Source organism: Paenibacillus tundrae (assembly GCF_030812775.1).
Classification (GTDB): domain Bacteria; phylum Bacillota; class Bacilli; order Paenibacillales; family Paenibacillaceae; genus Paenibacillus; species Paenibacillus tundrae_A.
The window spans coordinates 1-90,001 of sequence record NZ_JAUSTI010000021.1; the positions used below are offsets into that span (position 1 = coordinate 1).

Here is a 90,001-nt window from a genome sequence, read left to right on the forward strand (position 1 = left end):
GGCATAACCCTGGGAAAAAGAAGGTCAAAAGCGGTTGTGCGAGGGAGGTCGCTCCGGGATCAGGTGCGCTTCCAATCGCTGTTGCTCCTCGGTGGCCTGAATGTATGAATGCAAGGAAGCCACCGAGTATCAAAGGCGAGCGCTGCGCTTCTCCAACGCATCCTGATCCCTCCGCTCCTGCCTCGCACGGAGGAGGTAGTAAGGGATATGCCCGCCAGCCCTGGGCATAACCCTGGGAAAAAGAAGGTCAAAAGCGGTTGTGCGAGGGAGGTCGCTCCGGGATCAGGTGCGCTTCCAATCGCTGTTGCTCCTCGGTGGTCTGAATGTATGGATGCCAAGGAAGCCACCGAGTATCAAAGGCGATCGCTTCGCTTCTCCAGCGCATGGGAAAGATTAAGACAAGGCTCGCTAAGCGAGGGACAATTCATTTAAACTACATTAGGGAGAGTGTATGTATGAAAAAAATGACGAAGTTTACGCTGCTTATGCTCATTGCGTTTTCCGTTATGCTTGCAGGCTGTGGTAATGGTGACAAGAGCGGTAGTCCAATTAATACGGATCCGCAAGGCAGCGGGGAAGCCGCGACAGGCGATAAAACGATTAAAATCTTTCAATTCAAAGTGGAAATTGCGGAAGCGCTTAACCGGCTCAAAGCTGAGTATGAATCAGCTCATCCTGGCGTCAAATTGGATATTCAAACCGTGGGCGGTGGTAGTGACTACGGTGCAGCACTGAAAGCGAAGTTCGCCGCAGGTGAGCAGCCGGATATTTTCAATGTAGGTGGATATCGTGAGCTAGATACTTGGCTGGAATACTTGGAAGACCTGTCTGATGAGTCTTGGGCGAAGGATGCGCTGGAAGTAGCGAAGGAGCCTATGATGAAAGACGGCAAGCTCTATGGGCAGCCCCTGGCATTAGAAGGATACGGCTTCATCTACAATAAGGATCTGTTTGCCCAAGCGGGCATCACAGAAATTCCAACGACACTGGAGCAATTGGATCAAGCTGCACAGAAGTTACAAGCGGCAGGAATCACACCGTTTTCTAACGGATATCAAGAATGGTGGGTACTCGGTAATCATAATGTGAACGTAGCATTTGCTAACCAAACGGATCCAGTAAAATTCATTGAAGGTCTTAATGAAGGAACAGAGAAAATCCCGGGCAACCAAGTATTTGCAGATTGGATCAACTTGCTCGATTTAACACTGAAGTATAGTAACAAAAACCCGTTGACTACGGACTACAATACGCAAGTAACTCTATTTGCTACCGGTGAAGCTGCGATGATGCAACAAGGGAACTGGACGCAAGTACAGATTGACGGAATTGATCCTAACCTGAACCTGGGTATCTTGCCGATGCCAATTACGAACGAACCAAATGATAAATTGTTTGTGGGTGTGCCGAACTACTGGGTCGTGAACAAGAATTCGCAAGTAAAAGACGAAGCTAAACAATTTCTGGAGTGGCTCGTAACCTCTGATGTGGGTAAGCAGTACATGACGAAAGAGTTCAAGTTCATCCCAGCATTCAGTACGATTGAAGCATCAGAAGAGGATCTGGGCGATTTGGCTACAGACATTATGAAATACAGTCAGGAGAACAAAACATTAAGCTGGAACTTCAACCGTTTCCCTGAAGGGGTTCCACAAGAATATGGTAGCACGATTCAAGCCTATGTAGCAGGCAAATCAGATAAAGCCGGCTTGCTTGATGCCTTGCAGCAAAACTGGGATAGTCTGAAAAAGTAAACAGAAGCTATTCTAATGACAATACATGTACGAATTCGCTAAAAATTAAATATTATCCACAGAAAAAGGTTATCCACACCCGTTAACGAAATGAAAAAAAGTAAAACAATGTACAAAACGCGAGTAAAGCCAGCCAGAATATCGTTTCTGGTTGGCTTTTTCTTGTGATCTGCCGGACAAATAGGAAGAATGTCCATCTAGAACGGACAATAACTCAAATTGTCTTTAGGAAATGTGGATAATCGAAGTATGAGATTCATACGATTAAGCACATGTTATCCAGTTCATCCACCACATGTGGATATCCTGTGACTAGAAGCGACTAGATGTGGATAGGTCTAACGAATTTATAGGGTTCACTATTATCCTTATTGCTTTTTATTGATTAGTACTATATAGTTCTAATCATGAAAGAACAACAACCCAAAACTCAGAATACTCAGTCTACCCGATCTAAGAGCTCAAGTCCATTGAATCGAACAAAAGCGGTGGAAGTTGCCGCAGAGCTGTTTTTGCGCCAAGGCTATAGCTATGTCAGCATGGATGAGGTTGTACGAACAAGCGGAGTATCGAAATCTAACATCTATTATCATTTCAAAAACAAGGAGGAACTGCTGCAAGCGGTTGTACAGCACTGGATCACACAGTATGAGTCGCAGCTATATCTGCTGCTCAGTCAGCACGAGCGAGGAGTAGAGGAACGAATCTATTCGTTTATCTCCATGTTGTCTGCAGGCATTGAAGCACGTAATTATGAGGGGAGCTGCCCCTTTATTACCCTTTACATGCAGACACCAGCGAGTGCGCCGGAGGTAAAAGAAAGCATATCACGCTTCTTCCGTGAGATGCAGCCAATGGTCGAAAAGTTGCTGCAGCAAGGGCTTGATCGGGGTGAATTCCGCAAGGGAATTGAACCTCATTCTGCATCCTCACTATTTATTGCAGCACTAGAGGGCTCGCTAGTTCTTGCAGAGACTGCCCGAGATACGTCGGTGATCGAGCAATCCGTGCGGACATTTTGTCAGATGCTTCGTTAAACGAAGCTCTTTTTTTGAATATAAGTAGTACTGAACAGTACTACTTGAGAGGCGGATATATGATAATGGAAACTTGTACATACACAACAGGAATGGGCATAACCAATCATGAAGCTACAACCATCTTCCTTACGGGCAGCACTGGATTCATCGGTAAGGAGGCAGTCAAACAACTCATGGATGAAAACTCGAATCTGATCCTGCTTGTGCGATCCAAAGTAAAAGCCAAAGCCACACTAGAAGCATATGGTGTAGCGGACTTTAGTCGAATTACGTTTGTTCAAGGGGATTTATCCGTTTCGGGACTTGGGCTTAGTACAGAAGATTATAAACTAGCATCTGGAGCAAATGTCATCATTCATGCGGGTGGGACGATGGATGTGACACTGGAGCGAACGGTAGCAGAGCGTACTTTTATGAATGGGGCCAGGGGAATTGCAGCGCTTGCTGAAGAGATTCATCGTGCACACGGATTAAAACATTTAATCCACGTTGTTGGTTTTATGAGTCCTTATGGGAAAAATGATACAGAGGAAGAGGGTTCTACTGAGGGGAATTCCCTCACTTCATCAAGGAATTGGCTTAGCTTGAGCAGCAACATGTTGCATACCGAGAGTGCCTATGAACATATGAAATTCGAAGCAGACGCGTATATTCGTCAGCACGCGGAGCGGTGTGCCTATCCTCTATCCGTTGTGAATCCAAGTACAGTTGTAGGTGCATATCCAACGGGGGAAACAGAACAAACAGGTGGCATTGGTATGCTTGTACGAGCAATGAGCAAGGGAAGAATGCCGATCATTCCTGGGGGACCATCTCACTGGTTGCCGCTCATATCTAATGATGTGGTTGCACAAACGATTGTTTATCTATCCAGAGAAGTAGAACCCAATGGAGGTACATATCCCGTATTACTGCCAAAGGAAGACAGTCCTAATATGAAGGAACTTATTCAACTTATGGCGACAACATTGGATGTACCTTCGCCTCGGTGGTCGGCTCCTCTTCCAGTGATTCATGCGGCGATGAAGGCTGGTGGGGAACGCATTAGTGGTATTCCACCAGAGTCCATCACGTTTATTACGAAGCGGCATTTTGATGTGGAACAGACGGAGCAATTATTTCTGCGCACGGGGCAAAGCATACCTAATGTTGTTCCATTACTACCCCATATTATTGCTGATCTAGACTATCGTTTAACTAATCCGATCGTTGCAGCCAAAGCTCTACCTGAGGGTTGGGTGCGGACACGAAAAGGGAATCTAGCGGTGCTTGTCCACGAAGGTCAAGGCGAGCCATGGGTAATCATTCATGGATTAATGAGTAGTGCAAATGAAATGTTACCTCTGGGGCAGGCGTTACAGCGTTTAACGGGGAATCCAATTTGGCTAGTGGATCTTGCAGGATTCGGTCGTTCTCCAGCTCTAAATGCAGTGCAAGATGAAGCAGGTTTTAACGGCCAGGTTAAGGCGATTGCGGAGGTGTTGAATGAGATATCTGGTTCATTCAGACTCGTAGGGCACTCTATTGGGGCAAACTTAGCTGGAGCAGTCCTGCGAGAATATAATCGGAAGGATGTTCAATTGGCTGTACTACAACCGGTGTGGACAGCTTCTGAAGATGCCGTTCAACGCTTAGCGTCTAAGCTACCTAGAAGAATGCTGCAAAAACAACTCTCCCGAATGAGCCCGCGGCGCCTAGTAAGGCAATTCAAACGTGCAGACTCCACTACGATAGACGAAACTGCACTTCTAGCATATGCCGAGAGAGTCTCTATTAGCTTGCGATCCCCTCGGATCGCTGGAGCCAGTGCCGATCTTCTTCGCTGGATTCAGCGTCCGGATCGAGCTGTCGTTCCAACCTATGATGAAGCAATAAGAACACTATTCGTGTGGGGCAGGGCAGATACCGGATACGGGCGTCCGCAGGAGCTTCCGACCTCCTTGAAGTGTGCAGAGCTTCCTTATGGACACCAGTTTCCAATTTTTCATCCACAAGAGACAGCGAGGATACTTGCTGATTGGAAAACAGAACAGGAATTGAAGACGCATGCCTGAACCCAATGGAATCGTATACACAACCTATCCACAATCCGCAGCCCTACTAGAGGCCGTGTAAATTCTTACGGTAGTTTTTCCTACAAATACACAACATATGCACAACATACGAAAGGTTACCCACAGAATTGTGGGTAACTGTACACAGTCTGTGGGTAACTTATGCACAAAATATCCACAGCCTGTTGAGGGACAGCAGTTTTTAGTGGAATTGGTGTTATTTTCAGTGATTAAATATAGATATCCACAGACCCACATGATGCCTCACCAAAGAATAACAAGAAACCCCCTTTGTTCAACAAGATGAAGTTCATCTTATGCGATGTCTTCACTAACTTGTCAACCAAAGGGGGTTATTCTTGATGCAGTCATCCATGCTTATAAAACGGACAGACCACATGATAAGGCTCATTGAATCTAAACGGTATGTTGAATTAACATAGGCAGATGATTATTAGACCTTTGTATTGAAACGGCTAACCTCACGTAATAATTGATCCGCATGGTCAGACAAAGCTTTGGCTGCAATGGATATGTTGCCAATGGATTGGGATTGTTCCGTTGTGGAAGAAGCAGCTTCCTCAGTAGAGGCGGCACTTTCCTCGGCAACGGCTGCTAGCCCTGTCATAACGTCTGACACTTGAGCGGCACCTGATTTGATTTCGTTCATACCTGTCGTGATCGAGTTAATTTTGTGAATAATCTCATCAATAGATTGGCGAATAAGCTCAAAGGATGCTGAGGTGTCTGCCATGGAATCGGACTGCTCCGCACTATTCAGGCGGAATTGTTCCAGTTCGGTTGCACTCTGTTGACCTGCAGCGTGTAGATCCTTCAATAACTGATCGATTCCAGCTACAGACTGAGAGGATTGTTCCGCAAGCTTACGCACTTCACCAGCGACTACAGCGAAGCCTTTGCCATGCTCCCCAGCGCGGGCAGCCTCAATGGAGGCATTCAATGCCAATAGATTAGTTTGGGCTGCGATGTTCTGAATACTACCGGTAATGACTGAAATTTCACCGAGCTTACTTAATAACAATTGATTGGACGTTTCCACTCGATTGGTTGATTCATGTCCTGCTTGGGAGAGATCATTCTGCCTTGCGATCGCATCGTTTCCGCTCTCCATCGCATGATTCACGTCCAGAATGGTTTCGGATGCTTGGCGTGCCTCGTCTGTAATTTGATCAATCACTTTATTGATGCCTGATACCATCTCAGCTCCGGCTTGAATGGATTCAGCTTGTTCGCCTGCACCTTTGGCAATCTCATCAATAACGGTCGAGATCTGCCCCGCAATTTCATTACTACCCGATGCATCCTTAAACATCGTCTGAGAGGAAGATTGCACTTGTTGTGCAGACTGATCGACCTGTTGAATCAGACTGCGAAGTGAAGATGACATCTCATTGAAGGATGCTCCGAGCTGAGCAATCTCATCTTTTCCTTTAACGGAAACCTGCACGGTGAGATCACCTGCGGCCAATTGTTGTGCACTGTTTTTCATCGCAATCAAAGGCTTAATCGTTTTTAAGGCTAAGAAATAGGCAAGAGCAGCCAAAATGAGAGTGAAGATCACGATAAATGCAACAAACAGTTGTCTCGTATTCGTGAATTCAGCTAAAGCAGATGCCTTGGAGATGGATGTCGCTGCAATCCAATTGGTGTTTGGAATTTTCTCATAATAGATAAGCTGACGATCATTGTTGTATGTATACTCTGATAGTCCACTTGGCTCTGCAAGCATTTTACCTACGATTTCTGTATAGTCACTCTGCTCGGCAAGCGGCGTATTCAGCAGCTCTTGGTTAGGGTGAGAGAGTACTACGCCAGTTTGATCTAGTAAAAAGGTGAAGCCGTGCTCTGTTTTAATCGAGCTAATCTCATCTTTGATTGAATCCAACGAGATATTTTCTGAGATAGCTCCTTGAAAGTTTCCATTTGTGTCATGCAGGGGTACCCCAATAAAAATAGACTGTACACCCGCTTGGGTTACATAAGCATCACTGAAAGTAAGCTGATTAGAAGCCTTGATAGCAAGGTACCACGGGCGCTGACGCGCATCGAAGGATGCATCTGGCTGAAAACCTGCACCATCTAGATATGTACCATCTTCAAGTCCAAAATAAATCGTAGCGATATCTTCCTTATTACTTGGCAACTGGAATGCCTGAAGGTGCTCCATGCTAATTTCTTGGAGTGGAACAGTGTCATTGATGACCTTTCCGACGGTTTCAATCACTTTGGCTTGTGTCATCGCCCAGCCGTCGACCTCAGTTACAGCTTTTTGAACGGTGCTTTGCAGCTCATTATCTACCGATTCTGTAGCTTGTTTCTCAATAACGTAGAGAGAGATGTATCCAATCGGTGCTGCCAGCAGGATACAGATGGCGGTGACGATAAAAATGACTTTGGTTTTTAGTGTCATAAAATTTACCTCGTTTCTGAAATAACGCCCCGGGACTTTAGTCCTTGAACGAATGTTTGAATATACTATGTATATCGTCAATGATTTGCTGTAATGTTACAGATGTGGAATAGGTAATATGAACCATGCAGGTTGCCAAATGAAAAAGGGTGGACTTGTTCTCTCTGCTAGATGGGGAAGAGAGGATTTTGCGGGTAAATGCTAGAATCTCCGATTCATATTACAGGGTAAAATTTCACCTGACCTAGACCGATATAATATGAATGAAGATTAGGGCGCGTGTCTCAAAACTCGCTGAAGTGCATCTTTTACCGTCTTTTCGCCCCCTGCTGCGTCACTTTCCCTTGACGTGCCCCGGCACGCCTGCGGAAAACTTTCTTGCTTGGAACGAAAATTCGTCAAAATCTGCGTCCTTCGGAGTTTTCAGACACGCCCTAGTTATGCCGAATGACGAAGCCTAGTGAAATTAATTTTATCTACAGATGAAGTATAACGATGTAAGGTTCTAAAAATGGAAATGAGAAGGGTCTGAGGGATCTATGGATGAGAACATTCAATATATTAATTTCTCGGTAGGAGAGCAGTTCTTTGCACTTCGGATTGATGAAGTTCAAGAAATCATTAGAATGGTGCCGGTTACAACGGTTCCTTTTGGAAGTCCGGAAATTAGAGGATTTACTTCGCTATACGGGAAGGTTGTCTCCGTTGTAAGTTTACGTGTGTTGTTAGGCATGCCAGATCAGGAGGACACTGCTGCCACACGGATTATTGTTGTACCGTACAAAGATGGGTTTGTACCTCTTATTGTAGATACGGTTGATTCTGTCGTAACATATGAACGATTCGAAAAACCTGCGGAAGAACACAAAAGCTTCATGAGCGGTGTCTTCAATGAAATCGGGTACGGTGAAGATCATACAGCAGGTATTCTGAATCTTGAAGCGTTGCTGGGCAGCTTAACTCATTCGTAATCGTTCCAAGGCTGGATCAGTTACTTCTTTCCGTTTAGTTCTCGCGTAAATTAGAAATGATTTATTTATATTTCATGGTTCCGTGAAGACATGGGTGGTTGATTTCTCTAAATGCTCCTTATCCCCTTTCGGGGGGAAGAGGGGCATTTTTTGCATGCCAAACGATGAAAATAAGCAATTTTTATAGGTAAAGGTTTTTAAATCGACTCGTTTTCGTATATGATGGAGAGTAACAATGTGAAGGGATGACGGGAGACTGTAATGATGCAATCGCTGTATGGTGTATGGCTTGGTGACGTGTTTTTTTGTTTTTCCGGTGAAACATCGGAACCACGTGTAGATGCTTGGAGTCACGTGGTCAGACGGCTAAATTTTGGCGACGGGGGTCGTCTATTTCAGCCTGCCGCTCTGCGCCTTGCGGAGTTGCGTTGGCCGAATCCGATGCGTAATGCTGCTGAAGCCAAGGGAACGAAGCGTCGCCAATTACTTGGAAGAACGCTCGAAGGACTGGCAATGTCGCCCAAAGATACATTTAAGCTGCTGCTTCATTGGGATGACAGCATACTGAATGCGGCAGGCATTCAAGCTGGAGAAGAGATTAAATATTGGGTAAAAGCAGCCGAATTTACACAGGAATTGTTGCTGCGTGGAGAAATTGCGCCAGCGGCTGAATTTGCTGCGAAGACAGGAGCGCGTCGGCGCACGGGGCAAGAAACGTTAACGGGTGTATGGCGCCCGCGCTTATTACATGAGGCGGACGTGGAGCGATTCCGAGAATTAGCTGAGGCTATGCCACCAATTGGTCTATCTGCGCCGGGGGCTTACGCTTCTTCGGAACCGGAATCGCGAGAAGAGGCAGGCGCGACTGTCTTATTTTCATTTATGAGCGGCATGGTTCATGCCGTTGTCACAGGTGAACTGGAGAGTATGGATAGTGAAATGTCACGGTACCGGACGCAATTCCGACGTGGATCCTCTCCAGTATCAGAGCTGTGGTGGAACAGCTTAATATCGATGTTCCGCCCTGTGACCGTACAGGGGGCAACGGAGGAACTGACTGAATTCATGGAGATAATTCAAGACGCAGGGGGCACATCTATGCCCTTGATGAGAACGGAAGAGATTGCTCCTACAGAAGGTGAAATTAAACTTGTATTACGGCTTGAGCCGCCCCTTGGAGAGCTGGAAACATTATGGGGCATTACGTTCTGGGTAGACAGTGTGCAGGAGCCAGGGCTGAGACTGCCCGCTCGTACAATCTGGGCTCATCCAGAGCGTGATTTAGATCGGGGTAAGGTTCAATATGCCGCTATTGCAGAACAGCTGTTAATGGCGCTAGGGTATGCAACAGAGTTGGCTCCAGAGCTGGAGACTGCATTGCTTGAGCCACGTCCTGAAGGGATTAAGCTCTCACAGCAAGCCTTCTTCGAATTTCTAACACATGCCGTACCTCGTTTACAGAAGTCTGGGGTGACGGTACTCATGCCTTCTCGCTGGAGTCGAGCGGGCAAGCGTCGTGCTGGTTTACGTTTACAGATGCTGAATCGTGGCACAGAACAGACGCCGAGCGCTCCATCTGCACTAGGCATGGAACAGCTTGTGGCGTTTAAGGCTGAACCGATGATCGATGGTAAACCAGTGACGCCGGAGGAGCTTGCTACACTGGCTGAAGCGACGGTTCCGTATGTGATGTTCCGCGGTGAATGGATTGAAGTGGATACGAAGGAAATTCGCCAAGTTCTCCGTTACATGAAAAAAGAAGAAGAACAATACATGCCTCTATCTGAATGGCTGCATCTGGCCGCAGAAGAAGGAGAGGATGCCGCATGGAAAGGCCTGTCTGTATTTGGTGCAGAATCGGAGGGTCTACTCTCCTTCTTGCTGGATGGACAGGTGCTTCGCAGTATTGAACCACGCCAAGTGCCCAAAGAGCTGCATGGAGAGCTTCGTCCTTATCAGGAACGGGGATATCAGTGGTTATCGGCTATGCGAGAGCTAGGGTTCGGCGTATGTCTGGCGGATGATATGGGTCTGGGTAAGACGATTCAGGTCATCACCTGCCTGCTCGACCTGAAGCACGAGGAGCAACTGATCGCGGCGCAGGAAGCGGAAGAGAATGATGGGGAGACATTCGAGATGCGAGCAGATGGCACATCGGAATGGGGGGCCGCTGCGTATTCGCAGGGAGTTCATCTACCTGCATTAATTGTGTGTCCAACATCCCTTCTGGGAAACTGGCAGCGGGAACTGAAGCGGTTCGCCCCTGACCTAACCCTCTATATTCATCATGGCGGACAGCGACTGCATGGTTCTGCGTTCCAGGCAGAGGCACAGGCACATGATATCGTGTTAACGACATACCATCTAGCTGGACGGGATGGGCCTGATCTCGCGTCACTGCAATGGTCTACTGTGGTGCTGGATGAAGCACAGTATATTAAAAATTATCGTACGAAACAGGCGCAGAGCGTGATGCGTCTGTCCGCTCCCCACCGAATTGCAATGACGGGTACGCCGGTAGAGAACCGGCTGAGTGAGCTATGGTCCATTTTCCAATTCTTGAATCCAGGGTACTTAGGCACGGCATCGTCGTTCCGCCAACGCTACACAGGTACAGGAACCTCGGAGGAAAATGGGGCTTCTCTACGGGAGCTTCACCGACTTGTGTCTCCATTTATGCTGCGTAGGCTCAAAAGTGATCCGGACATTCGTAAGGATCTGCCAGAGAAGCTGGAACTAAAATCCTACTGTTCCCTGACGCCGGAGCAGACGGTGCTGTATCAACGTGTCGTGGATGATCTGATGGGTGGATTGGATGGCAGAAATGGCATTGCCCGCAAAGGGATTGTGCTGTCATCGCTGACCAAACTGAAGCAGATCTGCGATCATCCGGTGCTGGCGGACAGCAATCGGAAGGATCACGCCAAAGTGGAGGCATCTGGCAAGATGGAACGCCTGTTGGAGCTTGTAGACGCCATTCGAGACAACGGAGAGTCTGCATTGATCTTCACACAGTATGTGGCTATGGGAGAGTTATTGGTATCGCGATTAACACAGCGCTATGAAGAGGAGCCGTATTTCCTGCATGGCGGTGTGTCCAAAATACAACGGGACGAAATGGTCGAGACATTCCAAAAAGGGGAAGGGCCTTCGTTATTTGTCTTATCTCTTCGTGCAGGCGGCGTAGGTCTGAATTTGACACGTGCAAGTCATGTCATCCATTATGATCGCTGGTGGAACCCTGCGGTGGAGAACCAGGCGACGGATCGGGTGTTCCGGATCGGACAAAACCGTAACGTACAGGTGCATAAGCTGATCTGTCAGGGGACGTTAGAAGAACGGATCGATGAGCTGATTGAAAGCAAGAAAGCTCTCTCGGAGCAGGTCGTAGGTTCCGGCGAGAATTGGTTGACCGAAATGTCAGATGATGAGCTGCGTGGACTGATCTCTCTCCAGGGGGAGACATGGTTATAGAAATAAGATGAGACACGATCAATTAAAGGGGGATTGTTGTGAGCGAAAAATGGAATGTCGAGCTGCATATGTCCCCCGTTGGATGGACAGCAGAAGTGAAGGAAGAGGTTCATGCATCAACGACTTCGAAGCTGAAAAAGGATGCGCTAGATTCGGATGCTATAGATGCAGGGAGCGCTGCATCTGTTGCCACTGAGAAGGGTGTACAACATGGCGACGCAGATGAAAGTGTGTTTACGGTAACGTGCACGCTGCCACAGCTTAGCGAAGCAGCGCGTGAGGCGATTCTTGCGGAGCTGCGCGAACGTCCGCTCGCGCTGTATGCACTGCTGCGCAGCAGTGCGGCTCAAGTCCAAGCTCCGGTTCCGGCGGAGCTTGCAGCGCTGTTGCCTACCGCGGTGGGCTTCTCGCAAGCGGCGGAGCCTACCGCGCAAGCCACGCTCGGCGCTGCCGCCACGTGCAGCTGCGGCAGCCCAGGCTGCGCGCATGTCGCCGCCGCCGTGCAGGCCGCAGCCGCGCGCTATGCGGCTGAGCCACTGCTGCAGCTAGCGCACGCCGGCTTGCCGCGCGAAGCGCTGCTCGCTGGCGTGCTGGGTTCATGGGCGGAGGAACTCGCCCTTGAACCCAGCGGCCCTGGCCGCGCAGCCGAGACGGCTGGCCGCCCGCAGGCGCGGGGCGGCGAAGGCAGCGCTGCCGTCGGCGAGTGGATTGCCGAGGCTGCCGCAGAAGGCGCCATGCACCAGCCAGGGCCAGGCTTCGGCGCCGTGCAGGTGCAGCTGGCACAGCCGGGCAAGCCGCCGGCAACGCCGGAGCTAACGGCGCTGCTGCCAGGTGTGCCGGCTGTTGCTGGGCTTACGCTGATCCGCGAGCGTGTTGCTGCGCGGATATGGCAGGCTGTCCAGAAGAAGAACAAGGACAGCAAGGCAACCAAGTGATGCAAGGCGTTAAGCGGGGGAGATCGTAGATCATCCCTGCTTATTTGTCATGGTCATCGCTTAGGCTTTCATTTTGACACATCTATGGAATTGCCAATGGCCTGCTTGGAACGACAGCAACTGGGATTAGCCTATAAAAGGCTGAAAAACGGTCTAATATGCAGATCATCCCATCTGAAGTAATAATGAGTTCGGGTGAAGGGAGTCTTTAACGGTGGAGCTTCGCCCGCATATAAGGTATACTGTCGCAGGGGAAGAATGCTTTGATGCATATCTCTGAACATAACAGATTGCAATATAAAAGGTTGTTCAAAAAGTCCACCTTTGATTACGAAACAACCACCCTTTTTGAACACGCACTATAAAATGGATGGCGATAGGAGTTTTTACATGAAATCACGTACAGGCAGACAACGGAGCATCACAGTGATGCTGTCCTCATTTATATTATGTGGCATGTTGCTATCCGCTTGTCAGGACGGTTCGAGTGCGAATGAGAGCCAGAATCCGAGCACAACAGGCAACACACAGCAGGAATCAGATGGCACAACCATTCATTTTACAGATGATACGGGAACAGAGGGTAGCGCTCCTAATGAGGGGCAGGATACCCCAGCTACAGACAGCGGTGAGGACACAGATAGCGGTTCAGATGCAGCGTCAGAAGGGGAGAACCAGGGCTCCTCGGCCGATGGGAATGAAGCGACAGCAGCTGATCCTGTGATGCAGGAGCGTAGTGTCAGTGCATTGCAAAATACAATTAATAGTCAATCGGTCGTGACCAATGCGGAGGCGATGACTGTCATCGTCAACAAACAGCGTAGCTTGCCAGAGGGTTATGAGCCGAGTGATCTCGTTGAACCCAATGTGAAGTTTTCTTTTGACGAGCCACATGAGAAGCGGCACATGCGTAAGGAAGCTGCCGGGGCATTGGAGGAGCTGTTCGCAGGTGCAAAAGCGGATGGCATTGAGCTTCGTGCCGTGTCTGGTTACCGTTCGTATCAACGCCAAGTATCGATCTACAACAATAATGTCAAAACCAAAGGTGAAGCATACGCTTCGCGTGTAAGTGCCGTACCAGGTCGAAGTGAGCATCAGACCGGACTTGCGATTGATGTATCCAGCCCAAGTGTGGGCAATGTGCTTGAAGAAGTATTCGGATCATCAAAAGAAGGCCAATGGCTGGATGAGCATGCCGCAGAATACGGCTATGTGATTCGGTATCCCGAAGGCGAGGAGGATGTGACGGGTTATGTTTATGAGCCATGGCACATTCGTTACGTGGGTAAGGAACTGGCGCAAGACATCGTGAAGAGTGGATTAACTCTCGAAGAATACTTTGATGAGGCGAATATCAAGTTGTAATAGTGTAGCTCGGCTAAGTTAGAGGTATATGTAAGTCCCTTATCAAATGATGTAAGCCCCTGTACTAACATGGACTGATCCAATCTTTCCTGTTTGTGGGGCTTTTTTTGTTTTCATAGCGATTTTGAGTGTTCACATCCATTTTGTGTATGCACAGCGCGGAGTAGCTAGGCTTGAAATGAATGGTCTAGACCTACGAAAGTTGGTATAGTTAGGAAAATATACTTGATGATAAAGCGAGGGAATAGAGCATGAGCAGACAGCAGGTGTTTACAGGTTCTCCTTGGGAGCCGCTTGTCGGTTATTGCCGGGCGATCAGAGTCGGCAATCGAATTGAAGTGGCAGGCACAACGGCGATGCAGGATGGTGTCGTGGTAGGTGCAGGTGATCCATATACACAGACCCGATTTATTTTGCAGACGATTGAGCAGGCATTGCAAGAATTAGGTGCAGACCTCACCCATGTTGTGCGAACTCGAATGTTCGTTACGGATATCTCTCGGTGGGAAGAAGTAGGTAAGGCGCACGGGGAATTCTTTGGACAGATCCAGCCTGTTGCCACCATGGTTGAAGTTAGTGCACTTATTGACCCTTTACTTATGGTAGAAATTGAAGCTGAGGCTGCAATCGAGTCTGAGGAAGCATAAAAAAGATATGAAATAACCTTACCCTGCCCTGCCCTCAAAAGGACAAGCGGGTAAGGTTATCTTGTTTTTCTGACTATCACCAGCACTACTCATAATATTGCTTCTTAATCGATCTTCATGCTGGAAATCGTCCGATTTTTCAACCTAGGAGAAGTTTATAGTCTACAGGCTTTACAGTCTACTAGCTTGGGAAGCAAACCCGTATTACTCTGCTTGTTCAGCGTCCAGTTGTTCATCAGCTGTAGGCTGGGTGTTAGGTGTCTCTAACACCAGTTTCCAGGCTGTTCCGATCGGTGGCAGACTACGCGTCAGCGTAGGGCTATAGAATCCAATCACTTTAGCACCCTCTGTCAGTTCGGTTAACTCGACAGGATTCCCCTCGTGATCTACGAGTTGTGTCGCATCCGTGATGTTCAAGATAACATGCTCTGGAGCTGTCTCTGTCAGGCGTGTGCCGGATATTTCGATCTGTGTTGTATCCGCTGTAGTCTGAACGCGTTCAACTGTACCTGCGGTACCCAGAACTTCTAGGGGTGGTGTCTCAGCTTCTGATCCAGCCACATCCAATACCGTAATTTGATAGGTTGGTGTCTGCGGTGGTAAGCTGCGTGTGGTAATAGCAGAATGCACAGCTTCTACATTCATTCCTAGGGTAAGATCATCGAGCGAAATCTCTTTACCTTCAGCGGATTTGAATACGGTATCATCATTGAGGTTAAGAACGATTCCCTCTAGACCAGCTCCACCAATCTGCACAGATGAATAGCTGTTATCCTTGTGAATCCTCGTAATAACACCACGTTCGGTTATGTTCTTCACAGCTTCCTCCGATACGATCGTTACCGCGTTGCCGGTAGTCGTTACCTGTGCATGGAGAACTTTCTCGGCAAATGAAGCAGGAACGTACAATGTGCCATTGGTAATTTCCGGAGCTGTTCCTAGCGTAAGCAGCATCTTATTCACGGAATATTGATCTTGGCCTGTAACTACGCGTGTCCATAAGTTACCTTGAGTCAATTCGGCAGACTTATCTTCTTTGTTCCACTCAAGTTCATAGCCCAGAGCTTCGGTAAGACTCCGTAGTGCCAGCATGGGCTCTTTATCCGCTGAAGTCTTATAGCCATTAGCAGCAGGTGCGCCGTTTACGAGTACCTTAATTGTAGATGCCTGCTCTGTTTGAACTGCTGCTGTAATCAGGGGTGCGGGCTGTGTTGTGTTTGGTGCTGCTGCCAGTGCCGATCCTCCACCCAAAGCTAAGGATAGTGCCATAAGGGCGCTTATTTTTGTCGTGTTGTTGTTCATGGTTGATCTTCCCTTCTTATTTTAGATTGAGTCACAGTACTTGTTATGTTCAACCAGCTTTCGTGTTCTAGACGGGATATCTTGCTCCAGTGTTGCACTTTAAGACTCATTAGCCAGTGGTACTTAATTAATCTAGTGTCAACACGTCTGTTATCTGAATCCAATGTTGTAAAGTGGAAATTGGATTTTTTTCTCAATTAGTAGGTTATGGCGAACCTGATCAGGTTAAATTCAAGTAAGTAGAAGTTCCTGTGAGAGCTAGTTTTCGTACGGTCTGATTGGACGTAGAGTATTGATCCAGCCTAACTGCGGGCACAATAGTGACAACAGGTTTGGAAAAGGAAGGGAGGATGAAGATGAGCACCAAACAAATGCTGCACATCGGTATGATCGGAACAGGCTCCATTTCAGATCTGCATATGAGGTGTTATGCCAAGAATCCTAACGCGGTGATTTATGCCATCTGTGATTTAAATGAACAGCGTGCAACAGCGGCAGCCCAGAAGTACGAGGCACAGTCGGTGTATACCGATTATCGTGAGATGCTGAAAGATCCACATGTAGACGCGGTAAGTATCTGTACGTGGAATAATACACATGCTGATTTTGCGATTGCCGCCCTTAAAGCAGGGAAACATGTTTTGCTGGAGAAGCCGGTGGCAACCAATGTGGGAGATGCGTTACGGATTGAAGAAGCGGTGAAGAGCAGTGGATGTACCTTCGTTGTGGGGTTTGTCAGGCGATACGACAACAACATGCAGATGCTTCATCAATTTATTCAGGCTGGAGAGTTTGGCGAACTGTATTATGCGAAGGCGTCCATCCTGCGGCGTCTAGGTAATCCCGGAGGTTGGTTTGCTGACAAAAATAGATCCGGTGGTGGGCCACTTATTGATCTGGGGGTACATATTATTGATCAATGCTGGTATCTCATGGGATGCCCGAAGCCTGTATCGGTCAGTGGAAATACGTATTATAAGCTGGGGAATCGAGCGAATATTGAGCACCTATCCTTCTACAAAGCCGCGGACTATAGCTCTGCCGTGAACAATGTGGAGGATATGGCGAATGCCTTAATTCGTTTTGAAAATGGCGCTTCACTTGCTGTGGATGTCAGTTTTACTTTACATGCGCAGCGTGACGAGTCTTACGTTAAACTATATGGAGAACGGGGCGGGTTCGAGCTGGAGCCGGAAACGCTGATTGTTACAGAGAAAAATAATACAATCCTTAACATAGAGCCCCAAGCCGATAATCCAGGTCTGCATATGCACAGCGCATTTCAGAATCAGATTGATCACTTTGTAGATTGTTGTCTGAATGGAACGGAGCCGATCAGCCCCATTGCCGACGGAGTTGCTTCCACTCGTATGTTATGCGCAATCTATGAATCTGCCGAGAAGGGGCATGAGATTCGTCTGGACTAAGGGACGCAGGATGGAACGCCAAAAAGCATGCCACATCCGCTCGCTTGCGGAAAATGCATGCTTTTTAGGTGTTGATTCAGTCACTAGACTACTATTATTTATTCAACGGTGAATCCTCGTAACCGGGATCTTCATAGTCTGTATCCTGCAGCCGGGACAGCACATTCATGCTCTCAATGGACTGCCGAGTATCCGGCGTACCGTGGTCATATAGAAATGTGTATAACAAGGTCATTCCATCCGAAAATTGCGCTGTCGCTTCATCGTGATCTGCTGACTTATAAGGCACCGGAGCTCGCTGCAGTGTGTACGCATCATCATCTTCTAGTACCTTCATCAGATCCTTTAACTGAACAAGCTCTTCATTGTTCACCACAACTTCAAAAGGTGTTGATTCATGACGTTCGCGTTCAATCAGATTGTGGCTTACCGAGACATAATAATGATCTTTGCCTTCCTGCATTCGTATAACCCCCATTCCAAAATGGAAATATCATCCTTCTACTGTTAATAAACAGCAGGTACTATCCTGAAACGAATAGCAAACGTATTGATACATCCCTTCAACCAAGGTCTGCCTTAAGTGGTGTACTCTCTGACCACAGACCATCCGTCTCCTTTACCCTCCAAACGCCCCTGTTCATAAAAAAATCAACAGTCAGCTTTTTTAGCTTGAGTTCAGCTAGTATGTCTTCTATTACTTCTTCTATATTAATGATTAATTTAACCCTTGACTCTCCCCTATACGGGAAACTGTATACTCACATTATGTTGAAGATAGGAGGTGAACTTGTTGTTCAAAATCAGTGCGTTTTCCAGGCTAAGTAAGGTTTCCTTAAAAACACTACGTTATTACGACCAGATTGGCATACTTAAGCCGCGAAAGGTAGATCACGATACAGGTTATCGTTACTATTCGGCAGATCAGCTTCTTGAGCTTAACCGAATCTTGATGTATAAGGAACTAGGTTTTACGTTGCCACAGATTTCACAGTTGCTTCAAGAAGATATTACATTAGAGAACATTAAAGGCATGTTCAAGCTGAAGCGAAGTGAGATTCAACAAATAATCGATATAGAGCGGGCTAAACTCCTTCGAATTGAGGAGCGTATGAAGCTGATCGAACAAGAGGGGCAATTGGAAACAGGGCAAGAGATTAGAATTAAGACGGAAGATGCCCGATCATTCCTTTATCAGAAGGCATGTGGGCGGGAAGAGGATATTCCGAACCTGATGCGTCAGATAGATCAATCCATTACCAAGCACATTCGTGGATGTATTCAAGGGCCTCAGGTTGTCCTGTGGAGAGAAATCGAGGGCAAAGAGGATGAGTTTGAGTTTGAAGTGGGTTACTTTTTGACCTGCGAGCTACATACATCCCCAGAGCCATTCGAGCTACGAACCCTCCCTGCTGAGCCGATGATGGCTACGATGGTTTTTCATTCGGATTCAACGTTTGATGGTGCCGCCTGTGTTCATTTAGCGAAATGGATTGAAGCCAATAACTATCAGATCAATGAGAACGAAGCAGGCAGAGAGCTATATCTACCGTTATCACCAGAACAAGATGCTCAGTGTATAGAGATACAGATTCCAATTCGAACGAGATAACAGAAGAAGGTGAAGTGAGTTGAAGAACAAAGGGATTATTTATATTCTGGCACTGGCTGTTTTTCTAATCGGAACGATTGAATATATTATTACAGGCGTCATTGAGATGATTGCTGCAGACTTGGGCGTGCCAACCTCTGAAGCCGGGTTACTGGTAACGGTATTTGCTCTGGCTGCAGCTATTGTTGCTCCGATTATGATCACACTTACGATCAATGTTGATCGCAAGAAATTACTAATGACGACCCTTGGTGTATTTATTGCAAGCAACGGACTTATGTTCATAGATCTTACTTATGAAGCTGTGCTATGGATACGAATTGTACAAGGGGCAAGTGGTGGCATGGCTACCGTAGTAGCGATGGCGGTGGCGACACGACTCGTTGAACAAGAACGAAGAGGCAATGCCATCGGGGTTATTCTGATGGGACTGAGCAGCTCGCTAGTGCTGGGTGTGCCAATCGGTACATTTTTTAGTGAGATGTTTGGATGGAGAGTTCTATTTATTCTAATTGGTGTATTAAGTATTATTCCCTTGCTAATTCTTTATAAGAAGGTTCCGTCAATCAAAGAAGAAGAGAAGGCTAGCCTTAGCATGCAGCTTTCTATCATGAAAAATCCGACTATTCTGACCGCTTTGCTTATTACACTATTGTATGTCGGCGGCTACGCTACACTGTTTACGTATATTACGCCTTTCTTGCAGGCGACATCGTCACTTTCCATGACCGAGATTAGCGGGGTTCTCTTCCTGGCGGGCAGTTGCAGCTTTGTCGGTTCTAAAATAGGCGGGCAATTGGCAGATGCCAGAGGTGTGAAATTCACTGTTTTCCTGGGGCTGATTTTACAAGGAGTTACGCTGCTTTTATTTGCACTAGCTGGAGTTAATCTACTCGTATTAATCTTGGTCTTAATGATCTTTATGTTAGCAACGTGGGGCATTTCTCCGGCGCAGCAACTATATCTGGTTAAACTAGCACCTCGCAATCCGGATATTGCCCTGAGCGTAAATACATCGTTCATTCAAATTGGCTTTGCACTTGGATCTGGATTAGGCGGGCTTGTCATCAGCCGTACCTCTGTCCTGTATTTGAATTGGCTGGGTTTCACTGCTGTAGGTATAGCCTTGCTTCTTGCTATCGTTCTGTTCAAGAAAAGGAGCAGAGCTGAAACTTCGATCGCTATGAAATCTCTATAATTCGAATGCGATTGTGGGATTCTATTCGCGATGGTAATATTAGTTGTGAGATGCATACAAAGGAGCATATACCTGATCATGTGGACTACGCTGTAAAGATAAATTATTTGAAAATATACCGATAAACGTTTATTAAAAAGGCTCGCTGTACAACGTTTTATTTGGTATCTTTTCTAATCATCTTACAGGGTATGCAGGGTAAGGTATGACATAAACCATGCGCGGATACCTTAGGTATCCGTTTTTCGTTATAGAGGTTGTTCAAAAGGCTGCCCATTTGTTCGGTACTGAAAACCAACCTTAATGAACGTGCACTTTTATGGATAAACGCATCTCCATTGAATATTTTACCTGCCTATCCTCCTAAATATGAAATGGAGGAATATCGGATGCAACCAAAGTTAGTTCTCATTGAGGGTTTACCTGGCTTCGGTAAAACAACAACGGCTCAGCTCGTTCATGACATTCTTATCGATATGAACATCAATACGCAGTTATTTTTGGAAGGGAATTTGGATCATCCTGCGGATTATGATGGCGTTGCCTGTTTTGGCGAGTACGAGTATCAAGAATTACTACGTGATCATGCGGAGTTTGGTGACTTATTGCGTACACGTCTCATGAAGCATGGTAATTATTATTTCTTGGAATATCGCAAATTAATAAACGAATTTGGAATAAGTATTCCAAAGGAATTGATGGATTACATCTTTAAATATGATATTTATGAATTGCCGTTAGATCAGAATATAGTGCGGATTATGGAAAAATGGGAGCAGTTCGCTAAGCGTAGTATGAATGGCACAGACACGTATGTTTTTGATTGCTGTTTTATACAGAACCCTGTAACCATTGGAATGATTAAGTATAGTGCAGCTAATGAAGTAGTGATGAGTTATGTGAAGCAGCTAGCCTTCATTGTGGAGCAACTGAATCCGTTACTACTTTACGTAGAGCAGGATGATCTTGATCATTCTTTTAGAAAAGCAGTCAAGGAGAGACCAGCAGCATGGTCGGAAGGTTTTATTGAGTATTACACGAACCAAGGCTTTGGCTTGAATCATGGCTATCAAGGATTAGAAGGGACGCTTCATGTTCTTGAGGCTAGAAGAGAATTGGAAGAAACCATATTTAACGATTTAAGTATAGCTAAGGAAAAAGTAAATAATTCTTCGTATGATTTAGATGCATATAAACAACGTCTAGCGAAGATTTTAACAGCACATTTTACTTAGGGTGTGTCTTAAATCCAACTTACGTTACGAACATACACCACAGCCTATACGCCACCCAAATAAATGCATACAACAAAAGAAAGCAACTCCTATTGGGGCTGCTTTCTTTTGCTTTTCATATATCGTTCAACGGCCGTTATCTATCGCCCGTATCTTCCTGTCATAGGAACCTGGCGGGTACCCGCCTCCATAGATCCTGAACACAAGGGGCATGGCGGTGGGCCTGACTTGGTGTTTTTGGCTGCCTTGGCAGAAGGTACAGCTGGTTTCTGGCGCAGCCAAGCTTTACATGTCGATGAACTACACTTCCAGATCGCCACAGTCTCCATACGTTCTGATTGACCTGAAGCATGTGATCCTGTACTTGAAGAGGAAGAGCTAGGAGCTTGTTTAACACCTGCCGTGCTAAACGCTTTATGGTTACGAACTTCGCCGCTGCCAAGACGTTCTTTACGTGGATGAAGCTCGCCTTCCCGGTGGCGATGCTCATCCTGCCCATTAGAGTTAATTGGGCGACGATGAAGCACATCACGATCCTCATTGCGTGAACCGGATCGGTAGCTCTGACCTTGGTTCTTACCATAAGAACGCGAATTCTCGGTTCGATTGCCCTCACTATTTTTACGTTTATCCGGAACCTCCATCCCGAATGCTTCCAGCAAAAATCGGGATACATCGGCAGGTTTACCATGGTGGCTGGCTGGAGAAGTGACGTATAAGAACTGTTTTGCACGTGTGATGGCAACATAGGCAAGCCGTCGTTCCTCTTCCAAAGCCATATCCAGCTCGGTATCCGTCTGTTGTACAGACAGAGCGGCTTTCTGATCCTCAGGCAGATCCTGACGTAATGAAGAGCTGTGAGGAACGATACCTTCACTTGCACCAATCCAGTAGACACATGGGAATTCAAGACCCTTCGCACGATGAATGGTCATTAATTGAACCGCATCACTGTCTTGTGCTCGGCGTAGAGACTCCATCTCCCGATGTCTGCGCGAGAGCTCGTCGGCGAACTGAATGAAGTCTTCTACCGTTTCGAATTTTTTGGCGGCCGCTTCGAATTCATCGAGCGTCTCCAGCATCGTTTCCCGATAATGGGTGAAGATGCTAGGATCACCGCTTTCCATATATTTGTCATAGAATTGACGGCGCATCTCTTGAATAGCAATGACAGGTTTCAGTTTATGAAGTGACTTAATTAATTTGATACGTTCCTTGACCTGTTCCTGTTGAAATGGCTTCAGCTTGTCCCATTTCGCTAGATGAATTAGCGGATACTTCTTCGCTTGTTGCTGTTCACTGCGTTGAATCCAATCTAGTCCAGCATCCCGTGACACGTAGAGTGGGCCGAGTGCGCTTGGCAGAGCATCCGCAGACCGTGGATCGAGAGACAGACGCATATGATCCATCAAAGGTCTAATTAACGATTGGTCATAGAATACCGGTGACGCGCCGTGTTGGACAAAAGGGATATCCTTCAACACGAGCTGCTCAAATACCGCCCGGCTACTACTGGCTGTGCGATGCAGAATTGCGATATCCCGATACGTATGAAGACCTTCTTCTACCTGCTCACAGATCTGGTTTACAACCCATGCGGCTTCTTCCTCTGCATTGGACGGTGTGGCGAACCTAGGGGCGTCGCCTCGATGTCCTGCGGCACGCAGACGTTTGTCCCGTCTACGTTTGTTCTTCGCTACCAGTTCGCTGCCAAGTCCAAGGATGCGTGCATCACTACGATAGTTAATATCTAGCGTCACAATGCGTGCGCCTGGGTATACTTTATCGAATTCTAATATGGATTCCTGCCGTGCACCATTAAACGTATAGATTGTCTGATCATCGTCTCCAACGACCATCAGGTTACGATGAGCCGAGGCGAGCTTCTGCACAATCTCATATTGCAAATGATTCGTATCCTGAAATTCATCCACCATAATGTATTGAAAACGTCGCTGGAGTGGCTCCAGCACAGCAGGATCACGTAACAATTCAGCGGCACGAAGCAGAATATCGTCAAAATCGATCTTGTTGCGTTCCTTCTTCCAGTTCTCGTAACCGAGAAGTACACGTTTCGCATCACGTTCTTCCTGCGACTTCTCGGGCAGATCAGTGGTCTGTGAACCTTGCATCTTCCATGCAGATAGCATAGCGAGTAGGCTCTCGGGCTGGAAGGCTTCGCTCATGCCGTACTGTCGTAGCAACATTTTGATGACCGTGTGCTGGGCACGAGATTCGCCAAAAATCTCCTCCTGAACGCCGTAATGACGCAGCAGCGTCAAGGCGAAGGAGTGAAACGTACGCGTCTGCACCGCTCTTGCAGCAGCAGGACGTATACCTGGCAAGGCGGCAATACGATCTTTCATCTCGGCCGCCGCCTTGTTTGTGAAAGTCACGAGCAGGATGCTACCTGCGTGAACACCGCTGACCTCCATTAAGTAGCCTGCTCGTGCTGCAAGGACTGTCGTTTTGCCACAGCCTGCTCCAGCCAAGGTTAATAGTGGACCTCTACCATGGCGAACTGCGGAGATTTGAGGGCCGTTCAGACGGATGCCAGCTTCCTCCAGAGAACGGAAGTAAGGCGCATCGAGTTCATCCTTGCTAACAAGCTGCCGACTGGTCTCCAGCGGAGCCGAAGGCGACTGGGGCAAAGATGCCGCCGGGGTAACCCCGAGCGGACGGGGGTAAAACGTTGAGTTCGGACTTAACATCATTCATCCACCTCTGTATACATTCAGGGATCGGCTATCCCGGTTCAAAAGTAATCCATTTGCCCTTTTCACAATCGCATTGTAAATTGGTATGATAGGGTTAATCGCCTCAGTGTCGGCGATATGCCGGGACAAAGTTTCATTATACCCGAACATATGGTCCTAACGAAAGCCCCCGAATTCATCCAGCATCGGCATAATACGGGCATTCGCGTAGGATTTCGCAACTTTTTGGCTACTTATCGTATAAGTTATATACCGAGCAGTTTGCATAGATTTATATAAAATGAACTTGTTCATTACACGGGAACGGAGAGGACAGAAATAACGTTGAAGAAGCGAAGCGTTCGCCTTTATCCCCGGATGTTTTCCTTGGAAAAGGGAATCAAAAAAATCTGGGGATAAGAGCGATCGGAAAGTTATTCTGTCATCGGAGTAGCAAGTGTAATATTCTTTAGTCCATTTTATATAGTGAGCAAGCTCTCTATGAAAATGAAATGAACTTAACATGTATGCGTAATGAAGAGATTAGCTTGGATGAAATCATTTAGCGCCTGACGGGAATAGAGGAGGAGATGTCATGAAACTGCTTCAGCGAATTAAGAATGGAGCGAACAAAGCAACAGAGCGAGCTCAGCATGCCGTGGAGATTGGAAAACTAAACAATCAGATCGTGGGCTTGCAACAGGAACAGGAAGTCCATTTTACAGATATGGGTCGAATTTTCTACGAGGGCTACCGTGCCCAAGATATGACGCGTGCGGAGAAAGATATGGTCGATTTGTCGCATCTGTGCGACGAATTGCAAGATGAGATTGACAGTTTGCGCAGTAAAATTGCTGAGCTCAAAAATGAACGGTTGTGCGAGTGTGGACACGTCGCTTCACTGGATGCGAACTTCTGTCCTAAATGTGGACGTAAGCTTGGTGATTTTAAACCAGCTTCTGCCGCGGCGGCTCCTTTCGCCAGACAAGAGGCTGCTGTTGCACAGCAAGTAGGAGAACCGGTATACCAAGCACCTGTGGAAGAAGAGCTGGAAGAGAATGAGCCTTACCATACCGTTATTCCATCCATTGCTGATCTGGAGACGGATACTGAATACAACAGTACGGAATTTACCCAGGAAGAGAAGGAAGCGTTCGATGCAGAGTGGGAACGTCGCCGGGAAGAAGAGATGCTGCGTGAGCGTGAACGCCAGCAAGAGCTGGATGAGCGCATTCGATACTGGAAAGAGAATAACCCAATTGTAGACACCGTAGAAGTACAGACCGAAGTGCCGCGTGAAATGGTGAACTGTCAGATCTGTGCATCAGAGCTGCCCAAAGGCTCCAAATGGTGCCCACGCTGCGGAGCAGAACAGATCTGATGCAGTAGAGGCGCTGCCACATTATGAGTGAGTAGCAGTGCAGGTTGCTGACAGCATGGGGGGACGGGAATATGGACCAACTGCTGCATCATTTGCGTCATCTGGGATTTACGGAGATGGAATCGAAAATTATGGTGGAACTCGCCCGTCAAGGCTCAGCCTCAGGCTATGAGGTAGCGAAGCGACTGGGCGTGTCCCGTTCCAATGTATACGCGACCCTGCAACGATTAGAGCAGCGTGGATTCTTGCGGTGTGGTGCAGGCGAGCCAGCCAAGTACAGTGTGCTGAAGCCTGAGGAAATGACTCGGATGATCTCTGGTCAGATGCGAGATTCCCTTGACTATGTACAGAGCAGCATGCCGCAGCATGAACCCGAGAAGCCAGCCTTTTACAATATCGAAGGCGATAAGAAAGTGTTTGAGACCCTGAAGCGGCAATTAGCTGAGGCGAAGCATGAGATTGTAATTGATGTCTGGCGCGAAGAGATTGAGTCGCTCCATGAGGATCTACAGCAAGCCGAAGAGCGGGGCGTACGTCTGTTGTGGTCCTGTGAAGAAGGGGAAGGTATGCTAGAACAGCCGCTGCCTTGGCCTGGAATGCCGGTCTATGCCGATGGTGAAGGACGGAAGTTCTCCCTTGTGGTAGATCGCTGCTGGTGTATGCTGGGGATGCGTGGTAAAGGGAGTGTTACGCAAGCCGTTGTCACAGAGCATCCTGTGATGACAGGACTGCTGTTGAATCATTTTGCACAAGAGCTGGTATTGTTCGAGTTGGAGCAGGATATGGGAGAAGCACTGGAGGCTCGTTACGGGCGTCGTTATGAGCGTCTCTCAGCACGATATTGGTCTAAGCCTACGGAGGGTAATGGATCAACATGACCCGAGTCTGTGCAGTTAATCGTTCACGAGTCATCGCTTTATAAATACCAGATAAGCAAAACAGGCGCTGCCACACGGTAGACGCCTGTTTGTTTATCTGGTTGTGAGGAGATCCGGAGCGTTAGCGTTTTGGTGAATAAATCACGTATGTCATTACATTCTTGTGTTATTAATCCTTGAAGCTTCAGATCATTAAAATTTGAACCTAATCGTCGTATGCCATATGAATTAGAAATCAGTGGTATGAAGTTGCGCTGTTCTTGGGAGAATGAAAGTAGTACAGATGATGCTTACCTCACAAGGTGTCCGATTTGCTAGAGGGTACGTCATACAGTGCTTCAAGTACACGGATATAATAGTCCTCCCCATGAGGCACAAACTCATGAGCATGCACCGTAACAGTTTCTCGCACAGAAGATGGGGATGAATATACATCGTCGCTTGTCCCTAGTTCGGTACGTTCATCTGTGTTTCGATTCGTGGATGAAGCCAGCAACTCTGTCTCTATACGGATTCCAGTAGCCTCGATAACTTCACGGTCACCTCGAAATAACGCGAGCAGATCATCCAGAGCAACCTCGTATAAGCCATGCACTTCGCTTGGCTGTAGGATGTATTCTTCAAGTGATTGATTCAGGCAGAGTCCATATACGGAGCTGAATTCCCGATCGATAAATGGCACCCCACGAACTTCTCCTTGAAGCTCCTGCTTCGCAGTGAGTAGATACGTCAGCGTTTCGAAGGCAGCCTGAACGCCCAGTTCTTCCTCTAATTCTCGGCTCGCTTCATGTAGCTGTTCACCAGCAGTAAGGTGACCCGCGGCTGTAATGTCGTAGTAAAGGGGGAATGTATCCTTGATATCACGTCTTCGTTGAAAAAGAACCATCCGCTGACCGACTTCGTCACGCACGATCCAACAATGAAATGAACGGTGCCAATATCCTTTGGCATGAACCTCTGTTCGAGGTGCCGTGCCTAACCAATTTTGCTGATTGTCATAAAAATCGAAACGTTCTGGGGTCATGAAACGTATCTCCTTATATAGCAAGTTTTAAAGTTCAAAATTTCACAAAGTTTTATTAAGAAAGGGGAACCACCACATGGAATGCATTGTACACTTTCAAGTCATTTATCCGCAACCTCAAGAACGTAAAAGCCTTAGAGGACTCATCTTTGTAGGGCAGGGACAGGAGCCGGCTAACAGTCAGTTAACGACGATGTTCAAAGATATGGGATTCAATGTACGTCTGGAAGATGAAGCACAGCTATTGTTCAAACCTGTGGATGCTTCGGCCAACTTTGAGTATATTCGTGTAACTGAGCTTGATACCGGGGAAGAAGTCTATAAGGAAGATAAGGATCTAAAATCGATTCTGGAACACCTGTTACCTCGCCGCTTCTAAGTTTTAAGTCACTGTTGAGATCAGCTAATGTCTGTTTGTGAATGATAGAATCATCCCATAATACTAAAGGCCCCACCGAATCGGTGAGACCTTTCTGAGAAGTAACCAGGAGCCGTTCTGCTCCGCCCCATCCGTCATTGTACCTGAGGAATTAACGTGGGTGGGGAATCGACACGGACAGACAAGCTGAAGTTTTTTATTACATACCCGTTGCACCCTAGAATTTATTCAAACGATGGCAGTCGAGCAGAGATCACTCGAGTAGCCCACCTGAATGTCTGTCTTCTAAAGGATCAGAGTAGGACATTGCTCTGAGGTGCGAGAAGACTCGTCATAATGAAGTAAGTTCATGATCAGTTATGACGAGCTTACTTGCGTTTCCTTAAGCAGGACTCCCGCTGCCTTCAGCTTCTAGCTCGGATGTACAGTGGGAGCAACGAGTAGCTGCTGCCGGAATTTCAGATAGGCAGTATTTGCAAGCCTTGGTCGTTTTCTTCGGCTCAGGCTTTTTGTGTTCTTTGCTTTTGAGGTAATTAATACCTTTGACGAGCATGAAGATACAGAATGCCACAATAAGAAAATCAATCATAACGTTGATAAACTGACCATATGCAATTACGGTAGCACCAGCTTCGTTTGCTTGAGCGAGCGTTGTGATGTCTTGTCCATTTGCCGTCTTCACACTTGGATCAAGATTGATGATTTTCTGGCTGAAATCAATGCCGCCCATCAGTTTGCCAACCGGTGGCATGATGATATCATTCACGAGTGAAGTTACAATTTTACCAAAAGCAGCCCCGATAATAACCCCGACCGCCAGATCAATGACGTTGCCACGTACGGCAAATTCCTTGAATTCTTTAAGAACGCCTTTCATAGTTGCATGTCTCCTTTGACAGATAATGTCGTTGCAAAGGTTGTTTTGAACCCGCGCTTCCGTTTTCATATTGTACATAAAAATGACGCTTCAATCACCCCTGAAATGCAAATTAAGACAACTTTCCGCAACTTCCATGAAAATACTTCTTTATTTCACGCGAGCAATTCGGTATACTTCTAACATTGTCAGTGAAGTTTAACTTATTTATTTACAGATTCACGATCATACATCGTTCAGAATCATGGGAATTATCGGTTTAACAATTTAATACGCCGTTACTCGTATATGTGCAGGAATAGGCCTGCATGTCTCTACCCGATCACCGTAATGATCGGACTACGGGAAAGATCTGTTATATTGCTAATGTTATGATGATGGTAATCCAAAATAGGCTAAGTACAGTGCTCATCGTCGCATCTGTGTGAGTCATGGACTTGTTCCTTTTGCTCAAGCTCAACATGGGTTCGAAGAGACACACTAGAACCGCGTGATTCCATCTGCCGTATCATTACGAAATTTCAGTTTCAATGGCTTGTCATATATGTACAAGTCTGTCTTTCCTGTCTCCGGTTCAGCCGCAGCGGTGAAAGGTGGGCTTTTTGTTTTTGGCAGCCGAATGGGAGAGCATGCAGGGTCGCCTGTGCGAGAGGCACACAAGGAGAGAACAACATGCAATTGCTAAAAGATAAAGTAAGACAGGAAGGCATTGTACTGTCTGAACAAGTACTGAAAGTGGACTCATTTTTGAACCATCAGATGGACCCGGTTCTCATGAAGGAAGTGGGCAAGGAATTCATCCGCCGCTTCGAAGGGGAGAATATCACACGTGTGCTCACGATTGAATCCTCGGGTATAGCGCCAGGCATCATGACGGCATTGGAGCTTAATGTACCGCTGATTTTTGCACGGAAGCAGAAGTCGCTTACTCTTACAGAAGATATTCTGGTCGAGAAGGTGTACTCATTCACGAAGCAGGAGACCAATGAGATTACCGTTGCCAAAAAGTTCATGCAGCCAGGTGACCGCGTACTCATTATCGATGACTTCTTGGCGAATGGTGAGGCGGCATTTGGACTAGCACGTATCGTAGAACAGGTTGGAGCCGAGGTAGTCGGCATTGGGATCGTAATTGAGAAAGCCTTCCAGCCAGGCGGACGCTTGCTTCAAGAAGCAGGATATCGGGTTGAATCACTAGTTCGTATTGGTGCCCTGTCGAACGGACAGGTTACATTTGCGGATGAGGAGGGCACGAACTGATATGGCACGCGAACGTATTTTTCAGCGGCATCGGCACCCGGTTCAAACATTCTCCTTAGGTCTCCAGCATGTATTAGCGATGTATGCAGGTGCCGTGATTGTGCCTCTGATCGTAAGTGAAGCCTTAGGCTTTACGATGGAGCAACTGACGTACTTGATTGCAATTGATTTGCTCGCCTGTGGCGTAGCGACATTGCTTCAAGTGTGGGGGAACCGTTATTTCGGAGTGGGGCTCCCTGTTATGCTTGGTTGTGCTTTCCAGGCGGTATCTCCGATGATTATTATCGGTCAGAGCAGCGGTGTATCAGCCATTTATGGTGCGATTATTGCTTCCGGACTATTTGTGCTTATTTTCTCCGGTCTATTTGGTAAATTGATTCGACTATTTCCACCAGTGGTTACAGGCTCAGTCGTGACGATTATTGGTTTGACACTGATCCCTGTGGCGTTCAACGATCTTGGTGGTAGTACGAATTTTGGTAGTGCTCAGAATTTGATGCTCGGTTTCGGTGTACTGCTGTTCATCATTCTGTTGACGCGGTTTACAACTGGATTTATCCGCTCCATCTCGGTTCTGATTGGACTTCTCGCTGGTACAATTGCAGCAGCCTTTATGGGTGAAGTGAAACTCGCACCTTTACGTGAAGCAAGCTGGTTCCATATGATACAGCCGTTCTACTTCGGTAAACCAACGTTTGAGATTGTACCGATTCTGACGATGATTTTGGTCGCTATAGTGAGTGTTGCTGAATCAACGGGTGTATTTATGGCTTTGGGTAAAATTCTGGATAAAGATCTGACTTCCAAAGACCTGGCTCGGGGTTACCGCGCAGAAGGTCTGGCGATTGTACTGGGTGGTATCTTCAACTCCTTCCCATACACGACCTATTCGCAAAATGTAGGGCTTGTACAGATGACGCGAGTTAAAACACGTGATGTTATTGTTGTAGCGGGTAGCTTGCTTGTTGTGATTGGATTCGTACCCAAGATTGCTGCGCTGGCACAGCTTGTACCAGGTTCTGTTTTAGGTGGAGCGATGGTTGCTCTGTTTGGCATGGTGGTATCGTCAGGTATTCGCATTTTGGGAAGCCAAGTGGATCTGAACCGTCATGAGAATTTGTTCATTATCGCGTGTTCTGTAGGCATGGGTCTAGGGGTAACCGTTGTACCTGAGCTGTTTGCCAATACACCAGCCTGGGCACAAATCATGTTAGGTAACGGCATCATTGCAGGTAGTTTTACAGCGATATTTATGAATCTCTTGTTCAACGGCATTGGAACGAAGGCTGAGGCAGCTAGAATGGCAGAGAAACAAGCGGACGATATTATTGGCGAGTCTAAACAGCCTGCGTAAGTAGATGTTAACAATACCAGCAAGAAGTAGTTTCCGTCATGCATCATATGTTAACTCGTGTCATGAAATACTTATATTACGTGTTCAAAAAGGTCGGTTTTCAGTACCAAGAAGATGGGGTGAAGATAGAAATGGAGTAGCGGAGCGTAGATTAAGCTACGTGAGCAACGGACATTTCGGCTGAATCCCATATTCGAAGCTGAGATGCCGCTCGCGCATCCTTCGTAATCAAAAGCGGACTTTTTGAACAACCTTTTATGTCATGAATAAATGGTTTAATGGCATGAGTCATTTACATGATGAATGATCTATAGCATGAATAACAACACAAACATCCGATTCTCTGCTTTGCAGGGAAACGGATGTTTTTTTGGTTAGAAGCCGTAAGGAATTATAAATGCGAATTATAAATGCCGCATCTGTTTTTCCGCAAAATCACCAATCCAAGGCAGCTTCAGCCATTTTCCCTGTAAGCTTGTTACAACCATCAGGAGCCATACAACCACACCAAGCAGGGATAACAGGGAGGAGACCAATGGGCCAAATAATGGGAGAAATGTGCATAACACATGACCGACCATAATGAGGCCAAATACCGTTACCGATTGAAGCGCATGGAACATAACGAATCGACTCCGCTTTTCCACAGCGAGAAATATGATCCCACCAACAATGGTGAACAGATAACAGAGCATACCTGCAATATTTTCATCCAGACCGCTCGATGATTTAATGGGGGACATCCGGTCAAGCCTCCTTTGTCCTTTTTATATAAGCTATGAGGAGAAGGGACAGAACTGAACCGGAATGATGAAGGATTGAATGAATGGATAAATCTATGTATGTATGATGTGTTGCTATATCTAGTGTATAGAAAGCTATTTACATTTAACATGGCGTTGGTGTAGCTATGGAGGAACAGACCCATTTGTCATATCGGCTGTGCCTGCCCCCCAGAGCTACTATTTAAGATCTATCCTTCTGGTTACCCTAAAGATTAATTATCACCTTGCTCAAGCTGTCTACGTGGATTCGTGACTTTACCGATTTTGTCAGTATCATTCTCCTTGGGTACCAAACGTTCGTCCGTACGACCATCATGATGGTTCTCAAAGGCAAACTCCGTCAATTTCCACTCTGTCTTGCCAAGAATGGGATCGGCGGGAAAATGCTGACCTCGATGCAGATGCTCCTCGCGTCCTGCTTCGTTGATGTAGATTCCGTCCACTTCCACGACTTCATGCGAAAGGGGCAACATGTCCTGTTCTTTTCGTTCCATGAAACGGCGCCTCCTCAGAATCCAGAAATTTAACTATAATGGTTGTCCGTGATAATATCCCCCGAATAGTTACGCGTTATGCTGGATACATTAATTCCGTATACAATAGGCATATGCATTAAATATGATTCGGAATTAAACTTTTTCGGGTTAAAAACCGTTATAAATATTAAGGAAAATCGTCAAGTCGTAACATACTTCCGAATATGCTACAATAAGATTATGATTCAACTTGAATCATATCGGGTATTTATAGTGTCAGGTACTTGCTTTTAGCGAGGTTCCCGACCTAAAGCTTGCTTTAAGCCGCGCACACAACTTCATGAATGGCATTTAAGACTTATTCGGCGTTCTCTAAACGGAGCATTCACTTTCAACGTTTTGGGAGGGAATTACAATGGCAACGAAAGGTCACAATGAGGTCAAAGAAAGTTTGAGGGAAATGACTCGGATTTTCCGTCCTAAGGATCCAAAAAAATTCGTGAAGGAGTACGTGAGAAAATACCGGATTACGGGTGGGTATGAAGAAGAATTGACTTCTGTGGTCGAGCATGAGCTTGTCAAGATGGATTCTTCCGTATCCTGAAGCACTTAACTTAGAATTTTACTGTTCCGATATGAATAGAACCGTCTTCCGGGCGTTAAGCTCCGGTAGACGGTTTTTTTTGCTTTAGCCAGAAGAGTTTACCATTATTTTTCGGGCTTTGTTGCGTGAAGCTTGCATATATATGGGAGTACACAACTTCCAGGAAGGATGTATGCATGTGGATCCTATTTTGAAAACAAAAGAAGAGATTAGCTACATGCAGGAAGCAGGGAGAATCCTGCACAACTGTCACAAGCTCATTGAACAGCGGTTAGCTCCCGGTGTAACTACACGGGACATGGATGAATTAGTGGAAGAATTTCTAGCGAAGAACGGTGCAACGCCTGAACAAAAAGGATACAAAGGATACCCTTATGCGACCTGTGCCTCTATCAATGAGGTGGTCTGTCACGGTTTTCCTAGTGAACGGGAATTGGCTGAAGGTGACGTCGTGACTATTGATATGGTTGTGAATAAAGACGGCTGGCTTGCTGACTCTGCCTGGACATATGGGATCGGAGAACAGCGGCGGTCGATTCGTAAATTGATGAAACGTACAGAGAAGGCACTGCACCGTGCTATTGCCCAAGCTGTACCTGGGAATACGCTGGGGGATATCGGCAATGCCATAGAACGCTCAGCAAGGTTATATCGATATGGTATCGTGAAGCCGCTCATTGGTCATGGGATTGGTCAATACATTCATGAACCGCCCAATGTACTACCTTATGGCAAACGTGGCACAGGGCAGATGTTGACCGAAGGCATGGTCATTACGATTGAACCGATCTTCACCAGAGGCAGCTCAGGAGTTGTGGTGTGGGACGAAGATGGATGGACTGTTCGAACGGTGGACGGGAGCTGGGGAGTTCAATACGAGCACACGATCGCGATCACGAGCAATGGCCCACGAATCTTAACCGATGGAACATAATGTGGTAATTGTGATTTATGCCAGGACATGTCATGTACAGGAGAACTGAAAGCAACGTTGGATTCAGAAAGGGAGGAGCACTACTCCATGCCGCTTCAAATGGCCAAAAGAACGGTGTGGAGTGAAATTTCCCTGCTGTACAACTGGAAGCTATCCTGCCAGGAAGAGATGGATTTTCTTTTGCATAATTTCGCATGTTTTGAGTGTGATAAAAGTCTGGTGAAAAATACGCCCGATCACCGAAATTTGGCAAAAATTTTCAAATTTATATTCATGTTTTTTTGACTGAAATCGCTTGCAAATATAGTTATGGTGCGGTTTTCTACATAAAGTGAACAAATTGTGAACATGTGTCCAAAGATTGACAAAATCATACCCTCAACTTATATTTAATATGTGATTGAACCATATAGAATGAATTGGAAGAATGCGTAGACATGCCCTTTGAAGGAAATTAAGGGGTCTATGGAAGCGTTATTTCTGGAAACGTTCTATATGACGGAGAGGATTATACGTATTGTGCCAGAACGGAAGAGCAACATGCTTTTGGGACAAAGACGGTAATCTACGAAAACGTAAAAAAGTGGGGTAGATCAATGATGAAACAGTGGCAGGTTGCAAAGCGAATTCTCCCCTTGCTGGCGGTGTTCTCTTTGCTGCTATCCGCATGCGGGCGGGAAGACTTGTCTGTTATGAAACCTCAGGGTCCTGTGGCGCAAGGTCAATATGATCTGATGAAGCTGTCCATCGCGATTATGATCGTGGTACTCATCATTGTATTTGCCATTGCAGCCTATGTATTGATCCGTTTTCGCAGACGGTCTGGACAGAATGACATACCCGAACAGGTCGAAGGAAGTTTCAAGCTTGAAGTCATATGGACAGCCATTCCGTTACTGCTTGTTATTGTACTAGCTGTACCAACGGTTAAGGAGATCTTTGCTCAAGGCGCAGATCTGTCCAATGATCCAAATGCAGTACAGGTCAAAGTCACCTCGCATCAGTACTGGTGGGAATTTACTTATCCTCAATATGACGTAACCACCGCTCAAGACCTCATTATTCCTACCGACAAGAAGATTGCATTCGAATTGAAAACCGCTGACGTGATTCATTCCTTCTGGGTGCCGTCACTTGCGGGTAAAATGGACACCAACCCAGATGGAACACTGAATAAGTTTAGCTTCTCAGCACCGAATGAAGGCGTTTACCGCGGAAAGTGTGCCGAATTATGTGGTAGGTCTCATGCCTACATGGAGTTTAAAGTAAAAGCGGTCAGCCCTGAGGCTTTTGACAGATGGGTCGCTGAAATGAAAGCACCTGCTGTTCTTCCAGAAGATACACAATTGGCTGAAAAATTCAAAACAAATTGCCTTTCTTGTCATGCTGTAGGTGATCAAGGTGGCCCAGTTGCGCCAAATCTCACAGGAATTGGTGGCAAGGAATCCGTCGCAGGCATTTTGCTTAATCAACGCGAGGGACAAGAAGAAGGTAAACCTGTCCTGGATAACATGAAAGAATGGCTCCATGATCCACAATCCGTGAAGCCAGGCAATACGATGCCGAGTCCCAAAGACCTCGGACTTACAGATGAAGAGATCGACGGAATTGCCGAATATCTGGCCAATTATAAATTGGACTATGAATAGAACAGCAAGGACGATAAAGGGGGTACACAACCTTGGCTCATGCTCATAGCGTCAAGCGTTACCGTGGCTTGATGGATTGGATCACTACCGTCGATCACAAAAAAATCGCCGTTCTTTACTTAGCTGCGGGCGGATTGTTTTTCGGCATTGGTGGGATTGAAGCCATTTTGATTCGGATTCAGCTGATGAAGCCGATGAATGATTTTGTCTCGGCACAGGTCTTCAATGAATTGATTACGATGCACGGAACCACGATGATCTTTCTAGGTGTTATGCCGATTATATTTGCCATTATGAATGCGGTTGTACCATTGCAGATTGGAGCACGGGATGTAGCTTTCCCGTTTGTTAACGCGCTAGGCTTCTGGACGTTCCTGTTCGGTGGTCTGTTGCTTAATCTGAGCTGGATCATGGGCGGTGCACCTGATGCCGGATGGACATCGTATACGCCACTATCGGGCAGTGAATACAGTGGGACACACGGTGTCGATTTCTATACGATTGGACTCCAGATTGCAGGTCTAGGGACACTCATCGGGGGCATTAACTTTCTTGCCACGATTATAACGATGCGTGCGCCTGGCATGTCATACATGCGGATGCCGATGTTTACATGGACCACATTTATTACTTCTGCTATTATCCTATTTGCTTTTCCTGCAATTACAGTTGGTTTGGTATTGTTGACCTTTGATCGGATATTAGATGCGAACTTCTTCGATGTTGCAGGCGGGGGAAATCCCGTGTTATGGCAACATATCTTCTGGATCTTTGGTCATCCCGAAGTATATATTCTGATCTTGCCAGCGTTCGGGATTATCTCAGAGGTTATCCCAACGTTTGCACGCAAAAGATTGTTTGGTTACAGCTCCATGGTCTTTGCAACGATCCTGATTGCGTTCTTGGGCTTCATGGTCTGGGCGCATCATATGTTTACGACAGGTCTCGGAACGATTGCGAACGCATTGTTCTCCATCTCCACCATGCTGATTGCTGTACCGACAGGAATCAAGATCTTCAACTGGCTCTTCACCATGTGGGGAGGTCGAATTCGTTTTACAGCGGCGAACCTGTTCGCGGTAGGATTTATTCCGACCTTTGTTATGGGGGGCGTAACGGGTGTCATGTTGGCGTCTGCTCCGGCTGACTTCCAATTCCATGATACATACTTTGTTGTAGCGCACTTTCACTATGTCATCGTAGGTGGCTTGGTGCTTGGTATATTCTCAGGTCTTCACTATTGGTGGCCCAAAATGTTTGGACGTATCCTGAGCGAATCGCTAGGAAAGTGGACGTTCTGGACATTTATGATTGGTTTCCAGCTCACCTTCTTCGTGCAGCATTTCCTTGGACTGATGGGTATGCAGCGCCGGATTGTATCCTACTTGCCAAATCAGGATTTCGATCTGCTTAACCTCGTTAGTACAATCGGGGCATTCTTGATGGGGGTTGGTGTCATCATTTTCCTCGTCAACATTGTTATTACTACGAAGAAACCGGTGGATGCACCGAATGATCCGTGGGAAGATGGCCGTACGTTGGAATGGACGATTCCATCTCCACCGCCAGAGTACAATTTCAAGCAAACGCCGCTTGTACGCGGTATTGATGCATACTGGAAGGAAAAGATGGCTGGGAACACAGAAATGACACCGGCTGAGCCGGTGGGGTCAATTCATATGCCATCTGCAACACCGTTACCGTTTGTCATGTCTGTTGGTATATTCATTGCTGGGCTTGGGCTGATGTTCAGTAAGGATGACTTCGGTAATGCGTTCATGAATGGACTATTTAACAATTACATTGTGCTCATTATAGGACTCGTCATTACATTTGGAGCCATGATGCTCCGTTCACTCTATGATGATCATGGCTGGCATATTGAGCCAGAGGATCAGGACGAGAAGGGGGCGAGAAAATGACAACATCACATGCTGAACCTGTGAACGGTAACTTACCGCATGAACCGGAGAAGGCAACGCTGGAGGGACGCAATAAGCTCATCGGCTTCTGGTTGTTCCTCGGCGGCGAGACCGTGTTGTTCGGAACCCTTTTCGCTACCTTCCTTGCGCTCAGGAATCAGACGAATGAAGGGCCGACAGCGAATGAGCTATTCCATCTACCTCTGGTGGCAGCAGCAACTGTTATCCTCCTAGTCAGTAGTTTGACAAGTGTATTTGCCATTCAGGCGATGCATAGAGGTAAGGTGAAGGCACTCAAGTTATGGCTCGGCATTACGGTTTTGCTAGGGCTCGGGTTCCTAGGACTCGAAATCTATGAGTTTTATGAATATGTGAAGCACAAAGAGTTCGGTATGACAACGAGTGCATTCAGCTCGGCATTTTATACACTAGTCGGATTCCATGGAGCTCACGTAGCCTTTGGAATTCTCTGGATCGGCCTTATTATTGGGCAATTGTTCAAAAAAGGACTGACGGTCGTAACTGCACCTAAAGTGTACGTGTCTGCAATGTACTGGCACTTTATCGACGTTGTCTGGGTGTTTATCTTCACAGTCGTGTACTTGCTCGGAAAGGTGGGGTAACACATGTCGGTACAGGATAAAGCAGATCAGGAACCAGTAAAACATCGTCACCGGACGGAAGGGCCGCAGAAACACGTCGTAGTGTTTATCTTCTCCATCATATTGACTCTGATCGCATTCGCAGCCGTTAAGGCCGGTGGTGTGAACGCAACGTTTACGATCATCTTGCTGGTCGTCATGGCCATCTTACAGGTGTTTGTACAGCTCGGTTATTGGATGCACATGAAGGACAAAGGTCATCTTATGCCGATTTTGTTCATGGCGTTTGGATTTTTCGTAGCATTTACGTGCATTATTATGGCACTCTATTGGGTTTGGTGGTAAGAGGAGATGGCGGCGGCTTATTGTCGCCGTCTTTTCCCCTTTTTGGCGCACCAGCAGGATAGGCGTATAGGTACTAACCAAATTAGTTCACGGGGAGGTTTCCCGTATGCTCGGGTTGCAATATTTTAGTTTTACCGATCTGTGGAGCCCTACGATTCTGGCATTATTTCTACTTATCGGAGCGGGTTATTTCGTGCTGGTAGGGCCAGTGAGTGAGAAGGTCAGTGGAGCAGAGCCAGCGACTGTGGGACAGCGAGTTTTATTTATTACGGGACTTATCGTTTTTTATCTAGCTCAAGCGGGGCCTTTCAACTTGTTGGGACATGTCATGTTTAGCTTTCATATGGTCAGTATGGCACTATCTTACTTGGTAGCACCACCACTGCTTATGAAAGGACTGCCTAACTGGGTATGGCGTAAAATCGTAAGTTTTCTGCCCACCAGGCAGTTATCTTTTCTAGCTCATCCGATCGTGGCAGCCCTATTGTTTAATGGGTTGTTCTCCATCTATCATCTGCCGGTAGTGCATGATTATGTGATGCTCAATTTCACGGTTCATCGTCTGTATTACATCGCGCTATTCATCACTTCAATGCTGATGTGGTGGACGCTCCTTAATCCGTTACCGGAAGGCAGACAGGCATCGGGACTGTCCAAAGTTGGATTTATTTTTCTTAATATGGTGTTGCTTACGCCAGCCTGTGGTTTGATCATTTTCGCCTCCGAGCCTCTATATGCAACCTATAGCAATCCTGCTGTGTGGGCTGAGGCTATGCGATATTGTGTATCAGGCGATACATCAGCATTGCTGCGCTCCTTCGGAGGGCCTGCGTTCTTCAACTTTCTGTCTTCTGCCAAAGAAGATCAGCAGGTTGGCGGCATCATTATGAAATTCATTCAGGAGGGAATCTTCGTATCCATGCTGGCACTTGTTTTCTTCCAATGGTACCGCAAGGAGAAGCAGGAAGATGACGAGGATGATACCCATAGACCGGAGCCACCGGTGGTACCACTTAACCCTGCTACAAAATAATAAGATTACTATACAGGATTGTTTAAGAGTCTCCTTTGAGAACTAACTTATCCGAACTCACACGATATGAATAAAGGGGGATACATGATGGATATGTATTTTCTACTGCCTACGATCAGCACGTCTTTCATTGTAATTAGTGCGGTGCTGGTGGGAATCGGCTGGATACTTATTATCCGCGGTAAACGGGAAGCACATCAGTCCATGATGGTGGCTGGTGCAGTAGCTGCATTGATATTTTTTGTCATTTATATGTCTCGAACGATCTTTGTGGGTAATACGGCATGGGGCGGCGATCCGGATATGGAGATCTTCTACCGAATCTTTTTGATCTTTCATATTATTCTCGCAACTGTGGCCGCAGTCTTCGGTATCTCAACACTCGTGCTTGGGTTCAAAAAGAAGTTCAAAACTCACCGCCGCTGGGGGCGGTTCACCTCTATGATCTGGTTCAGCAGTGCAATGACGGGGGTTATCGTATACGTGCTGCTGTATATCCTCTATCCCGGCGGACACACCCGGCCTGTATGGGAAGTTATTCTTGGGGTGTAAACGTACGATGTAAACTGCGAATCTATGAAAAGGGGCGAATCTAGTAGAAGATTCGTCCACACTCCCTCTCGAACACATTCATAGAATGAGTTTGAGAGGGGGGAACAACAAATGAAAAAAACAGTCCATGTCAGTCAAACGTATCCACGTCTCACGGTGTACTCGGATGAGAACTTTAGAGGAAGAAGCCGGATTTACCGTGGCAACACAGGTCTGCGCAACTTGGATAACATCCTTGGAGGCGTTGAGAGTTTACGTTTCTTCTCGACCAGCTCCAATGCAACACTCGTTGTGTTCACAAGACCTAACTTCCAAGGTGGATTCCGTGTTTACCGTGGGAACACCAGCTTGAGAGACTTGGATGACTTGATCCGTGGCAACGATGTGGAGTCCTTAATCTCTACGAATGAACGCTTAACACTAGCTGAGATTCGTGCAATCCGCAGTAACCGTAGTTTGCCTAGCGGCTACAACCTCGTGTAATGGCTAGACCTCTTCTATAATCAGGTGAAGGGTAAATTTGAACAGGCTGTATCTATGGTGTGTATATACACACCATAGATACAGCCTTTTTTTGTTACACGGAAATGTTAAAAAATCACCCAATATCAGTAAGCTTATTCACGTTCCGGAAATGTCGTTTTCCCTGTAGTGGAGCGGTTTTATTGTCACTTTGGCGGGGTGTTAATTGAGTTCGTTTTCCTGATTCAGGAAAAAAGGTGTTGACGAAAGAAACACTAGGTCTGTATACTGTGTATATTGATATATACAGTAATCACAGTGAGCACACTGAACACAGTACATGAATGAAAGTTGAAAGGCAGGCGTGCATATGAACGCATGGAAGCAAGCGTTGTGGTTGACCCGCAGTGAGATGAGTAAGGATCGATTCCAGTGGTTATGGAGTGCCCTGTTTATGCTTTACACGGGTAGCATGAGCGGTGTGATGTTAATCAGGCAACATGATGTGAATTTCATTAACCCGTTTGTAGATATCTTTTTTCTAATCATGGTGCCATTTCAGGGATTCCTGTTCAGCAGACGTTCATTCCGTTACATCCAGGAGGATTCCTATACACAGATGCTGGCCTTTTACCGCAGACTCCCAATCTCTAATGAGACAGTGATGTGGGCAAGACTTCAGCAGTCGATCCTAACATTCGCATACAATGGTATCTTCTTCTACGGATCACTATACGTAGTCAGACTACATGAGGAAGCATTCCGATGGGATCAATATCTGGCATTTGCCATTACATGCACAGGGTACGGACTTTTTATGACAGGCTTGTACATCTACGGAGAGTTTCTCTTCAGCGGCAAAAAATACTTGCTCCTCAGTACATTGCTCGTCCCAGTTACCATCGGTTTATCCTTGTTAATTCGATTGTCAGGCAACTATGGGTTGTGGATTGTCATAGATCACAGTAAAAAGTGGAGCCTGTTGTCCCCAATCATGTGGATTGCTCTGGTGCTTGGTCTAACGGTACTATGGCTACTCAGTCGATTGACCCTGAAGAAGCTGGCATGTCGGGATTTAAGTTAATCGTATAAGAGAAAGATGTCATTGAGAATAAAGAAGGAACCGGCGGTACCCGCTTGTAACACGACAAGATGTACCGGAGGGCGAGGTGCATAAATGTGAAGATACCGATTCAAATCAATGAAAACAGCGCTGAACCTCTATACCACCAGATTGAAAATCAACTAAGATCATTGATCGTCACCGGTCAATTAGGGGAGGGAACGCATTTGCCGTCCATTCGTGAATTCGCCGGAGCTCTGAATTGTAGCGTGATTACAGTCAGACGGGTCTATCAGGATCTGGAGAATGAAGGCCTGCTTCGGACGAAGCAGGGGACGGGTACATTTGTAGCTCAGGTTGAAGCTGGTGACAGAGAAAATTATAGATTGAAGACTGCGCAGGAAGCGATGCAGGCTGCGGTGCAGTCTGGCAAAGCGGTCGGATGTACGAAAGAAGAAATGGAAGGTTTGTTCCGCGAAGCCCTAAGAGTCATCTATCCGAAGTAGGGGAGGAAGTACGATGATGGAACCTGTAGCTGTTCAACTGAACGGCGTATCCAAAATGCGAAAACGCAGAGTGATCGGCCCAATTGATCTGACCATCCCGGAAGGGTATGTCATTGCAATCCTCGGTCATAACGGTTCTGGCAAAAGCACACTACTGAACATGCTGCAACAAATTGTACTGCCAGATAGTGGACAGATCATATGGTTTGGAGAAGAGCACAATGGGCCGCTGCCCATAGAACTGAGACAACAGATTGGTTTTGTGGCTGATAACAGCGGGCTTGAAGAGAACCAGCTTACGGCAGAGGAAGCAGTTCGGTTTCGTGCTTACTGGTATCCGCGTTGGGATATGAAGCTGTTTGACCAGCTTATGAAAGAGATGGACGTGCCGAGGGACGTGAAGCTGATCAAGATGTCCAAGGGAGAACGGCGGAAGTACGAGATTGCAGCTGCACTCGCAGCTCGTCCGAGACTTCTCCTGCTGGATGAACCATCCTCTGGTCTTGACCCTTTTGCCTGGAAAGTGATGGTCGAGCAGTTCCGAAAATTCATGGCAGGGGGAGATACCACAATACTGATTGCCACCCATATTGCAGATGAGGTCAAGCGGCTTGCAGATTACATCGTACTGATGCACCGTGGTCAGTCCTTAGGCATGGCGGAGAAAGACATCGTTCTCGATCAGTGGAAAGAAGTATGGTATGAAGGAGACCTACGTCCAGAGAGTATCCCTGGCGTCGTGGAATCTTCTATAGATGAGAATGGTCTGGTTCGTATTATTACGACCCGGGTCAGTGAAGCGCAGGAAAGGTTGGAGCTGTCTAGTAATCAGGTGCTGAAAATTCGCAATTTGGAGCTCGATGAAGTACTGGCATTCTGGATTGCAGGGTATGCACCCATACAATGGAAATAACCGAAGGGAGACGATAAATGATGAACCGATTGGAATTGAAGCAAGTCGTTAAGCAATATGCAGACAAAACAGCCGTTAATGGAGTCACGCTCAATGTAAAAGAAGGGGAGATTTACGGACTGCTCGGAGCCAATGGTGCAGGTAAAACAACGACGATGCGAATGGTGCTTGGCTTGATCCACCCGGATGGGGGAAACATCCTGTACAACGGCAAGCCGTACAATACGGAGCTGCAAGAAATTATGGGCTATCTTCCCGAAGAGCGCGGACTCTATCCAAAGGTGAAGGTAAGTGATCAGATCAATTATCTGGCTAGACTTCGTGGGATGAATGCGAAGGATGCAGACAAGAGCCTGAAGTACTGGCTTGAGCGGTTCGAAGTTCCTGAGTATTATGACAAAAAGATTGAGGAGCTGTCCAAAGGTAATCAGCAGAAAATGGGCTTTATCGCAGCTGTCGTGCATCGCCCTCAAATTCTTATTCTAGATGAAGCCTTCAGTGGACTGGATCCGGTGAACGTGGAATTGCTCAAATCAACCGTTAAGGAATTACGGGATGAAGGCACAGCTATTCTTTTCTCCACACACCGTATGGAACATGTTGAAGAGTTATGTCGTCAGATCACGATCCTTCATCGCTCTAACACTGTAGTGCAAGGTGAGATCAAGGAAATCAAGAGTCGCTATCCACGTGAACAGGTTGCTCTAAGCACTGTAGGTCAAGTAGAGGGTCTTGAGCTGCTAACAGGTGTAAATAAGGTGGATCAGAATGAGCGTGGTTACACAATTCATATCAGCCATGTCGATGCAGCTCAGGAAATTCTGAAGCATGCAATGTCTCAGACAACTGTCGAGCATTTCGAGATCAAGGAACCAACGCTTAACCAAATCTTTATTCGTGAGGTAGGTGAGTCGAATGAATAAAATGGGAACGATTACGGGATTTACGTTTAAAAACAAAGTGAAAACCAAGTCATTCATGGTAACAACGATTGTATTAGCCATTCTGATTACGATTGGACTCAATGTGCCATATTTCATTACTTTATTCAACGGTGGCTCAAGTGGTGGCGGAGCTTCGGGGGATCACCCGGTGAACATTGGACTTCTCACATCAACACAGCCGGAAGTTTCGGAGAAACTGGAGAGCTTCTCTTCGGCGCAGGGAGATCAGACATATCGGTTCATCGCAGGTGGTGACAAGGATGAAGCAGCTCTACAAGCTGATACACAAGCAGGGCTTACGGATGGTTACTTGAAGTTTGAAGAGGTAGCTGGACAGGAGTTCCCGCAGCCGATTCTGTACTCATCCGATGAGGTATCACCGCAGATCATTGCTTCCATTGAAGCGGCTCTGCAAAGTGTGAAGCTTGATATGGTTGTAAAAGACGTGCTTACAGCAGAACAAAAGGAACTGATTACAACACCTGTGAAGCTTACTCAGGAAAACCTGAGCACAGATGAAGGGGCAGCCGGTGCAGAATCGGAAAATGGAATGAGCCCAATTAACTACATTGTTGTGTACCTGCTGATCATTCTGTTGTTCACTTCAACGATGATGACAGGGAATATGATTGCTTCTGAAATTACAGCAGAGAAAAGCTCCCGCATCATGGAGATTCTTATCACAAGTGTGTCTCCACTGAGTCAGATGTTCGGTAAAATCATCGGTATTTTCTTGGTGGGTATGCTGCAGATCGGAATCTTCGGCGCAGTCGTTGCTGGTAATATGCTGCTTCCTCATAACATTAATGTACTAAGTGATTTTAATATGAATCTGAGTGATATCAATACGGCAGTCATTGTGTACGGACTGATCTTCTACATCTTAGGATACTTCTTATATGCCGTAATGTTCGCTGCCATTGGTTCAATGGTAAGTCGTACAGAGGAACTGGGTCAGGCGGTTCTGCCAATTACGATGCTGTCTCTCGTGTCGTTCTACATCGCCATCTTCAGTATCGCTACACCAAATATTTTGTTGCTGAAAGTAGCTAGCTTCATTCCATTTACTTCTCCAACAGCGATCCTGGTGCGGATTGGTGCAGGAGTTGCCCCGACTTGGGAGATTCTCACGTCACTTGCGATTCTCGCTGTATCTATTCTGGTCTTTGGCTGGCTCGCAGCTAAAATCTATCGCACGGGTGTACTGATGTACGGTAAACGCCCGACTTTCAAAGAGCTCTTTAAAGCAATGAAAGCATATAAGATCTAAGTAAATTGCAAAACACAACAAACAAAACAAACAAACAAACAAACAATAACGTAACTCTTATAAAAATATGGAGGCGATTAATATGATTAATCAATTAAATACAAAGTCCTATAAGTTAATGAGCACAGGAGTAGTTGTTCTATTGTTAGCATCCGTCATCAGTGGAGAAGGTTCTGTAGTGAAGGATGCAGTTCAAGGGGCGATGATGGGAGCCGGAGCAATTTTCGCAGCTGTAGGTCTCTGGATGGCTGGTAGTAAGAAGTAAGAAGTGATGAAGGAAGAGGTGCTAAACTGTACCCTATGTAAAGGACATTTCTAAAAAAGACCTACATGGCTTGAAGAAGGTGATCTCTGTATTCTACAGGGGTCATCCTTTTTAAGTTCCACTGGTATCTGTAATGGTTGTAGTAGGTCATATAGGCTTTAATTTCTCGCTTAACCTCATCTAACGTCGTGCAGTTCTTCAGCGAAACTTCATCCTTAAAATGACCCAAGAACGACTCCTGCGGAGCATTATCCCAGCAGTTTCCTCGCCTAGACATGGATTGCCTAAGACCCATACGCTTCACTTTCTTCTGAAAATCGGGATGAGTATAATGGGTACCTTGATCCGAATGAATAAACGCGCCTTTCGCTTTCTTGAATCTACGATTGTTCTGCAAATGAATTAGCGTATTCGTTGCCAAATCCATGGTGATTCGGTCCGATACATGATAAGCCAAAATTTCATTGGTGGAGCTGTCCTTAATCGTAGATAGATATGCACGCTTTCCTTTTCCATAGGTCAAGTAGGTGATATCTGTAAGAAGAACCTTGGCAGGAATACCTTGCTTGAAATGGCGTTGTAGCAGGTTAGGGACGGTTCGATGTTCGTGAGTCGCCTTCATCATTTGCTTGTAGGGATTGGCTTTTCGAATGGGACATACAATGCTATATTTTTTCATGATTCTTCGGATGCGTTTGAGATTCCAGACGATTTGGAATTGTCCCTCCAGTGTCATCTTAATAGAACGCGCTCCCTTATTGCGCTTTTTAAAATGAAAGGCTCGGCTAATCGGGACGTGAAGTTCCTCATCAGCCCGTTCTTTCTGATGGCGTCTATGGATGCTGGCGCACTAAAATAGCGGTAATACCCGCTTGTAGAAACCCCTGCAATTTCGCACAAATACCTAATACCTTACCATTCGACGTAGATGATAGGTGTGGACGATACTCCAAATTAGCCTATAGTGGACGTTCGGTGCTCGTTTTATTCTGCTGGATTCCACCCCCGTTCGGCCATGCGAACCTTTTTTAGAAGTTCATTTTCTGCTCGGAGCAGGTGGATCTGTGCTTCGAGTCTTGCATTTTTCTCTTCTAGGGATAGTTCCCGCTTTAAAGGTCTTCCCGAATGCTTCCCTCGTGCATTTTGTAAGCCTAGTGCACCTTAATCCTGATAATTGGATCTCCACCATGTTCCAGCGGCTTTAATCCGAGTCATTCCAATGATCTGAACGTCGAATCCACATGCCTCAAAAATATCTCGGGGCAGCTTTCCTTCCTGATTTGATGCAAGAAAGAGTTGTTTGAACTCGTCTATATACGTAATTCCTTTTGTAGATACGGACTTCACATATGGGTTTGCAGAAATTTGCTTCATTTCGCCTACAGTAAAGATTTTTTACTCATTGTTGTATCTCCATTCTGGTTTCCTTGGTGGCATACATAAAAAACACCCCATAGAGAGACTTTTTTTAAAGTATCTACTCTATAGGATACAGTTTAGGGTGGGTAGTTCTTTAGGTTATTTTGTCTTTTCTAATATTTTTATTATATCTCCAAGCTGATTATTATAACTTTGTAAATCTTCAACTGAAGCCTCCTTGAAGTCGGGAGCACTGTTTACAATCTTTTGAAATAATTCAGTTCTATCTTTATAGAACTTGGTCTCGGAATCGTCTAAAGTACTAACAAATAATTCATAATTTTGATATGAAATTCTCATATTGTTTGCTTCCATTATAAGAGATTCAATACCAGAGTTTTTATTGGTATCAATGAAGTTTTTTAACTCGTTTGCATACTTTTTTGTCTCAGCTATAAAAGAGCTGTAGGATAATTCAGCTGAATTTTCAACTTTGTTTACAAGTGTATTGTGCTTATAAAAGAACATTAACGACAGAAAGAATAGAATAATAGATAGAACCAGTAGGATATAATTTAATTTAGTTTTCATAATTAGATTCCTTTACTTTTGATAACTAATTGTGTGAGCAACACTTGCTTTACCTGATGTAGCATTAAAGATAAGTGGAACACCACTAATAGGGTCATTAAAAACTCTAACCTCGTATTGTGCAATAGCTGAGGCTGTCAAGGTTCCTGTACCATTTACTGGAACAATGTACTTATAGCCAAAATAAGCAGACGCACCTTTACCAACCCCCTGTTTTGTAGTAGTACCTTTCTGAGTATTGTATATCCCGTTATAGTAACTGTCACCATCTTTGTATCCTACTGAAGCGGGAAGTTCCAAATCTGAGTTGCTTGAATTTATTTTAACGCTAGCGACAGAATTATTATCGTTAAAAGTATGACCGACAGATCCATTTAGTGCAGGAATTACAGCTAGTGATAACTCGTATGCTGGAGAAAGGATTCCTTTAAGAAAGAAGGATACACCAGGTATACCATCAAACGCTGCAGTCTTTGCTGGTAAAACATCGTTCTGATTTAATAGCATATTCACGTTGGGATTCCCAAAGGAAAGTGAAATATAGTTAGTCTTAACTACACCTGCATTATAATGATTTGCCACGATTGCATTTCTGGTCCAAGCTCTAACACGTTCCTTTCCTGAAGATCTTCCGTCGAAGGCGGTCGAAACAGACATAACTACTGCAGACGATCCTATATCAGTAGGTGTTGAACTGTATTGCTTTTGAAGATCTGAACTGTAAGCAGCTCCTTTGAGATAGTATATTTCGTTTGTCGAAGCGGCAGACGCTGATTGTCCATAAATACAAACACTTATTAACATAAAAGATAAAATTACCCTAAGGATATTATTGTTGATTTTAATCATTTAAACGCGTCCTCCTTTATTTGATCAATTTGATTTAGATCGTCTAAAGTTAAAAATGGTTTGCCAAATGGAATCATTGCCGTATCACCCATAGCACCGCTCGTGATTGAGATATCCAATTTATCTGTTTTAGGCTCATAACGGAGCGAGAGTACACCTTCGTCGTTACCTTTTATATTTTTCATTTTTAAGTCGATTGCTCCGTAATAGACCTCTCGACCATCGAAATTATACAGTTGCAAATTTCCATCCCCTTCAAAAGGGTAAGCCTTATCTAGTTTAATATTTCCTTTTACATTTGCTTTGTAATCAACTAGATTATTACTGATGGATTGTCGATCCTCTAATGTTAACTGAATTTTTATATTAGACTTTTTCTCTAACTTGTTAAATTTCTTATCGTTCTCTTTCAGAATAGGATTATTTGTTAACGCGTTTAATGCTTCAACGTTTGCGTCCGCATCAAGTTTAATTTTTTGATTATCTTGATCTGCACCCATTATGAAAGTAGTCCCTGTTAAAACCAGTAACAAAACACATCCTAAAGTAAGCCACTTCGTTTTCAACTAAACCCCTCCATTAGATTTTTTTGGAATTATATAATTTAGTACCCTAAATTTAATTTAATAATCAAAATTATTTTGTTTATACACTAACTACTTAGTAGAAAGAGCCAAACCTTCTTAAAAGGATCACTCCGGTTCTTACCAATTAGCTGACGCCTTGGACAATTAATTAGAAAATTAAAGGAAGTTCCTCAACTCCCTTCTATGGATAACGATGGAGAGATTCTCAACACAAGTTATTGGAGTGTTTTTCAAAAAAACATTCTAGGACGGAAGAGTATGAGAAGCAATAATAGGATTAACAAGAGGAGAAGAAAGGAATTTACACAACCCTATTACCTAGTTTTTAATAGTGCTGATTTTCATTACGAGGTGTTTACTGACCTTAAAAAAACGCGATTTTTTTACATGTGATCGGCTGCTCTTTTCAACTAACGGGCAGGTTAGTTGAATGAATAAATCTCCAGTCACTGGGGAGACACTTCGAATTGGCGAGAAGGCATTTCTGCGAGTAGATCCTACTAGGAGGATATTATGAGATTTAAGGCGCTGTTTCTCCTAATGATAATGAGTTTGTTCAATTCGGTGCTGGCGAGCACCGCAAAAATATGTTGATAAGGATTTTGTCCAAATTCCCGAGATGAATTGCTGTAAAGCAAGGGTACACAGACGGTACAACAAATTAGCGAACTGCTATCCATCCCGAGCGGAAGCATAACCTATGTGATTAATAAGTTGGAAAAGAAGGGACTTGTGGAGAGGAAACAAAACCCTGACGACAAAAGGGCGTTTAACGTGATCCTCACAGAACAAGGAAAAGAGTTGTTTGACGAGATTTTTCCCAAACACGTAGAAATGATTTCCCGAAGCTTCTCTGTTATTTCTGATGAGGAAAAATTATAACTCATTGATTTGCTTAAAAAAATCGGATTCGGGATTCAGAATATGCAAGAAGAATAAAGTCTTTTCCTAAGAGTCGCTGATTTGGGAGTATCCCCTTTTAGTAGACATGAGAAAAAAGGCATCTGTTAAGATGGACTTAATCATGTCAACGAAGGGGATTTTTTTATGGCAAAAAAAGGACAAAATCTATACAGAATATGAAGGGTTGGAGGGAGATGTCTATACTTTTTATGAAACTTGGGAGTTTAAACATGCAAATTCTGAGAATCGATCTTTTATTTTTCATTGTGTGAAATAGAGCCATTGTCGAAAACAAAGGCTCTTTCTTTATGAAATGAAATTACTATTTTGATGAACTTGATGGAACATCAGGATCAGTCGGGTTTTTATCATTTAAGGTTTTACCTAAGAGCAACGAATTGGGATAATTTTTGAAAAATTCTGCTTCATCTACTTTTAAAAAGAACTTGCCTTCAAAAATGAGTTGATTCGTATTAGGCTCGATTTCATCTATAGTTCTTGCTATCTCCGATTCCTTAAAGATACGTTGTTCATCTGCTCGCACGAACATGCCATGAGGTGTATAGAATTGAGTAGTATACCCGTTTGCGATTTTTGATTCTACGGATTCTACGTTTTTTACTGATTCTTCGGATTTCACGTTATTTGTTGAAAAATTAGTGTTAACAGGATTTTTAACTGTCTTATTTACGGTTTCCGCTTCTGGATAGGTGTCTGCTTTTGAATTCGATATTAATGACACTCCTGAAATAGTAGTCACTGCAAAGGCTATTAAATATATTTTTTTGAACATATTGTCCCCACCCTTCTATACCAACAATTATTTCCTACTTTAAAACCGTATATTCACGAAAATGGTAAGAGCTTATTTGGCTTTGCCTGCTGTACAACGGGTTTCCCAAAGGACAACAACGCAAAATCCCATTACTTTCAATACAACTTTTCTGTGCAATTTGCGTCTTAATTCAAGCAACGATGGGGTAGTTTACACAAGTGATTAGAGGGGAATGTTCAGAATGAAGAAATACCTTGCTGGATTATTAATTATTTTTGTCCTATGTTTGAGCTTACCAACTCAGGCTTACATGGAGGCATCTAACCAACAGCCATTGGCTTTTGAGGATCCCAATCTAGAGCAAGCGCTTAAGTCATTATTGAATAAAAACGATGATGAATCAGTAACAAAAGAGGATTTAGAGTCACTGAATGATGTTAATTTATCGAGTAAAGGAATTAAGAGTTTGCAGGGTTTGGAATATGCAGTCAATATGACGAAGCTCTCTTTAACTAACAACCAAATTAGTGATCTGTCACCGCTAGCGGGACTAGTCAGTCTGAGCACGTTGTCCATAAGTTTCAACAAGATCTCTGATCTAAAGCCACTAACAGGATTGGTTAAGCTTAGGAGCCTCGAAGCTGCGAATAATAACATCAAAGATCTTGCTCCTTTGTCTAAATTAACTGCCTTGGTTACTCTGAATTTATCATCTAACCAAATTTATGATTTGGAGCCATTGAGAAATCTTCAAAGTTTGGCTTACCTCTATTTGAAGAACAATCGAGTCTGGGATTTAGAGCCGCTCCAACAACGTGGTTTTTTACCGTATTATGATACGGGTGCATTCATTGAACCACTTGCGCTGCAAAATAACTATTTAGACTTAAGCAAGGGATCGAAAACAACTAAATTATTTGTGAAAATGGCAGGAAATGAGTTGCCTAGCGGTCAGCGTAAGACACAGCGCTTGGTGATCGGCAGCACGACAGCTTATGTGGGAGAAAGTGCATATCGTATTTCCGCAGCGCCATTTATTCAGACGGGACGTACTTATGTGCCGATCCGTTTCATTTCCGAGAAGCTTGGGGCCACCGTGAATTGGAAGCAGAGCACCAAAGAGGTAACGATTCAGAAGGATGGTAAGACAATTCGTTGGGTTGTAGGGAATAGGCAGGTAAAAGTAAACCAGCATACGGTCATGCAAGATGCTCCTTTACTTCTGAAGAACGGCAGTGCTTTCGTTCCTGTTCGTTTTGTGGCGGAGCAGTTGAATACTTCCGTTGAATATATGGGAAGCAAGCATATGGTCTTGATTTTCAAAAATTAAGCAGCATAATGGAATTACAGAAGAGTGAAGTATCTAGACCGTCAATAAACTAACGGAAGCGTTAGCTCAATATTTCTCAAAAAGCAGCTGATCACATTGGTCAGCTGTTTTTAATTTAACTAACGGTTAGTTGAAGTTGACTAGGACATAATACTAATCTATGAATAGGAGGGAATGTCCTTGTTTAAATGGATGATGTCATTAATTATTATATTTATCATTTCTGTTGAAATGAACAATAGTCAACTCATTGCGTTAGCTAAACCTAAGCTAGCTTATTCAAATGTTGAACTGGACAAGCTAAAAGCCGTTGCGGACTTTAAAATATTCACACCTTCCTTCTCCATTCAAAACTATAAATTGGAGATTAAAGAACCATACCCATGTAATCCAGGTCAATCAGTTACAAAAGTTAGACTTCACTTTTTTGATGAATCAGGAAAGTCGTATTTGTTTGGTATCGAAGAACATAAGGCGGTGGATTATAAAATAAACCGAGATATTACTACGATCGATGTTCGTAACCATACAAGCACAACAAGAACTGTAGTCGAAGACTTTAAATTTAGTGAACGTGGAGAGAAAATTAACATAAATGGAGTTGAAGGGCGTTTTGAAGCATGGGTTAACCATGTACCAGGTGGATACTTACGATGGATTTATAATGATACTTTTATTCAAATTGATAGCGGAGAATTAACTAAAGACCAAATGATCGCGTTGGCAAGATCAATGAACGAAAATCGGATAAACTAGCTGAGGTCACTAAGGGAAATAGAGGAGGTATACTGAAGGAAACTATGTGGTTTATGAGTAAGTATATGTAAATAAAGTGCGTACTTAACAAAAAGAAACAGACCTCCTATACTAGGCAATGTAACCAATACATCCGCTAGAGGAGGACATAACAACATGAATAGATTTACAATTCCACGAGATATTTATTACGGAGAAAATGCACTAGATATATTAAAAACGCTGAAAGGTCAGAAGGCTGCTTTAGTCATTGGTGGAGGTTCGATCAAAAAACAAGGTCATTTAGAAAAAATCACACAATTGCTTAACCAAGCAGGTATGGAAACGTTACTGATTGAAGGTATTAATACGGAACCTACCGTGGCCATGGTTCAATCTGGCGCAGCACAGATGAATTCGTTTGAACCAGATTGGGTAATTGGCATAGGTGGGGGTTCACCTATGGATGCTGCAAAAGCAATGTGGATTTTCTATGAGTATCCAGAACTAACATTTGAACAAGCCGCTGTTCCGTTTTCATTGCCAGAACTGCGAACCAAAGCCAGATTTATTGGCATTCCGACAACCAGTGGCACAGCCGCAGAAATCTCCAACCTTTCCGTGATTACAGACGAACAAACAGGGATTAAATATCCTTTGGCGGACTTTGGATTAACTCCAGATATCGCGATTATTGATCCTGCTTTAGTTACTCATATGCCGCAACATATGATTGCTTACAGTGGTATGGATGCAGTGACGCATAGTATTGAAGCCTATGTGGCTAAGCCACGTACGATTTTTACGGATGCACTCGCGATTGAAGCAGCTGAAGTGCTGAAGGATCACTTGCTTGCTTCGTTTCAAAGCGATCTGGCTTCCAGGGAGGAAGTTCATTACGCTCAAGCTATGGCCGGTATGTCCTTTGCTAATGCAGTCTTAGGGAATGTACACAGTCTGGCACATAAGAGTGGTCCGATCTTCAATATCCCTCACGGATTAGCGAATGCAATCTACTTGCCCTATGTAATCCAGTTTAACCGGAAAGTCGTAGAAGATCGTTACGCTAACCTTGCAACTCGATTGAATTTGAAGGGGAATAATGCCCAGGAACTAACGGATTCCTTAGTGGAGTGGGTGCGTAAAGTTAACCGTGATATGGGACTTCCTGCTACATTACAAGAATTCGGGATTGAAGAAGACGTATTCCGGAATCATGTAGAAGCCATGGCAAACAATGCAATGAAAGATCCATGTACAGGGACAAATCCACGAGAAACGTCTGCTGAACAAATGAGAAAATTGTATGAATCCGCATATTATGGCGTAGATGTTAACTTCTAAGTCAGATTCTATTACGATTTGAAATCCAATAAAACATATGAAGCCTAGCCGATCTATAAAATTGGTTAGGTTTCAAGTGTGTAAGTCCAGATATCTCTATACGTAACGGATCGACATGAAAAGTAAGACATCTATAAAGAGTTACTGCAAATCGCCTTGACGATGTATATAGCCATTGATATACTGATCGAATAGTTAGATAATTTGTTTTCAGTGGTTTAAGAAGAATAATAATTACATATAACCGTTTGCGAGGGAGCCTTAACCGGCTGAGAGGGTGTAAAACCGACCTTACCTGATTTGGATAATGCCAACGTAGGAATGCAACGATGAAATGCTGTTATTTGGGTTGCCCTTGGGCATTCCAAACGATAGTTTATTTATCTGCGAAACGTCCTATGGATGTTTCGCTTTTTTTGTTGTTAGAAATGGGGAAATCACATTACGAATTGGAGGAACAAATGTTGACTATATCTGAGCGATTATATAAGGCAGCACAGCCTGTGTGGAAGGAATGTCACGAGCATCCCTTTGTGAAAGGGATTGGAGATGGCTCCTTAACGATTGAACAATTTCGATTCTATTTGCTCCAAGATTACTTGTACTTGTACGATTACGCCCGTGTATTTGCGCTAGGCATCGTCAAGTCGAAGGATCCCAAAGTGATGCAGCTTTTAAGCAAAAGTGTTGATAACATTCTGAATGGTGAAATGAAAATTCACCGTTCTTATATGGAGCGGTTAGGGATCACGGAAGATCAAGTTTTTCAGGTGAAACCTTCACTGAAAAATGTAGCCTACACGAACTATATGCTTGCGGTTTCACATGCAGGTGGCATAGCAGAAGTGCTCGTATCCATCCTGGCTTGCTCATGGAGCTATGCTGAAATTGGTCAAGTGCTTGCTCAAGCGCCAGGTGCAGCTGATCATACTTTCTATGGGGAATGGATCACAGGTTATGCTTCCCCTGAATACCATAGCAGCAATCAGGCTCTAGTCGAATTAACGGACAAGCTATTAGAGGGCTGTAGCGAGGAAACATATCAACGGATGGAGGATATTTTCGTGATGTGCAGTCGCTTTGAGCTTGATTTTTGGGAGATGTCCTGGAGGCTGGAGTCTTGAGTTCACTGACCTTTCAGAATGTGTCCTATCAATATGATGCTGAGCCTATAGACATAATAGACAACCTGTCTTTTACAATTGAGGCAGGATCATTTCACAGTATTGTTGGCGCCTCGGGCTGTGGTAAAAGCACGATTTTCCATCTCATTAACGGCTTACTTAGGCCGAAATCTGGCTCAATACGGATTGATGGGGCTCCGATCGGGGATAAAAAGCATTACTGCGGTTATATGCCACAAAAGGACCTGTTGTTCCCTTGGAGAACAGTAGGAGAGAACCTTGGATTGCCTTTGGAGATTATCGGAGGATACACCAAGGCTGAGTGCAAGGAGCTTATTGCTGATGCACTTCATAATGTGGGCTTAGATCATTGTCATAACAAGATGCCTCACGAGCTTTCAGGCGGCATGCGCCAACGAGCTGCATTTGCCCGTACAATGCTCACAGGATCCGATTTGTTATTGCTGGATGAGCCGTTCTCTGCTCTGGATTTTCTAACCGGCATTACAATGCAAGAATGGCTGCTGGAGCAGTGGGAGCAACATAAAAAAACGATTATTTTTATTACCCACAACGTGGATGAAGCCTTATTTCTTTCACAAAGAATATTCGCTGTGACCAGTACCCCGATAAACCAATTAACAACTATTGATATACCTAACGGGTACCACCATTCAAGAGAATCTCTTGCTTCACCAGAAATATCTGCATTGCGTAACGATCTGATTCAATCGTTAAGGACGAATGTAATCTTATGAAAAAATCATCTTACACTCATAATCTTCCTGCCCTAATCGTTCTCTTTGCTATGCTGATGTTCTGGCAGCTGGGAGCAATGAATTTAAACGCTGCTTATATTTTACCTAGCCCGGTTCAAATATTTGAAAAAATGTGGGAGCTTCGCGAACCCTTATTTACCGTTCATTTGCCCGCGACTCTGCTAATTACTAGCATTGGTCTCGTGTTGTCCATCGTACTAGGCGTTGCACTAGCGATCCTTATGGACGTAAGTGTATTGATGCGTAAGTGTCTATATCCGATCGTTGTAGGTTCACAGACGATCCCGACCACAGCCATTGCTCCACTATTTGTTCTATGGTTTGGTTATGGCATATGGAGCAAAGTACTCGTGTCCGTTTTAATAACCTTTTTCCCAATTACAATTACGGTATACGATGGTTTACGCAGTACCCGTATGGATATGAAGAAGCTTCTACTTACATATGGTGCTACTCAGTGGGAAATTTTCCTGAAACTAAAAATCCCTTATGCACTGCCTTATTTCTTCTCAGCCATCAAAATGGCAATTCCGATTAGTGTCATTGGGGCAGCGATTGGAGAATGGCTGGGTGCACAGAGTGGGCTGGGATATTTTTCGCGTCGAATGATGACGCAGCTTGACGGTGCGGGAGTGTTTGCACCCATTGTATTGTTATCCGTTGTTGCTATGGGTTCGGTTGCCGTAATCACACTGTTAGAGCGTCGTTTCGTTCGCTGGCGTGGGGAGTCATAAATAGATATGGAGGAACCAATTTCATGAGAAAAACAAGATTCATTTTTACAATGATACTGATCTTACTCGTTTTTAGCGCATGTACTAATCAAAATACATCTTCATCTACTAGCTCATCTCCGCAGAAATTACAAGAAGTTAATGTAGTGCTGGATTGGTATCCAAACGCCTTGCATGCATTTCTCTATGTAGCGATAGATAAAGGGTACTTCGAGCAAGAAGGATTGAAGGTAAACCTACAATTCCCGTCTAACAGTAATGATGCAATTTCACTTGTAGCAGCTGGAAAAGCAGATATTGGCTTGTATTATCAACAGGACGTCATCATCACAAGAGCGAATCAGAACGTGCCTGTCAAATCAATCGGTGCGGTTGTGCAGTCTCCGCTTAATGCCATCATTTCTTTAACAGAGAAGGACATAGCTTCCCCCAAAGATCTAAAGGGCAAAACGATTGGTTACTCAGGGACAGAATTATCTGAGGCTCTCATTCGTAGTGTCATGAAACATGATGGTTCGGATAGTAGTGATGTTAAAATGGTCGATGTCGGCTTTGAACTTATGAGTTCAATGACCACGCGTAATGTGGACGCCACGATCGGTGGCTTAATTAATCATGAGGTACCCCAACTTCAGGAGGAAGGCTTCAATGTGAATTGGTTTACATTGGAGAAATATGGGGTTCCGTCATACTATGAAGGTGTTTTTGTTGCTAACGATACAACAATTAATTCTGAATCGGACATGCTGACTAAATTTCTACATGCTTCAAAAAAAGGATTTGAGGATGTAAAGGCCAATCCAGAGGCTGCATTACAAATCTTATTAGATCATCAGAATGCAGAGAATTTTCCGTTATCTGAAAATGTTGAACGTCAGAGTTTAGATATCCTTCTGCCTTTAATGGAGAATGATAACGCTGAATTCCTCAGTCAGGGTGATTCCCGCTGGCAGGAAAATATCGATTGGTTAGCGTCGGAGGGGCTGATCGAGATAAAACCTACATTAGACGATGTTCGTGTAGTCATTCCGTATGAATAGTAGTATCTCCCCTGTAGCATGGGTTACTGTTTTCATTTTATCCTCTTAAAGATCCAAAATAGAATTGCGGGCTTCTTACTTTTTCAGATTTTGGCACTACTATTGTTGTTTATAATGACGACTGTTGGCGTTGTATTTCATTTAATGCCGTGTATTTTAGTTTACTTATATTTTAACGGGTTATTAGCATTTTCAATTGTTTATCAAGAAAGATGAACGACATACTCTGTTATAATAGCAGTTAGTAGCCATCTATTTTCTGTGGAGGTGAGGCCATTGAAAACAATCGGGGTAGGATTCTTATATGCATGGCTCTATGCAAAGCCAGTGAAGGATATGGCAATGCTTTGCATAGAGATTAGCAACTATCCAATTGCCAACAACAAGTTGTAATATTCTACGAACTGGCTTTGCACCTTATTGATTTATTAAATAAGGAGTGAGGCACGTGAAATATTCAAAAGCCGAGTCGATTTTCCCGGAAGAATTGTTACGGATCATTCAAGAATACGTTCAAGGTGAACTAGTATATATCCCCAAACCTAAAGAGGCGCACCTCAAATGGGGAGAGAAAACACACAGTAAGAGTAAAGTATCTGCTCGAAACGCTGAGATTAAATCTTTATTCCGTGATGGAGTCAGCATAAACGAGTTGGCGGAGCGATATTTTTTGTCCTGTGAAAGTATTAAGAAGATTGTTTATACCAAGAACTAATGGAACCCGCTATATCGTCGTATCGACGGTATAGCGGATTTTTGTGCAAAGATGAATTAAATCAACTTATACATAGTAACTGCATCTCTCAATCGATAAACTCAAGTTAAGATTGTTGTGATCCAAGGACGTCTGGATTAGGAGAAGGGGGCAGTGAAATGAACGAAATCTTAATGAAACAGCTGCTGGACAAAAATGAACGGCTAATCAACATGGTGATCGAACGCGTAAAGAGAGATTTTGTAGACGATATCGCTATTATTGGGCTTACGGGTTCATTTAACACCGGGGACTTTCACGAGAAGAGTGATCTGGATCTAATTATCATTAATAATACAGATAAGGGCTGGGAGATATCCGATTGCTTCATCTTGGATGACGTTGGATATGACATCTATTGCACGCCTTGGGATACAAGAATACACGAGCAATCCACCTTGGAAAGTCCCAACGTATCGAGCCTAACCGAGCTCCAAGTACTTTATTATGCTAAGCCTGAGGACTTGGAGAAATTGAATGAATTCAAGCAAAAAGCTCTCAATGCACTTGCGAACCCAATAGGAGAAGCGTGTCTTCATCGAGCCGAAAAGTGGATTGATCTGGCTAAACTAGCTTACAGCGATACAATGCTTAGTGAAGATATCGGCTCCGTGCGACATGCATCTGCCGACGTTTTGTACAATCTAGTCAATGCGTTGGTCAGTATGAATAATACGTGCATCAAACGAGGAATTAAGCGATATTTAGAAGAGATATGTTCGTTGCGCTATGTGCCGGATCATCTCGAATCTATGTACATGTCAGTCATCGAAGCGAATACGATTGAAGAAATAAGAATAGCATCTTTTAACATGTTGAAAAGCGTTACGAAGTTGCACAGCACGATGTGTGATAGCTTCATCGTTAGACCTGCTCCAACCTATGATAATCTGAAGGGAACTTACGAAGAATTGTGGTGCAACTACCGTAACAAAATCTTGAACGGTGTGTTAACCAACGATGCCCCTTATGTATTTCTTTCAGCCTTTGGAGCACAAGGGTATCTTGATGAAATGGCTGCGAAGATCGGAACTAAGAAATTTAATTTTATGCAGTACTTTGATGCAAGTAATCTAACCCTTATGCAAGAGAAGTTCCTTGAAGTGATGGATGAATATGCAGAGGAGTATGGTAAGGTCGGGAGAGAAGTCGAACGATTTACAACCTTTGAGCAACTGTATGACCATTATATGAATAGTTAATCTTATATCCTAGTTCGTAATAAGTCCCCTGAAACGGGGACGGTATGACATTAATCAATGGTATAGATGTCCCAATCTCCTTGTTCACTTTGCCGAATCGCATACATCATTCTTACTTGTTCAACCGAATCGGTTGTTGTATCCAGACGTTCACCAAGAACAGTAATATGTAATTGATTTTTGATAGATGCATTTTTCTCAATGCTCTCGATGTTTGAGAACTTATATTGGAACTGTTCACCATAATAAAAGTCCATAGCATCTGCCAGTTGATCATCGACAAAACCAGATCGATAAAGTTTGCGATCATGCTGTACGAGAGCGATCAAATTTTCTTCGAGTATATCTAGCGCGGGACGGTCGCTCTCTTTTAACGTATGCTTTGCTAATTCTAGGTCAATTTCCATTGCAGTGTTAGAATCTTCTGAACTCTCGAGTAGGAATTTTCCGATAATATTCTCGTTGCTATCATACAAGTTGATATATTTATCGACTTTTGGTTCATTCATACTTTGAATGGCTTCCTCGGGAGTTTGTGGCAAGTCTTGATTCATGTCTGAAGTCTTGATGTAACCTTCTATTCCATCTACACCTATAGCCTTGACTAAGTCTTCAGAAGGACTAGTATCAGCAGATGTAGCTGTCAAGCCATAAACACCTGCTCCGACTCCTAAGGCAAGAATCATACCAACTATAATGAGTTTTTGTGATTTTGTTTTCATTAGAGTGCCTCCAAATATGGGATGGATGATGCTTTAAGCATGTTCATATGAAGATGCAGAAGTTATCAATACATGCTTAATCATTAAACTCAACGAAAACATGCATATTTCCGTCTATTCCTCCAATACCGGTTGTTTGATATCGTGCATGTAATATAAACGCGTGAAGCTGGAGAAATGTTTCCTTTATAATCCAATGATCTATTAACAATATAAATGGTTCTCTAGCTCTCATCCTCGTCACTTTCAACGCGCTGAGGTATACAGCCCCAAATTAAATTGAGAGATAATCATGTTCTCCACGGGCAGGCCAGTATAATGGATGATAGAATTAAAGAAATCCAGATACTAGGAGGAATTTCATGTTGCCTTTCCCAGCTGAAACGAGTCGTAAAGTAAAATTCAATTTTATAAATGAGATAAAGAACAAGTTATTAGAAAAATACGATAAGGATATTGAGGCTATCGGTATTTATGGTTCAGTTGCTCAAGGAAAAGAGGGGCCTTACTCAGATATAGAATTGCATATCATTAGTGGAGATGGAGTGAATATACCTACCCATGAATTAATTCTTCATCCGTTTAAATTAGAGATTTCTACCAAGCAGATATCCGAATGGTTTCATCAAGCAAGCGTAGTGGACGATGGATGGGCGCTTAGAACGGGAAGTTTCGTACATATTACCTCCCTATACGATCCAAATGGCTTATTTCCTAAGGCGAAGGAGATTGTGCTCTCAGTACCTGACGAAAGGTTTAGAGAAGTAATAGCAGAATTTATGATTTGGGAGCCATATGAGACGATGGGCAAGATCCGAAATGCCAAAGCTTCGAACAACCTCTCTTATCTGCCTCGTGCTGTATTTGATTTAACATGGCAAACGGCTAAATTGATTGGATTGATGAATAAACAGTATTACACTAGTAGAGCCGTAACCCTGGAAGAATCTATAGAAAAACCTATCAAGCCAGAAGGATATACGGAGTTAGCAACAAAAGTAATAAGTGGTGAGTTAGCTGATAAGGAAGAGCTTTATTTACTTTGTGAGAACTTATGGTGTGGTTTGAATCGTTTGCTTGAGGATTTAAGAATAGAATATCGAAGTGATGTTCTAGATTTGTGAAAGCGTAGGATAGCAGGAGCCGATAGCTTAATAAATCCAAGAAAGCAGCTGATCACAGTGATCAGCTGCTTTTATTCGGCTAAGGGGCAGGATAGGTTTGGTGTTAATTTTATCGTCCGAATGGCGGTTTTGAATATAGTACCTTTCATACTGTCACATTATTAGTAGAGTTGTTCGTTGTATAGTATGAAAGGGGGGAGAGAGCTTGAATGACACGGAGATTAATCAGATCATTGCAGATGTATTAGATGGAGAGATAGAGAAATTCGAACAGATCATGAAGGTGTATCAGAAACCAATTTTTCTCTACTGTTATCATATGCTGGGTAAATATGACGAAGCCGAAGATAATGCACAGGAAGTATTTCTGAAGACATTTCGCAACTTGCGAAAATATACCCAATATGAGATGGGTTTTAGCGCATGGTTATACAAGATTGCCTACCATCAGTGTATTGACTTCATTCGTAAGCGTAAATTGGTTAAATATCTACCTTTCTTTTACCGTGATGATAAAGACAACAATGATGTCGATATGCATATTGAAGCTAACTATTTTGATGAATCTGTACATCAGGCGATGACAAAATTATCGGCGGAGGAACGCAACTTGTTAATCTTACGTTGTATCGAGGATAAGAGTTACCAGGAGATTGGTTTGATTCTTGGCAAGAATACCGCAAGCCTTCGTAAAAAATATGAACGGACATCCGCAAAATTTCGAAAGTATTATGCCCAAGCAAAGGGACTGGGAGTGTATGAATATGGAGAAGGATCAGGACTTGAAAAAACTGTTTGGTGACTCGCGTATTCCCGATGTGGAACTAACAGGTAAGGTAATGAAGGTACTGCATACTGAAATGAAAAAGGAGAGGTTTTTTGTGAAATATAAAATTGCTTTAACTGCGTTTGTTGGAATGATGTTAATGGCGACCACAGGTTATGCGGCAGTCCAGTATCATTCTTTGACGAATAAGGATGGCGAAGTAGTATATGAGACTAAATCAACGAAAGAATACGAAAAGACAGAATCAAAAGAGGACGTACAACGTTTTGAAGCTTTTTATGACCTTAAAGAGAAGCAGTTAAAGAACGGTCAAGCCGCTTTATTTTATGTTGCTGCCAATAACCCGAATCATCAGACAGATCTGGGTACGAAGGTAACTAGTTTCTACAATCTTTCTCAGTTGCGCGATACGATTACAGATCAATCAATTAAGGTTGCAGACAAGGTCAATGGGAATTATACGTACCAACAGGCGGATGTATTCTTCAAAACTGCGTATGATGTAAATCCACCCTCTTTGCAAGAAAAAGAGGAAATGACTAAAAAACTGAGACATCAGGCCGAAAAGTCTAAGCAGGGTTATGCAATGATGCCAGTTGAAATGACAGATGAGGTTTCCCATCTAGCTGTTACGTATCAAAACGGCGAGGATAAAATCGAGGTTATGATCCATAATCTGACTGGTAAGAGCAACCCGACATCGTATATTGACGAGAAAGTTGAATTTAAACAGGAAAAGGTTCATGTGAAGGGTGTAGAAATGCTGCAAACCGAATTTGGTCCTTCACGCGCGATCCAGTTGCAATGGATATACGAGAGCCCGGACAAAAAACAAAGATACAGCTATACTGTGCTGGCAAATGCAGATCAAGTAAGCAAAGAAACCTTGATGGAAATTGCTGAAAGTTATTTGGACTACTAAAACGATGGGAATCTTCTCCAATGCCAATGGGGTTGATTCCCGTTTTGGCATGATAAATAAGTTACATGAAAGGGGCTCAGTGAGAGAGAGGGAATGCAAAATATCTAATATATGTACATGATACGGGATGAGGTCTTCAAGCTGCAATCACGTGATCGGCTACCCTAAAGCTAATGTAAAATGGATCAACCAGAAAGAACTGGTTGATCCCATAATACGATCGGGTAGTATAGTTTTAGATTATTAGCGGGGAACTGTATCATTCTACAAAGGCGCGCTTTGACCATTGGCTTTTCGTTCATAATTTTTCTTCACAGGAATTTCAAAGCTCCATTCTCCGGAGAGCAGATCCTGCTGACCCGAGCCATCGGACAGGATTAGCTGGTTTACGTTAACCTTCAACAGAAACTGGTCTGGAGGTGGTAAAGTCTCGATGAAATAAAATCTGATGGTGCCGTTTTTGGCCAACGTTACACCTGTATCCGTGGCAATGCCGGGAACTGCCTTTATCGTTGAAGGATCCAACATAAAAGTTGGCTTTACCGATTGTTTCGCCCACTGCAACTCCGATATCTCGTTAGAATGTTTCATGGAGTATTGAATAATTAGGCCCTGGCCGTCGAAAACGTAACTATGAATAAGCAGTGTATAGCCTTTGTCTGTTTTACCAGCAATTAAAGTCATCTCGTTATTCCCGCTTGTTGGTATCAGCGTTGGATCGTCATTTTCAGAGAAGATGGCAGGCGACTTTGCCACGAGATGGGAGGTAAATGAATTCTTAACGCTGAATAGTACCAACGCACAGACGAGCAACACGATCATTGGTACAGCAGCTATCCTAGGTTGGAATAAGCGTCGTTCTTTATGAGAAATTCTTGTTTTCGGCGCCAGTCCTTGTTCGGGGGGGATGGTCGGTATCTGCTCGATTTCATGTTGATCTATTTTCGGAACAGCTTCATGAGCCTGATTAAGGGCAGAAATGGAGAAGCGTGTCTCAAATGAAGTTGCCTTCCTGCTGCTGCGAGCAGTAATGCATCCTCGGTGTACCTCGACAATACTCTTCGTGATAGCCAGACCAAGACCTGTACCCCCGGTCTGCTTCGACCTAGACCTCTCCACCCGATAAAAGCGGTCGAAGATGAACGGCAAATCCCGTTCCGGAATGGGATCTCCATAATTTTGGATTCGTACGGCCAGCATATCTCCATCCTGTGTAATATCGATATCGATATATTTGCCCGCCTTCCCGTACTGGATGGCATTCGCGATGATATTCTCGTACGCCCGTACCAACAATCCTCCGTCCGCTTGAATCTTGAAATCTCCTTCTTGTATGTTCAGCCTGATTTCCATACCTGCGTTCTCCGTGATCGGCACAAATTCCTCGACAAGCTGACCGATTAACCCGGCGATATCGAGCTCGCCGAGTTCCAGAGGCAGACCGTTGTTGATACGCGTATACTCGAACAGTTCGTCGATTAATCGCCGAAGCGACAAAGACTTCTCATACGCGATGTTGACGAAATAACGCATCTCCACTTCATCCTGATATCGATCCTTCTCGATCACTTCGAGAAAACCGAGAATCGAGGTCAGTGGAGTACGCAGGTCATGCGATACACCTGTAATCAAATCGTTTTTAGTCTTTTCAGCCTTGCGTTCCTCCGCTATAGAATGTTTCAATTGCATACTCATCTGGTTAATGCTGCGCGCGACCTCACCCAATTTATTACCGACAATTTCCGGAATTTGGTGGTCGAACTGGCCGCTCGCAATTTCCTCCAAACCATATGTGATTTCCGCCAAGTAATGATCCCATTCGGAGCTCAAATGATTCATACTCTCAGCGATCACACTTAGCTCGTCCTTGCTTTTGACCGTTACCACATTTCCGAAACGACCTGCTGATATTTCCTGCAACCCTGCATTGATCGCGCGCAAATCTCGAACCAAACGCAGGCTGGCAAGGAAAAAAGTGACGGGAAATAGAATTATACCGGTAATGATCATCACGCGAAGGGACCCGGCTTGCTCAATGATCCAATTGATCGGGGCAGCAACATATTCAATTTTTTGCAGTGCTCCCGCCATGACATAACCCAAAAAAATAGCTGCACCTGTTAAAGCCAGGCTTGCAACCATGATCAGCATTAATCTCCAACGAATCGTATATAGCCACTGTGGTTGCATATTACTCACCCCTTAATTTTTCATCACTTTCTATTTTGTATCCAATTCCCCATACGGTTTTGATGATTCGAGGTTCACGCGGGTTAGATTCTATCTTCTCGCGGAGCTTTCTGATATGTACCATAACGCTATTTTTTGACTCCATAAAGGGCTCGTTCCAGACCTCTTCGTAGATACGATCCATACTAAGCACCGTTCCTCTATTAACTGCCAACGTATGAAGGAGTGCGAACTGGCGGGGAGTTAACTTAATTTCCTGCTGATCGACCTTTACCGTATGGGATGAAATATTAATGGTAACATTTTCGATGTGTATTTCGTTCGCGTTAGTCGCAATGGCGTTGAACTGGTTCATCCTTCGAAGCTGTGACTTGATACGTGCGATCAACTCGAGTGGGTTGAATGGTTTGGTTACGTAGTCGTCCGCGCCGATGCTGAGACCTGATATTTTATCGATATCTTGGCTTTTAGCCGATAACATGATGATGGGGATAGGGTTCGTTTCTCGTATTTTCATACATGCTTGCAACCCGTCCATTTCGGGCATCATTAGATCAAGTACAATTAAATCGATTTGTTGCGAATTCAGAATCTTCAGTGCCTCCACGCCATTCGACGCTTGCAGGAGCTTGTAGCCTTCGTTATTGAAATAGATACTCATTAATTGGATGATTTCCGCTTCATCATCCACCATCAAAATCGTACTTTCCGCCATAGATCCTCCTTGATTCTTTATCTACCCTACATTGGAAGGTAGCACGATAATTATAAGTGATTTTTTTTATGCATTAAGTAACGTCAGTATTAATTAAGGAAATGATAAGAAGTATGGTAGTTAGATGATAAGATTTCACCTCTATACTTAGTTCAACACAAGCGAATAATCGTTTGAACAAAAATGGAGTGGAGGTTTTATTTTTGAAGCACAATGTATTACAGAAGACCATGCTGGTTAGTCTTAGTGTTATGTTAATCAGTATTTCAGCAGGCCTTAGCACTGGTAAACAAGCTTCTGCAAATTCAGACAATGAGGTAGATACGAAACGTACTTTAAAAGTGTTGTACTGGAACGAAGACGATTTCAACAGGACGTATGGAAATTTGTTTAGTCAGAAGTACCCGAATACAAACATCGAAGTCGTTGCACCTGCAGGTATGGAGGCGATTAAGGATTACGATGGGGCTATCCAAAAGTATTCACCGGATCTTGTTATGCTGCCCCCATACCATTACAAACGACTGTCTACAGATAAAAAGTTGGTCGATTTAGAACCGTTAATTAAGCGAGATAGGTATGACACGACAACGTTATACCCTGGCTTGCTTGATGAATTGAAGAAACAAGGCGGTGGCAAACTTTATGGGTTAAGCCCAAAAGCAGACTCGTATGCTCTTCTGTATAATGCTGATTTATTTAAAAAGTACAATGTCAAAGTACCAAATGATGGAATGACGTGGGAAGAGATATTGAATCTTGCTCAAAAATTCCCTACTAAGGGTGATAAGAACTCCCGAATTTGGGGTCTAAGCTCCTTTGGATCCAGCAATTTGGTCATGGATATCGCCAGAACAGAAGGATTAACGTACATGGATCCAGGTACTCTAAAGGCTACTGCGAATACAACTGCGTGGAAAAACGCTTATCGTCTGGCGAGCGAGACAACGAAGTCCGGGGCACTTGACGAAGGGATCAGTTTGTCAGGCAAAAGTTACCTGGAAAGTAGCTCGTTCATTATGGGACGATCAGCTATGAAAGTAGCCTCAATTAGTCAGCTACAGTCTTTACAGGCGGCAAAAAGCGGTGTGAAGAATTATAAACCTTTCACACTTGGAATTGTTGCCGGCCCTGTCGCTAAGGATAGAAAGTCAACAGGGAACGTTTTCATTAATGAGATATTTGCAATTCCAGCAGACGCAGCAGATGTTGATGCTGCTTGGGATTTCATCAAATACTTCAATGGAGAAGATTATGCTACCGAATACTATAAATCCAAGAGCTCTAATACTAGTATCGGCGCTCCTTTATCTCGCATGATTAAGGAGTACTCAGGTTACAAGTTGGATGCGTTCTATAAATTAAAACCTAATCTGGATTCATCGATAACAAGCTATGCACTCATGAACAAGTCACCCAATTTCGAATTAAAATTTCGTTCGATTCTACTTAAAGAACTGACACAAGTAGTAAATGGGAAGAAAACACTAGCCAAAGCAACGGCTGCTATTCAATCAGGTACTCAAGCTGCTGCTGATAAACTGAAAAAGGCTCAGACGGCAAAGAAGTAAAATAGTAAGGCCTGCTCTTCTACGAAGGGCGGGTCTTATTTTTTTGCGTGAAAGTGCAGAATCCAACCGGATCTCGCAACCATGCCGCTTAAGAATGGAGTGGAACACCCAAAATACGTATCTACCAATGGCCAGATCTTCTCACACTCGTAAAAAAGAGCAACTCAAAGCAGCAGTACTGGCTGTCTTTGGAGTTGCTGTTCATGCATATACTCAGTTGGAGCGTAACTGGTTCACAACGTTTTCGGGAATCATGTCCTCTTCTATTAGAATCCATTCTTTGGTGTAGGCTCCCTTAGCAAGTACCCTAACATAGCCTTCCGGATTCTGTTCTTTGCTTGAAGAAAAAGTGATCTTTTTCTTCTCTCCCTTTCCTGTGTATCCTGTCAGATTATATCTGTAGCGAATCCATTCATTTTTACCTTCCTTCTTGGCTGGTTCATTAATTATTGCGTATACATATTGTTCCTCATAGAGTGGGTTGAACTGATCAAACTCCCGTTTGAATGTTAAATACAGAGCTGAGCAAACAATTAGTACGGTTAGTACAAAAACAACGATTTTTTTCATGACATATTACCTCCTCATACTAATTGTTATAACATTGCGTTCTGAACGATTTTTTTATAATACCCAAGCGTGAAGAAAGCGAACAGGAAGTAGATGGAGGCATAAGCTCCCATCGAAATCATCGCAGGGATGGTATCGTCCGAAAGAGTTATGAAGTAACTTGCCTTGACTGCATAGACCGAATGCATGATTCCAATGAACAGCGGTAGCAGGAACACCAGCATCTGCTTTCGCAAGATGCCTTTCATGATCATCTTTTCATCAAAACCAAGCTGACGCAAAGTTCTAAAGCTCTGTTTTTCCTGCTCGGCTTCGCTCATCTGTTTAAAGTAGAGAATACTGCCGGTTGAAGCAAGAAAAGCAAGTCCCAGAAAGGCAGCTATAAAAATTAATAATCCGGATTGCTGAAGCAAACTTGTGTAGCGGGAATAAAAGTCTGCTGAATAATATTCGTCCGTATTATATTTCTGATAGAGAGTGGAGGCCAGCGCAAGTTCCTTGTTGTCCGGGACTAGAAATGTATCTATCTGAACCCGTTCAAAACCGTCCATATTGGACATCCTCTTCTCAATTTCCTCCAAGGTAGCTTCAGATACTAACATTTGTCTACCTGATATTCCGGCGTTCACGACATTCTCCAGCAATATTTCATTCAAGGGATAACTCTTGGTTTGTGTTTCTGAGCGCAGTTCAATCATAGTTGGGTAACGTTTGGTGAGATCAATATCATCATATGCGCTCAGAGCAGAAGCATTGTATTCTATTGCCTCGCCATAGTCTGGTATAGAGACATCTCTGCCGGATTTCTGCAACTGTTCAGCCGAAAGCCATAATAGCATGCCTTCTCTAAACCCGGATTCAATTAGCGGATCCAGAACAACACCGTTAGTCCGGAACGTATTAATGGTATAGTGACTGTAATCAATCCCTTTGCTCTCCAGCTCGGCTGTAAACGCATCTGAATCCCACTGGTTATTCTCAATTGCGAAATCATATGGATAATCTTTGCGGGTAACTTGCTCAACGGAGTAGTAGATAGAATAAGCCATGGTAACAAGTGTAAGGGTTAAAGCCGACAGTACAGTAATTAATGTAAGTGAATTGGCATTTGCTTTCATGCGGTGCATCAGCGGAGCAAGCGACAGGCTGTTGTACAAGCCCAAATGTCCTTTTTTACGTTTGCGGAACCAGTAGAGACACCATCTGATCGTCACCCTGAATAAGATATAGGTTCCGATTATTGTAGATGCCATTACCAGCAGCGCATTAAACACTAATTGTTCATCTACCATATGGCCTGATAACTGATACCCGTAGCCAATCAATATAACACCAAGTATAGCGATTATAGCCGTAAAAATAGAGGGCTGCTTGCTGATAAGATCAGGCTGCTTATCTGCCTGGAATAATCCGAGCAGGGTTCTGCGATTGATCATTACTATCATCTGAATAGAAGTAATAACGATGACGAGAACAAATACTGCGGCCGTTTCTAACGCTGCCAGTACAGAAAAGTCTATCGAAGGCAGACCGTTCAAGTTGAGCAGATTCATTAAGATCAAGACAAACAGACGGGATACGAGTGCTCCGCAGATAATCCCTGTTATCAAAGCGCCCAAACCTAGCAAGATATTCTCAAGGAGCAAATAACGGATAATCCAACCCTTGGAAAGCCCTATGAGCTGATATAATCCAAATTCCCGACTGCGCCTTCGTAAGAATATACTGTTAGAGGAAACAGCAAAGATCCCTATGATTACCATGAGCAGGACTGCTGCAGACTGAAAGGCTGTAGTGAAGTTCACACTTGAATCTAGCATATTCTGTACCTGCTGATCATACTTGAGGGATGCAAAGATGAAGAACAGGCTCATGCTGAAAATCAGTGCGAAGAAATATAGATAGTAATGCTTCATATTTTGCCGCATGCTTCGGAATGCCAGATCAAATACCGTCAATATTATCGCCCCCTAGTACAGCCTGCACATCAATGATTTCCTTAAAAAACGACTGTCTGGATTTCTCCCCCCGGTACAGTTCGGAGTAAATTTTCCCGTCTTTTAGAAAGACCACGCGGTTACAATAGCTGGATGCGACCGGATCGTGTGTGACCATGATAATCGTGACCTCTCTAGTCCGGTTCACCTCATCCATTACGGACAACAACGATGACGCAGATTTGGAGTCTAGGGCCCCCGTCGGTTCGTCTGCAAAGATGATAGAAGGCTGATGGATCAAAGCCCTTCCGGCTGCAGTACGCTGTTTTTGCCCTCCTGATATTTCGAATGGGTATTTCTCCGACAATTCCCGAATGCCCAGTACGTCTGCAATCGCTGCAAATTCTCTCTCCGCCTGCTTCTTACTTAGCTTGGTAAGTGATATAGGCAGAAGGATATTTTCCTTTACCGTCAACGTATCAAGAAGATTGTAATCCTGGAAGATGAAGCCAAGCTTGTTACGGCGGAACGCGGAAAGGGCGGCGTTTGTCATGGCGCATATATCTTCATTATCAATTAATATTGTACCGTCGGTTGTTCGGTCAATTGTCGCAAGTACATTCAGCAGAGTGGTTTTACCGGAACCAGAGGGACCCATGATGCCGACGAACTCTTTACGCAGAACGCGTAAATCAATGCCTTTCAAAACATGTTGGGTACTGCCCCTCGAGCCATACGCTTTATGAACATTACGGGCGTGCAATACGGTATCTTGTTCATTTATCTCATTCATGATGAACCTCCCATATGTGGTTATAGGTTAAGTTTACGTGCAAATATCCATGGTGTCGCACGCTTTGGGTGACGAGTTGAAGCGGAAGGTGACGAATTCGTCAGGTTAACAAAAAAACAACCAAGTTAACCTTGGCTGTTCATAACGGGATATGGGTCGTTTGTCCTCTTCTAACGGTCTCAAATGCATTAGAATCTGTAAAAGTCAACCGCATTGTTGTACCTTGCGGCTGGCTGGAGTGGACTTGAAGTTTAATTCCTATCTTAGCTGCAACGGACTGGGCAAGATAGAGGCCGAGTCCAGTAGCGGCATTATGAATCCTTCCATTCCCACCGGTAAAACCTTTATCAAATATACGCGGCAAGTCATGGGGCTGAATACCCGGGCCCTCATCCATTATGTCGAGATAGACATTCTCATGTTCCGTAACAGCTGTTCTGAACGTGAGTGACCTATCGGAAGGACTATATTTTATGGCATTGGTCAGGATCTGTCTGATGATGAATCGGCACCATTTACGGTCTGTAACAACAGCGGCATCATTGCCTTCAATATTGACTGCCAGATTTTTCTCCATACACCAGGGAGCCAATTCCTGGATTTCTTCTATGGCGAGACGTTGTACAGACAGCCTTTCAAGGACGTAGTCCGCTTCAAGAGCAGGAAGACGTGTCATATACAGCTGCCGTTCAACAAGCAGATGAATCCGCAGCCACTCTGTTTCAATTTTACTTATATCCGGGTTACTTTGCGTGTCCATGATCAATTTCATAGCGGTAAGAGGAGTCTTGATTTCATGAATCCAGGAGGCAGTAAAATCATTTTCAATCAGTTGAGCCTCTTTCACTTGAGAGAGCAATTGTTTGAAATGGGATGAGGCCTCTCTTAATACATTGTCCGTTATCTTATCTAATTCATTGTCAGGGTGGGGAAGACTCTCAAACCAGTTAGTTTGCATGTCTTTCTGTAGTTTAGAAACTGCTTCCAGATATCTGGTTTCTTTCCTGTACCGCCAAATGAAAAATACAATAAACACAATCATATAAAGCGCATTTAAATATATGAAAGAGGGGGGTGTAACACTTACTCCCTGATCGAAAATAATAAGCAGATCAGTCAGACCAAGCAAGCTAATAGACAGCAGAATCCAGCTTTTTTTTGAACTAACGTAACGTAATAACATATCATGTATTTCCTCCTATAAAGTCACTGCCATATAACCCATTCCTTTCTTTGTCACAATAGCGTCTGAAAGTCCAAGCGGGTCTAACTTCTGTCGCAAACGAGTGATATTGGTTGTAAGTGTATTATCGTTTACAAACTGTTCATCCTCCCATAGCTTACGAATCAGATCATGACGTGAAATGACGGAATTGTTGGACTTCACCAGCGAAATCAGCAAGAATAATTCATTTTTGGTCAAGTCTGCTTCCTCGGCTGATTTTCGGATAACCCCTCGCTTTAAATCAATTAAAGCACCGTTCCATTCGAGTGTATCTGCCTGGGTTTCCCCATAAGCATACGTCCGTCGAAGAACCGCTTGAATCTTGGCATACAGTACATTCGTATGAAAAGGCTTCTGGATAAAATCATCCGCACCCATATTAAGCGCCATAACCATATCTAACGGGTGATCGCGGGAGGATAAGAAAATGATAGGTATTTCGGATACAGAACGAATTTCCCTACACCAATGAAAACCGTCAAATTTAGGCAGCGTAATATCCATAATTACCAGATGAGGCTGTTGATCAAGAAACGAACGCATAACTTCATTGAAATCATCCGGTTTCGTAACCCGAAACGCCCATGCTTCTAGCCCCTTTTGTAGCGCTTCAAATAATGCCTGATCATCTTCAACTATAAATATATTAAATTCCATAGATTGAACGTTCTCCCTTTAGTAATGTATATAATTCATACTACTACATTATATGTGTGGAGTGGAGTAAGAAGGAAATTGTTGGTGCCTTGGTTCTTGGACAAACGGCAGTACAAGCTGAATGGGTTCATCTGCTCGCGCGGTTTGTTTTTTTGCTGTGCATACATCATGATTCTCGTGGTAATTATAACCTTTACAAGCGTCACCAACACAGTTAATCCACAGGAATGGAGCATCCAACATGCCAGAATGGTTAGAGGTCACATTTCGAACGTTATCTGCAGTAACAGTTCTCTTTTTCATCACGAAAATTTTAGGTAAACGCCAAATTTCTGAATTATCTTTATTTGAATATATTACTGGGATTACCCTAGGTAACTTGGTGGGGTATATTTCGTTGGATACAGATACGAAGTGGTATTTAGGTTTCCTTGCGGTATTTGTATGGGTTGCCGTGTCTGCAGGTGCGGAGTACTTAACAATGAAAAGTAAAAAGTTTCGAGATATTGTGGACGGGAAATCAACAATTCTTATTGAAAATGGAGCAGTGAACGAAAAAGCGTTAGCGAAAGAACGCTTGACGATTGATGAATTTCTGGAGCAGCTTCGTAAAAAAGATGTATTTCGAGTTGCTGATGTGGAGTTTGCCGTAATGGAACAGAGTGGAGATATCAGTGTCATGTTAAAAAATGAGTACCAACCCCTTACAGCCAATGCGTTAGGCTATCATATTTCTTCTGACCAGGAACCAAGAACGATCATCATGGATGGGCATATCTTGCCAGATACTTTACAAGTAACAGGATATAATGAAGATTGGGTACAAAAAGAGCTGCGCAAACTTGGTTTGAATTTGGGAGAAGTTTTCATTGGTCAGGTGGATAGCAAGGGTGAACTTACAATACAGACGGGTGCAGATTCGTTACCTAAACCGGCAAATTCCAATCCAAAGGATCAAATAACGGAATTAGTTCAAAGACTACAGGACGATTTAATGATGAAAAAACAACTTGCAACCAACGATAAGGATCGTCTCAAATATCAGGAAGCACTAGACCAATTTCAAACGGCAATGCATGCTTATCAGAAACAAAAATAATTACACCTTATTTCGATGAAGTCGAATAGATGGATGAATTAGCTTTCGTGATCAATTCGTAATAGATGCCTTACGCCGAACTTAATATCAGCAGATTATTCTGGGGGTATGAAGATGAGAAGAACACTAAGTTTAATTTCGGTTGTAGTATTGCTATCGTATGTACTCGTTGGATGCGGGACTGCTCCTGATCATGAGAACATGAATACCAATAATGAGCCAATTCAAAATGAAGTGAAGGCAAAAGAAGATTTTGAAGCAGTCATTCTGGCAAAAGATCAATCAACGATAACGATAGCTGTGACCACGAGTGATCATGCTGAGCAACAGTATATACTTGTTACTTCGGGCATCAATTATCACGCTGAAGTTGGTGACGAAGTAAGGGTATGGACAACAGGTATGTATGAAGAGAGCAACCCCATACAAGGGGTAGCAACCAAAGTTGAACGAGTGAAATAAAACGTAAAAAGAGCCGCTAATCCTATGATTAGCGGTCTTTTTTACATCCAGTGTTATCCCAGCCCTGCTGTACAAACAAGTCAATAGCTCTAAAGGGTAATTTAGATCATTTTCATAGATTAGTTGAAAAGAGGTGACTGTTCCTTGACTATTTCATGTCAAGGAAGTGACTGCAATTGTGTCATTCACAATTGTAGATATAATAATTTTTATATATCGGGATGGGATGTATAGGACTGCGAGAGTAGGATAATTTAAGCATTAGTCATGTTGATGATCTCGGAATGCATCCTTGTATCCTGATATGTGAAATTTTTCTCGTACTATTTCTGTGTATTGAATTCTTAAATGAAAAGTGAAAACGGAGGTGACAGAGGTATGGAGTTAGATACGGTATTATGGAGCAGATTGGTGACAGGCTTAACGCTCGGGTTTCACGTGATCTTTGCGACACTTGGTGTAGGTGTGCCTCTAATGATTGCTATTGCAGAGTTTATTGGCATTCGGAAGAAGGATAACCATTACATACTAATGGCGAAAAGGTGGTCACGAGGGTTTGTCATTTCCGTGGCGGTGGGTGTCGTGACAGGCACGGCGATATCTCTACAGCTTGCCTTGGTATGGCCGAATTTTATGAAGTTAGCCGGGAATGTCATTGCATTACCGCTATTTATGGAAGTGTTCGCGTTCTTCTTCGAAGCGGTTTTCCTAGGCATTTATCTGTATACATGGGACCGATTCAAGAACCCGTATATTCACTGGTTGCTAACTATTCCGGTTGTGGCCGGAGCGGGAATGTCGGCTGTTTTTATTACAACGGTGAACGGCTTCATGAACCAACCTGAAGGATTTGTCATGGAGGCAGGCCAGTTCATCGCGGTTAACCCTGTGCAAGCGATGCTGAATACAGCAACATTCTCCAAGGTATTCCATGTGCTGAGCTCAGCCTACTTAACGGGTGCGGCTCTGCTGGCCGGGATTGCTGCCCTTGCCATGCTGAGAAAAGGTGTCTCTGCTTACCACAAGAAAGGCTTGAATCTGATGATGGCTGTTGTTTTAGTATTCAGCTTGCTGAACTCACTCGCTGGAGATGTATCTGCCAAGTTTCTGGCTGAACATCAGCCTGAGAAGCTTGCAGCAGCAGAATGGCATTTTGAGACAGAGAGCGGCGCAGATTTAATTTTACTCGGCTGGCTGAATGCGGAACATGAGATTATAGGTGCTCTTCATTTGCCCAAATTGCTCAGCTTTCTCGCCTTTGGAGACTTTAATGCCGAAGTGTCGGGGTTGAATGAATTTCCACCGGATGAACATCCGCCACTGCTGGTGCACTATTTATTCGATCTAATGGCCGGAATTGGATTCGCCCTGCTTGCGATCTCCAGTCTATATTTCCTGTTGGTGTTCTGGAAGAAGCGTAATCAGTTCAACCAATGGATGCTTCGCCTCGTTGCGCTGAGTGCTCCGCTTGCTTTTCTTGCCGTTGAGATGGGCTGGTTCTATGCAGAGGTGGGACGACAGCCTTGGATCATTCGAGGGTATATGCGGGTGGAAGAAGCGGCTACTACATCCCCAAGTGTGAGAATATTATTTTTCGTGTTCCTACTGTTGTACATCGTGCTTGGCGTTATATGTGCTCTTGTATTAAGACGTTTGTTCAACAACAATCCTGCTGAGGTTGAGATGGAAAAATGGCTGAAGGCGAAACAGGATCAATCCGAGGACAAAGGAGGGCATGCCTGATGAGTTATGAATTAATCGGAATATCGGTACTCTGGCTGTTCTTGTATGGCTATCTCATCGTAGCTTCTATTGATTTCGGCGCAGGATTTTTTGCCTTCTATGCTCGTTTGACGAAGCAGGATCACCTGATTAATCGTCTGATCTCCCGTTATCTATCGCCGGTCTGGGAGATTACCAATGTGTTTTTTGTATTTTTCTACATCGGTATTGTTGGGTTTTTCCCGGACACAGCCTCATATTATGGCGCAGCCTTAATCGTGCCAGGAAGTATTGCCGTCATACTGCTTGCCATTCGTGGCTCGTTCTATGCTTTTGAGAATTATGGTTCCAAAAATAATATCGTGTACCTATTCTTATACGGAGCTACAGGTTTGCTAATTCCTGCATCGCTGTCCGTGGCACTGACACTGTCGGAAGGCGGATTTATCCTGAAACAGGGCGAGACCGTTACACTGGACTATTGGGCGCTGTTTACCAACCCGTTATCGTGGAGTATCGTTGGACTGGCAATTGTCTCTGTCCTATTTATCAGCGGATCGTTTCTAACCTTTTATGCATCACGGGCAGAGGATCAGGGGGCACTTAAGTTGATGCGGAACTATGCTTTGTTTTGGAGTACACCGACCATCATTCTCGCACTGACTGCATTTATATATTTGGGCCAACACAATGAGCGCCATTTTCAAAATATGATGGATCTGTGGTGGTTGCTTGCACTTTCCGTTGCTTTCTTCATGATTGCCATGTGGCTGCTGTATAACGGACGTAGATATGGACTTGCATTTATTAGCATCATGCTTCAATTTTTCTGTGCCTTTTTTGCTTACGGGATTGGTCAATATCCTTATATTCTTGATCCCTATATCACGATTCAGAGTAGCGCGACATCACCAGCCATGGGCTTCGCACTTGTCGTTGTATTTATCGGAGGGCTGTGCTTGCTGATTCCATCTCTTATTCTGGTCTTCAAGCTGTTCCTGTTCGATGCGGATTACGTCAAAGGGAAAAAATAAAAGGAGGAGCGCACGGTGAAAAGAAAATCGAGTCTGATTGCTCAGCAAATGTCGTTACATCGAAGAAGCAGGCTTCTCCTTGCGCTTATGTCTCTGGCACTGGGTATAGCGATTATAAGTCAGGCTACACTTATGGCTGAAGCAGTCCAGCGAATCTTTGTAGAGAAAGCTTCCTTTGCCTCAGTAGTGATGCTGCTCGGTATCTTGCTGGCTGTTATGGCTCTGCGCACGCTGTTATCGTACGGCAATGGAAAGGTCGGCTTGCATATGGCTGCCCAAGCCAAGACGCATATGCGAGCTAAGGTGCTGCAAAACCTGACCCATGCTTCCATGTCTTCAACGCTGCACGGACAGACGGGAGGGAAGGTCAGTGTTGCGTTGGATGCGGTAGATGAGGCAGATAGTTATTTTAGTCAGTACATGCCGCGCATGATGGAGGCAGCGATCATTCCGATTCTGATTCTAGTTGTTGCATTCACCCAGCATGCTAACACGGGGTGGATTCTGCTCTGCACAGCTCCGTTTATCCCTTTATTTATGATTTTGGTCGGATTGCAAACCAAGAACAAGTCTGAGGAAAAATATGCGCAACTAGCTGAGTTTTCCGGTACATTCCTGGATTCGCTTCAGGGACTAGTTACATTAAAAATATTTGGTAGGGCTGATCGTCAGCATAAGGAGATTGAACGCAGCAGCCTGGGGTATCGTGATACAACAATGGGCATTTTGAAAATTGCATTTACGAACACCTTCATGCTGGAATCGATCGTCATGTTAGGCATCGGTATCGTCGCTCTTGAACTTGCCATTCAGTTGTTAGTATTCAAGGCGCTGACATTCCACACGGCCTTTCTGGTGTTGTTGCTTGTTCCCGAGTTTTACAGCCTGCTGAAAAATACAGGAACCGCTTTTCATAGCGGTAGAACCAGTATGGGAGCAATTCGCAAGGTGGAGCAGATGCTTACAGACACGAATACGACGAGTGCACAGAGCGATGGCGAAAAGGTAGCACATAACAATAAGAGTGAGAATACCGATGTGATGGCTGGGGCTCAATTGGAACCATCATCGTCGACTGAACATCCAGTGCTAACGCCTATGCCACCGTCTATCGATCTAATGGATACCCACTTTCGGTATGCACCGGATTCGTTTGAACTTGAGGCGAAGAAGATATCCATTAAACCAGGAGAGCATATCGCGATTGTTGGCAAAAGCGGCTCTGGCAAAACGACTCTGCTACATCTGATCTCCGGATTATTAAAACCGACGTCAGGGGAAGTTCTGGTTAATGGACGTCCGTTGTTCACATATGATGAGGCCGCCTGGTTCGAGCAGGTGAGTTATATTACTCAGCATCCGTATATTTTCGCAGGTACATTGGCTGAGAACATTGCGATTGGTTCGGGGGCAAATATATCTAGAGCCGACATTGAACAAGCGGCTGAGGAGGCAGGACTTAGTGCAGTTACTGCTCAATTGCAGCAAGGGCTGGATACCTATGTTGGTGAAGGAGGAAGGGGGTTATCTGGCGGGGAGAAGCAAAGGCTTGCCCTTGCACGTGCTTTTCTGAAACGACCGGCTATCATCTTGTTTGATGAACCAACGGTGGGACTTGATGTTCACACGGAGCGAATACTGCAACGTTCGATTGCATCACTGACACAAACGGCAACGATGATTACGGTAGCTCACCGATTATATACAATTCAACAGGCGGACAGCATTTTATTCATGGAGAATGGTGCATTAATAGACTCCGGATCACATGCAGAACTGCTTGATCGACTACCTCAGTATGCTGAGATGGTTCATATTCAACAAAAAGGAGGGTTAACATGAATGAACTAGCTATGATGTCCAAGGCCATGATTCAGGAGCGCAAGGATATCTTACTCTCTATTTTGGGTGGATTTATTGCAGGCATAGCAGGTGTGGGTCTCTTTTCCGCCAGTGGGTATATGATCGCGCAAACCGTATTTGCACCGCCGCTTTACACCTTGATTGTACTTACCTCCATGGTCAAATTGCTCGGTTTTCTTCGAGCGGCGAGCCGCTATGGGGAACGATTGTACTCACACAGAGCGACGTTCTCCATGTTGAGCCGTTTACGCACCTCCTTTTTTGCCAAACTCATTCCCGTAACACCAGGCATATTGAATAAAAACCGAAGTGGGGATCTGCTTGCGCGGATCGTTGGCGATGTAGAAAGCTTGCAAAATTATTTTTTGCGTGTTGCGTATCCGCCGATCATCGTCGTTATGGTGTTTTTGTCTACCGTGCTGTTTACTTCCGTTTATTCACTCTGGGTTGCGTGCTTGCTCGTGCTGGGCATGTTAATTACGGCATTTGTTGTACCGGGTATTGTTTTGCTGGGGCAGCGTAAAATACATGGTCGTGTGCGCCAGCAACGGGCATTGCTATCTACAGAAGTAACCGAAGTATTGTATGGTTTCCGCGATCTAAAGGTATATGGGCAATTGGAGCAACGAGAGCAACAGCTCCAGCAGGCTTCCGCCGCATTGGCATTGGAGCAGCAAAGAGCAGCAGGGCATCTGTTACGTGGGCAATCTATGCATATTTTTGTAACCTATCTCGTGACATGGGGTGTGCTGGTCGTTGGCGCATGGCTGATTATGGATGGGTCTCTTGCTGGCGTTTACCTCGCAATGCTGATCCTGGCTACCCAGACGGTATTTGAAGAAGCAACAGCGATGGCTGTATTGCCCGTGTATAAACAGGATAGTGAACATGCAGCCAGACGACTCAACGAGACGGTCCAGACCTCCGATGTGCAGTCTGCACAACCAAGTGGACAGTGCGCTACCGAACAGGCAGTTTCAATCCAATTGTCTAACGTTACCTTTCAATATGAGGGGGAGTGGAGAGCCGCATTGAATGATATTTCGATAACTTTTCCACCTGGCTCCAAAACAGCGATTGTTGGACCCAGCGGATCAGGCAAGTCTACCATTGTGGATCTGTTACTTAAACTACGTGAGCCAACGTCTGGCGATATCCAGTTGAATGACGTTTCGCTAAGTGAGCTAGATGAAGAGAGCATATGGCGGACAGCAAACGTTGTCTTACAGCAAAGTCATTTCTTTAAGGGAACCGTTCGGGAGAACTTACTTCTGAATGGGGAAGAGCATGCTGACGAACAATTAGCGGCTGTGCTGAATAAAGTCCAACTGCTCAATATGTCACTCAGTGATCCAGTGTATGAAAAGGGTGAGAATCTATCCGATGGCGAGAAGCAGCGCCTGGCTCTAGCAAGAGTCATGCTGCGGAGCGGACGCATATGGCTTCTAGACGAACCAACATCCTCACTCGATTATGTGACAGAACAACGCGTGTTGCAGCAGGTCTTCGCACAGGCAGCTGATGATACACTTCTTCTGATCTGTCATCGGCTTACAGGACTTGAGAAGATGGATCAGATTGTGGTCATGGATCAAGGTATGGTCGTAGAAACGGGTTCCTTCACGGAGCTGATGGAGCAGCAAGGCTACTTTTATGAGATGAAGAATATTGAGCTGCAGATGATCGGAGATCAACCGAGCACGTAGTTTGATGATTGTTCTGGTTTAGTGAAAATACTCAACTCATTCACGGCTCATCGCGAATAAGTTGAGTGTTTTTTTACATCCATAGGATACAGTCATACGAATAATGAAATGATCATTGAATGCCTATATCCCGTATCATAATGCTACCTTTCTCCGACTGGTCGAACACAAAGCTGATATTTCTGATCTGCTCCGGGTTGAGATCGCGGTTCATTGCAACGAAATCAGCCAGTTGGAAGGCATAATTCTGGAACACTGGCTCCTTCGTTGTTTGGAACAATGCAAATGGGGACTTCGCTAGAGCTCCTTCAAACATTGGCAGCAGCGGAGAGACACTACTTAATGGTAGACGACTGGTATTTCCGAGATCGTCTTCAACGGCTACAGTGAGATCTACCGGCAGATCGGCTCCGTCCACGTCTTGATCGGTTTCCGTATTAGCGATGGAGAACACGATGGAACTCTGATCAGTTATGCCAATGCCTTGATCAGGTAGAATTACTCTGTATACGGGAGTGGAGGACGTTGCTGTCTGATCCCATTCCAGAGCAACGGCGTTATATGGATCGGTTGTATGTCCCATCTCGACATTTTGCTCTTTCCATGTCTTCAGCCCTTCTCCTTCTAAGCTTCCTCCTGGCAACGTAGTTGTCCCTGGATCACTATCCTCGTCATAGCTGCTGATGGTTAACGTATTCGCGTCCCAATAATTGCTGATATACATCGTCTCGGGAAGCCAGTCTCTGGCGTATCCGAGATCCTGAAACACCATCTGGTATGAAGTATTCTCCTGAAGGGTGGCTTCTAGAAAAGATGAGATGAGCACCTTAGCAGCTTGTAATTGCTGATCTTGCGGAAGAAGACCGGCTGTGTTGAACAACTTGTTGCCTAACCCGACACCGTCATGTTTGCCCCACTCGGTGTTGAATTGCCCGTGGTTAGCGCCATATATGTATACATAAGATTTGAAGAATTCACTACTGCGATCCGTAAATTCAGTCCGGTGATACTGGCTCGTTCCGACAAACGAGGTGACGTCCATATCATGTGTGCCATGCAGAGCCAGATAATTCACGTCTTTTAAGGACATCGGCTGTCCTGCCGGTTTATATTGTCCATCGGTACCTGCTATGGAGACGATCGATCGGATGTTGAAATTGTAATCAAACTTGATATTGGCGTTCTCCGGATAAGATGTCATCTTATTGTATGCCGCCGCTGTGGTTACAGCCTCAGCTCCTCGTGAATGTCCAATCAGGGCAATCTTCTCCATGTCGACTTTATTATAAAATGGATTATCTCGTGCATTATTCCATCCTTCCCACACCATAAGGTGTTCCAGCAGCAGCCATCCCCGCGCCCGATTTTCCCCTTGTAGGGGTTTGAACACAAACAATTCGTTAAATGGCGAGGAGTTGAGAAAGTTTTCATCAATGGAAACTACAATATGTCCGCGACTTGCCAGCAATTCACCCAAATAGGCATACCCTGGATCTGAATATTTCGTCGCCAGGTGGTTGCCATGCACGATGAGAACAAGTGGGAAAGGGCCATCGCCTTCGGGATACCAGACTGTGCCGTTTAATGGCATTGCGCCAGCGCCAAAACCAAACGTGCTTGTGCGTCTTTTCGTCCAATCACCAACAAAGGCTGATCCATCGACAGATTTGGTAGTCAGCATCATTTCTGTGCTCAGATCGTCACGATACGTCGAATGGCTCCCGTAGGTTAGGGATTTTACGGAAAATGTTCCGGGTTCTGCCGGATTGGTTAATAGGGTTGTGTAAGCTTCCGCAGGCTTGACCGTCTGCAACGGGTAGGGTGCAGCAAATTCCTTCTGTCCTTCGCTGAAGATCCAATAACCGAGCATGCAGACGAAGATGAGAGTAATTGCAGCACTTGCGGCTGCCCTGACTTTCTTCCAAGTTCGAGCTTCCCGGTAGACACCACTGATGAATCGATAGAGTAGTGCGCCAAGCACGGAACAGGCAATGAGGATGCATACCGTAACAAGCAGCGTAAGGGGGATGGGACCCAATAAGCTTATTAAAAGCAACAAGAGTGAAGTAAGCATGGACCATACGTAACGTGAAGGTAACTTTTTGACCCAGTGCAGCAGTCCTGCAAGGATTCCGGTGAATGCTAATGTTGCAAATAGAAACAGTAAGCTGCCAATCCAGTAGTCACTTGCACCTCGTGATCCCAAATAATAATAGGCTTGAACGAAGTACAACGACAGTGTCACTATGGATAGAGCAGCTACAGCGCCTTTCCAGCCTGGTGTGAGAGAAGGAATCCGCTTCTTTTTAATAGAGAATAAGGGTCTCTTTTTAGTCGTTTCTTCGGCACTTACGCCGGCGTTCTCCATGGATGTTCCACCTTTCAATACATATGTATATCACACTTTAACTTAAATGTGTTGGGTATGTTCTTCTCTGAGTCTAACAGAAGATTCTTGCTGTAGTCCGTCATTTTTCTTACGTTATTATTAATTATCGTACATCCATACTTTGCATTGAATAGGAGCTAATTCGGAAATATGATGGAACCTTTTCCCACCTGTATCCGTATGAACTAAGAATGTCCATTCTATTGAATCAATGATTGGCAACAATACTTATCCCAAAGGAGAATACATAATATGAAAAATTGGAAACGCATGCTCTTATCTCTTACCGTCTCAGTAGGTTTGCTCGCATCAGCCGTACCAGCTATGGCTGCTCCTCAGGAGACATCCGTTAAGGTTAATGATCAGGCCGTACAATATGCTACAGGTGCACCAATCCTGGAGAAAGGAACGACACTTGTTCCACTGCGTACAACGCTGGATGCGATGGATGTGAAGCTGACGACGGCAACAGATGATACGATTACGGCTGTAGTCGATGGTCGGACGATTACACTCAAAAGCAAGCTTACACGGATCAACGGAGTAACGTATGCACCGATTCGCATCGTTGGTGATGCAGCGGGTTATGAAGTTCGTTGGGATTCTGCGACACGTACCGTATTGCTGGTATCCAAGGGTGGAGACACTGAGACGGTCCAAACGGGTGGACGCGGCTTCATGTGGGAAGTCGAGAAAAACGGTAATACCGTCTATCTCGTAGGTTCAATGCACGTTGCGGATGAGAGTTTCTATCCATTGCGTCCTGAATTTGAAGAAGCCTTTGCGGAAGCAGACTACCTGGGTGTAGAAGTAGATATTAGCACAGCAACGGATGAGCAGCAGAAGATGGTTCTCGATCTCGGTACCTATCAGGATGGGACAACGCTGAAAGACCATATCTCCAGTGAAACCTATGCAAGTCTGGGTAAACTTTTGAAGGAGAATGGTATTGAACCGGACGCTTTTGATACATTCAAACCATGGGTGGTAGAAATTACACTCGGAGGACTGAAGTCAGCGGATGGTGGATATGAAGCATCGGAAGGTGTGGATTTGTATTTCATCCAGAAGGCTGTACAGCGCAAAATTCCAGTGATTGAACTGGAGTCCTATGAATCTCAGCTTGGAATGTTCAACAACTTCTCTAAAGAGCTGCAAGAGGAAACCCTTAAAGCAACCATTGATAACTTTGATGTAATTGATACCAGTTTGAATCAAATGGCGGAGATGTGGAAAACAGGGGATGACGAGCAGTTACTTGAGCTGACGAACAGCTTCTCGGACAATGAAGAGTACAACAAGGCTATGCTGGTTGACCGTAATATCGGTATGGCGGATAAGATCGACGGGTACCTGAAGAATGGTAAAGGGGAAGAGTACTTCATCGTTGTTGGTGCAGCTCACTATCTGGGTGAGCACGGCATCGTGAAACTCCTTGAAGATAAAGGGTACACAGTAGAGCGGAAATAAAGCAGGATACTATAACTTTTAAAATGAACAAGCACTTTCTAACATAATTGTTGTGATTGTTGTTATTGGTAGTAAAACAAGCCAAGACCGTGGGTTAGTACCTACGGTCTTTTGTTGATGATCATCCATTATTTTAGTGAATGGCGAACATAGACCTTCATAGCCATACGCAATCCATCGAATGGATATTGACAAAAGATGGCCAGCACTCGCATACTTACAATATAAACTTTATAAAGAATATTTATTTAGTGTTTGTTTTAAAGAGAGGAGGTACACCATGGCAACATGGTTTCTGATCATCATTTACTTAGCCTTTATTAGTCTGGGGCTTCCGGATTCGCTTCTTGGCTCTGCTTGGCCGGTCATGTGGCCGGAGATTGGTTCTTCCGTAGGGTCGGCGGGATTAATATCGATGATTATTGCTGGAGGGACAATCGTTTCTAGTTTGGCAAGCGGCAGGATGATTCGGACTATAGGGACAGGCAAAATCACAATGTTCAGTTGTTTGTTAACTGCAGTTTCATTATTTGGGTTTTCGATCGCACCTTCGATGGTTTGGTTTATGCTGCTTGCTATTCCATTGGGTCTTGGAGCTGGAGCGGTAGATGCCGCATTGAACCATTATATAGCCGAGAATTACCAAGCACACCATATGAACTGGCTGCATTGCTTCTGGGGCATTGGTGCTACCATGGGGCCAATCATCATGGCCGGGTATATCGCAGGCGAGAACTCATGGAGAGGCGGTTATACAGCCGTTGCAATCATCCAGTTGATACTTGTCGTTGTACTACTTGTAACCTTGCCTCTATGGAAACGTGTGGCTGCAACGCGAGCATCATCACAACCAGAGCATGCAGAGACAGAGCAACAGTCGCACACGAGTCTTTCGGTCAAGGTACTGAATATTCGCGGAGTTAAGCCATCTTTGCTTGCCTTTTTGTTATATTGCGGAGTGGAAACCACCGTTGGATTATGGGGAGCCAGCTATTTGGTAGGTACGAGGAGCATTTCAGCAGAGGTAGCTGCAACGAGCATCTCACTTTATTATGCAGGGATCACATTTGGCAGATTAATTACGGGCTTCATTACATTAAAAGTTCAAAATCGTTTGTTGATTCGGTATGGACAATGGGTAACGATAGCGGGCGGAATCATCTTATTGCTCCCACTGCCTTCCACGTTTTCTGTAGCGGGATTTGTACTGGTGGGGCTTGGCCTCGCTCCGATCTACCCAGGGCTCTTGCATGAGACGCCTACGCGATTTGGCAAAGAAAATTCAGCGAAGTTAATGGGCTACCAGATGGCCGTTGCGTATAGCGGAACGACTTTGATTCCGCCATTGTTCGGAATTCTGGCGGCGCGAACAGGTACAGGAGCTTTTCCGATCGTTGTGTTCATTTTACTTGTACTTATGTTGCTTAGTGCAGAGACAGTGAATCGTCTGCTTCTTAAGCCGCACAAGTTGGGGAGGTGAGCAGATATGGTATACATTATTTTAGCGGCAATCATTTGGGTGGGTGCCTATGCGAGCTTGTCTATTTCGAAGGAACCTATTGAAGTGAAGCCGGTTCGGTCAATAGATGATTTGTTTGAGTAAAGGAGCAAAAGTGCTAAAATAAGTTTTACAAGTTGGAAGATATGGTACGGCTGTTTCTTCTTGTTTGGTGAAGAGCTGAGGTGGGAACAAGCGGATGATGAGAAAAGCGAATGCAAAATTGATGAAACACATCAATCTAAATAATGTACGTGAAGTAATGCAACAGATCGAAACGGCGACCAAGCCGCAGCTAGCTTCATTAACGAAGCTTAGTGTTGTGACGATTAACGCTTTGGTGAAGGAACTATGTAATCGTGGCGAGTTATTTGAAGATAAAGTAGTTCCATCGAATGGCGGCAGACCGGCGCAAGCTTATCGATACAATTACAATTACAGACTTGCACTGGTGTTATATATCCAAGAAATGAAAGGTGAAGAACTAATCTCAGCAACCGTGATTAACTTGGAAAATGAAGTGCTGTCTAAGGAAGATTGCATTCTTCCTGTCTTGGATAAACAACACATTCTTCAACTGATTAAACAATGCGTTACGTCATATCCTTCTATTCACCGGATCGGCATAGGTATTCCAGGGCAAGCAGTCAATGGGGATATTACGGTGAGTAGTCATGATGAACTTATTAATTCACGTTTGATTCAAGATATTCAGAGTGAATTCGATCTGAAAGTTCTTGTCGAGAACGATGTTAACGCTGCGATCAGCGGGTACTGCATTCAGCATGAGGAAATGAAAGAGCAGTGTGTGACCGGAATCTATTTCCCTAATCGGTATCCACCTGGCCTTGGCATTATGTTGAATGGACAGATCATGCAAGGGAAGAATGGAATGTCTGGTGAAATCAAGTATCTGCCGTCTGCACCGAATTGGAAAGGTAAGATGAATGATGATGAATTCCTTCTGCAAGTTTGCCAGATCATCCAAACAATTAATGCTATTGTAGCTCCGCATCAGACCGTGATTTATCAGGAGAGAGTGAAGATAGAGCAATTGGAGGCTGCATGGAAGCAGTATCAGATGGAACATCCAATGCCTACGTTTCCTGAAGTTGTGTACCAATGGACATTTCAGAAAGACTTTGATGCAGGACTAAGATGGATGATTCTTCAAGAATTAAGGGAGACGATCCTTGAGGAATCGATATAATCAACAGAAGATGTTCTGTGGATTCACGTCTTTTTGCGGGCGAACATTCATACGCTGTGGAGGTTATGAGTATGACAGAAGAAGAACGGATCAGGAAGGGAATTCTTTTTAGTCCAAGTAATCCAGAATTGAAGGAAATCAAACGCCGTTCACACAACCTAAGTCAACAATATAGCCTGACGTATGAGGATCAGAGTGAAGAACGGGAAATGATTTTACAACAGTTGTTAGGATCTAAGGGGGAAGGTGTATTCATACAAGGTCCAATCTTCTTTCATTATGGTGTGCATACCCGGATTGGGGATCAATTCTTCGGGAATTACAATCTGACTGTCCAGGATGATGCACAAGTGACGATAGGTGACTATGTCAGCTTTGGGCCTAATGTAACCATTGTTACTCCCGTTCATCCCTTTATTGCGTCTGAGCGCAGACAGATGTTGGATCAAAATGGAAATATTAAATCGCTATGTTATGCCAAACCTGTCACGATTGGTGATGATGTGTGGATCTCTGCCAATGTTACAGTATGTGGCGGGGTTACAATTGGGAGCGGAAGTGTGATCGGTGCGGGGAGTGTGGTTACGCGTGATATTCCGGCAAACTCATTAGCTGCTGGTGTTCCATGTAAAGTCATACGTCCAATCACAGAAGCGGACAGCATGCGTTACAAACCGGAGATTATGGCCGATTGTAAAGTGTTAGTACCTTAACCGTTTTGTAAGGTGAAAACTAATAGAGAAAAGCACGGCAGACACGTCTTGACGTTATTCGCATGAGTTAAATCCATTGGGGATGCAATGCGAGGCAATGATCAACATAATCTTAGTGGAGTCATATGATTGTAAAATGAGTTCCTATTTATTCGAGTAAATCCAATAAATATAGCAAGGCATAATTTAAGCCCAGGCAACTGTTGATCTCGGATATCCTGGGCTTATGTATTTCAATGAGTTATTACAAACGGATGCTTACACTCAGATGGAGTCGCCCCATCAAAATGGAGCCGCCAAATTGCTTATTTACCGAATATGCCAGGTGGCGAGATGGAGTAGAGAAGCGAGACCGGGAGGTCAAAGAAAATTCAACATCGTTATCTCAGAAGGAGCTACCGAGATTCAGCTCGTAGGTCTCTAGCGTTCGATCAATCAATATACTGCATGATTAACAAATCAGTTAGTCCATGATTGGTCTACTGTGATACGCGTCCTTTTCTAAAGCGTTTAATAAGAACATAGAGTCCAAAACCGATAATAAAGATGGCAGCCGCTGGCAGAATATAAGGTTTGATAATTTCATCCACATGCTCCCACTGAGCGCCAAGCTTAAAGCCTAGGTATACATAGAGCGATGTAATGGGCAGCATAGCTAGGAAGGTATACAGACTGAATTTGAAAACATTCATTTTGGTAACACCGCAAGGTATAGAGATCAAAGTTCTTACCCCGGGCACGAAGCGCCCATAGAAGGCCACCCCACTGCCGTATTTCTCAAAGAAACGATCTGAAGCTTCTAAATGATGTGTTCGAATGAGAAAATACTTACCGTATTTCTCAACGAGGGGTCTTCCGCCAAACCGACCAAGCGCATACAGCGTTAGTGGGCCAAATGTGCCTCCAACTGTACCTGCTATAATCGTAAGAATAAGATTCATGTCCCCAAGGTAAACCCAGTAACCTGCAAGCGGGAGAACAAGTTCGGCAGGCACAAATTCAAATGATAAAGCAATGACCACACCTGCATACGACAAGTCTTTGAAAAAAAGGATAAATTCTGTGATCCATTGAGTCACGCTACACCCTCCAAGAGTCTATCTTATTTTTGGAACTACATTTTTATCTATTTATGATATTGAATTACTCACTTCTGCTATAAAGGTAACAATAGCGATAGTAGCTTGTCAAAACTCACATCATTTATATGAAGATAGTTACATTAATAGAAGAGGCAACGAATAACCTATGTGATAATCTGTTATATAAAAATGTGAATACAAGGTAAGATGGTATGCGGAGATTGATGTTCTGCATTGAGATCTCTATGGCTTTTTGCAATCAGCAGGATTGATCGTGTATGTGTCTGAGTTGAATTAAAGGTTTATATACGATTGGTAAAGTAGAGCTCAGGTTTAATGAGGATGTATTTATAATAGAAGAAAGGATATAATAATGCATGTAATCTAGGTATATAATAAAATAAATTGAAATTAGCTCTTTACAAGTGGTTGTGATTCATGATATATTCTTATTCCGGCCAAGAAAACACGAGAAACACGGTGCGGCAAGCAAACAACATAAGCTTCGAAAGAAACTTAAAAAAAAGAGCTTGCAAAGTTGGTTCGGACGTGATAATATATAAGAGTTGCTGAAGAGAACAACTTCGGTAGCGAACGAAAAGTTTGATCTTTGAAAACTGAACAACGAGTGAGTAACGATCTTGCTTGCAAGATCGACGCTGAGAAATCGTACACGTCTTCGGACTGGAGAGTTTCGAAGCACAAATGAGATTTTTAATCTCGTCAGATTCAAAATGAGCTAATCGCTCTTTTCAATACTTTATTGGAGAGTTTGATCCTGGCTCAGGACGAACGCTGGCGGCATGCCTAATACA

79 protein-coding genes, 2 pseudogenes and 2 riboswitches are annotated in these 90,001 nt (G+C 44.4%); of the genes and pseudogenes, 58 read left to right on the forward strand and 23 right to left on the reverse strand.

The genetic code is table 11. The annotated features are described in order from the left end of the window. The 5 genes from J2T19_RS24660 to J2T19_RS24680 all read left to right on the forward strand — a co-directional run. Window positions 1–230: hypothetical protein (locus J2T19_RS24660; RefSeq protein ID WP_307220640.1), on the forward strand; the 230-nt coding region annotated here is incomplete at its 5' end. After that, entirely contained in the window at window positions 208–432 is a 225-nt protein-coding gene (locus J2T19_RS24665; protein ID WP_307220642.1) for a hypothetical protein, read from the forward strand. The genes J2T19_RS24660 and J2T19_RS24665, both read left to right, overlap by 23 nt. A gap of 23 nt (window positions 433–455) precedes the next feature. Beyond that, window positions 456–1,754, forward strand: coding sequence for an ABC transporter substrate-binding protein (locus J2T19_RS24670; RefSeq protein ID WP_145050294.1), 1,299 nt, complete (start codon window positions 456–458; stop codon window positions 1,752–1,754). A 470-nt stretch (window positions 1,755–2,224) separates the two neighbouring features. Then, window positions 2,225–2,791 (forward strand): TetR/AcrR family transcriptional regulator, encoded by a 567-nt coding sequence (locus J2T19_RS24675; RefSeq protein ID WP_145050296.1) that lies wholly within the window; start codon window positions 2,225–2,227, stop codon window positions 2,789–2,791. Window positions 2,792–2,856: 65 nt separating this feature from the next. Beyond that, window positions 2,857–4,848: an alpha/beta fold hydrolase gene (locus J2T19_RS24680; RefSeq protein WP_307220646.1), complete on the forward strand. Its 1,992-nt coding sequence runs from the start codon at window positions 2,857–2,859 to the stop codon at window positions 4,846–4,848. Window positions 4,849–5,302: 454 nt separating this feature from the next. On the opposite strand, the gene J2T19_RS24685 is transcribed toward J2T19_RS24680, so the two are convergent. Continuing rightward, entirely contained in the window at window positions 5,303–7,279 is a 1,977-nt protein-coding gene (locus J2T19_RS24685; protein WP_307220648.1) for a methyl-accepting chemotaxis protein, read from the reverse strand. Window positions 7,280–7,818: 539 nt separating this feature from the next. Between J2T19_RS24685 and J2T19_RS24690 the strand changes: the two genes are divergently transcribed. From J2T19_RS24690 to J2T19_RS24710, 5 genes are all read left to right on the forward strand, one after another. Further along, window positions 7,819–8,250 (forward strand): chemotaxis protein CheW, encoded by a 432-nt coding sequence (locus J2T19_RS24690; RefSeq protein ID WP_307220650.1) that lies wholly within the window; start codon window positions 7,819–7,821, stop codon window positions 8,248–8,250. A gap of 261 nt (window positions 8,251–8,511) precedes the next feature. Continuing rightward, window positions 8,512–11,724 carry a DEAD/DEAH box helicase gene (locus J2T19_RS24695; RefSeq protein ID WP_307220652.1) on the forward strand — a complete coding sequence of 1,071 codons (3,213 nt, stop codon included), beginning with the start codon at window positions 8,512–8,514 and terminating at the stop codon, window positions 11,722–11,724. A 38-nt stretch (window positions 11,725–11,762) separates the two neighbouring features. Next, on the forward strand, window positions 11,763–12,659 hold the full coding sequence (locus tag J2T19_RS24700; protein ID WP_307220654.1) for a hypothetical protein: 897 nt from the start codon (window positions 11,763–11,765) through the stop codon (window positions 12,657–12,659). 390 nt (window positions 12,660–13,049) lie between these two features. Continuing rightward, the gene (locus J2T19_RS24705; RefSeq protein WP_307220656.1) at window positions 13,050–14,024 is read left to right on the forward strand and encodes a M15 family metallopeptidase; all 975 of its coding nucleotides are present in this window, start codon (window positions 13,050–13,052) and stop codon (window positions 14,022–14,024) included. Between the two features lie 251 nt (window positions 14,025–14,275). Further along, window positions 14,276–14,671, forward strand: coding sequence for a RidA family protein (locus tag J2T19_RS24710; RefSeq protein WP_307220658.1), 396 nt, complete (start codon window positions 14,276–14,278; stop codon window positions 14,669–14,671). A gap of 204 nt (window positions 14,672–14,875) precedes the next feature. On the opposite strand, the gene J2T19_RS24715 is transcribed toward J2T19_RS24710, so the two are convergent. Then, complete coding sequence (locus J2T19_RS24715; protein ID WP_307220659.1) at window positions 14,876–15,973, reverse strand: copper amine oxidase N-terminal domain-containing protein; 1,098 nt, start codon at window positions 15,971–15,973, stop codon at window positions 14,876–14,878. A gap of 356 nt (window positions 15,974–16,329) precedes the next feature. Here J2T19_RS24715 and J2T19_RS24720 point away from each other — a divergent pair, with 356 nt between their 5' ends. Further along, on the forward strand, window positions 16,330–17,400 hold the full coding sequence (locus J2T19_RS24720) for a Gfo/Idh/MocA family protein (protein ID WP_307220661.1): 1,071 nt from the start codon (window positions 16,330–16,332) through the stop codon (window positions 17,398–17,400). Window positions 17,401–17,494: 94 nt separating this feature from the next. Here J2T19_RS24720 and J2T19_RS24725 read toward each other — a convergent pair whose 3' ends face one another. After that, window positions 17,495–17,863, reverse strand: a complete 369-nt coding sequence (locus tag J2T19_RS24725; protein WP_307220662.1) for a hypothetical protein — start codon at window positions 17,861–17,863, stop codon at window positions 17,495–17,497. A 330-nt stretch (window positions 17,864–18,193) separates the two neighbouring features. On the opposite strand from J2T19_RS24725, the gene J2T19_RS24730 reads away from it, so the two are divergent. The 3 genes from J2T19_RS24730 to J2T19_RS24740 all read left to right on the forward strand — a co-directional run bounded on the left by J2T19_RS24730 (window position 18,194) and on the right by J2T19_RS24740 (window position 21,445). Continuing rightward, window positions 18,194–19,012, forward strand: a complete 819-nt coding sequence (locus J2T19_RS24730; protein WP_307220664.1) for a MerR family transcriptional regulator — start codon at window positions 18,194–18,196, stop codon at window positions 19,010–19,012. Window positions 19,013–19,031: 19 nt separating this feature from the next. Beyond that, entirely contained in the window at window positions 19,032–20,210 is a 1,179-nt protein-coding gene (locus J2T19_RS24735; protein ID WP_307220666.1) for an MFS transporter, read from the forward strand. Window positions 20,211–20,599: 389 nt separating this feature from the next. Further along, on the forward strand, window positions 20,600–21,445 hold the full coding sequence (locus tag J2T19_RS24740; protein WP_307220668.1) for a P-loop NTPase family protein: 846 nt from the start codon (window positions 20,600–20,602) through the stop codon (window positions 21,443–21,445). A 140-nt stretch (window positions 21,446–21,585) separates the two neighbouring features. Here the strand turns inward: J2T19_RS24740 and J2T19_RS24745 are convergent, their stop codons facing one another. Beyond that, window positions 21,586–24,156: a UvrD-helicase domain-containing protein gene (locus J2T19_RS24745; protein WP_307220669.1), complete on the reverse strand. Its 2,571-nt coding sequence runs from the start codon at window positions 24,154–24,156 to the stop codon at window positions 21,586–21,588. A 580-nt stretch (window positions 24,157–24,736) separates the two neighbouring features. On the opposite strand from J2T19_RS24745, the gene J2T19_RS24750 reads away from it, so the two are divergent. Then, window positions 24,737–25,522, forward strand: a complete 786-nt coding sequence (locus J2T19_RS24750) for a zinc ribbon domain-containing protein (protein ID WP_307220671.1) — start codon at window positions 24,737–24,739, stop codon at window positions 25,520–25,522. A gap of 71 nt (window positions 25,523–25,593) precedes the next feature. Further along, entirely contained in the window at window positions 25,594–26,400 is an 807-nt protein-coding gene (locus J2T19_RS24755) for a TrmB family transcriptional regulator (RefSeq protein WP_307220674.1), read from the forward strand. Between the two features lie 295 nt (window positions 26,401–26,695). Here J2T19_RS24755 and J2T19_RS24760 read toward each other — a convergent pair whose 3' ends face one another. Then, window positions 26,696–27,424, reverse strand: a complete 729-nt coding sequence (locus J2T19_RS24760) for an NUDIX hydrolase (protein WP_307220676.1) — start codon at window positions 27,422–27,424, stop codon at window positions 26,696–26,698. Between the two features lie 76 nt (window positions 27,425–27,500). Here J2T19_RS24760 and J2T19_RS24765 point away from each other — a divergent pair, with 76 nt between their 5' ends. Further along, window positions 27,501–27,803: a hypothetical protein gene (locus J2T19_RS24765; protein ID WP_056695593.1), complete on the forward strand. Its 303-nt coding sequence runs from the start codon at window positions 27,501–27,503 to the stop codon at window positions 27,801–27,803. Window positions 27,804–28,185: 382 nt separating this feature from the next. Here the strand turns inward: J2T19_RS24765 and mscL are convergent, their stop codons facing one another. Continuing rightward, on the reverse strand, window positions 28,186–28,680 hold the full coding sequence (mscL, locus tag J2T19_RS24770; protein WP_307220679.1) for a large conductance mechanosensitive channel protein MscL: 495 nt from the start codon (window positions 28,678–28,680) through the stop codon (window positions 28,186–28,188). A gap of 262 nt (window positions 28,681–28,942) precedes the next feature. Further along, window positions 28,943–29,042: riboswitch (purine riboswitch) on the forward strand. Between the two features lie 310 nt (window positions 29,043–29,352). On the opposite strand from mscL, the gene J2T19_RS24775 reads away from it, so the two are divergent. Together J2T19_RS24775 and J2T19_RS24780 are read left to right on the forward strand one after the other, a co-directional pair. After that, window positions 29,353–29,940, forward strand: a complete 588-nt coding sequence (locus J2T19_RS24775; protein ID WP_128100112.1) for a xanthine phosphoribosyltransferase — start codon at window positions 29,353–29,355, stop codon at window positions 29,938–29,940. A 1-nt stretch (window position 29,941) separates the two neighbouring features. Beyond that, entirely contained in the window at window positions 29,942–31,294 is a 1,353-nt protein-coding gene (locus J2T19_RS24780; RefSeq protein ID WP_307220683.1) for a nucleobase:cation symporter-2 family protein, read from the forward strand. 404 nt (window positions 31,295–31,698) lie between these two features. Here the strand turns inward: J2T19_RS24780 and J2T19_RS24785 are convergent, their stop codons facing one another. Both J2T19_RS24785 and J2T19_RS24790 read right to left on the reverse strand, forming a co-directional pair. Beyond that, window positions 31,699–32,037 (reverse strand): DUF4870 domain-containing protein, encoded by a 339-nt coding sequence (locus tag J2T19_RS24785; RefSeq protein WP_056695585.1) that lies wholly within the window; start codon window positions 32,035–32,037, stop codon window positions 31,699–31,701. A gap of 254 nt (window positions 32,038–32,291) precedes the next feature. Next, window positions 32,292–32,573 carry a transposase gene (locus J2T19_RS24790; RefSeq protein WP_128100123.1) on the reverse strand — a complete coding sequence of 94 codons (282 nt, stop codon included), beginning with the start codon at window positions 32,571–32,573 and terminating at the stop codon, window positions 32,292–32,294. Between the two features lie 397 nt (window positions 32,574–32,970). On the opposite strand from J2T19_RS24790, the gene J2T19_RS24795 reads away from it, so the two are divergent. The 15 genes from J2T19_RS24795 to J2T19_RS24865 all read left to right on the forward strand — a co-directional run bounded on the left by J2T19_RS24795 (window position 32,971) and on the right by J2T19_RS24865 (window position 45,619). Further along, window positions 32,971–33,159, forward strand: coding sequence for a hypothetical protein (locus tag J2T19_RS24795; protein WP_017690840.1), 189 nt, complete (start codon window positions 32,971–32,973; stop codon window positions 33,157–33,159). A 172-nt stretch (window positions 33,160–33,331) separates the two neighbouring features. Next, window positions 33,332–34,093 carry a type I methionyl aminopeptidase gene (map, locus tag J2T19_RS24800; protein ID WP_307220781.1) on the forward strand — a complete coding sequence of 254 codons (762 nt, stop codon included), beginning with the start codon at window positions 33,332–33,334 and terminating at the stop codon, window positions 34,091–34,093. 596 nt (window positions 34,094–34,689) lie between these two features. Next, a complete protein-coding gene (gene coxB / locus J2T19_RS24805) occupies window positions 34,690–35,742 on the forward strand; it encodes a cytochrome c oxidase subunit II (RefSeq protein ID WP_056695632.1) in 1,053 nt (350 codons plus the stop codon). A 71-nt stretch (window positions 35,743–35,813) separates the two neighbouring features. After that, window positions 35,814–37,664, forward strand: coding sequence for a cytochrome c oxidase subunit I (gene ctaD, locus J2T19_RS24810; RefSeq protein WP_370874954.1), 1,851 nt, complete (start codon window positions 35,814–35,816; stop codon window positions 37,662–37,664). Beyond that, window positions 37,661–38,287, forward strand: coding sequence for a cytochrome c oxidase subunit 3 (locus J2T19_RS24815; RefSeq protein ID WP_307220688.1), 627 nt, complete (start codon window positions 37,661–37,663; stop codon window positions 38,285–38,287). The genes ctaD and J2T19_RS24815 overlap by 4 nt, the downstream gene beginning before the upstream one ends. 3 nt (window positions 38,288–38,290) lie before the next feature. Next, the gene (locus J2T19_RS24820; RefSeq protein ID WP_056695579.1) at window positions 38,291–38,611 is read left to right on the forward strand and encodes a cytochrome C oxidase subunit IV family protein; all 321 of its coding nucleotides are present in this window, start codon (window positions 38,291–38,293) and stop codon (window positions 38,609–38,611) included. A gap of 106 nt (window positions 38,612–38,717) precedes the next feature. Then, window positions 38,718–39,644 (forward strand): cytochrome c oxidase assembly factor CtaG, encoded by a 927-nt coding sequence (gene ctaG, locus J2T19_RS24825; protein ID WP_307220692.1) that lies wholly within the window; start codon window positions 38,718–38,720, stop codon window positions 39,642–39,644. A gap of 87 nt (window positions 39,645–39,731) precedes the next feature. Continuing rightward, window positions 39,732–40,196: a DUF420 domain-containing protein gene (locus tag J2T19_RS24830; protein WP_307220695.1), complete on the forward strand. Its 465-nt coding sequence runs from the start codon at window positions 39,732–39,734 to the stop codon at window positions 40,194–40,196. A gap of 111 nt (window positions 40,197–40,307) precedes the next feature. Then, window positions 40,308–40,679: a hypothetical protein gene (locus J2T19_RS24835; RefSeq protein ID WP_307220697.1), complete on the forward strand. Its 372-nt coding sequence runs from the start codon at window positions 40,308–40,310 to the stop codon at window positions 40,677–40,679. Window positions 40,680–41,028: 349 nt separating this feature from the next. Beyond that, a complete protein-coding gene (locus J2T19_RS24840; protein ID WP_307220699.1) occupies window positions 41,029–41,742 on the forward strand; it encodes a hypothetical protein in 714 nt (237 codons plus the stop codon). A 95-nt stretch (window positions 41,743–41,837) separates the two neighbouring features. Next, on the forward strand, window positions 41,838–42,227 hold the full coding sequence (locus tag J2T19_RS24845) for a GntR family transcriptional regulator (protein WP_307220701.1): 390 nt from the start codon (window positions 41,838–41,840) through the stop codon (window positions 42,225–42,227). 16 nt (window positions 42,228–42,243) lie between these two features. Then, the gene (locus tag J2T19_RS24850; protein WP_307220783.1) at window positions 42,244–43,140 is read left to right on the forward strand and encodes an ATP-binding cassette domain-containing protein; all 897 of its coding nucleotides are present in this window, start codon (window positions 42,244–42,246) and stop codon (window positions 43,138–43,140) included. A gap of 20 nt (window positions 43,141–43,160) precedes the next feature. After that, window positions 43,161–44,063, forward strand: a complete 903-nt coding sequence (locus J2T19_RS24855) for an ABC transporter ATP-binding protein (protein ID WP_307220785.1) — start codon at window positions 43,161–43,163, stop codon at window positions 44,061–44,063. Beyond that, window positions 44,056–45,354 (forward strand): ABC transporter permease, encoded by a 1,299-nt coding sequence (locus J2T19_RS24860; RefSeq protein WP_307220704.1) that lies wholly within the window; start codon window positions 44,056–44,058, stop codon window positions 45,352–45,354. The genes J2T19_RS24855 and J2T19_RS24860 overlap by 8 nt, the downstream gene beginning before the upstream one ends. A gap of 82 nt (window positions 45,355–45,436) precedes the next feature. Next, window positions 45,437–45,619, forward strand: coding sequence for a hypothetical protein (locus J2T19_RS24865; protein ID WP_091018649.1), 183 nt, complete (start codon window positions 45,437–45,439; stop codon window positions 45,617–45,619). A 61-nt stretch (window positions 45,620–45,680) separates the two neighbouring features. On the opposite strand, the pseudogene J2T19_RS24870 reads toward J2T19_RS24865, so the two are convergent. The 4 genes and pseudogenes from J2T19_RS24870 to J2T19_RS24885 all read right to left on the reverse strand — a co-directional run bounded on the left by J2T19_RS24870 (window position 45,681) and on the right by J2T19_RS24885 (window position 48,984). Then, window positions 45,681–46,993 (reverse strand): annotated as a pseudogene (locus J2T19_RS24870) (IS3 family transposase). A gap of 144 nt (window positions 46,994–47,137) precedes the next feature. After that, a complete protein-coding gene (locus J2T19_RS24875; RefSeq protein ID WP_307220708.1) occupies window positions 47,138–47,569 on the reverse strand; it encodes a hypothetical protein in 432 nt (143 codons plus the stop codon). 12 nt (window positions 47,570–47,581) lie between these two features. Further along, entirely contained in the window at window positions 47,582–48,418 is an 837-nt protein-coding gene (locus J2T19_RS24880) for a hypothetical protein (RefSeq protein WP_307220710.1), read from the reverse strand. Continuing rightward, window positions 48,415–48,984 carry a hypothetical protein gene (locus J2T19_RS24885; RefSeq protein ID WP_307220712.1) on the reverse strand — a complete coding sequence of 190 codons (570 nt, stop codon included), beginning with the start codon at window positions 48,982–48,984 and terminating at the stop codon, window positions 48,415–48,417. Before J2T19_RS24885 ends, J2T19_RS24880 begins: the two co-directional genes overlap by 4 nt. A gap of 669 nt (window positions 48,985–49,653) precedes the next feature. Between J2T19_RS24885 and J2T19_RS24890 the strand changes: the two are divergent. After that, window positions 49,654–49,887: pseudogene (locus tag J2T19_RS24890) on the forward strand (MarR family winged helix-turn-helix transcriptional regulator); the annotation flags it as partial. Window positions 49,888–50,230: 343 nt separating this feature from the next. Here J2T19_RS24890 and J2T19_RS24895 read toward each other — a convergent pair. Then, on the reverse strand, window positions 50,231–50,701 hold the full coding sequence (locus J2T19_RS24895) for a hypothetical protein (protein ID WP_307220714.1): 471 nt from the start codon (window positions 50,699–50,701) through the stop codon (window positions 50,231–50,233). A gap of 223 nt (window positions 50,702–50,924) precedes the next feature. On the opposite strand from J2T19_RS24895, the gene J2T19_RS24900 reads away from it, so the two are divergent. From J2T19_RS24900 to J2T19_RS24940, 9 genes are all read left to right on the forward strand, one after another. Then, entirely contained in the window at window positions 50,925–52,013 is a 1,089-nt protein-coding gene (locus J2T19_RS24900) for a stalk domain-containing protein (protein WP_307220716.1), read from the forward strand. A 180-nt stretch (window positions 52,014–52,193) separates the two neighbouring features. Next, window positions 52,194–52,769, forward strand: coding sequence for a DUF4367 domain-containing protein (locus J2T19_RS24905; RefSeq protein ID WP_307220718.1), 576 nt, complete (start codon window positions 52,194–52,196; stop codon window positions 52,767–52,769). Window positions 52,770–52,925: 156 nt separating this feature from the next. Further along, window positions 52,926–54,092, forward strand: coding sequence for an iron-containing alcohol dehydrogenase (locus tag J2T19_RS24910; protein WP_307220720.1), 1,167 nt, complete (start codon window positions 52,926–52,928; stop codon window positions 54,090–54,092). Between the two features lie 242 nt (window positions 54,093–54,334). Further along, a riboswitch (TPP riboswitch) is annotated at window positions 54,335–54,432 on the forward strand. A gap of 121 nt (window positions 54,433–54,553) precedes the next feature. Next, window positions 54,554–55,216, forward strand: coding sequence for a thiaminase II (gene tenA / locus J2T19_RS24915; RefSeq protein WP_370874955.1), 663 nt, complete (start codon window positions 54,554–54,556; stop codon window positions 55,214–55,216). Continuing rightward, on the forward strand, window positions 55,213–55,974 hold the full coding sequence (locus J2T19_RS24920; RefSeq protein WP_307220724.1) for an ABC transporter ATP-binding protein: 762 nt from the start codon (window positions 55,213–55,215) through the stop codon (window positions 55,972–55,974). Before tenA ends, J2T19_RS24920 begins: the two co-directional genes overlap by 4 nt. After that, window positions 55,971–56,729, forward strand: coding sequence for an ABC transporter permease (locus tag J2T19_RS24925; protein WP_307220726.1), 759 nt, complete (start codon window positions 55,971–55,973; stop codon window positions 56,727–56,729). The genes J2T19_RS24920 and J2T19_RS24925 overlap by 4 nt, the downstream gene beginning before the upstream one ends. A gap of 23 nt (window positions 56,730–56,752) precedes the next feature. After that, window positions 56,753–57,769 carry an ABC transporter substrate-binding protein gene (locus tag J2T19_RS24930; RefSeq protein WP_307220729.1) on the forward strand — a complete coding sequence of 339 codons (1,017 nt, stop codon included), beginning with the start codon at window positions 56,753–56,755 and terminating at the stop codon, window positions 57,767–57,769. A 448-nt stretch (window positions 57,770–58,217) separates the two neighbouring features. Continuing rightward, window positions 58,218–58,484 (forward strand): CD3324 family protein, encoded by a 267-nt coding sequence (locus tag J2T19_RS24935; RefSeq protein WP_056695537.1) that lies wholly within the window; start codon window positions 58,218–58,220, stop codon window positions 58,482–58,484. A 158-nt stretch (window positions 58,485–58,642) separates the two neighbouring features. Further along, entirely contained in the window at window positions 58,643–59,725 is a 1,083-nt protein-coding gene (locus J2T19_RS24940; RefSeq protein WP_307220731.1) for a nucleotidyltransferase domain-containing protein, read from the forward strand. A gap of 50 nt (window positions 59,726–59,775) precedes the next feature. Here J2T19_RS24940 and J2T19_RS24945 read toward each other — a convergent pair whose 3' ends face one another. Further along, a complete protein-coding gene (locus J2T19_RS24945) occupies window positions 59,776–60,447 on the reverse strand; it encodes a hypothetical protein (protein WP_307220733.1) in 672 nt (223 codons plus the stop codon). Between the two features lie 362 nt (window positions 60,448–60,809). Here J2T19_RS24945 and J2T19_RS24950 point away from each other — a divergent pair, with 362 nt between their 5' ends. From J2T19_RS24950 to J2T19_RS24960, 3 genes are all read left to right on the forward strand, one after another. Continuing rightward, window positions 60,810–61,571 (forward strand): kanamycin nucleotidyltransferase C-terminal domain-containing protein, encoded by a 762-nt coding sequence (locus tag J2T19_RS24950; RefSeq protein ID WP_307220735.1) that lies wholly within the window; start codon window positions 60,810–60,812, stop codon window positions 61,569–61,571. Window positions 61,572–61,776: 205 nt separating this feature from the next. Further along, a complete protein-coding gene (locus J2T19_RS24955; RefSeq protein WP_307220737.1) occupies window positions 61,777–62,373 on the forward strand; it encodes an RNA polymerase sigma factor in 597 nt (198 codons plus the stop codon). Beyond that, the gene (locus J2T19_RS24960) at window positions 62,336–63,280 is read left to right on the forward strand and encodes a hypothetical protein (RefSeq protein WP_307220739.1); all 945 of its coding nucleotides are present in this window, start codon (window positions 62,336–62,338) and stop codon (window positions 63,278–63,280) included. Before J2T19_RS24955 ends, J2T19_RS24960 begins: the two co-directional genes overlap by 38 nt. Window positions 63,281–63,544: 264 nt before the next feature. On the opposite strand, the gene J2T19_RS24965 is transcribed toward J2T19_RS24960, so the two are convergent. Then, entirely contained in the window at window positions 63,545–65,470 is a 1,926-nt protein-coding gene (locus J2T19_RS24965; RefSeq protein ID WP_307220741.1) for a sensor histidine kinase, read from the reverse strand. Window position 65,471: 1 nt separating this feature from the next. Beyond that, window positions 65,472–66,185 (reverse strand): response regulator transcription factor, encoded by a 714-nt coding sequence (locus J2T19_RS24970; RefSeq protein ID WP_307220743.1) that lies wholly within the window; start codon window positions 66,183–66,185, stop codon window positions 65,472–65,474. A 203-nt stretch (window positions 66,186–66,388) separates the two neighbouring features. Between J2T19_RS24970 and J2T19_RS24975 the strand changes: the two genes are divergently transcribed. Next, on the forward strand, window positions 66,389–67,756 hold the full coding sequence (locus tag J2T19_RS24975) for an ABC transporter substrate-binding protein (RefSeq protein WP_307220745.1): 1,368 nt from the start codon (window positions 66,389–66,391) through the stop codon (window positions 67,754–67,756). A 213-nt stretch (window positions 67,757–67,969) separates the two neighbouring features. On the opposite strand, the gene J2T19_RS24980 is transcribed toward J2T19_RS24975, so the two are convergent. The 5 genes from J2T19_RS24980 to J2T19_RS25000 form a co-directional block, all read right to left on the reverse strand. Next, window positions 67,970–68,326: a YxeA family protein gene (locus tag J2T19_RS24980; protein WP_307220747.1), complete on the reverse strand. Its 357-nt coding sequence runs from the start codon at window positions 68,324–68,326 to the stop codon at window positions 67,970–67,972. 26 nt (window positions 68,327–68,352) lie between these two features. Further along, on the reverse strand, window positions 68,353–70,284 hold the full coding sequence (locus tag J2T19_RS24985; protein ID WP_307220749.1) for an FtsX-like permease family protein: 1,932 nt from the start codon (window positions 70,282–70,284) through the stop codon (window positions 68,353–68,355). Beyond that, the gene (locus J2T19_RS24990; protein WP_307220751.1) at window positions 70,271–71,056 is read right to left on the reverse strand and encodes an ABC transporter ATP-binding protein; all 786 of its coding nucleotides are present in this window, start codon (window positions 71,054–71,056) and stop codon (window positions 70,271–70,273) included. The genes J2T19_RS24985 and J2T19_RS24990 overlap by 14 nt, the downstream gene beginning before the upstream one ends. A gap of 139 nt (window positions 71,057–71,195) precedes the next feature. Beyond that, a complete protein-coding gene (locus J2T19_RS24995) occupies window positions 71,196–72,239 on the reverse strand; it encodes a sensor histidine kinase (protein WP_307220753.1) in 1,044 nt (347 codons plus the stop codon). Window positions 72,240–72,254: 15 nt separating this feature from the next. Then, a complete protein-coding gene (locus tag J2T19_RS25000) occupies window positions 72,255–72,938 on the reverse strand; it encodes a response regulator transcription factor (protein WP_307220756.1) in 684 nt (227 codons plus the stop codon). Between the two features lie 241 nt (window positions 72,939–73,179). Between J2T19_RS25000 and J2T19_RS25005 the strand changes: the two genes are divergently transcribed. The 6 genes from J2T19_RS25005 (at window position 73,180) to cydC (ending at window position 80,824) form a co-directional block, all read left to right on the forward strand. Next, window positions 73,180–74,037 (forward strand): DUF421 domain-containing protein, encoded by an 858-nt coding sequence (locus tag J2T19_RS25005; RefSeq protein ID WP_307220758.1) that lies wholly within the window; start codon window positions 73,180–73,182, stop codon window positions 74,035–74,037. 114 nt (window positions 74,038–74,151) lie between these two features. Then, the gene (locus tag J2T19_RS25010; RefSeq protein WP_307220760.1) at window positions 74,152–74,499 is read left to right on the forward strand and encodes a DUF3221 domain-containing protein; all 348 of its coding nucleotides are present in this window, start codon (window positions 74,152–74,154) and stop codon (window positions 74,497–74,499) included. Between the two features lie 378 nt (window positions 74,500–74,877). Then, entirely contained in the window at window positions 74,878–76,242 is a 1,365-nt protein-coding gene (locus J2T19_RS25015; protein WP_307220762.1) for a cytochrome ubiquinol oxidase subunit I, read from the forward strand. Next, the gene (locus J2T19_RS25020) at window positions 76,242–77,255 is read left to right on the forward strand and encodes a cytochrome d ubiquinol oxidase subunit II (protein ID WP_307220764.1); all 1,014 of its coding nucleotides are present in this window, start codon (window positions 76,242–76,244) and stop codon (window positions 77,253–77,255) included. The genes J2T19_RS25015 and J2T19_RS25020 overlap by 1 nt, the downstream gene beginning before the upstream one ends. Window positions 77,256–77,270: 15 nt before the next feature. After that, entirely contained in the window at window positions 77,271–79,097 is a 1,827-nt protein-coding gene (gene cydD, locus J2T19_RS25025) for a thiol reductant ABC exporter subunit CydD (protein ID WP_307220766.1), read from the forward strand. Continuing rightward, complete coding sequence (gene cydC / locus J2T19_RS25030; protein WP_307220768.1) at window positions 79,094–80,824, forward strand: thiol reductant ABC exporter subunit CydC; 1,731 nt, start codon at window positions 79,094–79,096, stop codon at window positions 80,822–80,824. Before cydD ends, cydC begins: the two co-directional genes overlap by 4 nt. A 112-nt stretch (window positions 80,825–80,936) precedes the next feature. Here the strand turns inward: cydC and J2T19_RS25035 are convergent, their stop codons facing one another. After that, entirely contained in the window at window positions 80,937–83,192 is a 2,256-nt protein-coding gene (locus J2T19_RS25035) for an alpha/beta hydrolase family protein (RefSeq protein ID WP_307220770.1), read from the reverse strand. A 273-nt stretch (window positions 83,193–83,465) separates the two neighbouring features. On the opposite strand from J2T19_RS25035, the gene J2T19_RS25040 reads away from it, so the two are divergent. From J2T19_RS25040 to J2T19_RS25055, 4 genes are all read left to right on the forward strand, one after another. Continuing rightward, a complete protein-coding gene (locus tag J2T19_RS25040; RefSeq protein WP_307220773.1) occupies window positions 83,466–84,683 on the forward strand; it encodes a TraB/GumN family protein in 1,218 nt (405 codons plus the stop codon). 280 nt (window positions 84,684–84,963) lie between these two features. After that, the gene (locus J2T19_RS25045; protein ID WP_307220775.1) at window positions 84,964–86,163 is read left to right on the forward strand and encodes an MFS transporter; all 1,200 of its coding nucleotides are present in this window, start codon (window positions 84,964–84,966) and stop codon (window positions 86,161–86,163) included. Window positions 86,164–86,380: 217 nt separating this feature from the next. Beyond that, the gene (locus J2T19_RS25050) at window positions 86,381–87,391 is read left to right on the forward strand and encodes an ROK family protein (protein WP_307220777.1); all 1,011 of its coding nucleotides are present in this window, start codon (window positions 86,381–86,383) and stop codon (window positions 87,389–87,391) included. A gap of 71 nt (window positions 87,392–87,462) precedes the next feature. Next, on the forward strand, window positions 87,463–88,104 hold the full coding sequence (locus J2T19_RS25055) for a sugar O-acetyltransferase (protein ID WP_307220779.1): 642 nt from the start codon (window positions 87,463–87,465) through the stop codon (window positions 88,102–88,104). A 479-nt stretch (window positions 88,105–88,583) separates the two neighbouring features. On the opposite strand, the gene J2T19_RS25060 is transcribed toward J2T19_RS25055, so the two are convergent. Further along, window positions 88,584–89,183 (reverse strand): DedA family protein, encoded by a 600-nt coding sequence (locus J2T19_RS25060; RefSeq protein WP_128100163.1) that lies wholly within the window; start codon window positions 89,181–89,183, stop codon window positions 88,584–88,586. Window positions 89,184–90,001 lie beyond the last annotated feature (818 nt).

Coding starts and splice junctions, on each gene's coding strand:
- J2T19_RS24665 (WP_307220642.1), top strand. CDS start 208: ATGCCCGCCAGCCCTGGGCATAACCCTGGGAAAAAGAAGGTCAAAAGC.
- J2T19_RS24670 (WP_145050294.1), top strand. CDS start 456: ATGAAAAAAATGACGAAGTTTACGCTGCTTATGCTCATTGCGTTTTCC.
- J2T19_RS24680 (WP_307220646.1), top strand. CDS start 2,857: ATGGAAACTTGTACATACACAACAGGAATGGGCATAACCAATCATGAA.
- J2T19_RS24685 (WP_307220648.1), bottom strand. CDS start 7,279: ATGACACTAAAAACCAAAGTCATTTTTATCGTCACCGCCATCTGTATC.
- J2T19_RS24690 (WP_307220650.1), top strand. CDS start 7,819: ATGGATGAGAACATTCAATATATTAATTTCTCGGTAGGAGAGCAGTTC.
- J2T19_RS24695 (WP_307220652.1), top strand. CDS start 8,512: ATGATGCAATCGCTGTATGGTGTATGGCTTGGTGACGTGTTTTTTTGT.
- J2T19_RS24705 (WP_307220656.1), top strand. CDS start 13,050: ATGAAATCACGTACAGGCAGACAACGGAGCATCACAGTGATGCTGTCC.
- J2T19_RS24710 (WP_307220658.1), top strand. CDS start 14,276: ATGAGCAGACAGCAGGTGTTTACAGGTTCTCCTTGGGAGCCGCTTGTC.
- J2T19_RS24715 (WP_307220659.1), bottom strand. CDS start 15,973: ATGAACAACAACACGACAAAAATAAGCGCCCTTATGGCACTATCCTTA.
- J2T19_RS24720 (WP_307220661.1), top strand. CDS start 16,330: ATGAGCACCAAACAAATGCTGCACATCGGTATGATCGGAACAGGCTCC.
- J2T19_RS24725 (WP_307220662.1), bottom strand. CDS start 17,863: ATGCAGGAAGGCAAAGATCATTATTATGTCTCGGTAAGCCACAATCTG.
- J2T19_RS24740 (WP_307220668.1), top strand. CDS start 20,600: ATGCAACCAAAGTTAGTTCTCATTGAGGGTTTACCTGGCTTCGGTAAA.
- J2T19_RS24745 (WP_307220669.1), bottom strand. CDS start 24,156: ATGTTAAGTCCGAACTCAACGTTTTACCCCCGTCCGCTCGGGGTTACC.
- J2T19_RS24750 (WP_307220671.1), top strand. CDS start 24,737: ATGAAACTGCTTCAGCGAATTAAGAATGGAGCGAACAAAGCAACAGAG.
- J2T19_RS24755 (WP_307220674.1), top strand. CDS start 25,594: ATGGACCAACTGCTGCATCATTTGCGTCATCTGGGATTTACGGAGATG.
- J2T19_RS24760 (WP_307220676.1), bottom strand. CDS start 27,424: ATGACCCCAGAACGTTTCGATTTTTATGACAATCAGCAAAATTGGTTA.
- J2T19_RS24765 (WP_056695593.1), top strand. CDS start 27,501: ATGGAATGCATTGTACACTTTCAAGTCATTTATCCGCAACCTCAAGAA.
- mscL (WP_307220679.1), bottom strand. CDS start 28,680: ATGAAAGGCGTTCTTAAAGAATTCAAGGAATTTGCCGTACGTGGCAAC.
- J2T19_RS24775 (WP_128100112.1), top strand. CDS start 29,353: ATGCAATTGCTAAAAGATAAAGTAAGACAGGAAGGCATTGTACTGTCT.
- J2T19_RS24780 (WP_307220683.1), top strand. CDS start 29,942: ATGGCACGCGAACGTATTTTTCAGCGGCATCGGCACCCGGTTCAAACA.
- J2T19_RS24785 (WP_056695585.1), bottom strand. CDS start 32,037: ATGTCCCCCATTAAATCATCGAGCGGTCTGGATGAAAATATTGCAGGT.
- J2T19_RS24790 (WP_128100123.1), bottom strand. CDS start 32,573: ATGGAACGAAAAGAACAGGACATGTTGCCCCTTTCGCATGAAGTCGTG.
- J2T19_RS24795 (WP_017690840.1), top strand. CDS start 32,971: ATGGCAACGAAAGGTCACAATGAGGTCAAAGAAAGTTTGAGGGAAATG.
- map (WP_307220781.1), top strand. CDS start 33,332: ATGCATGTGGATCCTATTTTGAAAACAAAAGAAGAGATTAGCTACATG.
- coxB (WP_056695632.1), top strand. CDS start 34,690: ATGATGAAACAGTGGCAGGTTGCAAAGCGAATTCTCCCCTTGCTGGCG.
- ctaD (WP_370874954.1), top strand. CDS start 35,814: ATGGATTGGATCACTACCGTCGATCACAAAAAAATCGCCGTTCTTTAC.
- J2T19_RS24815 (WP_307220688.1), top strand. CDS start 37,661: ATGACAACATCACATGCTGAACCTGTGAACGGTAACTTACCGCATGAA.
- J2T19_RS24820 (WP_056695579.1), top strand. CDS start 38,291: ATGTCGGTACAGGATAAAGCAGATCAGGAACCAGTAAAACATCGTCAC.
- ctaG (WP_307220692.1), top strand. CDS start 38,718: ATGCTCGGGTTGCAATATTTTAGTTTTACCGATCTGTGGAGCCCTACG.
- J2T19_RS24830 (WP_307220695.1), top strand. CDS start 39,732: ATGGATATGTATTTTCTACTGCCTACGATCAGCACGTCTTTCATTGTA.
- J2T19_RS24835 (WP_307220697.1), top strand. CDS start 40,308: ATGAAAAAAACAGTCCATGTCAGTCAAACGTATCCACGTCTCACGGTG.
- J2T19_RS24840 (WP_307220699.1), top strand. CDS start 41,029: ATGAACGCATGGAAGCAAGCGTTGTGGTTGACCCGCAGTGAGATGAGT.
- J2T19_RS24850 (WP_307220783.1), top strand. CDS start 42,244: ATGGAACCTGTAGCTGTTCAACTGAACGGCGTATCCAAAATGCGAAAA.
- J2T19_RS24855 (WP_307220785.1), top strand. CDS start 43,161: ATGAACCGATTGGAATTGAAGCAAGTCGTTAAGCAATATGCAGACAAA.
- J2T19_RS24860 (WP_307220704.1), top strand. CDS start 44,056: ATGAATAAAATGGGAACGATTACGGGATTTACGTTTAAAAACAAAGTG.
- J2T19_RS24865 (WP_091018649.1), top strand. CDS start 45,437: ATGATTAATCAATTAAATACAAAGTCCTATAAGTTAATGAGCACAGGA.
- J2T19_RS24875 (WP_307220708.1), bottom strand. CDS start 47,569: ATGAAAACTAAATTAAATTATATCCTACTGGTTCTATCTATTATTCTA.
- J2T19_RS24880 (WP_307220710.1), bottom strand. CDS start 48,418: ATGATTAAAATCAACAATAATATCCTTAGGGTAATTTTATCTTTTATG.
- J2T19_RS24895 (WP_307220714.1), bottom strand. CDS start 50,701: ATGTTCAAAAAAATATATTTAATAGCCTTTGCAGTGACTACTATTTCA.
- J2T19_RS24900 (WP_307220716.1), top strand. CDS start 50,925: ATGAAGAAATACCTTGCTGGATTATTAATTATTTTTGTCCTATGTTTG.
- J2T19_RS24910 (WP_307220720.1), top strand. CDS start 52,926: ATGAATAGATTTACAATTCCACGAGATATTTATTACGGAGAAAATGCA.
- tenA (WP_370874955.1), top strand. CDS start 54,554: ATGTTGACTATATCTGAGCGATTATATAAGGCAGCACAGCCTGTGTGG.
- J2T19_RS24925 (WP_307220726.1), top strand. CDS start 55,971: ATGAAAAAATCATCTTACACTCATAATCTTCCTGCCCTAATCGTTCTC.
- J2T19_RS24930 (WP_307220729.1), top strand. CDS start 56,753: ATGAGAAAAACAAGATTCATTTTTACAATGATACTGATCTTACTCGTT.
- J2T19_RS24940 (WP_307220731.1), top strand. CDS start 58,643: ATGAACGAAATCTTAATGAAACAGCTGCTGGACAAAAATGAACGGCTA.
- J2T19_RS24945 (WP_307220733.1), bottom strand. CDS start 60,447: ATGAAAACAAAATCACAAAAACTCATTATAGTTGGTATGATTCTTGCC.
- J2T19_RS24950 (WP_307220735.1), top strand. CDS start 60,810: ATGTTGCCTTTCCCAGCTGAAACGAGTCGTAAAGTAAAATTCAATTTT.
- J2T19_RS24960 (WP_307220739.1), top strand. CDS start 62,336: ATGGAGAAGGATCAGGACTTGAAAAAACTGTTTGGTGACTCGCGTATT.
- J2T19_RS24965 (WP_307220741.1), bottom strand. CDS start 65,470: ATGCAACCACAGTGGCTATATACGATTCGTTGGAGATTAATGCTGATC.
- J2T19_RS24970 (WP_307220743.1), bottom strand. CDS start 66,185: ATGGCGGAAAGTACGATTTTGATGGTGGATGATGAAGCGGAAATCATC.
- J2T19_RS24980 (WP_307220747.1), bottom strand. CDS start 68,326: ATGAAAAAAATCGTTGTTTTTGTACTAACCGTACTAATTGTTTGCTCA.
- J2T19_RS24990 (WP_307220751.1), bottom strand. CDS start 71,056: ATGAATGAGATAAATGAACAAGATACCGTATTGCACGCCCGTAATGTT.
- J2T19_RS24995 (WP_307220753.1), bottom strand. CDS start 72,239: ATGTTATTACGTTACGTTAGTTCAAAAAAAAGCTGGATTCTGCTGTCT.
- J2T19_RS25000 (WP_307220756.1), bottom strand. CDS start 72,938: ATGGAATTTAATATATTTATAGTTGAAGATGATCAGGCATTATTTGAA.
- J2T19_RS25005 (WP_307220758.1), top strand. CDS start 73,180: ATGCCAGAATGGTTAGAGGTCACATTTCGAACGTTATCTGCAGTAACA.
- J2T19_RS25010 (WP_307220760.1), top strand. CDS start 74,152: ATGAGAAGAACACTAAGTTTAATTTCGGTTGTAGTATTGCTATCGTAT.
- J2T19_RS25015 (WP_307220762.1), top strand. CDS start 74,878: ATGGAGTTAGATACGGTATTATGGAGCAGATTGGTGACAGGCTTAACG.
- J2T19_RS25020 (WP_307220764.1), top strand. CDS start 76,242: ATGAGTTATGAATTAATCGGAATATCGGTACTCTGGCTGTTCTTGTAT.
- cydC (WP_307220768.1), top strand. CDS start 79,094: ATGAATGAACTAGCTATGATGTCCAAGGCCATGATTCAGGAGCGCAAG.
- J2T19_RS25035 (WP_307220770.1), bottom strand. CDS start 83,192: ATGGAGAACGCCGGCGTAAGTGCCGAAGAAACGACTAAAAAGAGACCC.
- J2T19_RS25040 (WP_307220773.1), top strand. CDS start 83,466: ATGAAAAATTGGAAACGCATGCTCTTATCTCTTACCGTCTCAGTAGGT.
- J2T19_RS25045 (WP_307220775.1), top strand. CDS start 84,964: ATGGCAACATGGTTTCTGATCATCATTTACTTAGCCTTTATTAGTCTG.
- J2T19_RS25050 (WP_307220777.1), top strand. CDS start 86,381: ATGATGAGAAAAGCGAATGCAAAATTGATGAAACACATCAATCTAAAT.
- J2T19_RS25055 (WP_307220779.1), top strand. CDS start 87,463: ATGACAGAAGAAGAACGGATCAGGAAGGGAATTCTTTTTAGTCCAAGT.